Genomic DNA, 113,817 nt, shown 5'->3' with positions numbered 1-113,817 from the left:
AGAGCGCCCGGAGCCTGACCGATTGGCGGACTCGAACCGCGTCAACGCGACGATCGACGAGAGGTCGTGGTCGCCGGCAGACGGCGCCCGCGACGCGGGACATCGACCGTGTCATCACTCCCCCGACCCCGACCCGCCGTCGCCACCGCGACCCCTGCCAGCATCACGACGCCACCGACCGTCTCGAGCACCAACGGCACCTCGTCCTGGACGACCCACGCGGTGACGATGCCGACGACAGGCATCAGCAGGGCGAAAGGCACCACGGCGCTGGCCGGGTAGCGCGCGAGCAGGGAGTTCCAGATGCCGTACCCGATGATCGAGCTTCCGACTGCCGCATAGACCGTCGATGCGACAGCGGTTCCGGAGAGGTTGATGAGCGCGTCACCGACCTCCTGCCGCCCATCGAGCACGACCGACGCCAGGCCTGCCGGGATCGGGACGACCAGCGCCGACCAGACCACGAGCGAGAGTCCTGACGCCGTCCCAGCGCTGCGGACGATGACATTTCCCGCGGCCCAGGACAACGTGGCTCCCAGCATCACGAGCACGGGGATGATCGGCGCCGACACGCCGTGCGCCACGACGACGAACGCCAGCCCACCAGCGCCGACCAGCACCCCGACGGCTTGCCGCCGCGTGGGCATCTCCCCGAGAAGACCTGCTGCCAGGACGATGGTGAAGATGACCTGCGCCTGCAGCAGCAGGGACGCAAGGCCCGCCGGGAGGCCGAGGTCGAGGGCGACGTACAGCAGACTGAACTGTCCAAGACTCATGAACGCGCCCACCGCCACGACCAGCCGCCAGCTGACCTCGGGCCGCGGGACGAGGAACACCCACGGGAGCGCGACGAGCGTGAAACGTAGAGCCAGGAACAGCAGGGGCGGGACGTCTGACATCCCCTCGTCGATCACCACGACGTTCATGCCCCACAGGAGGATGACGAGGATCGCGAGCATGCTGTGTCTCAGCGACATCCGACACCAGCTTCCTCAGCCGTCGGTCCAGATCGAGTCGGAGCCGGGCACGACCATCTCGAGGTCGCGCGCTCGTGCTGGCTCGGTCTCAGCGGGAAGCGCCTACGTCGCCGATGAGCTTGTTGATGTGATCGGTGAGCCGGGTGAACGCGCGATCGGCCGCAGCCACTCGGGGCGCGTAGTCGATCCAGGAGTGAGCCAGCTCGAGATCGAGCTGGACGACGACCGGGACACCGGCCTCACGCAGCCTTGACACGTACTCCTCCTCGGCCGACCTCAGTCCGTCGTGGCCTGGGATCACCATGATCGCGGGCGGCAGGTGGGCCAGCGATGCCGCACGACCGGGCACCGCGTACGGCGAGCCGACCGCTGCCCCCGTCGAGGCGTACTGCCTGAGCACATGGGCCAGATCCCGTCGGTCCCCGAGTCGAGCATCGAGCCCCACCATGCTGGGCGTGTCGATGTCGTCGTCGATGGCCGGGTAGATCAGGACCTGGCCGTCGATGCGGGGCCCTCGCTCGTCCCGGGACCTCAGCGCGACGCACGCCGAGAGCGTCCCTCCGGCACTGTCACCGGCAACGATGAGGGGCACGTCGGGGTGCATCGCACGGGCCCAGACGACGGCGTCGTACGTGTCGTCGAGGGGTGCGGGGAAAGGATGCTCGGGCAGCATCCGATAGTCCACCGAGACGACCACCGCGCCGGTGTCGCGGCTGATGCGCCGCGTGACGAGATCGCTCGTCTCGATGTCACCGGCGATCCACGAGCCGCCGTGCATGAACACGACGACGGCCGTGGGCACGTCAGGTCGGTAGACCCGCACGCGAATGTCCCCGTGCCGCCCCGGGACGATGTCGTCGGTGACGTGCGCGACAGAAATCGGCTCCGCGTCGCGGGTGAACGAGTCGACCGCTGCACGCATGTCCGCACGCATCTTCTCGGCACTGACCTCACTGAGTGGCACGCGAGGTCCGAGGCTCGCGAAGATCATTGCTACCTCGGGGTCGAGCGGCGCGTGGTCCATGAGTCTCCTTCGGGTCGTGGATCCATCGTCGGTGAGCACCCCACGACATGTAACGCCCGGCGGGCGTCCTGCGATGCCCAGTTCGCGCCCGACGTCCTCGTGCTGCCGCTCGCCGATCACTCCGTGTGGGGCGACGTACTGACCGTCCGGCGCCGTCATGGTGCCCGCGACCCTGACCGGTTCGTCAGTGCGCGACGGGACGAACAACGTGTCGAGTCGCGGAAAGAGACTCGATCATGGGTCGCCCTGACCTCCGAGTGCCATCTCTCCACACCGATCAGCAGGTCGTCAGTGGTGCGACACCAGGCTCCCGAACCCCTCGACCATGTCGCGAGCAAGCCGAAGACCTCCTTCGTGCTGTCCTCGGGATCGGTGTCGCACGCCGATTGATCACCTTGAACCCGGCCGCCCGCAACCAGATCACCGCAGCGACGGTGTTCGTCCGCCGTTCCGTCGTCCGCCCCCGTCAACCCGATGGCACAGTCCCGACCCATGAGGACGACCCGAAGTCCGACGCCGGCACCCGTCGCGCCGACGCATCCACAGGCTCCGGCTTCTACCGCTTCCGAACCACCATCGGCCACCCACGCCTGAAGTGGTGCGCCGTGCGGCATCAGGTCATCGACGTCGCGAAGCGCTCGGGCGCCGACAGCGTGCACCCCGGCTACGGCTTCCTGGCCGAGAAACGCCGAGTTCGCCCAGGCCGTCATCGACGCCGGGCTGATCTGGATCGGCCCCCTCGCCGAATAGCTCGCGCCACCGGTCACAGGGCGGTCGTCAACCACGCGGCGGCACCGGCCATCACCAGCAGCACGATGTTCATGAGGGCGTCCCGGAACCCATCGCTGCGCACGTGGACGACACCGGCCAACGCTTGCAGGACCGCCAGGCCCACGGCGGCCCACAGGGCCAACGCAACGGCGACGCCGGTCAGCGGCGGGAGGACCAGCCCGATCGCCCCGAGCACCTCGACAGCTCCGATCGCTCGGACGACCGGCATGGGGACGAGCGTCCCCGCCCACTTCATCATGGGCCGGAGCTGCTCCTGACTGCGGACGATCTTGAGCCCTCCCCCGTACAGGTAGAACAGGGCGAGCACGATCGCTACGACCCAATACGCGATGACCACGGAGCCTCCTTGGTTATTGTTGGTAACTGACCCACCATGACCGGTCGGAGCGGGTCGTACAAAAGGCACACCGGTGTCCGCGACCCCCAGGAGAGAACGTGTCCAAGTACGAGAAGTCCTGCCTGATCCGCGGAGACGGCGGACGAGCGATCCGCGGGATCCTCGACCGGATCGGCGACAAGTGGAGCCTGTTGATCGTCGCCACGCTCGACGACTCCCCCTTGCGCTTCTCCCAGCTGCAGACACGGGTCACCGGCATCTCGCAGCGGATGCTGACGCGGACGCTGAGGAATCTGGAGCGCGACGGTCTGGTGTCACGGACCGCGTACGCCGAGGTGCCTCCCCGGGTCGAGTACGAGCTCACGGCGACCGGCCGGACGCTGATCGGTCCCGCCGTGACCCTCGCCGAGTGGGCGGTCGACTACAACCCGGAGATCGAGGAGCACCAGGCCGCCTACGATGCGCGCCCCGACCGTCCCGGTCGTCGCGTCACGCCTCGAGACGGCGCGCTCTAGCCCCGTTCGCACCGTCGGCCCGATCACGAAAGGCACATTCATGTGCCGTGTGCAACGGGTCGAGAACGAGGCAGTACTGACGCCGCCTGACATCACGATCTCCCGTCGCCCGCACTGCGCGACGGGTCGCCGGCCGTCAAGGAGTCAGTCCATGGGCACTGCACACCCGTCCACCGACCCTCGCGACCGCGCACGGGCGGATGTCGCGGGGCGCGCCCTCGCGATGATCGTCGGCGCTGTCGCAGCGATCGCCGCCATTGTCGCCATCGGCGCTGCCGCACGCGCTCTCGGTGCGTCTTCGGACTTCAGCCCGCTGGCACCTGCCGAGCTTGTCGTGCCCACGGTCCTCGGCAGCTTCCCACGGGGAACCGTAGTCCTCGAGTGGCAGATCCTCCCCGAAGTTGGCGACGTCGCGAGGGCCCACATCGTCATCGGCGGCATTCGCCTCGATGAGCCAGCGCGCGGCCGACTGACACGTCGGAACCTCGCTGGACCGGCGCTGGTATGACCGTCTCTCGTGTGCCCGGACGCCGTGCGACGTGGCGCGGCGACCAAAGGGTTCAGCTTCACCGCCGAGGGCGTCGCGGTGGGGCCAGCAGATTCCTGGCCGCGAGCTGTGGCCCCGACGAGTCAGCCGAGGGCGTCGCGGTGGCGGGCGCTGCGCTGCAGCACGGCGCGACCGTCGAGCGCACGGGTGCCGCGGGTCCACCGCTGCCCGACCTGAGCCCGCTCGGGGGGCGGGTCGACGGAGCTGGCGGCGTCCTAGTCCAGCTGCTCCACGAACGCCGCCAGCCGGGCGATCCCCTCGCGCAGGTCGTCGGACGACGCCGCGTACGACAGCCGCACGTGGGTCTCGGCCGTGTGCTCGCCGAAGTCTCGGCCCGGGGTGATCGCCACGTGCGCCTCGGTCAGTGCGCGCTCGCAGAACTCCCACGACGAGAGCCCGAACCGGCTCACGTCGACGTACACGTAGAAGGCTCCGTCCGGCTCGACCTCGAGCGGCACGCCGATGGCGGCCAGCCCTTCGGTCACCAGACGCCTCCGATCTGCGAAGATCTCGCGACGCTCCTCGCAGACTGCGAGGGACTCCTGTGTGAAGCACTCCAGGGCTGCGACCTGCGCCGGGTTCGACGCACACAGGAAGTAGTTCTGCGCCAGCCGCTCCATGGCGGGAACCAGCGACTCCGGGACGACGCACCAGCCCAGGCGCCAGCCCGTCATGCCGAAGTACTTCGAGAAGCTGTTGATCACGATCGCGTCCGGGTCGCACGACAGGACGCTGCGCACGCTGGCGTCGTCGGTGCGGTCGCTGAGGTTGAGGTAGATCTCGTCGACGATGCGCCAGGCGTCGTTCGCGCGCGCGAAGGCGCACATGCGTTCCAGCTCGGCGTACGGCACGGACGTGCCGGTGGGATTCGACGGTGTCGCGACCATCAGCGCCTTCGTGCCCTCGGTCCAGGCCGACTCGACGAGCGCGGCGTCGAGCTGGAACCGCGTGGACGCGCCGGCCGGCACCAAGTTGACACGCCCGCCGAACGTCTCGACGAGCTGGCGGTTGCATGGATACGACGGGTCGCCGACCATCACCTCGTCGTCGGGGTCGACGATCGCTGCGAGCACCAGCAGCAGAGCAGCCGACCCGCCTGCCGTAACCACGATCCGGCCCGGATCGACCTCCACCCCGTGCTGGGAGCGGTAGAAGGACGAGATCGCCTCGCGGAGGGCGGGAAGGCCCAGCGCCGACGTGTACGGCAGGGGGCGCCCGTCCATCACGGCACGCATCCCCTCGAGCACGGCGGGTGGGGCGCTGAAGTCGGGCTCCCCCAGGCTCAGCTTGATGACACGATGCCCCTCGGCCTCCAAGGCAACCGCACGTCGGCCGAACTCCATCGCGTAGAACGGGGCGATCGAGGCCGCCCGAGCCGAGATGTTCACCGCACTGCACCGGGAGTCAGGCGGCTCGGGCGAGAAGCCTCGCGCCCGCCTGACATGCGTGGACGTGGGCGCACGACGGCGTCGTGCGCGGCGAACGGTCCGACGTGCGCGAGGGCGGCGTGCATGGCGATGCCAGCACATCCGACTCCCAGCGCCACGATGGCGTCGTAGGGGCGCGGGGTGTTCATAACGTGTCTCCTTCGGTCGTGTCGCGAGCGTCTCGGCTCACAGGACGTCATAGTTCGCGAACGTCGGCGCGAGTCCCCTGGCGTGCTGCAGATCGTCGTTGCCGGCGCCAGCGGCGATGGTCGGCCACACCAAGAACTCGTCGTTGACGCGGAAGTAGATCACGACGGGCACATCGGTGACGTCGACCGCCTCCATGATCACCGAGTCGACGTCTGCCTCCGCATCGCACTCCAGGCCGACGCACCCGAGCGCGTCGGCCAGCCTCGCGAAGTCGGGCACCCGCTGCACCGAGTGGCTCGGGCGCAGGCTCACCCCGTTGACCTTCCCGTCGTAGTAGAGCGTCTGCAGCTGGCGCACCGTCCCGAGCGAGCCGTTGTTGACGACGGCGACCTCGATCGGGATGCCCTCGAGCGCGCGCGGCCAGCTCCTGGTTCGTCATCTGGGAGCACCCGTCGCCGTCGATCGATCACCCAGCGTGAACCTGCCTTGCTCGAGAGTGCCCTTGACGTCGGACAGGTACCGGGCGGCATCGGCACCGTCCACGACGCGGTGGTCGTAGGTCAGCGACAGGTAGATCATGCTGCGGACCGCGATGCTCTCGTCCTCGCCCTCGGTGCCGAGCACGACGGCGCGCCGCGCGACGACCCCCGCCCCGAGGATGGCCACCTGGGGCTGGTTGACGATCGGCGTGTCCATCAACGCTCCGCGGCTGCCCGTGTTGGTGATGGTGAACGTGCCGCCGGACAGGTCGTCCACGCCGATCGTGCCGGACCGGGTGCGCTCCGCGAGGTCCGAGATGCGCACCGCGAGCTCCGTGACGGACAAGTCCCCGGCCCGGCGGATCACGGGAGCCAGCAGACCCCGCTCGGTGTCGACGGCGATGCTCAGGTGCTCGGCGTCCGGGTAGGTGACGGTCCCGGCCTCCATGTCGACCGAGCAGTTGATCTGCGGATACCTGCGCAACCCCTGCAGTGCCGCCGCTGCGATGAACGGCAGGAACGACAGCTTGACCCCACCCTCGGCGGCCACGACGGCATTGTGGCGACGCCTGAGAGCACTGACGGCCGTGACGTCGACCTCGACGATCGTCGTGAGCTGTGCAGAGACCTGCAAGGACTCGATCATGCGCGAGGCGATCGTCTTGCGGAGTCGGGTCAGCTTCTGCGTGGTGCCCCTGATCCCGTCGGACTCGGCCGCAGCCTCGGGCGCAGGGGCAAGGGTTTCCGGCGCAGGCTCGGGTGCCGGCGGTGCAGGAGGCGCGGCCGCAGCCTCGGGTTCGGGTGCCGGGGCGTCCGCAGCCGCCTCGATCGAGGCGATGATCGCACCGACCGCGGCGACCTCGTCCTCGGCGACGTGCAGCTCGATCAGCACGCCCGAGGCCGGGGACTCGATCTCGGTGTCGACCTTGTCGGTCGACACCTCTACGATCGGCTGGCCCTCGGCGATCTTGTCACCGCCCTCGACGAGCCACCGGGAGATGGTCGCGCTCTCGACGCCGTCACCGAGAGCGGGCAGGACGATGGGAATGGTCATGCGAAGGTCCTTTCAGGACGGGTCAGCGGCCGACGAGGGTCAGGGCGGCGTCGACGATCGAGCCGGTGTCGATGCCGTGCAGGGCGTAGGCGTCGTCCAGCCCGCTCGACTGCCCGAAGTCCGAGACCCCTAGGCACCGGATGCGCTCGCCGCGCGCTCCGGCGAGGAACGACAGGGTGTGGGGGTGGCCGTCCATGACCGTCACCAGGGGCGCCGAGGAGCCCGGCGGGAAAAGGGTGCTGATGATGTCGTCGCCGCGCGCCGAGCCCACAGTGCCGCGCTGGTTGAACGACCTGAACACCAGGTCGGGACTGGTGAGGCAGACCACGCCCGCGGTGATGCCGGCGTCGGCCAGGACCTTCGAGGCCGCGATGACCTCGGGCATGATGGCGCCCACGCCGACGAGGGTGACCTGCTCGGTGGCGGGGTCGTGACTCGTCAGCCGGTAGCCGCCTGCCACGGCGTGCTGGCGCCTGCGCTCGAGGAGCACCTGGTCCTCGGGGACGGCGGCCAGCGCCTGGTCGAGCGGGCGGGTCGACAACCGGAAGTACGACGACGTGCCTCCTTCGACGCCGACCCGGCTCATCGCCGCGAGCATGCACCACTCGACGTCCTGCGCGAACGCCGGCTCCCACGCGATGCAGTTCGGCTGCTCGAGCCCGATCGACGGCGTCGTGATCGACTGGTGCGCGCCACCCTCGGGTGCCAAGGTGACGCCCGAGGGCGTGCCGATGATGATCGACTGGCCACCCGAGTAGATGCCGTACGACCAGGGCTCGAGGGCCCGCGGGATGAAGGGGTCGTAGAGCGTCGCGATCGGGATGAGGCGTTCGCCCCACCGCGACCACGTCGCCCCGAGCTCGCCGAGCAGGCACACGAGGTTGACCTCCGCGATGCCCAGCTCGATGTGCTGGCCGCTCGTGACCTCCGACCACTTGAGCACGCGCTCGGTGTCGTCCGCGAACCAGTCGAGCCGGTCCGCGACCGACCACACGCCCGTCTTGTTGATCCACCCGCCCAAGTTCGTCGACGAGGCGACGTCCGGGCTGCAGGTCACGACGCGCTCGGCGATCTCGGGCGCTGCCCGCTTGAAGTCGGCCAGGAACCGGCCGAGCGTGGCCTGCGTCGAGATCGGCGCCTTGTGCGAGCGTGACAGTCGCACCGGCACGTCTCCCGCCGGCTGGGGTGCGATCCTGGGTCTTGCCATCGCAGCAGCGCGTGACGAGCACAGGCCGGCTGCTGCCGAACCGTCCGCGAACGTGGCCCAGGGATCGTCGAGGTCGGCGTCCAGGGCCTGCGCGAGCTCCTTCATCTGGTCCCCGGTGAGCAGGGCGGAGTGGTTGTTGGGATGCCCCTCGGTGGGCAGTCCTCGACCCTTGACGGTGTACGCGAAGATCACTGTCGGACGGGTCTCGTCGACCGTCCGATACGTGTCGAGCAGCAGCCCGATGTCGTGACCTCCCAGGTCGCGCACCGCACGCCCCAGCTCGTCGTGCGGCAGCGACTCCAGCAGCGCGCGCAGCTCCGTCGATCCGGTCTGCCCGACGATGCGATCGGCGATCTCGGACGAGTCGACCCGCAGGAGCCGCTGGTACTCCTCGTTGGACATGTCCTCGAGCCGCGTGCGCAGCTGGTCACCGCCGGGACGTCGGAAGAGCTCCCCGATCGCGCGACCCCACTTGAGCGTGATCACCTGCCAACCTGCCGCCTCGAACATGCCCATGAGTCGGTGGATCTGGACGTCAGGCACCACGCGGTCCAGGGACTGACGGTTCAGGTCGACGATCCACAGCAGCTCGCCCAGCTGCGCGACCGAAGGATCCGCGACAGCCTCCCAGATCGCGCCTTCGTCGAGCTCAGCGTCTCCGAGGAGGCTCACGAACCGTCCGGCCGGCGGTGCGGACGCGAAGTGTGAGCTGACGTAACGGTGCGACATCGCGGCCCACAGCGCCGCGGTCGCGCCGATGCCGACGGAACCGGTCGAGAAATCGACCGTGTCGGGGTCCTTGAGCCGGCTGGGGTACGACTGCAACCCGCCTTTCCCGCGCAACGTCGACAAGTACTTCTCGTCGAGGTCGCCCAGCAGGTAGTTGATCGCGTGAAGGACGGGTGAGGCGTGCGGCTTGACCGACACCCGGTCGATGTTGGTGAGCTCTGAGAACCACAGCGACACCATGATCTCGATCATGGAGGCGCTCGACGCCTGGTGACCGCCGACCTTGACCCCGGTCTCGTTGGGCCGGCCCCTGTTCGCGGCATCCACGATGGCCGTCGAGATCCATCGGACACGATCGGCGATCTCCGACAGCTCGCGGGTGTCGGTGGCGAGTGGGGTGACAGGGACGGTCTGGTTCATGGCGATCCTTCGAGACGGCGTGGACGAGCTGCGGCCTTCTCGGAGTCGGAGACGGGACCGGGTTCCTGGCCCGAGGATCGCTCGGAAGATCAGTTTGGCATATATGCTAGACCAATGAAATCAACCTGGGTGACCGTGCGCGGACAGCGCGAATCATGCCTAACCACCTGGCGGACGCGCACGAATGCTGGCGTCGACGGCACGGATGGTGAGTCGGGGATGACGCCGTGGACGACATAGACCACGAGATCCTGACCATCCTCGAGGCCAACGCACGCACACCGGTCGCCGACATCGCACGACAGGTCCGCCTCTCGGCCGCGCCGGTGTCGCGACGGATCGAGCGCCTCGAGCGCAGCGGCGTCATCAAGAGGTACGTGACGATCGTCGATCGCGGTCTTTCAGGGCAGCTGGACGCGTTCACGGAGATCAGGCTCAGCGGTGCGATGGACACCGCTGAGCTGAGCGACATCATCCGCAAGGTGCCCGAGGTGCGGCAGTTCTTCACGATCGCCGGCGACCCCGACGCTTTGGTCCGCATCCGCGTCTCCGACGTCGACCACCTGCAGCGGGTCGTCAACACGATGCGCCGCACCGGCAAGGTCACCGGGACCAAAACCTTGATCGTCATGCATTCGTGGGACCGGGACGCCGGCGACGTCTCGTAGGATCGAGTCATCATGACCGACCGACCCGCTGTCACCTCCGCGCTGCTGCGCCCGACGCGTCCCCTGACGGGTTACGCAGATGTCGTCGACCTCATCCGCAAGGAGATATCACTCGGCCGCATCCTGCCGGGCGAGCGTCTACCGGCCGAGCGCGTCCTGGCGGTCGAGCTGGGCGTAGCGCGCGACACGCTTCGCCAAGCGCTGCGCGTCCTTCAGGGCAGTGGGCAGATTGCCATCACCCGCGGGGCCGCCGGAGGCGCCGTGGTCCAAGAGACGACCGTGCCCTCCGCTGTCGCTCGCGAGGAGCTGCGCCAACGCAGCGAGCAGCTGCTAGGTCTCCTGGAGTTCCGCAGCGAGCTCGAGACGGTCGCTGCTCGCTTCGCGGCTGAGCGTCGGCAGACGCACGACCTCGAAGAGATGCACGACGCCCAGCAGGCGCTGCTGGCGGCTCCCGGCAAGGAGCAGTCACGACGCGCCGACACCGCCTTCCATCTCGCCGTCGGCCGGGCGTCGGCGAACCCGTACCTGGCCGCCGCGATCGAGGACGCCCGCGCCGTCATGTTCTACCCGGTCGACCTGGTGCCGTTCTCCTTCCTGAAGGAGACGAGTCACGCGGCGCATCACGACATCCTGCAACAGATCGAGCAGGGCGATGCAGAAGGCGCGGCCGCCGCGATGCGTCGACACATCGCGGCGTCGCGGGCCGAGGTCGTGAGCCTGATGGAGGGCGGATGGGACGACGGGCTGTCCTGAGCACTCACATGGGAGGGTCGATCAGATCGACGCCCACCACCTGCTTGCCCGAGTAGAAGTCGAGCACGTCCACGTCGCCGTGGCCGCCCAACCCGCTGTCGCCGAAGAAGCTCTGGGCCGACAGGTCGGCCATGTCGAGCAGGCTGGTCCCGTTGACCTTGACCTCGCCGGCCTCGAGACGAGCGCCGACAGCGACCGCGCGGTCCACGTCGCTGCTGAACACGTAGCCCGTCAGCCCGTGCGGCCCGCTGTTCGCCTGAGCGATGGCATCGTCCAGCGAGCTGTACGGCTCGAGGGCGATCATGGGCCCGAAGACCTCCCCAGGCAGCTCCACCGAGGTCGCGGACGCAACGGTCGGCGCGAAGAACCACCCGTCCTCCGGAATCTCGGCACCGGCGTCGACGCGAGCTCCCCGGACAGCGACCCTCCGGCGCTGCGAGTCCAGGTCGTCCCGCCGCTGCTCGAACGCCATGGGTCCGAGCTCGCTGTCCTCGTCGAAGCTCGAACCGACCCGGATCCGCGACATCCGGTCCACGAGGGCCTCCTGGACGTCGGAGAACACCGACTCGTGCACGAACGCCCGACGGGGCGCTTCACACCACTGGCCGTTGAGCTTGATCATGCCGGTCGCGAGATCGTCCACCACGTCGGCGACTGCCGCATCTGCCATGACGATCGCCGGATTGTTCGATCCCAGCTCGAGCCGCAGACGGGTCAGGTTCGGTGCACTCGCCCGCGCGATCAGACGTCCGGTCGCGGTCGACCCCGTCATGGAGATCGCCTTGATGCGTGGATCGCTGCAGATCTGCTGACCGACCTCGCCGCCACCCAGCACGAGCGAGAACACCCCGGCGGGCAGGTCGACCTCGGCAGCGGCAGCGGCGAGGAGCTCGGCGCTCCACGGCGACGCCGGCGAGGGCTTCAGCACGACGGGAGCTCCCGAGACGAGCGCATACGCCATCTTCTTGACGGCCACCGCGGAGGGCGCGTTCCACGGCGCGATGAGTGCTGTGGGGCCCCACGGACGACGCCGAAGGACGACAGGTCCCTGCGAGGCACCCAGCGGCGACGACTCCCCCAGATCCTCCGCGATCTGGACGGCCGTGCGGATCGTGTCCCCGAGGCTGCCGGCGAACAGCGCCGTCTCACGCATCGTCACGCCGCTGTTCAGGGAGTCGAGCTGCGCGATCTCGTCCTGCCGTGCGTCGACCAGGTCGGCCAGGTGCCGCAGGCGTGACCCCCGTCCCTCCAGACCCAGGTTCTGCCACGCCCCCGACCGGTGGGCGGACGACGCCGCGACGAGTGCCTGCTCGACCTGCTCGAGGGAGGACGAACGACTCTGCTGCAGCGCCTCGCCGGTGTTCGGGTCGTGGAGGTGATCCTCGACCACGACGGCCGACGCAGTCGGAGTTCCGTCGATCCACGTCGACAGCTCGGGAATGGTGATGCTCATGTCAGATCCTGTCGAAGTAGCGGTCGAGGTCCCAGTCGTTGACCGTGGCGAGGAAGGTGCGCCACTCGTGGTCGAGGAGGATGCGGAAGTGATCGACGACCTCGTCGCCGAGCTCGCTGCGCGCGAAGGGCGATGAGGCGAACGCAGCAGAGGCCTCGCCGAGGTGCAGCGGGACCTGTTCGTCGACGGGCGACTCGTAACCGTTGCCCTCGGTCATCGCGGGAGGCTCGATGCCCTGCTCGATGCCCTGGCGCGCCGAGGCGAGCAGTGCCGACAAGGTCAGGTAGGGATTGGTGTCGGCGCCCGGCAGCCGGAACTCGAATCGGATGTCCTCGGGCTTGTGCCCGACGACACGCACCGACGTGGTGCGGTTGTCCAGACCCCAGGTGCGACCCCACCCGGCGACGTCCGAGCTGTTCGCGCGACGGTAGGAGTTGACCGTCGGTGCGTACCAGGCCATGAAGGTCGGCACCTCTTGCAGCACCCCGCCGATCGCGCTCAGCATCCTGTCGCCCAAGTGAGCCGGTGACGCGTCGTCCCAGAAGGCGGAGGCGCCGTCGGCGTCGAGCACCGAGAAGTGGACGTGGCACGACGACCCCGGCTGGCCGGCGTTGAGCGGCTTGGCCATGAATGTCGCACTCATTCCTGCGGCTGCGGCCGAGTCGCGGACCGCGAGCTTGTACAGCGCGTGACGGTCCGCCATCTCGAGGGGGTCGCCGTAGCGGAAGGTCATCTCCCACTGGCCGGTGCCCCACTCGGACTGGGCAGCCTCCATCTCGATGCCGGACGCCTTCAGGTCCGACCTGAGCTTGCGGAAGAACGGCTCATACGTGTTGCCCTCGTGGATCATGAAGTCCGCCGGGACGATCGTCGTGGGCTCCAGCCCCCTGAAACCGGCCTGTCGCAGCTCACGCGGATCATTGCGGAACAGGTAGAACTCCAGCTCGGTGCCCATCTTGGCTCGCAGCCCCAGCTCGCCGAAGCGCTCGATCTGGTCACGCAGGATGACGCGCGGCGACAGGGGCAGGAACTGCTGCTTGGCAGCGTCCCACGGGTCGGCGAGGCAGATGGCGATCCCGTCGAGCCACGCCGCAGGCCTCAGCGTGGTCAGGTCGGGCCTGAAGGTGACGTCCGGCACGCCGTTGTGCATCCCGCACAGGGGGAACACGTCGGCCTCGACCAGCGCGAGGTCCTGCGTCAGGTCCCAGGCGTACACGCAGGTACAGACCTCGACCCCGTCACGCAGGATCCGGTCGAACGACTCCGCGGGAACGCGGCGACCCACCAGACGTCCTTGCAGGTCCGGGGACGCAACGACGACCGTGTGGTAACCGAGATCGACCAGGTCGGCCGGGTCGATGACGTAGTCGTTCATCGCGTCAGCCACCCGCCGTCGACCGGCAGCTGGACGCCGTCGATGAACGAGGCGTCGTCGGACAGCAGGAAGGACACGGCCGCAGCGATGTCGGCCGGCAGCCCGACGCGCGGCACGAGGAGCCGCTGCTTCATGACGTCGAGTCCCGCGTCGGAGGTGACCAGGTCGTAGTCGAAGAAGTCCGTCGCGATGGGACCGGGTGCCACGCAGTTGACCCGGATGTTGTCCTGGGCCAGCTCGATGGCCAGCGCCTTGGTGAGCATCGGGACGCCGCCCTTGGAGGCGTTGTAGTGCGGCTGAGTGGTTGCCCCGGACGTCACCACCACGATCGCCTCGACCGTCGAGAGGTTGACGATCGCGCCGCCGCCCGACGCTGCGATCAACGGTGCCACGGTCTGAGCCACGAGGAACTGGCCCTTGAGATTGACATCGAGCACGAGGTCCCAGGCGTCGTCCGTGAGGTCGCGGAACGAGTGCTGCGTCACGAGACCGGCATTGTTGACGAGAAGGTGGAGCGCCCCCCACTCCTCCTTCGTCGCATCCACAGCGGCCTCGATGGCGGGGCGGTCGCGGACATCGACTGCAGCCGCTCGCGCGCTGCCGCCCGCCTCGACGATCGCGGACGCGGTCGACTCGGCGAGCTCCAGGTTGACGTCGGTCACCATGATCGCGGCACCGTCGCGGGCCAGGCGCATGGCCGTCTCGCGCCCGATGCCCGATCCGGCACCGGTGATGAAGGCGATCTTGCCGTCGTGGACTGTGGTCATGCTGCACTCTCCTGAAGCTTGCGGTCGACACAGGCGTCGACCAACCAGTTGAAAATGGGATCGGTGATGAAGCACTCGGGATGCCACTGCACCCCGATGACGGGACGACCGGCGACCTCGAACGACTCCACGACGCCGTCGCTCGCCCGTCCCGTGACGAAGACGTCGCGGCCCGGCTGCTCGACGGCCTGGTGGTGGAACGAGTTGACTGCCGCCGCCTCCCCGTAGAGGGCGTGCATCGTCGACCCGTGCTCGAAGGTGACGGTGTGCGATCGGTGGGCGCGCGGATAGGCGTAGGACCCGTGCGACTCCCCCACCCCCGTCGGCAGGTCGGCGACCAGGGTGCCCCCGAGCGCGACGTTCAACAGCTGCGCACCTCGACAGATGCCGAGCATCGGCGTGCCCGACTCGAGGGCGCAGGCGGCGAGGCCCAGCTCGAACTTGTCGCGGATCGGCTCGAGCACTCCGGACCGAGGGTTGGGCACGGCGCCGTACTTGCGCGGGTCCACGTCGGCTCCACCCACGAACAGCAGGCCGTCGACGACGTCGACCGCGTCCTGCGGATCGAGGTCGAGGGGCAGGTGCATCGGGATGCCCCCGGCCGCCAGCACTGAGGCCGCGTACTCGCCCATGTAGACGTCGACCGGCGCGTCGTCGAACCCCGGGGGGCCGGCGGTCACACGACCCGGCATCCGTCGTCCGGTCAGCCCGATGACGGGCTTGGGCTGTGCGGTTCTCACTGCTCTCCTTCGATGGACGGGTGCTGGTCGTCGGTATCGCCGTCCGGCCGTGGAAGGCCGGCGAAGCGTCTGAGGACGTTCTCCGTCATGCGGGCGATGCCGTTGTGGCCGCCGTTCTCGAGCAGCGCGCCTGAATAGGCGATCGAGCCAGCCGCGAAGACCTCGCCGCCGGACGGTGTCCGGAAGTAGACGATGTCGCTCCTGACCTCAGGGTCGACCTGCCCGCCGTGCTGGCCGTCGAGGATGAACGCCACCTCCTCGGGGACGCGCTGGTAGTAGTTCGAGTGATCGCGCGACGAGGCCAGCAGCACGGCATCCGGTGGGGTGCCGAGGGTGGCGTCGGCCCGATCGAGCTCGTCGCCGGCCGCACCGCCCATGACCCGCCCGTAGGCGCCCAGCGGCTCCTCGTCGACACCCTCGAAGATCCAGGCGACCTCGGGCGACCGGGAGGCCTCGGACCGGTGGTACGGCTGCGACCCGCCCCACCCCTGGGCGGTCATGCCGATGCCGACCAACTTCTGCGGCGCGCGTCCGCGGTGCCGCCAGAGGCCACCGTGCTCACGAGTCGACACCAGGCCGGTCTCGCCCGGTTCGGACGTCCAGGCGTTGATCGCGCCGTGTCCACGCCGAATCTCGACGACGAGGGGTTGGTCGGACACGACTCCGGTCACCCAGTAGAAGCCGTTGCCACCGAGGTACATGATGCGACCGCCCTCATCTCGGTACTGCTCCAACGAGTCGAGCATCGCGCCGCTGTAGTACTCGGGATGCGCTCCCGTCATCACGACCTCGTAGCTCGACAGGAAGCCCGAGCCCCATGCGTGCAGCTCGTGGTCGGTGATGACATCGAACGGCACGTCGATCGACGTCAGCCACTCGATCAGGTACATCTCGGCGGAGAATCCTCGTCCGCTCTCGCTGAGCCACATCGAGTAGTCGTGCCGCATGTTGACGATGGGCCGTGACGCGCTCGAGAACACGACTCCGTCGCCGTCGCTGTGCTTGTCGTACTGCGACAGCCCGAAGGTCCGGTTGCCCACGTGGGCCAGATCCGACTCGTTGGGGTGGACGGGTGCCCCGCCGGTCACCTCGCCGTCCATCCCCTCGAACAGCGCCTCGTTGGCGTAGGCGAGGTACGTGAAGGTCGGCAGCACCACGACGACCTTGTTGGCCGGACTAGTGCGCGGCGGGCACACGCAGAACGGGACGGTGTCGGTCTCGTCGCCGACCGACACCTTGAGCCCGTAGACGCCGCTGGGCAGGTCGCGGGGCAGCGTGCCTTCGATCGACTGGGCCCATCCGGCGTCGACGACGTCGGTGTCGTGGAAGTGGATCGCCGCGTACTGCGTGGGTGCCTCCCAGAAGTGGTGGATCTCGCCGTTCCAGGCGTGCCCCGTCACGCCTGGGGTCGGAAGGTTCGCGAGGAGTCCGGCCCCGACACCACCGATGGCCGTGACGTTCTCCAGTGCCCCCCGGCCTGGCTGGGCGACGTTCCACGCACCGACGAGTCGACCGCCGCCGAGCTGGTCCAACGGCCGCTCCGACGAGGCCATGCGCCTCAACGTCTCGTCGCCGACGACGCCATGAGCCACGAACGGCCAGCCGATCTTGCCGGTGAACGTCGATGCAGCCGTCCCGCGGACGACCTCGCCGGCGCGCTCCGTCGTCGCCGGGAACGTCCCCGCGACCACCGCGGATCGAAGGGTCAGCGGCTCGACGTCCGCGTCCTGCTCCGCCGACTCGTCGGGGATCAGGGCGTCGAGGCCGATCGCATGCACTCCGAGTCCGGCTCCCGTCCCTGCCGTCCCTGCCACCAGGTACCAGTGGTGCGGGTGGAGAGGAGTCGACGCCGACGCGCGCGTCTCCCCCGCAGCTGTTGCGCGCATCACTGTCACGGCCCCGTCGAGAAGCCCCAGGGTGAGGTGGTCCTCGTCGTCCCCGACCGACACGATGGCTTGGAATCCCGGTCGCGCAGCCGATGACAGGCGCACGAGCGCTCCCAGCGTCAGGGCGTCGTAGGACGTGCTCCGACCGATGAAGTCAGCCGTCATGAACGAGCCGAAGGTTCCGTCCTGACCATCGATCCGGAAGCCCCTGGGGCCGTCCCAGTCGACCGGGGTGGTCTGTCCCTCCTTCCCGGGCGAGTCCAGGGCCGCGTCGATGCGGACCAGCTCGACCGATGCGTCGGCGGACGACGGGTTCGAGGCGAACAGTCGGACAGGGTCGCCCGGCTCATAGGACAGCCGGTCGGTGTACGACGTGAGGATGCTGGGTATCACGATGCCTCCTGGCAGCGAGGTGTGGACGGGACAGGACGTTTCAGAACTTCTTGCGAACCCAGAACCTCAGGCCTTCCAGCGCGGCGGCGAGCACTAGCACCGCACCCGTCAGGATTCCACTGACCTCTGGTCCGACGTTGAGGAGCGTGATGCCGTTGGCGAGGATGCCCATGAGCCACACCCCGAGCACGACCCGCCAGATGGCACCGCGCCCGCCGGTGAACGGGATGCCGCCGAGCAGGACGGCGGTCAGGACGCTGATCTCGAAGCCGGCGCCGAGGGTGCCGCTGGGTGCGCTGTCGAGACGGGCGACGGTCAGGAGACCCGCCACGCTGGCGAGCAGACCTACGACGAGGTAGAGGACGAACACGAGCCGGCGGACGGAGATGCCGCTCAGGAACGCGGCGCGGGCATTCACCCCGACCGCGATGACATGCCGGCCGAACGGCAGCCGGTTCATGACGATCATCGCGATCCCGACAGCGGCGACCGCCAGGATCACCAGGTACGAGACGCCGAAGAGCTTGCCGGCACCGAAGCTCGAGACCGACTCGGGGAATCCGAAGATCGAGCCGGGCGCCAGGAACTGCGCGAGGCCGCGACCGGCGGCCAGCATGCCGAGCGTGACGACGATGGGCGAGAGCTGGAAGATGCCGATCAGCGTTCCGTTGAGGGCACCGGCCACCAGACCGACGAGCAGCCCGACCACGACTCCCAGCAGGACGCCCTGCGACTGGAACGTCAGCGCCGCACTGACTCCCGAGACCGCCATGACCGATCCCACCGAGAGATCGACGTAGCCAGCCATGAGCAGAAGCGCCGCCCCGGTCGCCAGGATCATGAGCGGAGCGACCTGCATCGCGACGACCAAGAGGTTGTCGACCGTGAGGAACACCGAACGTGACACGGCGAAGAAGATCATCAGCACGACCGTGGCGATCGGCATGACGGCGTCGATGGCCAGGAGGTACCGCGAACCGCGTTCGGGTCGCGCTGCGGTCCGGGGCGGAGCCGCGGCAGCTGCCGGAGCACTAGACATGGGACAGTCCTTCCGTAGGGAACGCGGCCCCGGCGGGACCGTCGGAGTGAGCGAGGGCGACGAGCTCCTGCTCGTCCACGGTCGCGGGGAGGACCCCGGCGACGACCGAGTCCACCAGCACGACGATCCGATCCGCCAGGGCGAGGACCTCTTCGGGGTCGCTGGAGACGAACAGGACCGCCTTGGACTCGAGGCGCGCGAAGGTTCGCAGCAAGTGGTAGATCTCCTCGCGCGCGCCGACGTCGACACCCTGCGTCGGTTCGTCGAGGAGCATCACGCTGGCGGTCCCCAGCTGACCGAGCCAGCGTCCGACCGCGAGCTTCTGCGCGTTCCCGCCTGAGAAGCTGTCGGCCTCGAGCGTCGCGCGAGCCGGTCGCAGGTGGACCATCTCCGCGATGCCGTCGAAGATCTGTGACTCGCGCGATCTCTTGCGCCACGGGGTGCTGAGCACCGAGTAGTGCGGCATCAGCAGGTTTTCCATCGCCGACATCGAGCCGAACAACGACTGCTCCTTGCGATCCGACGCCACCAGAACCACGCCGTCGGCGCGTGCGTGCGACGGCGAGCGGGTGCTCACCTCGCGCCCCGACAACGTCACGGTGCCCGCCGTCGGACGGACGCCGGCCAGCCCCTCGACCAAGTTCGTCCGTCCTGAACCGAGCAGTCCGAAGATGCCGACGATCTCGCCATCGTGCACCGACAGGTCGATCGGTGGACTGCCGGCCACGGAGAAGTCCCGGACGTCGAGGAGCACCCGGTCGGAGCTCGACGACGCGGGTCTGCTGTCGGCGGAGGCGGCCTGCCCCGCGGTGGTCGAGATCGCCGCGATCAGATCGTCCATCCCGAGCTCGGCGGTGTCGTGCGTCCACAGGACCTCGCCGTCGCGCAGCACCGTCACGCGGTCGGAGACCTGCAGCACCTCCCGCAGCAGGTGGGTCACGTAGACGACGGCGATCCCGTCGTCGTGGGCCAGCCGCTGCACCAGACCCAGCAGCAGCTGTGCCTCGTCCGCGCTCAGCGCCGCGGTGGGCTCGTCGAGGATCAAGAGGGACGGGCGGTGACGGATGGCCTTCGCGATCTCGACCAGCTGGCGCTGTCCGACCGACAACGTGCCCACGAGCTGGGTCGCGTCGAAGTCGGCACCCACCGACCGCAGCACCCGGTTCGCCGTGGCGACCTGCTCCCCGATCCGGGTCGTCCCGCTCCTGCTTTTCAGCTCGCCGCCGAGGTACAGGTTGTCGGCGACCGACAGGTCGTCGATGAGCTGGAAGTGCTGGTAGATGATCGCCGTGCCCGCGTCGAAGGCCTGCTGGGGAGTGAAACCCTCATGCGTATCGTCCCCGATGACGACGACCCCGGAGTCAGGCCGCACGGCGCCGCTCAGGCATCCCAGCAGCGTTGACTTGCCCGCGCCGTTCGGTCCGAGCAGGGCGTGCACCTCGCCGCCCACGAAGTCCAGGTCCACGCCGCGCAGGACCTCGTTCGGCCCATAGGACTTTCGCAGTCCCCGCATCGACAGTGCTGTGGTCATCGGATTCGCTCCTCGGCAGCCGTTGCTACTTGACCTGCAGCTGGGCGATGAGCGCGTCGAGCTTCGCCGGATCGTCGAGAGTCGCCGGCACCACGGCCGCCTGGGTCTCGGTCTCCCCCTCGCCGTCGACCGCGTTGACGGAGTTGTCCACGATGTCGCCGGCCAGATCGATCATGTCGATGGCTGCGGAGATCTTGTACGAACCGCCCGCCTTGACTGCTTCAAGTGCTTCCAGAGCGCCGTCCTGACCGCCGATGAACACCTCGGCCGGGTCGATCCCGGCGTTCTTGAACGCCTTCGCGGCACCGAGCGCGGCGTCGTCGTTGAGTCCGACGAAGATGCGCAGGTCCGGGTACTGACGCAGCAACGACTCGGTCTTCTCGAGGCCGCACGCCTGGTCGGCGCAGTCCTGCTTCGAGACGACCTTCACGCCCGCGTCGGTGATGGCCTTGATCGGCTCCTCCCACCGGCCCTTCACGTCCGGAAGCGCCTCGAGCGTCGTCACTGCTGCCGTGACCTTCCCTGCCACCTGGTTCGTCTCGATGAACGAGGCCGCCGCCTCGCCGATGAGCTTGCCGCTCTGGACGTTGTCGAATCCGGTGTAACCGTCGGCACCCTTGGCGGGACTGGCGTACGTGAGCCACTTGATGCCCTTCTCCTGCGCGCTCTTCTGCAGCGTCGCGATCGACGAGGCGTCTACGGGGAAGACGACGATGGCATCGACGCCCTGCGTCACCCAGGTCTCGATCGTCGAGCGCTGGGAGCCGAGGTCATTGGCCTGGGTGTTGTCCATCAGGACGTCGACGCAGCCGTTCTCCTTCGCCTTCTTCTCGATGTTGAGCTTCAGCGCCTTGACGAAGGCGGCCTCGCCGACCGGGTGGCTGAAACCGATCGTGTACTCCTTGGCGCAGTCCGCCGACGATCCCGAGCTGTCGGAGCCGCAGGCGCCGAGGCCCAGTGCGACCGCGCTGGCGACGGCTGTGAGCGAAACGAGACGTCGGGGGTTCTTCAGGCTGATCATGTTCTCTCCGATGCTTGGAAAATGATGCGCCGCCTCCGCCGAGACCCGGCCGCTGCGCGTTGGCACAGATGCTAGACCAATAGACCAGCGATAGATAGCGATCTGGCGAACTTCTGTCATTTGGTCCGAGATCGCTGCAACCGCAGGCGAGAACCTGACCAAGCTCGCTCTCGCAGCACGTTCACGGGCCGAATGGTAGGTGATACAGTCCATTCGTTCATCAACCGCGGCAGTCGGAGGACCTCATGGAGACACGGCGCGACCCGGGCCTGAGATCCGGCAGCATCTCCCTCTGGGGCATCGTCTTCATGGTCGTCGCGACAGCCGCGCCACTCACCGCCATGGCCACCGCCCTGCCGCTGGTCGTGGCGTTCGGCAACGGAGTCGGCGCACCCGGCACGTTCCTGGCGGTCGCGGTGGTGCTCACCCTGTTCGCGGTCGGGTACTCGGCGATGAGCGCCCACGTGGTGAACGCCGGGGCGTTCTACGCCTACATCAGCGCCGGCCTCGGTCGACGCCTCGGCATGGCATCCGGGCTCGTCGCCGTGGTCGCCTACAACGTGCTGACGATCTACATAGCCGGTCTGTTCGGATACTTCGCCCAACAGACGTGCCGTGTCGAGCTCGGCATCGACCTCCCGTGGTGGCTGTACACGTCGGGCGCCCTCGGCATCGCCCTGGCCCTCGGCATCCGCGGACTGGAGGTCAACGTCCGCACGCTCGGCGTCATCCTTCTCGTCGAGACGGGCCTGCTGGTCGCCTTCGACGTCATGTGGCTGTTCCGCAACGGTGTCGGCGCCCTGCCGTTGGAGTCGCTCGAGCTGGCGCAGGTGTTCTCCGGATCTCCTGGCCTGGCGCTGCTCTTCGCCGTGACCTGCTTCATCGGCTTCGAGGCGACGGCGATCTTCGGCGAGGAGGCTCGCGACCCGCACGCGACCGTCCCACGTGCCACGTACATGGCCATCACCGTCATCGGCACCCTCTACGTCATCACCGCATGGGTGCTGGTCGCGGCCAACGGCGGTGTCGACGCGGGCACGATCGCTTCCGCCAATCCCGGCACGTTCACCGTCGACGCGCTGTCGACCGTGCTCGGAAGCAGGTCGACCGATGTCGCGAACTGGCTCCTGCTGTCCAGTCTCCTGGCTGTCCTGATGGCCCTGCACAACATGTCGGCGCGGTACTTCCTGGCTTTCGGACGCGAGCGGGTGCTCCCGCTCTGGCTGGCCTCGACGCATCCGGTCCGGCGCACACCCCGCAACGCCGGTCTCGCCCAGGCGGCCATCACGGCCGCAGTCGTCGCGGCCTACGCCGTCGCAGGAGCCGATCCGTACGTCGACCTGGGCTCCCAGACCGCTGGTGTCGGCTCGCTGTCAGTCATCGCCCTGATGGCCGCCTGCTCGTTCTCGGTCCCGTTCTACTTCCGTCACCGGGGCTCGCTCATGATCTGGCCCCATGTCGTGGCGCCCGTCACCGCAGGCCTGGCGCTTGCCTACTTCGCGTTCCTCATCGTCGACAACTTCGCGGTGGTCACAGGTAGCTCGTCGGACCTGGTCAACGCGCTGCCGCTCGCGATCCCGGTCGTCGCGGTGGTGGGGTTCGTGGTCGGCGGACGTCGCCGCGGCGTCGCGATCCTCGACGCTGTCGGCACCACCGCCGCGCCGGATGAGAATGTCGGCGACGTCTCGTGACGGGGGTCGACGACCTGCGGCCTGGCCGAACCCTGTCCGGGTACGCCGACGTCGTCGAGTTCGTCCAGCGCGAGGTCTCGCTCGGACGACTCGTGCCCGGTCAGAAGCTGCCGGCGGAGCGCAAGCTGGCCGAGCACCTCGGGGTGGCGCGCGAGACGTTGCGTCAGGCGCTGCGGGTGTTGGAGGGGTCGGGGCAGGTCGTGATCGTCAGAGGGACGGCTGGCGGCGCCGTCATCCAGGACACCGGCCTCGCGCCACACGTAGCCCTGCACGTGCTGCGACAGCGGCGTGATGACCTGCTGGACCTCGTCGAGTTCCGCAGCGAGCTGGAATCGGTGGCGGCCCGGATGTCGGCGAGCAGACGCGCGAGCCAACACCTCGACGAGATGGCCGATGCCCAGGACGCCCTGCACTCGGCCGAGAACAAGGACCAGTCGCGACGAGCCGACACCGCATTCCACCTCGCCGTGGCTCGCGCGAGCGGCAACCCGCCACTCGCAGCCGCCATCGAGGACGCCCGGGCCAGCATGTTCCACTCGGTGGACCTCGTGGACTACGAGTTCATCAAGGAGTCCAGCCACGCTCAGCACCAGCTCGTGTTCGAGAGCATCGTCGCCGGCGACGGGGCTGCCGCCGCCGAGCACATGCGCCGACACGTCGAGCTGTCTCGCCTCGAGATGCTCAAGATGATCGACGGCTGACGACGCCCTTGCGTCGGAACGTCTCGCGGTACTGCGTCGGCGACAGGCGCAGCTCGCGGACGAGGGCGCGGCGCATCGCCTCGGGCGTGCCGTACCCGCAGACGTGCGCGATGCGGTTGACGCCGTCGACCGTCTCGGTGAGCATCCGCTGCGTGGCCTCGAGCCGAACCAGGTCGACGTACCGTCTGGGACCGATGCCGATCTCGGTCGCGAAGGCTCTCGCGAAGTGCCGAGGCGACAGGCCGGCGCGGTCGGCGAGCGCCGCGACCGACAGATCGCTTCGGAGATTCTCCGCCACTGAGTACTGGACCTCGCGCAGGGGTCGGACCTCGCGGTCTGACCGGACAGCGTCGCGCTCATCTGCGCCCGGTGACCGGGACTGCGCAGCGGCGCGAGTTAGCGACGCGTCACTGCCTATCGCCTCGTCGAAGATTCCGATGGTCGTCCCTGCCTGCATTCGGCGTGGCGCCGGTGCTCGTCGACCCGGGCGACTCCCGATGCGGTCCAATATAGATCGACCGACGCAGCCACGCCGTCAGCTTCTCACTTGCGGAGTGGCGCTACTGCGTCCATCTCGGCGAGCTGCTCCTCGATCGTCGGGAGCATCAGCTGGACGGCCGCGTCGACCACGCCGTCGACCTGGTCGAGCGGCAACCTGCCTGCGATGACGAGAGCGCTGATGCCCTCGAGCGTTCCCGCGAGCAGGTAGGGCGTGACACCGGGTCCACGTACGTCGCGCTCCCCCAGCATCGACCGCCCGAGGGCGAAGAAGCGTTCGGCAGCCTCCCTGGTCAGGGATCCCCCGGCGCCGGGCCCGCCGGCGAACATCAGCTGCATGAGGGCTCCGTTGTCCACGGCGAACCGGACGTGCGCGTGAGCGTACGTGCTCAGCCGTGCCGACAGCTCGTGCTGGGTGTCGGCCGCCGCCAGCCGTCGGGTGAGGTCGGCGAAACCATCGGCGGCGATGGCGTCGATGAGCTCGTCGCGGGAGCTGAAGTGGCGGACCGGGGCGCTGTGGCTGACCCCGATCCGCTTGGCGAGCCCGCGCAGGCTGATCGCGCGGGCCCCCTCCTCCTCGAGCTGTCGTCGCCCCTCGGCCACGAGGGCCTCGCGAAGGCTTCCGTGGTGGTAGGACGTGGGCATGCCACCACTGTACGCCAATGTAGACACTTGACTACTTTGTAGTCACCTGCCTACATTAGCCTCATGACCCACGACCACACCGCATCAGACCTGACCGACCGAACCGTGCTCATCACCGGCGCCACCAGCGGGATCGGACGCGCAACAGCCACGGCGGTCGCCGCACGGGGTGCACGCGTCGTGCTTGCCGTCCGCGACACGGCCAAGGGACGGACGGTGGCGGACATGCTTGCGCCGGCATCGCGGCCGCACGTCGTGCGCGAGCTCGACCTCGCGAACCTCGCGTCGGTCAGGCGGTTCTCGGCAGAGACGTCGGAACCGATCGACGTGCTGGTCAACAATGCCGGCGTCTCGAGCTCCACCCTGCAGCACACGAAGGACGGCTTCGAGCTGCAGATCGGCACCAACCACGTCGGGCACTTCGTGCTGACCACCCTGCTCCTGCCGCAGGTCACGTGCCGTGTGGTGACCCTCGCCTCGCAGGCCGAGCGGATGTCACGGCTCGACCTGGACGACCTGTCGTGGCAACGACGCCCCTACGACGGCGGACGGGCGTATGCCGACTCGAAGCTCGCCAACCTGCTCTTCACCCTCGAGCTCGACCGTCGGCTGCGTGACGCCGCGTCGCCGGTGCGTGCCATGGCCGCTCATCCCGGCCTCGTCGTGACGGCGATGTACGACCGTCCCGCCGGACAGAAGCCCGGCCTCTGGGATCGCCTCATGCCGATCATCGGACAGTCACCCGAGGCCGGCGCCCTGCCCGTGCTGCACGCCGCGACCGCCGAGCTGCCCAGCGGCACCTTCACCGGCCCACGACACCTGTTCCACATGCGCGGCGGAGCACAGGTCATCAACCGGTCGGCGCGCGCCCGTGACCTCGACCTGGCGGCGCGGCTGTGGGCGACGACGGAGAAGCTCGTGGCGACGAACCGACAGTAGGACACCCGCCGAGCGGTGTGCCCCTGTGCGTCGAGGCGGCGTCACCGGCGTCTCACGGCCGACGTCGGGGTCGGCTACGACCCGCCCTCCCCCATCAGGACGAGCGGCTCAGCCGCTTCAGCCACAACCGAAGCAGGGCGCTCTCCTCGGCAGCGAGCCCTGGAGGCGACGACGTCTCGATCCGTGCCGCCAGCTGCCGGGCGACGACGCCTGTCGACACGTCACCCGGACCCCTCGGTGACTCGATGAGGATGCGATCGAAGAGCGCGTCGCGCAGCGCATCGGACACGCGAGGAGAGTCGTAGACGGCAGGCTGGGTGAGTCGATTCATCGCGAGGCCCACGTTCGCCGACAAGATCATGGCCGCGCTCTCGTCCAGGTCGTGCTGCAGGGCGCCCGCTGCCGCGACCCGACGGAGCGCCGCCTTGAGCAGCTCGAGGATCCCGTCGCGAGCACGGAGCGCCACGCCTGGTCGCGGTGAGAACATCAGACGATAGATGGCCGGGTTCTCCGAGGCGAAGACCAGGTGATCGGTCCACCCCTTGCGAAGGTCGGCGACGGGATCTGCGGTGACCTCCAGCTCGACCTTGCGCGCCGCATACCGCTCCAATCCGACCTCGGCGAGAGCATCGAGGAGCCCCTGCTTGTCGCCGAAGACCCGGTAGAGGACGGGCTGACCGACGCCCACCCTGTCACACACGGCTCGGGTCGACACGTCGGAATCCTCGGATGCCACCAGCAGCTGCTCGGCCGCCTGGAGCAGTGCTGCTCGGATCTCCGTCGGTGAGTGCGCCATCCCCCCACCATAGCGCTTGACATCGACGATACGAACAGTGCTACGCTCTTTTCATATCACCACTACGCAGATGACGTAGTGCCGAACTGGAGGACTCATGAGCAACTCAAGGACCGCCATCGTCACCGGAGGCTCGCGAGGCATCGGTCGCGCGGTCGCCGAGCGTCTCGCCCGAGAAGGACTCGGCGTCGTGATCGGGTACGCGGGAGACACCGGAGCGGCCGACGACACGGTCGCAGCCATCGCGGGGGCCGGCGGCCAGGCGATCGCGGTGAAGGCCGACGTCGCCGACGAGACTGCTGTGGCAGCGATGTTCGACCGCGCGGAGTCAGAGCTGGGTGGCGTGGACGTCGTCGTCCACTCGGCCGGCCGGCTCGCGCTCTCGACCATCGCCGACATGGACCTCGATGTCCTCGACACGCTGCACCGCACGAACATCCGCGGCTCCTTCGTCGTCGCTCAGCAGGCGGCACGGCGGATCCGCGACGGCGGCGCGATCGTCATGACGTCCACGTCGGTCGTGAAAACCCAGTTCCCCACGTACGGCGCCTACGCGGCCAGCAAGAGCGCCGTCGAGGGCATGACCATGATCCTCGCCCGAGAGCTCCGCGGCCGCGACATCACCGTCAACACCGTGGCCCCCGGCCCGACCGCGACGGAACTGTTCCTCGACGGCAAGACCCAGGAGCAGATCGACGCCCTGGCCAAGGTGCCCCCGTTGGAGCGCCTCGGCACCCCCGAGGACATCGCACGAGTCGTGTCGTTCCTGGTCGGCCCTGACGGGCACTGGGTCAACGGTCAGATCCTGCGTTCCAACGGCGGGATGATCTGATGCCGTCCGGACAGGTGGTCGTCGTCACCGGCGCGTCCAGCGGATTCGGACGCCTGACGGCCGAGTCGCTCGCACGCGCCGGGCACACCGTGATCGCCGGGATGCGGCAGACCCAGGGGCGGAACGCTCCATCCGTGCAAGCCTTCGAGCGGCTCGCGCAGGACGAGCAGGTCGCGATCGCATCGGTCGAGATGGACGTCCAGTCGCAGGAGTCCGTCGAGAACGCCGTGGGCGACGTCATGGCACGGCACGGGCGCATCGACGTGATCGTCCAGAACGCCGGTCACATGACTCTCGGCGTCGCCGAGGCGTTCAGCCCGGCGGAACTCGCTGCCGTCTACGACATCAACGTCCTGGGCGCGCAACGCGTCATGCGGGCCGCGCTCCCCCACCTTCGCGAGAAGCGCCGAGGCTACGTGGTGTGGGTCGGCAGCTCCTCGACGCGTGGAGGTCATCCACCCTTCCTCGCGCCGTACTTCGCCGCCAAGGCAGCGATGGACGCCTTGGCCGAGAGCTACGCGGCCGAGCTGAGCCGGTTCGGGATCGACACCACGATCGTCGTGCCCGGCGCATTCACCAGCGGCACCAACCACTTCGCGCACGCGAGCACGCCGAGCGACACCGAGCGTGAGGTCGCCTACGAACACGAGTACGGCCAGCTCCGGCGCTCGCTCACCGAGCGTCTCGCTGCGATCGTCCCCGCCGACGCCGACGTCCAGGACGTCGCGGACGACATCGTCCGTCTCGTCGGCCTGCCGGCCGGCACCCGGCCCTTCCGCACCCACATCGACCCGTCCAAGGACGGCAGCGAGGTCGTCTCCGCCGTCGCCGACCGGATCCGCGCCGAGTTCTACACCCGCGTCGGCATCGAGGACCTCCTGTCCTCCAACGCCGCACTCTGACCCACCGCATCACCCACCAGAAAAGGAAAAACCATGCCCTTCGCCAACCTCAAGGTCCCCACCGGCACGCTGCACCCCGAGACCACGAAGAAGCTGGCCGACGCCGTCACCGAAGCCATCGTCGACGCGTACGGCGAACGTGCCCGGGCCACGACCCTCGTGCTCATCGAGGAGGTGCCCGACGGCGGCTGGAACCTCGGCGGCACCGTGCTCAACGAAGCCATGCTCGGCCGCGTCTGAGCACCTAAGTGTCGCGCTTCACCCGCCGGGACTGATCAGCGCCGCTGGTGCACCCGAAGGTCTGGACCTGACTCGCATCGGGACTCGGACCCGATCATCGGCGCGGATCTCGCTGGCTCAGTCCGGCGAGAGGAGATCGCTCGCATGGCGCAAGGCCGGAGAAGGTAAACAACGGACATGGACGTCATTGAACCAGGTCCTTTGGGAATGCTTGCGCACATGACGAAGGCCCTCACAGCTGAAAACTGTGAGGGCCTTCGTGGTGGTAGCGGGGACAGACCAGAACGTCTGAACCTGCCACCCCATCTACTTCAGGTAGGTCGACTGACGCTGGGGACATCACCGCGGCACGTCGAGCCGCGGCTCTTGTTTTCGCGGGCTCATGTGGCGCTTCACGTGCCGAGGCGCCCGAAGATGTTCTCGCTTCGACGCCTGCACTACCGCGACCTGCGCACTGGCCCACGTCGAGGCGCCCCAGCCGTCCTCGGCGATCAAGACCGCAGCCTGGCTCTCACAGCTCCGACAGCGGGAGGTCGCGGCAGAGCGGCTCGCGGCGGCCGGCCACGTCGAGCCACGCACCGATCTTCGGCAGCTCGTACGCGTAGAAGTACCGCATCGCGGCCAGCTTTCCCGGGGCCTCGCTGTGCCTGCTGCGAGACGCCGCTACCGCCACGTCCAGCAGGATCCAGGCCACGACGACGTGGCCGAACCCCTGCAGGTACGGCGTCGCATTCGCCAAGGCGTCGCGCGGATCACCGGTGGACCAAGCAGCGTCCGTCGTCTCGCGGACGTGTGACCAGGCGGCAAGCAGATCGTCCGCCTCCGCGACGAGTCCGGCGGTCCGCGCTGCGACCCCCGTGGCGTTGACGACGGTGTGCAGATCGGCGAGCAGAGCACCGTCGTCGAGCAGCACCTTGCGGCCCAGGAGGTCCAGTCCGTGGATGGCGTGCGTTCCTTCGTGGATCATGTTGAGACGCTGGTCCCGCCAATACTGCTCGACGGGGAAGTCCCGGGTGTACCCCGCTCCGCCGAGCACCTGGATCGCCAGGCTGTTCGCCTCCAGGCACCACTCCGCGGGCCAGCTCTTGACGACCGGCGTCAGGATCTCGAGCAGTCGGGTGGCCCGTGCCGCGTCCGCCGGCTCACCCGTCTGCTGCTCGTCCAGGAGTCGCGCCGCGTAGAGGCACAGGGACAAGGCTCCCTCTGCAAACGCCTTCTGAGCCAGGAGCATCCGCTTCACGTCCGCGTGCTCGACGATCGCCACCTGCGGCGAATCCGCGACCTTGCCGACTGCCTGCGGGTGACGTCCCTGGTGCCGCTGCTTCGCATAGTCGAGCGACACGGCGAACCCGGCGAAGCCCACCGCTGCACCCAGCAGCCCGATCTCGGTCCGGGCTGCGTTCATCATGTGGAACATCTGCGCCAGTCCTCGCCCGGGCTCCCCCACGAGGTAGCCGATCGCACCGCGCCTGCCGCCGGGCTCATGGCCGCCGTCGCCGAATGCAAGCGCCGTGTTGGCCGTGCCGCGCATGCCGAGCTTGTGGTTGAGGCCCACCAGCGTCACGTCGTTCCGCTCGACGATGCGCGCGTCCTCGTCGACGACGAACTTCGGCACGATGAAGAGCGAGAGTCCGCGGGTGCTCGGATCGACGGTCCCGTCGGGTCCGGGGATCTTCGCGAGAACCAGATGGATGATGTTCTCCCCGAGATCGTTCTCGCCGTTGCTGATCCACATCTTCTGGCCGACCACCCGGTAGCGGTGGCCGAGGGGGTCGTCCTGGAAGTCCTCCCCGTCCGGAGTCGCGCGGGTGGCGACGTCCGACAGCGACGATCCGGCCTGCGACTCCGACATCGCCATGGTCCCGGTCCACCGGCCGATCAGCTCGGTCTCGGCGAACACCCGCTTCTGCACTTCGGTCCCGTGTTTCAGGATGAGCGATGCGTTGGCGTCGGTGAGCAGCGCCGGGGACACGCTCGCCGCCGATGCATGGAAGATGGCCCTGGTCGCCAGGTCCGCGACCCGTGGCACCTGCATCCCACCGTGCTCCTCGTCGTGGGCCGCGGCCAGGAAGCCGAAGTCACGATAGGCGTTCCACGCGGCACGGGTCTGCTCGGGCAGCACCGCCACATCGCCCGCCACGTACGGCTCGACGAGATCGCTGGGACGATGGGCCGGCTCGAAGTACGTGCCCGCGATGTCGGACGCGGCGGTCACGAGGTCGTCGATCGAACCCCGAGAGTGCTGGGCGAACCGCGGTCGCGTGAGCAGCTCGTCGACGTCCAGCCACTCGTGGATCAAGAAGTCGATGAGCGGCACCAGCTTCGCCTGCAGCACGGTCCGGCTCACGAGAGACACTTCACGACGAGACCGCCGACGACGGAGGTCGCCGACATGCTGACTGCTTCGGGCACAAGAGCTCCTGCGGTGTCGAGTGGGGTGGTAAGGGTTCGTGATCGTGCGCGATCAACGCGCGAGAGTGGCTCCGCCGTCCACGACCAGCGTCTCCCCGACGACGTAGTCACCGGCCCGGGAGGCGAGGTAGATCGCGGCGGCGGCGATGTCCGCAGGGGAGCCGATGCGTCGTGCGGGGATGAGCGCCGCGTGCGCTTCGCCGTCGTCGCGCGCCCACTTGTTCATGCGGGACGCGAACGCGCCGGGCGCTATGGCGTTCACGACGATGCCGTCGTCGATCAGCCGGATCGCCAGACGGCGGGTCAGATGCACCAACCCGGCCTTGCTCGCGTGGTACGAGTACGTCTCGTGCGCGCCCAGGGAGAGCCCGTCGATCGACGCGATGTTGACGACCTTCGACGGTGGCTCGTCCTGCGGGCGGCGAAGAGCCGCGTGCAGCCTCTGGGTCAGGAAGAAGGGCGTCTTGAGATTCAGGTCGACGACCTTGTCCCAGCCCGCCTCTGAGAAGGTCTCGAACGCCTCGCCCCAGACCGCGCCCGCGTTGTTGACCAGGACGTCGATCCTCGGCTCGAGCTCGAGCAGCCGTCCGGCGAAGTCGTCCGTTCCTGCAACCGTGGACAGATCGGCTGGCAGAGCTCGGCAGTCGCCCCAGGTGCGCAGATCGGCGGCCGCCGTCTCGCACTCCTCGACCGATCGCGCCGTGATGACGACTCGGGCGCCGGCGATCACGAATCCTTCGGCGATCATCCGACCGATCCCCCGCGAACCGCCCGTGACCACGGCGACGGCCCCTTCGAGATCGAACAGGCCGGCCAGGGCCACCCCGCCCAGCGGTAGGGCGGTCACGCCGCGTCCGCGGCGAGACGCACGAGCGTCTTGCCGGTGTTGGCACCGCTCAGCATGCCGATGAAGGCGTCCACCGCGCTGTCGATTCCCTCGTACACGGTCTGCGGGGTCCGAAGCGATCCGTCTGCGATCCATCCTGTCGCCAGGTCGACCCATTCGTCGCGCATGTCGTCATGATCCGAGACGATGAACCCCTGAAGGCGCAGGCGCTTCGAGATCGCCAGGGACAGGTGGTCGGGCGCCATGGGCCGTGACTCGCAGTTGTACTGCGAGACCGCCCCGCACAGCGCGACCGCGCCATGCATGTTGAGGTGCATGAGCGCGGCGCGGAGGTGATCACCCCCGACGTTGTCGAAGTACACGTCGATGCCCTCGGGCACAGTGTCCCGCACGCCCTGCTCGATGGGTGCGGCCCGGTAGTCGATGGCTCGGTCGTAGCCGAGCTCCTCGGTCAGACGAGCGGCTTTGACAGGACCGCCCGTCGATCGGACGACCGCGACGGCCCCGAGGTGACGTGCCACCCGAGCAGCCACCTGTCCGACCGCACCGGCCGCGGCGGACACCAGCACGACGTCGCCCGGCTCGACCGCTGCGATCCGCGCCAGACCCACGTAGGCCGTCAGGCCAGGCATGCCGAGCACGCCCAGGTGGTGCGACGTCGAGAGGTCGCCCGACTCGATGCGCTGGAAGGCCTCGGCCGGCCCGACCGCCAGCTCGCGCCACCCGAGTCGATGGACGACGTGGTCGCCGACCGACAGGCCAATGGAGCGTGACTGCACGACGGTGCCGACGGCTCCGCCCGCCATGACCTCGCCGACGCCGAACGGAGCCACGTACGACAAGACGTCCCGCATCCGGCCACGCATCGCCGGATCGACGGACATCCAGTCATTTCTCACGAGGACCTCCCCCTCCGCCGGTGGGGACAGCTCTACCTCGCGCACCACGAAGTCGTCGGAGGACGGCAGACCGACCGGCCGGGCGGCGAGGTGGATCTCGCGACTGAGCACGACCACAGCCGTCCTACGCGCCGGGGGTGTCGGCGGGAAGCCTCGCCACCCACGAGGTCAGGACCTCCGCGAACCGCTCGGGCTCGAACTGGTGCATCATGTGCAGCGCGTCCGGGAACGACGCGTACTCGACGGGCACTCCGGCCGACTCGATGATGGCCTGGGCCCGCTCTGCCTGGAAGTCGGACAGCGCCCCCAGGAGGTCGCCCGAGTGCGGATCGACGGCCCGCGCGTGATGCGTGATGAGGATGGGTGTCTTGACCTGGGAGAGCATGAGGTCGTGCGGGCAGTGCAGCGCCACGGTGCCCTCGAAGAACGCGCGCGCCCACTCGGGGTCGTACTCCTTGAGGTTCTGTGGCGGCTCGTCGGACGACGGAAACAGGCTCATGATCTTCGAGGGTGATGCCTTGGCGGCAGCGGCGAACCCGTCCCAGTCGGCCACCGACCACTGGTCGCCCAAGAAGTTCCGGTACAGCTCGAAGGCCGGACCCGCCGCCTGACGCACCGAGTGACCGTGCGCCGGCACGAGCTCGGAGGCGAAGAACGGAGTGTCCTCGCACAGTGCCGCGCGGATCTGGCCGGGCATCGCGTAGGCCGAGAGCCAGGCGGCCAGCACGCCGCCGGACGAGTTGCCCGACACGATCACCGGCCGCTTGACGACGAGCGAGATGAAGCGGACCAGATCGTTCCCGAAGTTGTCGAGGCTGTACCGCTTCGGCGTCCACGTGCTACGACCTTGACCTCGGATGTCGACCGCGAACACGTGGAAGCTCTCGGCCAACAATCCGATCACGGGCTCGTAGCTCCACCACGATCCTGTCTGCTCCGGGAGCAGCAGCAGTGCGGGATGGTCCGCCGAGCCGGCTTCGACGTAGTTCATGACCACCTCGCCGAGGTCGACCTGCTGCTCCTCGAACGCGTGCGGAACGAAGATGTCGCGGGTCTCGGGGGACTGATCTGTCATGTCTGGCTCCTTGATGCTGGTGAACGTGTCTGCGAGTCGTCACCGGACCACTGCTGGGCCAGGTCGACGTAGTAGGCGATCAGCTCCGGCCGATCGACGGCCCCGGTGCTCAGCACGGCGCGCGCGTCGGCGCCCTGCAGGATCCGCTTGAGCGGGACCTCGAGCTTCTTGCCCGTCTTCGTGTGCGGGATCGCCTCGACGACGTGGAACTCGTCCGGGACGTGCCGCGGCGAGCACTCGGTGCGCAGCTTCTGCTTGACGGCAGCGATCGTGTCGTCCTCGATCGAGGCACCCGGCTGCGGCACGAGGAACATCGGCATCCGGTAGGTGCCATCCGGCCGCTCCACCCCCAGCACGAGCGCCTCCTGCACCCCGAGCGATCCCTCGACGACGTGGTAGAGGTCCGCCGAGCCGAGCCGCACGCCGTTCCGGTTCAGGGTCGAGTCGGAGCGTCCGTGCACGACGAAGGTGCCACGCGAGGTGTGTGTGATCCAGTCGCCGTGCCGCCAGATGCCTGGGTACATGTCGAAGTACGCGTCGCGGTAGCGCTCTCCGTCGGGGTCGTTCCAGAACCGGACCGGCATCGAGGGCATGGGCACCGTGACCACGAGCTCGCCGACGACGTCGAGGACCGCGGTCCCGTGCTCGTCGAACGCCTCGGCGGCGACCCCGAGGACAGGGCCGGGTATCTCGCCGGGCCCGGCATGCAGGCCCGGTGCGCCCCCGACGAACGAGCTGACGACGTCTGTCCCCCCGCTGGTCGACACGAGAGGCACATCCGGCGAGACGGCGTCGCGTACCCACTCGTGCAACGCCTCCGACACCGGGGCGCCTGTTGCCATGATCTGGTCGAGACTGCCCAGGTCGTGGTCCTCACCCGGACGCAGTCCGGCCGAGGACGCGAGCTGGAGCAGCCCGGGGCTCGTGCCGATCTGGGTGACCTGCTCCTGCTCGACGATCGACCACAGCCGGTCGACCGTCGGATGGACCGGACTCCCCTCGTAGGCGATGGTCGTCACCCCCGCGAGGAGGGCCCCCACGACGACGTTCCACAACATCCAGTTCGTGGTCGTGTACCAGAAGAGGGTGTCCCCCTCGCGCAGGTCCTGGTGCAGACCCACCGTCAGCAGGTGGGTCACCACGACGCCGGCGTGCCCGTGGACGATTCCCTTGGGGACGCCGGTCGTGCCGGACGAGAACAGGACCCACAGGGGATGGTCGGGGGGAACCTGTGCGGTCGCCAGCGGGAGCTCGATCCGAGCGCCCGCGCCCTCCACTGCCGTGGCCCACGGCAGCCAGTTCTGGTCCGAGGCGAACGTCTCGTCCGACACGTCGATGCCGCCGCGGGGCACGGTGATCACCAGCCTCGGCGCGAGAGCGTCAGCCAGCTGCGCCAACACGTCGCGGCGATCGCGAAGGACTCCCCCGAACACGTACGCCGTCGCCCCGACGAGCACCGTCGGCTCGAGCTGAGCCAATCGGTCCGCGGCGGCCGACGTCCCGTAGTCCGGCGCACAACAGGCCCACACGGCGCCGACTGCCGCTGTGCCGAGGAACGCCACGATCGCCTCGTCCGCGTTCGGGAGGTAGCCCACGACGCGGTCACCGGGCACGACACCCTGGGCGCGCAGCGTCGCTGCGAATCCCGCGACACGCCGGTGCAGCTCGTCCCAACCGAGCTCGCGACGCGTGCCGTCCTCCAAGATGGCCACGACCGCCGGCGTGGTCAGCCGACCCGCGTGCCGCAGCACCTGGTCGACGTAGTTCAGCCGGGCACCGTCGAACCACCGCGCGCCAGGCATGCGCCGAGAGTCCAGCACCGCATCGAAGGGGCACGACGCGACGACGCCGAAGAACTCCCACACCTCGGCCCAGAAGGCCTCCGGCTCGGTCACGGACCAGTGATGCAGCAGGCCGTAGTCGGACACGTCGAGCTGGTGCCGCTCGGCGACGCCTGCGGCAAATCGCGCCATCGCCGTCCCACCGGGGATCGGAGCGTCCGGCCGGGAGACCCGGCCACCGTTCGTCGCGATGCTCATGCGGAGTGGGACCCCGTCATCAGCGCGGCGAGATCCTCCGGGGCCAGGAAGGACGGCGGAGGCGGCGGGCCCCAGTCGTACAGCGACCGAGCGCCCTCCCAGACGCCGGGCGTCCACAGGGCGTCGTCGACGATGCAGTCGATGTCCGAGTAGTACTCGGAGAAGTTGCCGGCCGGATCCTTGAGGTACCAGAAGAAGTTGGAACCGATCGCGTGGCGACCCAGGCCCCACACGTGCCGGTTCACGTCGATCTCGAGCATGGCGGCCGCCCCACGTCCGATCTCGTCGACGTCGTCGACCTGCCAGGAGGTGTGATGCAGGAGGTCGACCGGCGCGCTCTGGACGAGGATGTTGTGGTGATCGGTGGAGCACCGCATGAAGGCGGCAAGACCGTCGACGGTGTCGCTGACCTTGAAGCCGAGACCGTCGGTGAAGAATCGCTGGGATGCTTCCTGGTTGGTGGACCCGAGCACGACGTGCCCCAGCTTGCGGGGACGGACTCTCCCCTCTCGCAGCACGCTGGACGCTCGCTGGTTCTCGCGGGTGATGACGCCGGGGGTGTTGTAGTCCGGCGCCGGGGTCGGGTCCGACTCCACGTGAGGCGCGATCTCGACGCGGACCCGCACCTGGGTCCCGGGGTCCTTGGCCTCGACGCTGGACGCGGTGCGGACCACGTCGAGCTCGAGCCGGTTCAGGGAACGGGCGACGCGGTCCAGGTCGTCAGGATCGTCGACCCCCACCCCGAGCTCGACCAGCCGGCGGCGCGACGAGTGCGTGATGGCGAGCTGCTCGCCGCCGTCGACGGTGCTGAACCTCGCGACGTCGGTCGCACCCGGGACGACCGGGGCCACGGGCGTCAGGCCGAAGTCCTCGTAGTACGCAGCGGTCGCGGCGACATCGGGAACTCCCATCGTGATGCTCGTCAGGCGGTGCAGGGGCATGAGACGTCCTTTCGTCCGGATGTTTCTCGGTGGCTCAGTGCGACGCTGCGACGCAGACCTGACGTATCTCGCCGAGTCCTTCGATGGTCGTCTCCACGACGTCTCCGTCGTGGAGGAACCGCGGAGGGGTGCGCGCGCCGCCGACCCCTGACGGCGTGCCAGTGAAGATGACGTCTCCCGGCATCAGCGGCAGGACCGACGACAGACGCTCGACGAGGGTCGGCACCGAGAAGATCAGACGTCCGGTCGAGCTCTTCTGGACGATCTCGCCATTGACCCGGCACTCGACCCGGAGGTCGTCGGGATCGGAGACCTCATCGACGGTGGTCAGCCAGGGGCCCTGCGGCGCGAATCCCGGATACGACTTGCCCAGCGAGAATTGCGGCGCAGGACCGGACAGCTGCAGGGCACGTTCGGAGAAGTCCTGACCGATCGTGAGCCCGGCCACGTGCGACCACGCCTCGGCGGCGGAGACCTGATCAGCACGCCGACCGATCACGACGACCAGCTCGGCCTCCCAGTCCACGGTCGCCGCGGGCAGCACCACCCGACCAACCGGCCCGGCGAAGCTACCGACCCACTTGGTGAAGACAGGCGGCGAGTCCGGGTAGTCAAGGCCCGCCTCGTCGGCGTGGTCGCGGTAGTTCAAGCCGATGGCGAAGATCTGCTGTGGACGCGGCGACGGAGATCCCAGGTCCTCGAGGTTCACCGGATCGCCGACGGCAGCGAAGTCGATGGAGGCGCCCGACGCCCAGGCCGTGAACTCGTCCCAGTCGTCGAAGACCTGGTGCGCGAGCGGACCGAAGCGTCCGTCGGACGCGTCCGAGATGTCGACCGTCGAGGATCCGTCAGGAGAGACCAGGACGGACCTGCCTGACCGTGTTGCGATGCGCACTCGTGAGCCCTTTCGTCGAACCAGCTGATGTGGCGTCCTTCACATAATCAGCCCATCTTCGAGATGTCAAGATAATTTCGAAACTTAATGGTGTTTCGCGTCGGACCGCGACCGACTTTCGAAACTTGAGTAGGGTGTGGCCATGGCGCCCCGAACCCGGACATCCACACCGACCCGATCGGACGTCGTCCTGAGCCAGATCCGGTCCGACGTGCTGAACGGCCGGCTGGCCCCGGGATCCAAGCTCGGCTTCGTCGATCTGGGCGGACGGTACGCCGTGAGCACAGGCGTGCTGCGAGAAGTACTTCCCCGACTCGTCGAGCAGGGGCTCGCCACGTCGGAGGCACAGCTGGGCTTTCGGGTCATCGACGTGTCGGTCGATCGCTTGTCTCACCTGACCGATGCCCGCGTGGCCATCGAGACCCTCGTGACGCGGCGGGCAGTCGAGCAGGGTGACGTCAGCTGGGAGGCCGAGGTGGTGGCCAGGCACCACGCCCTGACCCGCGTGACCGACTCCGGCTCCGGCGACATCCAGGAGGAGTGGCTGGCCGCGCACGAGCTGTTCCACATCGCGGTCCTGCGGGGGTGCAGCAACGACTACCTGGTCGACACCGCCTCCCGGCTCCGCTCGATCTCGGAGGTCTATCGGTGCTGGTCCCGACCCGAGCACGACCGGACGCATCGGGACATTGCACAGGAGCACCACGACATCATGGACGCCGCGATCGGACGTGACGCCGATCGAGCCGTCGAGCTGACCGAGACGCACATCCGGCGGACGACGGAGCTGTTGGTGGCAGCCCGGTCCGACGAGGAGCTTGCGGCGGGACGACCCGGCTAGGTCACTCCCCGCGCCCTGCCCGCCGCTCGGGCGATCGCCAGGCTGGCGGTGCGAAGTGCCAGCCGGTGCCCGATCAGACCGGTGTTCCGCCCGGGTGAGACGAGCGAGATCGCACCCATCGCGCCGCCCCGGCCGTCCAGGATCGGAGCGGCGATCGTCGTGATGTCGCCCGGGCCGCCACTCACCGGATTCGGCCCCGTCAGCGTCAGGACACCTTCACCACGCGCGGAGGCCAGCAGCTGCCGGATCCGCCGGCGCGACAGCGAGTCGCGCTCCCCGGACCCGTCACCGCCCAGGACCGAGGCTCGGACGTCGTCGGGCGCGTAGGCGAGCAGTGCGAGCCCGACTCCGGTCGCGCCCAGGGGAAGCCGCCCCCCGATCCGGTACTTGACCGGCGTCGCGTCACGCGACGACAGCCGCTCCACGAGAACTGCCTCGTCATGGTCGCGGACCGCGAGAAGCACGTGCTGCCGGGTGACGTGCTCCAGGTCCTGCATGTACGGCAGCGCCGCCGCGCGCAGACCGTGCCCGCGCGGCGCCAGCGCAGCGATCTCCAGCAGGCGCAGGCCGACGACAAACTTGCCGTCGTCCCCGCGCTCGAGTGCACCGACCTCGACGAGCTGGGCGGCGATGCGCAGCGCGGTGCTCTTGGGGAGGTTGGCGCGGACGGACAACGTGGCGAGGCTCAGCCGATCGTTGGCGTGGGAGAAGGCTCCCAGCACGCGGAAGGCACGCCCGATCAAGGGCTCTCCCTCGGCCGGCCGACCCGAGGTGCGACCAGAAAGAACCGTGCCACTCATCGGAATCCGCCCTGTGTGTCGACTGTCACACAACGAACCATACAGTCATGACTTCTACCCCCCAGACGGCTGCCAGTCCTCCCGTCCTCATCATCGGCGCGGGCCCCGCGGGACTCGCCTGCGCCGCAGAACTCGCGTTCCACCACGTCCGCTCCGTCATCGTCGACCCTCGCGTCGAGGTGCTCCACGACCGACCTCGGGCGAAGACGACCAGCCCCCGCACCATGGAGCACTTCCGGCGCTGGGGCATCGCTGACGCGGTGCGCCGACGCGCCCCTCTGTCGCCGGAGTGGAACCGCCGCGTGGTCTTCTGCGAGACCCTCGACGGTCCCGTCATCACCGAGTTCCACGACGTGTTCGGCCTGCACGGCGGGCCGAGCGACGTCTTCGCCGAGTGCGGGCAGCAGGTGCCCCAGCCCGTCGTCGAGGAGGTCCTGCGCGAGCATCTCGTGTCCACCGGCATGGTGGACTTCCGTCTGGGCGAACGAGCCGTCCAGGTCTCCGAGGGTCCCGACTCGGTGACGGTGACCGTCGAGCGACCCGACGGCGTCACGTACGACCTCACCGGCGACTACGCGCTCGGCTGCGACGGCGGTTGGAGCATCGTCCGCGACTGCGTCGGCGCCACGCTCGAGGGAACGTCCGCCCCGAGGGCCAACCTGAACGTCGTGTTCAGGTCGACCGCCCTTCGTCCAGCCATGGGTGACGCCGTCCAGTACTGGGTGCTGGGTCCCGACATCCCAGGCGCCCTCGGTCCGCTCGACCACGACGGTCACTGGTGGGCTGGTTTGGCCGGTGCGGGCGACTGGTGCGACGCCGAACAGGTGCCCGGTCTGATCGCGGCTCTGGCAGGTGTCGCGCCGGGCGACATCGACATCGAGGTGCTGTCGACCGACCCGTGGACGCCCCGCATGCTGCTGGCCGACCGGTTCGCGTCCGACCGGGTGTTCCTCGTCGGTGAGAGCGCGCACCTGAATCCGCCGTTCGGCGGGCACGGGTTCAACACGTGCGTCGGCGACGCCGTCAACATCGGCTGGAAGATCGCCGCGGTGCTGTCCGGCTGGGGCGGGTCCGAACTGCTCGGGAGCTACGAGGCGGAACGCCGCCATGTCGCGGCGGAGACCATCGCCTCGGCGCTTGCCAACCTGCGCGCGTCCAGCCCCGGCATCTCCCACTCCGCCGAGCAGCTCCAGGCGACGAAGAACGAGGAGTTCCACTCGTTGGGCTTGGTGCTGGGCTACTCGTACGCCGGGTCACCGGTCATCGCGTCAGCGCACGAGCCGGCACCGTCGAGCGTCGAGAAGTACGAACCGTCGACCGCGCCTGGTGCCCGGCTCCCCCACGTGTGGACCCGTCCGGGACGCGCGCTGTACGACGAGCTCGGGCCCGGTCTGACGCTGTTGGTGCCGGCGACCGCCGATCCCCAGGAGGTGGGGCAGCTCGTGGCGCGGGCCGCCGCCCGGGCGGTGCCGTTGACTGTCGTCGCACTGCCGGACGGCGATGCCTGGGCGCCGGACGAGTTCCTGCTGGTGCGGCCCGACCAGCACGTCGCGTGGCGGGGCACGCGACTCCATGAAGCAGACCTCGACCAGGTCACCGGACGCCCGATGACGGCGCGCCACGTTCTCGTCTGAGCCGGCCGCGCGACCAGACGACGGCACGACCTTCCCTCACCAGGGAAGGTCGTGCCGTGCTGCGTCCCGTGGCGTCAGGCAACGGCCACCCGGCGCCGGATCACGGCCGCCACGCTGACCGCCAGCACGAGCCCGCCGCCGTAGAAGACGTCCTGGACCCAACCGGAGTAGCCGAGCAGCTGCAGGCCGATGATCCCGGTGGCAAGGAAGTAGATGCCGACAAACGTCCCGATCGGGTTGAACTGTCCCGGAAGCACGACGGCGGTGCCCAGGAAGACCGCGGCGAGCGACGGCAGCAGGTAGACCGCTGAGCCGGCAGGATCGAAGCCGCCCACGCTGGCTACCAGGACCACGCCCGCCAGCCCCGCGAGCGTGCTCCCGGCGACGTAGCTCCCGGCCCTGATCGCCGAGACCCTGACGCCGGCAAGACGGGCGACATCGCGGTTGGCGCCGACGAACACGATGTGACGCCCGAGTGGTGTGTGGGTGATGACGTAGGCGAACAGGACGCAGGCGAGGGCGCCGTAGTAGAACGACAGCGGAAGTCCCAGAACGCGGTGCAGCACCAGATCGCTGAACCCGGGCTCGGAGACCGAGGCGATCGTGGACGACGCGATCATCTGGGCGATCCCGACGAACAGGCTGGCTGAGCCCAGTGTCACCACCAACGACGGCACCTCGAGGACGACCACGAAGAACGCGTTGAGAAGCCCGCACAGCATGGCGGTGACCATCGCCACCAGGCAGCTCGCGCCGATGGGCACCCCGTGCAAGGTCGTCAGCACCGGCACGATGGTTGCCGACAACCCCATGATGCTGGCGAACGAGAGGTCGAACTCTCCCGCCACGAACGTGCTGAGGGCCGCCAGGGCCAGCAGCACCAGCGCGGATTGGGAGCCGAAGATGGCTTGCAGGGTGGACGTGCTCATGAACGTGTCGGGCATGAGCACGCAGTAGACCGTGGCGAGCAGCGCCCAGACGAGGATGAGGGCGTACCTCGAGAGGAACGTGGCCACGCGGTTCGAGCGCGGCTGGCGACGGCCGCCAGCCATCTCGCCCTGTTGCATGCCGACCGTGTCGGTCGATGAGAGGCCGTCGTCGCGGACGGCTTCGGGATCGTGCTGCACAGTCATGGAAGGGTCCTAGTCGTCGGCGCGAACACCTGATCGATGAGTTGGGTCGGATTCGCTGCGTCGGCGGGTGTCAGTCCATCGACGCCATGGATGAGGACGCGGTCGCAGATCGCGGTGAGGTCGTCCGCCTCGCTGCTGACCACGAGGATGCTCGTGCCCTCCTGCGCGGCCGCAGCGATGTTGGTCAAGATCTCTCGGCGCGCACCGACGTCGACCGCCTGCGTGGGCTCGTGGAGGATGAGGAACCTGGGCCTCATCTCGAGCCACTTGGCGAGGAGGACCTTCTGCTGGTTGCCGCCGCTGAGCTCGCGGACGAGGGCGTGCGGTCTCGACGGCCGGACGTCGTGCTTGCGGATGACCCGACCGGCCTCGCGCGACTGCCATGGCCGGTTGAGGAACAGTCGGTGGCGCCCCGCGAGCTGCGGGAGGGTGACGTTGTCCCTGATGGACATCTCCATGGCCAGCCCGTCGCGATCGCGTCGTTCCGGTACGAGCATCACCCCGGCTCGCAGGATCGACGTGATCGCGGCGCGCGGCAGGTCGATTGTGCGATCGTCCACCACCATCTGGCCGGCCGCCGGGCGGACGTCACCGGCCAACAGGCCTGCCATCTCGTCGTGCCCGCTGCCCGGGGCACCGGTAATGCCGAGAATCTCTCCTCTGCCGATCTCGAACGAAACGTCGCGGACAGGCCCGCCCGTGAGGCCACGGACGAGGACGCGGGGTGCGCGATCAGGATGATCCTGTGACGCCGACCTCGGCCGGTGGAAGGCCGTCAGGGAGTCCCCGAGCATCGCCTGCGCGATGGTCGCCTCGGAGACGTCGGCCGCCGACCTGGACAGGTCGCCCGTCACGTGACCGTCGCGCAGGACGGTGACGGAGTCGGCGATCGTCGTCAGCTCGCGCAGGCTGTGGCTGATGATGATCGCCGAGGATCCGCCGTCGACGATCCGCCGCAGCATCGCGTGGATTCGCTCGAGGTCAGCACCCCGGAGCGACCTGGTCGACTCGTCGAGGATCGTCAGCCCGCGACCCGGCGCATGGTCGCGCATCGCCCTGGCGATCGCCACCTCCGCCCGCTCGGCCGCAGTCAGCTCGGCGACCATTGCGCGGGGACTGACGTGCACCCCGATGCGGTCGAGCGTCGACTCGGCGAGTCGGTCGCGAGCACGACGGTCGATCCTGCCCCAGCGCGAGACGGGGTAGCCGCCGACGCAGATGTTCTCGGCGACCGTGAGATTGTCGAGCAGCCCGAGATCCTGGTGGACGACGCCGATGCCAGCCCGCTGCGCTGCGCCCCAACGGACCGGGAGGTGGAGCGGCGATCCGTCCACCGCGATGCGCGATCCTGGGTCCGGTGCGTGGATGCCGGTGAGGATCTTGATCAAGGTCGACTTGCCCGATCCGTTCTGCCCGGCCAGACCGCGGATCTCTCCGGGGCCGACGACGAGGTCGACCCCGGAGAGGACCCGGTTCGGGCCGAAGGTCTTGGAGACGCCGGCCAGCTCGAGCCGTGGATGAGAAGAGGTCACTTCACGCCCCACGCACCGAGGAAGGTGTTCTCGAACGAGTTGTCACCGAACCAGTCGTTGGAGGCGAATCCGGCTGGCGTCAGGTCCAGACCGCCGATGTTGTCCTTGGTGAAGACGCGCACTGCCGCGCCCTCGCTCACCGGGACCCCGCCCGTCATCATCCGCACGATGCCGTCAGCAAACCTCCACCCGCCGTAGAAGCCGCCGAAGCCGGTGTTGGCGAACTGCTTGTCTCCGGCGGCGATGCGCTGGAGTGACGTGACGTCTGCGCCGGTCGCGGCGAACTTGACCTTGTCCGCGAAGCCGGCCGACTGTGCGCCGTTGGCCGCGAGCGGCGTCACGGTGTCGAGCTCCGCGACGATGTAGTCGGTCTTGGGCGCCTTGATCAGCGCCGCGCTGACCTGGGACGCGACCTTGTCGATGCTCGCCGTGTTGTAGTCGAGCCGCGTCACCGAGCACGTCGGGCACCTCTTCGCGAAGAAGTCGACCGTGTGGTCGGCCGTGCCCTTCAGTGCCGGCGAGTCGGTGACCCCGAGGTACAGGACATTGGCCTTCCCGTCGCTGTCGGCGATGACTGCATCCGCGGTCAGCTCCTGGGCCAGGTTCTGCGCCTCGGTGGTGTCGTCGAACGCGAGCTGGGGGGTGTTGGTCTTGCCCTCTGGAGCCGCGGCGCCCGCCACGAGGACCGGAACGCCCTTCGCGACCAGTCCGTCGATCGCGGCGGGCACCAGCTGGTAGTCGAAGTACCCGGTGACGACCGCTTCCGCCCCACTGTTCCCGGCCTGCTCCAGACACGCGGCGATCGCAGTGGGCACGAACTTGCCGTCGCAGACATGAACGTCGACGTCGAGGTTCCTCAGAGCGTTGGCCATGCCCTCGCCGAACAGGCGGAGGCTGGGAGTGGCGGCGCCGATCGGGACGTACCAGACCGTCTTGCCCGCCAGGGATGCGACATCTCCGCTGACCGGCTCGACCTCCGGGTACGACGTCAGCGCAGCCGAGTACTTCTGGACCATCGCCCGGGCGGCGTCGACGTCGGACGATGACGTCTGTCCCGAGGCGCCGGACGACGACTCGCCCGCCCCGCACGCCGCGAGGGCCAGGACCGCGGCCCCGCACACAGCCATGGCCGCACGGCCTCGCGTGCGCCTCGCCACTGACAACTTGAGCATCTGCTCTCCTGATCGTCATGGGCTCGTCCGCCGCCCCACGCCGGCGAGCGAGCCGCTCGCAGGCGCCGGATGTGACGCCCGTCTCAGCGAGAATATTCGACATTCAAGCAATGTCAATATATTTAGGCGCAATTTCGATATTATGTGCATGTGACGATCGGCGGCGAACGAGGAGTCGTCGCTGGCCCGCGTCTGAGACGCGAGCCGTCGCGCAGCTCCGTCCTCTGGCGATCGTCGCCGGCGCAGGCCTACAGAAGGCAGCATCACGACATGGCTGGGCCCAGTCCGCGACGGTCGGGCGGTCCCTCTCATCCCAGGGCGCGGTTGGACCTCAGGTTTCACACGTGTGCTGGCCGTCGACGACGGAGGTGACACGCTCGGGAAGCGCAAGACGTCTGCCGACGTCGGCGCAAGGACCCTCCCGTGTCACGCTGCTCGGGCCGTGTCGCGACCGAGGTCGTCGCACGCCCCTCGCACGACCGCTAGTCGCCGCCGCGCAGCGGGCCGGGAGATGTCGAGGACGAGCCCGCGCCGCGGACCAGACGCCACTGGAAGTCGAGCGTGTCTGCGTCGACGCCACGTTCGTCGGCCCGGACGACATCCCCCACGTGGTGGCTCACCGTGTTCGACACGATGACTCGAGACTCTGCATTCACGAGCAGGCACTCGCCGTCGACGGCAAGAAGCCAGGGAGCGAGGCGCTTCTCGAGAGCCGACACCCGCAGGTCTGCCGCCGCGATGCCCAGGAAGCGACCATCAGAGCGGATCGGCACGCTGATCGTGATCAGGTAGTCGTCGACACCACCAACATCGATGTACGGACCCATCGCCCACGGGCGACCTTCGGAGCGCGGCGTGACGAAGTAATCGAGTGCCGTGTAGTTGTAGAAGTCGTCTCTTGTCTGGTCCAGCACGTGATGATCGTCCAGAGCAAAGACCCCATCGCCGTCGCGCTGCCACCACGCCATGTAGTAGGGGCGGTCGGGAACGACACCCACCTCGGTCAGGATGCCTACGCCATCGAGTGCCGCGTCCAGCCGGTCGACCAACCGAGCGACGGTCCGCGCCGTACGAGACCGGACTCCAACCTCGCGCTCACCGGCGAGAAGGGCGGGAGCTACATCGCTCGCAAGCTCTGCGAGCGCGTCCGTGAAGGCCGACGTGAAGCTCTGCAGCTCCTCGACGAGCGAGGACTCGGAGGCCGCTCGACCATCACGAGCCTGACCCGCCAGCAAGGACATCCGAGTCCGCGCGAGCCTGGAGATCATGGCGTCCATGAGGTCGTGAGCAGTCGTCCGCGCATCGTCCACCCGTTCGCCGGCGACGGCCTCGATCACTGCGTCCATCGCCCGCGCCGCCTCCTCCCGAGCACCTTTCTCGTCCAGGGTGATCCCCAACAGCCAGTCGAACTCCTCGTGGATCCGCATCTCTGCCCTGCTCAACCTCGCAGACTGCGACGCGACGGCGAGCTCCATGTGGAAGTGACCGAGCGCCCGGCGCGCCTCGGTCGCGCTCGTCACGTGACGCAGCTCCTGCGCACAAGACGCCAGGCGCGGGATCGTCGAGGTCGACGCACGCTTGGCCGCCAGAGACGCCGCCTGGGTCGCGAGCATCGTGCGCCAGTCTCCGAGGTCACGCAGTTCCGTTGCGGAGAGTCGCATCAACGCGTCACCCGCCATGGAGTCGGTCTCGGTCGGACGCTGCACGAAGCTACCTCCATGCTTTCCCGCCCGGGTCAGGATCAATCCCTCAGCCCGCAGATGACTCAGCGCCTCACGCAACGAGAAGGCCGTCACTCCGAGCTGGCGGGCCAGGTCCGCTTCCCGCGGCAGCCTGTCCCCGTGCCCGAGATAGCCGAGACCGATGGCGGTGCGCAACCGACGAGCGACTGCCGCCGAAGAATCTTCCACGTCGACACGCCCCAGGAACACCCTCTGCGCACGAAGCGCCGGCTCTGCTGCGATCTCGTGTGGTTGATCGGTAGACACGGCGCCTTCTCCTTGACTCGCGGTGCCCAAATCTTCGCACACGCATCGAGAGCTCGACGCGCCGTCACTGGCACGACTTCCCGGGGCCGTGACGGCTCAGGTCTCCATTTCCAAGATTCGCTTGTGTTTTGAATATTCGTATTCGTATAGTTACGTCCGCGCACGTGGTGCGCCTCACTCTCCCTCGACTGAAGAAGGACTGACCATGGCGTCGCCCATCATGATCGGCAGTGAACGCAGCGACGTCGGGCTGCCAACAGGCATCGAGATCCTCCGAGCCGGCGGGACCGCGCTGGACGCCGTCGAGGCAGCGCTTCGGCTGTGCGAGGACAACCTGGCCGACCACTACATCGGAACCGGCGGCCTCCCGAACGCGCTGGGCGAGGTGGAGCTCGATGCCTCCATCATGCTGGGATCCAGCCGGGCGTTCGGGGCCGTGGCTGCTCTGAAGAACTATCCGAACCCGATCTCTGTCGCCCGAGCCGTGATGGAAAGGCTCCCTCAGCACGCTCTTCTGGCTGGGGAGGGCGCTGCGCGGTTCGCTGCTGACTGCGGCTTCCAGACGGCCGACCTGCTCACTGAGGAGAGCCGTCGCATCTGGCACGAGAGCCTTCAGTTCGGTGACGGTTCTCTCGAAGGAGAGAACACGGCAGCGACTGAAGGCGACCAGGCCTACCGCGCCGCCGTTCTTGAGCTCGTCGAGCGCCTCGCCCCTCACGAAGGCCCGTGGGGCACGATCAACGTCATCGCCCTGGACGACCACGGCGAGATGTGCGTCGGTGTCTCGACCAGCGGCTACCCCTGGAAGTATCCCGGTCGCGTCGGCGATTCCGCCCTGCCCGGCGCTGGGAACTACTGCGACATCCGGATCGCCGGAGCTGCCTGCACCGGGAGAGGCGAGCTGAGCATGAGGGCCGTCGGAGCTCGCACGGTGGTCGACCTCATCCGCGACGGGCTCGAACCTTCCTCGGCGTGCGTCGAGATGCTGAAGGACGCCGCCAGCCTCCCAGACACGTTCCGTGCCGAGCTCCGCGTCCTGGCACTCACGCCCGACGGACGACACGGCGCCGCAGCGAGCCAGGCCGGTTCGGAGTACGTCGTCATGACCACTGCCGACGCAGAACCCCGCATCCTTCCGCGAACCATCGCCCAGGACCCGGCAGACCACTGACCGAGAAGCGATCCGGCCCTCACCCATCGATCTGTCTTTCAACACGGCAGCACTCGTGCGACAGCACGAAACCATAGGAGAAGAAGATGAACCGCACCTCTCGACTGTCTCGTCGAGCCGCCGCGATCTCGGTCGCAGCCCTGCTGACGTTCACCGCCGCCGCTTGCGATGGTGGTGAAGACAGCGGATCCGCCGCGCCGAAGGACAAGGAGTCCGCCGCTGCTGGGATCCCGGACGCATCGGACATCGTCGTCGCAGTCGCGCCAGACTCGGCACTGACCGAGACCCTTCCTGGTGACGTCAAATCCAAGGGATCGCTGACGATCGGGTCGTACGTCGGCTCCCCGCCCAACAACTTCTACGGCCCCGACAACAAGACCCCCGTCGGCTTCGAGGTCGACCTCATCACCGCCATCGGCAATCGACTGGGCCTCAAGGTCGAGTACAAGGACATGGCCTTCGACTCCGTGATCACGAGCCTGCAGACCGGCCGCGTCGACACGACCATCTCGGAGATGAACGACACCAAGGAGCGCCAGGCCAAGATCGACTTCATCGACTACTTCCAGTCCGGCATCAGCATCATGATCCAGAAGGGAAACCCCAAGGGCATCACGACGACCGACGATCTGTGCGGCAAGAAGGTCGTCGTCGTGACCGGCACCACGCAGGAAGAGTTTGCCAAGCAGCAGTCGACTGCGTGCACCGATGACGGCAACGATCCGCTCGAGATCACTGCGACGGACAGCCTGCCCCAGAACCAGACCCAGCTGCAGATTGGGCGCGTCGACGCCCTCCTGGCAGATCTGGCCGCAGCTGCCTACACGGCGCAGACCGCCGGTGGCGGCAAGCTGTTCGAGGTCGTCGACCAGGAGCCCATCAGCGGAGCGCCGTACGGCATCGGCGTCGCCAAGAAGAACACCGAGCTTCGGGACGCCCTACAGGCTTCGCTCCAGAGCCTCATCGACGACGGAACGTACACGAAGATCATGGACACGTGGGACGTCACGAGCGGCGCGGTCGAGCAGGCCACGATCAATGGCGGTTGACATGGGAGCGACCGAGGCCGACACCATGACGGCGGATCGTCAACCCACGACCCTGATGCCGAAGGTCGCCATCAAGCGTTGGGGCCGAGCGCTCTCAGGTGTCCTCGTCGTCGCGGGCGTCGTCCTGCTCGGCTACTCCATCTCCCGAGGCCAAGTCGACTGGGCGATCATTCCGACGCAGATGACGTCCGACACCATGCTCGAGGGAGTGTGGAACGTCGTGAAGCTCGCCTTCGTCGCGCAGGTCATCGCCGTCGTCATCGGCGTGGGTGTCGCGTTGATGCGACTGTCACCGAACCCAGTGCTGCGCTGGGTCGCATTCGCCTACACCTGGTTGTTCCGCGGGCTACCGGTACTCGTGCAGATCCTTCTCTGGTACAACATCGCCCTGATCTATCCGCGCATCACGATCGGCATCCCGTTCACCACGGTCGACATCGTCGATCAGTCCTCGAATGTCCTGGTGACGGCGTTCGTCGCCGCTCTCCTGGGACTGGCACTGAACGAGAGCGCCTACATGGCTGAGATCGTGCGCGCCGGCCTCAACAGCGTGGACCCGGGACAGAAAGAAGCCGCTCAGTCGTTGGGGATGACGCCGGGGCAGATCCTGCGACGGGTCGTCCTCCCCCAGGCGATGCGCGTCATCGTGCCGCCTACGGGCAACAATGCCATCAACATGATCAAGGCCACGTCGCTGGCTTCAGTCATCGGATTCGTCGAGGTCACCAAGGCCGCACAGAACTTGTCCTCGCGCGACCTTGCCATCATCGAGGCACTGTTCGCCGCATCGGTGTGGTACATGGTCATCGTCAGCATCGCCAACGTCGGGCAGTACTTCCTCGAACGCCGGTACAACGCATCCACCCGAGACGGGGGCGGCTCACGGGCGCTGCTCACCCGGGTCGGCAAGTCCCTCTACACCCCGCCCGTCCGTAGGGCTGAGGAGATCACGTCGTGAATGACGACATCATCGTCCGCGCCATCGGCGTCCGGAAGAGGTACGGAACCAACGAGGTGCTCAGCGGCATCGACCTGACGGTCGAGCGCGGCAAGGTGGTGGTCCTGCTCGGCGCTTCCGGCGCCGGCAAGAGCACCTTCCTCCGGTGCATCAACCGGCTCGAGACGATGGACGAGGGCGAGATCTGGGTCGACGGCGAGCCCATCGGGTATCGCGAGGTCGACGGCACGCTCCACGAGCTCCGCGAACATGCTCTCGCCGCCCAGCGCGCAGACATCGGCATGGTGTTCCAGCGCTTCAACCTGTTCCCGCATCGAACCGTGCTGGAGAACGTCGCGGAAGGTCCGGTGCAGGTGAAGGGCGTGCCTCGCAAGGAGGCCCGCCAGACGGCACGTGAACTTCTTGAACGAGTCGGACTGAGCGAGAAAGTCGACCAGTACCCCGCGCGCCTGTCCGGCGGCCAACAGCAGCGTGTCGCCATCGCACGAGCGTTGGCGATGAAGCCACGCGTCATGCTCTTCGACGAACCGACGAGCGCACTTGACCCCGAGCTCGTCGGCGACGTCCTGCAGGTGATGACCGAGCTGGCACGAGACGGCATGACGATGGTCGTGGTCACGCACGAGATGTCCTTCGCGAAGGAGGTGGCCGACGAGGTCGTGTTCATGGACGGAGGGCGCATCATCGAATCCGGCTCACCGGGGCAGGTCATCGGCAACCCACAGCATCCCCGCACCCGTCAGTTCCTTGCGCGCGTCTCCGCCTGACCGCGGGACGCTGCTGGTCCCCCGCCGATCTGCCACGCGTCAGCACCCTGACGAGCGACTCACCAGCCGCGGCCGCCTCACCTCGTGGCCGTGATGGTCGGCGCCGCGCCAGGCGCCGACCGCTGAACAGACCTCCGACGCCGCTCGCCGACACGTTGGTCGACTCGCACCATCGGAAGGTCCGGCGGGAGACAGCACGGACGTCCACTGCACGTGCCCGGCGAACCCCCTCCCCCGCAAGGATCCTCATCATTGACTTCAAATATTCGAGTGCGTACATTTGAAGTCCGGCAGACCTGAACGTCCTTCACGAGCCAGGCAACACCTGCCTTACTCATGACTCGACGGTTGCGCCGCTACGCGCTCACCACCGCTGCGATCCCTCGTCTCGGTGTCGCGCCGACGCGACCCAGCCCAGACATTCCTCACGCCGAGCTCGCGGCACCCAACACCAGGAGCACCTCCATGACTGACCACGACAGCACCGAGCTTCGCGCGGCGAGAGCGAGAGCCGTGCGACTACCGCGCACCCATTTCATCGACAATCGATTCACACCCACCACGGGGCCCTCCGCGCAGCTGGTCAACCCGGCCGATGGCACATCCCTCGGCGCCTGCGCCCTTGGTGGTGCGGAAGACGTCCATCGCGCAGTCGACGCCGCGACAAGGGCGCAACACCAATGGGCGAGGACGACCGCGGCCGAACGAGCAGGCCACCTGCTTCGTCTGGCGGACGCGATCGACGCCCATGCCGACACGCTCGTCCAGCTCGAGTCCCTGAACGGTGGCAAGCCGATCGCTGTGGCTGCCGAGGAGATCCTCGGCGCGTCCGACGCGTTGCGCTTCTTCGCCGGGGCGTGCAGAACCGCCCAGACACCCGCCCCGGGCGAGTACGTCCGAGGCCACTTGTCCATCGTGCGCCGAGAGCCCCTCGGCGTCGTCGGAGCCATCGCTCCATGGAACTACCCGCTGATGATGGCGGTGTGGAAGATCGCGCCGGCGCTGGCAGCCGGTAACACCGTCGTCCTCAAACCGTCCGAGCTCACGCCGCTGACCACCTTGATGCTCGCCGAACTCGCGGCAGACATACTCCCCGCTGGCGTGCTGAACGTGGTCCTTGGCACGGGTACAGAGGTGGGAGAGGCGATTGCCACGCACCCGGGTATCGCCCTGGTCTCTCTCACCGGAAGCGTGGCGAGCGGCCAAGCCGTGGCCCGATCCGCGAGCTCGAACCTCAAGAGGGTGCACCTTGAACTGGGCGGGAAGGCACCCGTCCTCGTCTTCGAAGACGCTGATCTTGACGAGGTCGCCCGAACCCTTCGCTCGGCGGGCCTCTGGAACTCCGGACAGGAGTGCGGAGCAGCAACGCGCGTGCTCTGCCACCAGGCAGTCCACGACGACCTGGTTGCGCTGCTGGTCGGACAGTGGCAGCAGGTCACCCTCGGCGATCCCGCCGCGGAAGCGGCCGAGCTCGGCCCGCTCATCAGCGTGCAGCACCTCGCGCGCGTCGAGGGGATGGTCCGGCAAGCACGAGAGGACGGCGCGACGATCGCCACCGGAGGTCGCCGCGTGGACCGCGCTGGCTACTTCTTCGAACCGACCATCATCACTCATGCACGTCCAGACGCCGACATCCTTGGTCAGGAGATCTTCGGACCCGTCGTCACGGTCGAGACATTCAGCGACGATCACGAAGCTCTCGCGCTCGCCAACCTCGGCAGCTACGGTCTGTCCGCGTCGGTCTGGACCCACGACCTAGGACGCTCTCTGCGAATGACCAGCGCTCTGGACTTCGGGACCGTCTGGGTCAACAGTCACCTGACCCTGGCCTCGGAGATGCCGTGGAACGGCTTCGGCATGTCCGGCTACGGCCGGGACATGTCCACGTTGGGCCTGGACGACTACACCCGTTTCAAGCACGTCGTGCTGGCCGAGAGCAGGCACGAAGACCACCAAGGAGAGCAGTGACCATTCGCCGCGGCACCTACGATGCGACCGCATTCGACGCCTCACCCGATGATGTCGCCGACGTCGTCATCATCGGAGCAGGACCTTCCGGAGCGGTCTACGCGAAGTATCTGGCGTCGTGGGGATTCCACGTCGTCTGCCTGGAGCAGGGCGACTGGGTCGGCACGGCCGAGTACACCGGCAACCGCCAAGAGTACGAGGTCTCCATGTACGGCACCTGGCACAAGAACGGGAACATCCGCAAGCTGCCCTCGGACTACCCGGTGGACACCAGCGAAGCGGACGTCATTCCCGTGATGTACAACGCCGTTGGCGGAGGCACCATTCATTACGGCGGTCATTTTCCGCGGATGCTGCCCAGCGACTTTCGAGTCAGGACGCTGGACGGAGTCGCAGACGACTGGCCGCTGACGTACGAGGATCTTGCGCCCTACTACGTCCGGACCGAAGCGGAGTTCGCTGTTTCCGCCATGCCCGGTGACCCTGCGTACCCAGATGGTCCCGCCGCCCCGAACCCGGCACTGCCCATCAATGCTTACGGTCGCAAGCTCGCCGAAGGCTTCAATGCACTGGGCTACAGCTGGTGGCCTGCGCCCAACGCGATCACGCAGTCGACCATCGGCGACCTGGTGCCGTGCGTCCGATATGGGACGTGCGAAGCCGGCTGCCCGAACGGCTCCAAGGCGAGCGTCGACATCACCCATTGGCCAGCCGCGCTCAAGGCAGGCACGACACTCGTGACGGGCGCATGGGTGAGCGAGGTGACGACGAACGCGAAGGGCCTCGCCACCGGGGTCGTGTTCTCGGACCGCAACGGCGTGCAACGACGGCTACGCACGGATCTCGTCGTCATGGCGGCCAACGGGATCGGTACGCCTCGACTCCTGCTGAACTCCACGTCCGCAGCACACCCCAATGGCCTTGCAAACTCCAGCGACCTCGTCGGCCGCAACCTCATGCTGCACCCGACCGCGATGGCTGTAGGAGTCTTCGACGAAGACATGACGTCGTGGCGCGGCCCCGCGGGACAGAACATCCATTCGTACGAGTTCTACGAGACCGATGTCTCTCGCGGCTTCGTGCGTGGAGCCAAATGGCTCTCCATGCCGACCAGCGGGCCTCTCGTCACCAGCGACTTGCTGGCACCGGCCGATCGCGACACTCGTGGTGAAGAACTCCTGGATCACATCAAGCGAGTGATGGGACATTCCGTGCTGCTCGTCATTCTCACCGAGGACCTCCCACACGAGGACAACAGAGTCACGCTCGATCCCGTAGCCACCGATCGTCACGGTGTCCCGGCGGCGAAAGTGACGTACAGGCGCGACCAGAACAACATCGACATGGTCGCATGGAACCTCCGCAAGGCCGAGGAAGCGCTTCATGCATCGGGCGCACGTGACGTTATCCTCCATGACGTCATGCCAGACCAGCCGGGGCACCTCCTCGGAACTGCGCGGATGGGCACGGATCCCGAGACCTCCGTGACCGACCCGTTCGGCCGCGCTCACGACGTGTCGAACCTCTGGATCGCTGACGGAAGCCTCTACGTCACGAGCGGAGGGGTCAACCCGACCAACACGATCGCCGCATTGGCTCTCCGGGGCGTCACCGAGCTGGTCCGCCGGGCCGCCGACCAGGAGGTGGCCTCGTGAACATGCCGCCAAACTACCGAGGGGTCTCCGAGCCCTTCACGCTCACGAGCAACCAGCACGCGACCATGCTCGACGTCGCCGCATGGTTCCTGCCCGACGGCTCCACTTTTCCGCCCGTCGACGCCGTCGACTCAGACGGATCGATCCTCGAGCTCGTCCTGCAGGAACTTCGCCCGTGGCGACGAACCATCCAGTCATGCTTGGACAGCGCGGCAGAACACGACATGGGGAGCTACCTGCAGGTACTCCAGCAGGACGACCTCGAAGCCTACGAAGCACTGAGGACCTTGGTGTTGGGCCGCTACCTGACGGCCCCAGAAGTATGGGCGGCCCTGGGATACACCGGCCGGCGCCCAAGTCCCATCGGCGTAGGCGAAGCCGAACGGTGGCTCAGCCCGGACCTCCTCCAACCCGTCCTCGACCGCGGGAAGATCTATCGGCCGACTCCGTCAGGCTGATGAGAGCACCGGGGAGCCGTCGCACACCCGATGTGCGACGGCTCCCTTCGTTCGACCCCGAGAGGGCTCTGTTCGAACGACCGCGTCGTGGCAGTGCTGAAGCGCGCCGACGTGTCCCCTGTAGATCGGCGGCTTCCCAGATGCTGTCGACCGAGCATCCGCAACCGTCGGCGCTCCTGGCGGAGGCCGGCTGAACCGTCCACTGCACCTCCACGCCACGACCAGCACTCCTGGTGGACTTAGGGGTACAGGCCGCGCGCCTGGTGAGCCTCGACGACCGTCCTGACGGCCAGCATGTTTGCGGCTGCGCGCAGCGACACGGCACGATCCTGCGACAGAGCCGACACGCGGGACCACGCAGTGTCCAGCCGCTCGGTCATGCGCTCCCGCACCTCGGTCTCCCGCCACCAGTACGCCTGATTCGCCTGCACCCATTCGAAGTACGAGACGACGACGCCACCGGCGTTGGCCAGGATGTCCGGGACGACCAGTCGTCCCTCTGCCTGCAGGACAGCGTCAGCTGCGATCGTCGTGGGACCGTTCGCTCCTTCCACGATGATCGAGGCACGGATGCGCTCGGCATTTCCTTCGTGGATGACGCCCTCCACTGCCGCAGGGACGAGGACGTCCACGGCGAGCTCCAACAACTCGTCGCGTGCCGACATGCGGTCGGCATCGGCAAAGTCGACCACCGTGCCGTGCACGGCGACGTGCTCCTCGACGGCCGGTATGTCCAGGCCCGCTCTGCTGTAGATCGCGCCGAACTGATCGCTGATCGCGACCACCGTGACGCCTTCGTCCCACAGGAACCGGGCAGCCTCGCGGCCTACCTTGCCGAAGCCTTGAACGGCAGCGGTCGACGATCCCGGGTCCAGCTCGCGAAGCTCCATGGCTCGCAGGGCCAGGTGCGCCACCCCTCGGGACGTAGCGCTGGCGCGCCCCAGTGATCCACCGAGAGCCACAGGTTTACCCGTGACGACACCGAGTTCCGTGTGTCCGTTGTTGACCGAGTAGGTGTCCATCATCCAGGCCATGACGCGGTCATCGGTGCCGATGTCCGGCGCCGGGATGTCCGTCGCAGGACCGAGGATCGGCATGATCTCGCTGGTGTACCGTCGAGCCACTCTCTCGATCTCCCCTGTCGAATAGCCGCGCGGATCGATGCGGACCCCGCCTTTCGCCCCTCCGTAGGGCAGGTCGACCAAGGCGCACTTCCATGTCATCCACATCGCCAGAGCACGCACCTCGTCGAGCGTGACGTCGCTGCTGAAGCGAAGACCGCCCTTCGTCGGACCGCGGGAGAAGTTGTGCTGTACGCGGTGACCCGTCAGGAGCTCGACCGACCCGTCATCCCGGCGCAGCGGCACCGCGACCGTCAGCTCTCGCCGTGGAGTTGCGAGGTGCTCATAGGTGGATCGGTCGTAACCCAGGAGATCGACTGTCGCCTCGAGCTGGGCGCGAGCGTTGACCAGCGGATTGTTCTGACGGGGTTCGAGCGGGCCGTTCATGCCGCTACCTGAGTGTCGTCCTTGCCAGGAACCTCGTTACTGAGCGCATTCAGTGCACCGAATCGATGGGCCTCGAGACCCATCGCTTCCTCGAGCAGGGACACCAAGAGTTCGACACGACTGGCTCCAAGAAGCTGCCGGGATGTGCCGATGCCGCGCAAGGTGGCCAGACGGGCTGGGTCTCTCACGAGGTCACGGCTCGTGAGTCGAGGGCTTTGTTGTCATGCCCGACGCGCAGTGCGAGAAACCCGCCGGCCAATCCGACGACAGCGATGGCGACCATGGGGACGGTGTCGGAACCGGCCAGGTCGCGTCCGAGACCCAGCAAGTACGGGCCCAGGAACGACCCGATCGACGCGATGGAGTTGATCAAGGCGATGCCGGCGGCCGCACCGGCTGCGTCAGCGAGTCTGACGTTGGCAATCGTCCAGATCATCGGCGCACTCGCAAGGAGGAAGGCCGCAGCGCAGGACAGGCTCACCAGCGTCATCACCAACCCCCCGTCCAGGAGCACCGACGCTGCGAGGCCCAGAGACGCCAACGTCATCGATGCGAATGCCAACCTCGAGTGATTTTGGCTCCTGTCACCCACTCGTCCTGCGATGACGGTGGCCACTACTGCGCAACCCCAAGGAATCGCCGACAGCCAACCGACGGTCCCGACGTCTTTGATGCCCTCGTCAGCGATGATCGTCGGGAGCCAGAAGATCACCGCGTAGACACCGAGGTAGTTCGTCCCAAGAAGCACACCGAGGAGCCAGACGTGCGGCTTACAGATGGCGTCCTTGAGGCGCAGGCCCAAGCTCTGTCCAGCTCGGTCTTCTCGTGAAACAGTCACGGCCTTGCGCAGGGCCTCCTTCTCGCTTGACACAAGCCAAGGCGCATCCTGTGGTGCGTTCGACATGGTGAGGAAGAAGACCGCCGCGAGGAGGACGGCAGGGATGCCTTGGATGATGAACATCCACTGCCACCCCTGGAGTGACCCTGCCTGGTGGAACGTCTCGATCATCCAACCCGAGACAGGGCCAGCCGACATGGAGGCCAGAGGACTGGCGATCACCATCAAGGACAGCGCCCGGGTCAGCCGGAGGCGAGGGAACCAGAGCGCAAGATAGAAGACCATCCCGGGGTAGAAACCCGCCTCGGCGATACCGAGCAAGATACGAGCCACGTAGAACTGGCCGGTGTTCTGGACGAAACCGGTTGCAACCGTGACGACTCCCCACGTTGCGAGGATGCGAGTGATCCAGACGCGCGCTCCCACCTTCTCCATGATCAGGTTGCTGAATGGTTCGAACAAGCAGTAGAAGATGAAGAAGATGCCAGCACCCAGACCGTAGGCACCGGCCGACAAGCCGATGTCTGCAGACATCTCCAGCTTGGCCAAGCCGATATTGGTGCGGTCGATGATGGCGATGAAGTACCCCATCCCCACGACGGGAAGGATGCGCCAGGCCACCTTCCGGTACAGGCTGTCAGGGATGTCGTGCAGCAGCGTGCGATCGCTCTCAGCCATGTCCGTCACTCCATTCCTCGAGCCGCAATTGGGAGGACACCCTCGGCGTCGCAGCTCGGCAGCCGCAGCATCGACGGCGTGCGCTGTCCATGGAGGAAGGAGAAGCGTGGGACCTGCCCGACCGGCACATGCGCGAAGTTGTCGACGTCGCACCCGCTGATGGCCAGACGGAGCCGGTGGCCCGCTCCGACCTTCCACGATGTCGGCGACAACGTCAGGCTGAAGTTCACGCCCTCGTCGGGGACGGGACACAGATCGGCCCTCCGGAAGTCACGACGAACGTTCCCATCAGTGTCGACGTAGCTAGAGCCTGCGAAGGCGAGACGCAGCGTCCCCTCCGTCACATAGCGCGCCCTACCGTCCGGATCGACGTCCTCGAGGTAGACGAACAACGCGGCATCGCGGGTTGACGTCCTCATCGTCAAGGTCAGTTCGGGGTAGCCGGTGATGGTGACCGCCGACCGCAACGGAGGCGTCGAAAACCGGTGCATCACGTCGGTGCGGCCGTCCCAGTCGGCGTAGTACTCATCGACGCGCGGAAGGACACCGAGCCGATGCCTGGTGTCGCTCCCAGATGTCGCCCGCAGGTCCACTTCATAGGACGTCTCTCCCTCGTGCGGCGGCGTGGGCAACAGTTCCGCTTCCGGCGTCAGGAACAGCTCGTGCCGGTGACTGGTGGACGGAGGAAAGTTCTCAGAAGACTTCCACTCCCCCGCTCCGAGGGTGTAATAGCGGACCCTGGCTCGTTCCCCGAAGCCGTTCGCCCGCCCCCTGAGGTAGTGGTCGAAGAAGTCCAGGTACTCCTGATCGAGCGAGAAGTCGAAGCTCGCATCCGCTTCGAACGGGCTGACGTTCGCGTTGTAGGCGCAGTGATCCCACGGCCCGATGAGCAGATGCGTCGCGTCGCCCGCGCGTGCGGCAGCGCGGCGCACCGCCCCGTCGCAGTACCCGGCCCCGTCGAACCACCCGGACACCGCGAGAACGGCAGCGCTCGTTCCCGTCGCGTACGCGCTCGGGCTGATGGCCTCAGCAGTCAGCTCTTCTTGGAAGGGGGGTGCATCGTCACGGCACGAGATCTGACGGATGTAGTGGGCCATGTCGAAGTTGGCTTGATGACCCAGGACCGCCTCGCGCAACAGCGCGCCGTCGATGTCGGCATCGACCGATGCCGGCCCAGTCATCGGCACTCCTTCATACAAGGGGAAGGCGGACAGGGCCTCGCGGTCGTCCGTGTCGAGAGCCCGGACCATCGGTCCGTATTGATCTGTCAGAGTCCGAGAGAGAAGACCCCCGGGATAGAACATGTCCGTGTACGTGTCCCAGATCGCGAAGCCCGGCACGACAGCCTTCACAGCCGGATGCTGGGTGGAAGCAAGGAAGTCCGCGGCGGCGCCGGAGTATGAGGCCCCGAAGGCGCCGACCGTTCCGTCCGACCAATCCTGCGCGACGACCCAGTCGGTGACGTCGTAATAGTCGTCGCGCTCCTGCGGCGATCGGAACGCCGGCCGCGTGCCGAAAGATGCTCCCGTGCCTCGTACGTCGACGATGACCAACGCGTACCCGTGCCCGCAGAAGAACTTCACATCCTTGTCCACTTGGTGCGACAGCCGCGAGCCGTCGTCCGGGCCTGCCATCCGGCGGTAGTACGGAGTGAAGACGAGGAGACTTGCCAGCCTCTGTGGCCTGCCGGGAGGCAGGTAGATGTCAGCAGCCAACCGCGTGCCGTCGCGCACCTCGATGTAGATCGACGCGAACCGCTCGATCTGATCGTCGGGAGGGTATGAATCACGTCGTGTCGGATCCACGGTCGTCGTCGCCATCGCTCACGTCCTGACTGAATGTCGCGCCGGAGTCGGCGCTGGGTGGAGCACCCGGTGCCGGGCATCTGAGTCGTGCCGACAATCTTACGAGTTCAAATGTTCGTGCGTCAATAATTATCGTCAGATATGCGCCGCCTGCCCGAAGTTCACCCTGGCGCTCGTCACGCCGTTCTCGTCGGCTCGGCCGCCACGGATGGCCACCCGCTTCTCCACGCGCCGCAGCATGTCCCCGCTCGTGGAGGCCAGGACACCCCGGCCGGCTGACCCGCTACTCGCGCTCGCGGCTCATGGCTGCGCTTCCCCCGGGCGACCAATCGATCGGCAAACACTGAACGCCTTCCAGATCATGTCCGGAAGGCCTTGAGATGAAGCTGCAGTCGCAACCTCGTGTGGCACCGGGGACAGGATTTGAAGTTGGCCACGCGGCTTCTTTGTTTGGCCAGTGATTGCAACACCTACAGGCTGCCGCGGGCTGGTTTTGCCAATGGCGGACGTGGATGGAAGGTCACGGGATACGACGGATGCCGGGCCACGCGGAGGTCACGGCCCTAGGGAGCAACGACCTGTTCGTCGGCTACCTCGACGGAGGCGACCTCAGGCAAGGCACCATCGTCCTCTACTCCTACCAATGGGGCCGCTCTATCCGCCACAGCATCGGCACCAAACCCGTCACCGACCTGACCGCCACCGATGTCGCCATCTGGCACATCACCCTCGCGGCCGGTGCCAGACATCGGGAGCAGTCCGAGGACCTCCTGAGCGCTGTGCCCGGCCTCGGCGTAGAACACCGAATGATCACATTCAACCCGGCCGCCCGGACGCGCCGCGAGACGAACAGCCGCGGCACCAGCTCCCAGGCACGCGCACCATCTGCTCGCCGCGACCGATGTCGCCCTGCTCGTCAAGGCCATGCTGGCGCAGCGGTCCTTCGCGGTCTCGATCTCAGCTCGGTGCGGCTCCGTGAAGATGAACTCTTTGCTCTGCGCACTCAGACCTCACCATCGTGCGGGACGACCAGAACCACATCACTGCGGCAACGTGTTCGCCAGTCGGTCAGTAGTCCCGACACCTGCCCCGCGAACGCATCCAAAGGCTCCGGGTTCTCCCGAACCAGGGACACCGTCGGCCATCCCCATGGAAGTGGCACGCCCTGCGCCATCACCCGCGCCGAGCTGCCGCTACGACCCGCAACGTCTGCGGTGTGAGTCGGCGAAGCCACTCGACGTCGCCCTCGTCCGATGCCACCGTGGGCGCGTAGCAACGATGTCGCATGACTACGCCTGATTCGTATTCCAGTCCGCCGACGTGCGATGGGCCGGGACTCGCACGTTCCGTCGCACGGTCGCATCATGGTTGGACGCCACCGGCGCTGTGCTTGCCGAGATCGCCAACCAGCTCCGTCACGCGGACGTCAATGTCACAGCACGGTTCGTGGGGCGCAAGACCGCGCCGACTCGTGCCGCCGACGTGATGGCCCTCCCGAAGAAGCGCGTTCTGCGGATCGTTCTTGGGGAGTAAGTCGGGAATCAGCCCGATAAGAAACAGGGCCTGATCAGCATCTCTGCCGATCAGACCCTGTTCGTGGTAGCGGGGACAGGACTTGAAGCTGGTCACGCGGCTGCCTAGTTTGCCTTGAGATGGTGAGGATTACAGGCTGCCGCGGGCCCATCCTGGTCGTGGCAGAACCGGACAGAAGGTCACGGGATATGACGGGCGTCAGGTCACGCTGAGGTCACGCCCCCTAGAGGGCCCCTTGTCGCCGAGGTCACACAACTCTCATTTCACGGTGCGAACTGCGCCCGCCGTCGCGCGCGGACGACTGCTTCAGTGACGGTTCATCCGTAGACCAGGTTTGGTCGACCGTCTCAGGGAGCTGCCCATGCCTGTCACGTCGCACGCCCCGTTCAGCGCCCGGCCGGAGCTGACCGGCACATTCGGCATGAGCGCCACAACCCACTGGACGGCAACGGCGACGGCGCAGTCGGTGCTGGAGCGCGGTGGCAATGCTTTTGACGCGGCCGTCTCGGCGGCCTTCGTCCTGCACGTCGTCGAACCGCACCTCAACGGGCCGGGCGGTGATCTAGTCGCACTGGTCGCGCCCGTCGAAGGAACACCCAAGGTGCTGATGGGCCAAGGGCCCGCACCCAGCGGAGCCTCGATCCAGCACCTGCGCGACGAGGGGCTCACGATGGTGCCAGGTTCCGGCGCCCTGGCCGCCGCGGTGCCGGGCGCGGTCGACGCGTGGCTCCTGATGCTGCGCGACCTCGGGACGTGGGAGCTGGAGGACGTGCTGTCGTACGCCATCTTTCATGCCACGACCGGACAGCCGGCACTGGACAACGTCGCTCGAATGATCACGACCGTGCGGGAGCTGTTCGAGCAGCACTGGCCCACCTCGGCGCAGCAGTGGATGCCGCACGGCGCGCCACCGATGCTTCCAGCGAGGCCGACCACGGCCTGCGCGCCGCTCATCTGTTCGTCAGATGTCGAAGGACGCGCGTTCGAGCCTCGCCTTGACGTCGGAGAGGTATCGCGCGGCGTCGGCGCCGTCGACGACACGGTGGTCGTACGTCAGGGAGAGGTACACCATGCTGCGGATCGCGATGCTCTCGTCCACGCCCTCCCGGCCATGGACCACGGGGCGGCGGGTCACGACCCCGGCGCCCAGGATGGCGACCTGGGGCTGATTGATGATGGGCGTGTCCATCAAGGCGCCCCTGCTGCCCGTGTTGGTGATCGTGAAGGTCCCGCCGGTCAGGTCGTCGACGCCCACGCGGTTGGTCCGTGTGCGCTCGGCGAGGTCGGCGATCCGTGCCGCGAGCTCCGTCACCGTCATGGAACCGGCATCTCGGATGACGGGCACGAACAACCCTTTGTCCGTGTCCACGGCGATCCCGAGATGTTCCGCGGCGGGATAGGTGATGGTCCCGGACTCGATGTCCACCGTGCTGTTCACCTGCGGATACGCCTGCAGGCCGCCAAGGGCAGCCGCCGCGATGAACGGGAGGTACGACAGCTTGACGCCCTCGCCGGGCGTCAGCGAGCTGTTGTGCTGCCGTCGCAGCCTCCCCACCTCGGTGACGTCGACCTCCACGATCGTGGTGAGCTGCGCCGAGCCCTGCAGGGACGCGACCATCCTGCTGGCGATCGTCTTCCTGAGCCGTGTCATCTTCTGGGTCGTGCCCTTCAGGGCGACGTCTCCGACGGACGAGTCGTCGTCGGGCAGCGGGCCTGCAGGAGCCGGCGGCTCTGCCGCGGGGACGTGAGGGGCAGGCGCGTCCGGTGCGACCGGTGCCGGCTCTTGCACTTCGACCGCGATGACCGCGATGACGTCGCCCACGGCAGCAACGTCGTTCTCCTCGACGCGGATCTCGAGCAGCACCCCCTCGGCGGTGGACTCGATCTCCGAGTCCACCTTGTCGGTGGAGACCTCGACCAGTGGCTCGCCCAGGGCGATGGCATCGCCCACGGCCTTCAGCCACACCGAGATGGTGGCGCTCTCGATGGCTTCTCCGAGCGCGGGCAGCACGACAGGAACGTTCACGGTCATCGGCCGATCAGGGTGAGCGCCGCGTCGGCGATCGCGCCGGTGTCGATGCCGTGGAGTCGGTAGGCGTCCTCGAGGCCGGTGGACTGGCCGAAGTCGGTGACTCCGAGGCAGCGGATGCGGTCGCCGCGGGCTCCGGCGAGGAACGACAGCGTGTGCGGGTGGCCGTCCAGGACGGTCACGAGTGGTGCCGGGCACGACGCGGGGAACAGGGTGCTGATGATGTCGTCGCCGCGGGTCTGGCCGATGGACCCGCGCTGGTTGAACGACCGGAACACCAGATCAGGGCTCGTCAGGCAGACGACTCCCGCCGTGATCCCTTGGTCGGCCAGCGCGTCCGCAGCCGCGATGACCTCCGGCAGGATCGCGCCGACCCCGACCAGGGTGACCTGCTCGTCGGCTGGGTCGTGGGTCGTGATGCGGTACCCACCGGCGACGGCCTGCCGGCGACGTCGCTCCAGCATCACGTCGTCCTCGGGCAGCGACGCCAGCGCCTGGTCGACCGGTCTGGTCGACAGCCGGAAGTACGACGACGTGCCGCCCTGGATGCCGACCTGGGCCATCGCGGCGAGCATGCACCACTCCAGGTCCTGGGCGAACACCGGTTCCCAGGCGATGCACTCGGGCTGCTCCAACCCGATCGACGGAGTGGTGATCGACTGGTGCGCCCCACCCTCAGGGGCCAGCGTCACCCCCGACGGGGTGCCGATGATGATCGACTGCCCACCCGAGTAGATCCCGTACGACCAGGGCTCGAGTGCCCGAGAGACGAACGGGTCGTAGAGGGTCGCGATGGGGATCAGCCGCTCGCCCCAGCGTGACCAGGTGGCGCCGAGCTCGCCCAACAGGCTCACGAGGTTGACCTCGGCGATGCCCAGCTCGATGTGCTGGCCGCTGGTGACCTCGGACCACTTGAGGACCCGCTCGGTGTCGTCGGCGAACCAGTCGAGCCGGTCCTGCACCGACCACACCCCGGTCTTGTTGATCCAGCCGCCCAGGTTCGTCGATGACGCGACGTCGGGGCTGCACGTCACGACGCGGGCCGCGATCTCGGGTGCCGACCGCTTGAAGTCCGCGAGGAAGCGGCCCAGAGCGGCTTGCGTCGAGACCGGTGCCTTGTGCGACCGCCCCAACCGGACCGGGACCTGTCCCGTCGGCTGCGTGACGACAGGGGCGCGCGCCATGTCGGAGCCTCGCGCGTCGCACAGTCTCGCCGCCGGCGACCCGGCCGCGAACCTGGCCCACGGGTGGTCCACGTCCGCGCCCGAGACTCGCGCCAGCTCCAGCATCTGCTCGCCCGTCAGCAGCGCCGAGTGGTTGTTCGGATGGCCCTCGGTCGGCAGACCACGCCCCTTGACGGTGTAGGCGAAGATGATCGTCGGGCGGGTCGAGTCGACCGTCCGGTACGTGTCCAGCAGCAACCCGATGTCGTGGCCGCCCAGATCACGCACCGCATGCGCCAGCTCGGCCGCCGACAGCGAGACCAGAAGTCCTCGCAGCTGCTCACTCCCGTTCGGGCCGATGATGCGGTCGGCGATCTCGGACGAATCCACGCGCAGCAGCCGCTGGTACTCCTCGTTCGGCATGTCCTCCAGACGCCGCCGCAGCTCATCGCCCCCAGGCCGCCCGAACAGCTCCGCGATCGCTCGACCCCACTTCAGGGTGATCACCTGCCATCCGGCCGCCTCGAACATCCCCATCAGACGATGGATCTGGACGTCAGGCACGACTCGGTCGAGTGACTGTCGATTGAGGTCGACGATCCACAGCAGCTCGCCGAGGCGCGCGACGGACGGGTCAGCGACGGCCTCCCAGATCGCCCCCTCGTCCAGCTCGGCGTCACCCAACAGGCTCACGAACCGGCCTGCCGGAGGGGCAGTCGCGAAGTGTGAGCTCACGTACCGGTGCGACATCGCCGCCCACAACGCCGCCGTCGCGCCGATACCCACAGAACCGGTCGAGAAGTCGACCGTGTCCGGATCCTTGCGACGGCTCGGATACGACTGCAGACCACCCTTCGCCCGCAACGTCGACAGGTACTTCTCATCCAGGTCGCCCAGCAGGTAGTTGATGGCGTGGAGAACCGGCGACGCGTGCGGCTTGACCGACACCCGGTCGATGCTCGTCAGCTCCGAGAACCACAACGACACCATGATCTCCACCATCGACGCGCTCGACGCCTGATGCCCACCCACCTTGACACCCGACTCGTTGGGGCGTCCTCGGTTGGCCGCGTCGACGATGGCAGTCGAGATCCACCTGGCCCGCTCCGCGACCTGCCGCAGCAGGTCTGTGTCGGTCGACTCGCCCGAGGCATTGGACGGACTGGTCTGTGTCATGGCGATCCTTCGTGGTTGAGGTCGTGCAGAACTGCGCGCATCGACATGGGTCGATCGCGTCTCGCACCGTGCCGGTGCGCGAGGGCCGGTGGAGCTAGTTCACCTGTACGGTGCGGTCGCGCCAGTAGGGCTGACGCAGCTTGAACTTCTGGAGCTTGCCCGTCGCGGTCCGTTCCAGGTTCTTTCTGAACTCGATGCGCTTGGGGCACTTGTAGCCGGCAAGTCGTTCACGGCAGTGCTGCATCAGCTCCGACTCGTCGACGTGCTCGTCGGTCACGAGCAGCGCCGTGACGAGCTCCCCCCACTTCTCGTCGGGGATGCCGATGACCGCCGCCTCGCGCACGGACGGGTGGGACAGGAGCACGTCCTCGACCTCGATGGAGGAGACATTCTCGCCTCCCGAGACGATGACGTCCTTCTTGCGATCGACGATCGTCAGGTAGCCGTCCTCCAGCACTCCTCCGTCACCGGTGTGAAACCACCCTCCGACCTGAGCATCCGCCGTCTGCTGGTCCATCTCCCAGTAGCCGGCCATGCACTGGTTGGCTTGGGCGAGCACTTCGCCCGAGGGGTCAGTGGCCAGGCGAACCCCGAGGGCCGGGGCGCCCTGCCGGCCCAGCAGCCGCGCCTGTCGCTCCCGCGGCTCGTCGCGCCACTCGGCCCGCATACGGTTTACGGTCAGCAACGGGGACGTCTCGGTCAGGCCGTAGATCTGGATGAACTCCCAGCCCAGCTCGTCCCTGATGCGCTCGATCGTCCTGGTGGGCGGTGGCGCGCCAGCCACGACGGCCCGCAGTCTGGCCCGGCCGGGCACCTCACCCTCCCAGTCCCGCGCTGCTTCGAGCACGGCCGTCAGCACGGCAGGCGCGGCGCACAGGAGCGTCACTCCGTGGCGCTGGACGCGCCGGAGGATCTCCGCGCCGTCGACCTTGCGCAGGACGACCTGCTCGACTCCCATCGCACTCGTCGCGTACGGCATCCCCCACCCGTTCGCGTGGAACATCGGCAGCGTGTGGAGGTAGACGTCATCATCGTTCAAGCCGACGTGCCAGCCGAACGTGGTCGCGTTCAGCCACAGGTTGCGGTGGGTCAGGACGACCCCCTTGGGCTTCGACGTGGTGCCCGAGGTGTAGTTGATCGTGGCCGGTGCCGACTCGTCACCCGGCCAGTGCCGGGGCTCGCCCGTGCGGTTCCAGAGCAGGTCGTCGGTGTCGCCGAAGACGATGGTGCGGACCGGCAGGTCCGGATCCACCAGGTGGACGAGCTCGGGATCGACGAGCAACACCTCGGCACCTGACTGCTGCAGGATGTAGTCGACCTCGGGACGAGCGAGGCGGAAGTTGACCGGCACGAGCACGCGGCCCCAGCTCGACACGCCGAAGAAAGAGATGAGCAGCCGGGCTGAGTTCTGCGAGAGCACGGCGACGCGCCCTCCGACCGGCACGCCCATGTCGTCGAGCGCGACGGCCTGCGAGCGAGCGAGACGGTCGACGTCCCGGTACGTCAGGCTGCCCATTGAGGGCGCGGGCTGATCGGCTTCGTCGACCACGGCGACGCGCTCGGGGTAGACGTTCACCGCTCGGTCGAGAAAGTCCTTGATGGTCAGCGGGAACTCCATGGTCGACCTCCTGGTTCACGTTCGCGGGGCAGCTCGAGCTCCTGCAGCGAGACTCCGTGCGCCAGTGCGCACGCGCTCATCGCCTCGATGAAGGAAGGCGCCTCGTGGGTGTCGCGCGGAGCTCCTGAGACGCGCTCCTCGTGGTTCGACACGTGTGGGCGCCCGGCCCGGCGGATGCCCAGCCATCGGGCGAAGGCGCTCACCGGCGGGCGGCTTCGGTCCGGTAGATCTCGGTGCCGCGGGCCGGCTGCGAGCGGACGACGATCGTCGATCGCTGCGTCCCGAGCCCGTCGACCTCGAGCGTGACGACGTCACCGGGAGCCAATGGCGAGTGGGCGTCGTACCCCTTGTTGCCCCACGCCTCGGCCAGGCATCCGTCCCCGGCCGTGCCGGACCCGAACACGTCGCCCGGGCGCACCTCGGTACCGCGCGACGCGTAGGCGATCATCTGTCCGTAGCTGAAGGCCATGTTCGACCACGTGTCCGTGCCGATGAGCTCGCCGTTCACATACGCACGCATGGACAGGTCGAAGGCCGTTCCGTGCCTGAAGGGTTCCAGCTCGTCCGGCGTGACGAACCAGGGTCCCATCGAGGTCGCCGAGTCCTTGCCCTTCGAGGGGCCCAGGCGCACGGTCATCTCCTTGAACTGGATCGAACGAGCAGACCAGTCGTTGAGAATCATGTAGCCGGCGATGAGGTCCTCGGCCTCGGCGACGCCGAGGTCCCGCCCCGACCCGCCGACGACGGCGGCGACCTCGAGCTCGAAGTCGAACAGCGTCTCCTCGGGCGGCAGCGGCACGTCGTCGTAGGGGCCCACGGTGGCGTAGGGGTTGGTGAAGTAGAAGATCGGCGCGGTGTACCACTGCTCCGGCACCGTCGCTTCGGGATCGGCCAGCCGGATGGCGCCCTCCACGTGCTGCTCGAAGGTCATGAAGTCCCGAACCGTCGGTGGCGTCGGGATCGGTGCCAGCACCTCGAGCGTGTCGGGCGACAACCCTTCGCCGAGCTGCGCCAACGCGTCTTCACCCGCTCGGCGCAGAGCGTCTCCGCCTTGGCGCAGCAGACCCAGGAGCGTGGTCCCCTCAGCGAGGGCGTGGACCGTGTCTCCGTCGGCGACGGCCAGCCGCTCGTCGCCGTCGTCGGAGAATGTCATGAATCGCATGTCGTGTCCTAGTCGCGTGGGTCGGTCAGACCGATGTCGGGAGGGGAGAGCCGTTGTAGAGCACTGCGTCCTCGAACGCCGCGAGGAGGTCGAACGGCCAGTCGGACGTCTCCGCGTACGCGCGGTGCAGGTTCAGCACGACGCGCTCGGAGTCGGGCAACGACGCGAGGTCACCGAGATCGGAACGGCGGGCCGCCTCCAGCGGGGAGAGTCCAGCCGCCAAGCCGTCCCGGGCCGTGCTCTGGATGAACCGGTAGTACCTGCGGTGGGTCTCCAGGACCGCATCGAGGTCTTGGCGCCGGAGGACGCCTCCGTGGCCCGGCACCACGACGTCAGCGTCGAACTCCGCCATCCAGTCCAACGCACGGAGAGCACCGTCGAGAGACCCCATGAAGACCAGCGGCGTGACGCCGTGGAACAGCAGGTCTCCTGCGAAGAGGACGCCCGCGTCCGGCACGAACGCCACCGAGTCGCCGGGGGTGTGCGCCGCGAATCCCGGATGGAGGACGTGCACCTCTCTGGTCCCACTGTGGAGTACGAGCCGGTCCTGATAGGTGACGGTCGGCAGCCGCTTGGTCACATGGCCCCAGTCGGGGACCGGGCTCCAGAACGGCGGACACCCGTCGATGATCACGTCATCGGCCAGACCGAGCCTCATCAGCGCGTGCCCGACGATGCTGGTGGTGGCCGGCAGGAGGCTGTTGCCGTGTGTGTGGTCGCCGTGGAGATGGGTGTTGACCGCGAAACGGATCGACGCGTCGGGCCGCACCGCCGTCACGTGATCCAGGAACCGCCTGGTCCGTGCTTCGGTGGCGCAGGTGTCGACGAGGACGTCGCCGTCGTCGCCTGCGATCAGGCCGGCGTTGTTGATCCACCAGGACCCATCGCCCTGGGTCCACGCCCACACACCGTCCGCGACCTCGGTCAAGAGGCCGTCGTCCACGATGGATCGCTCACTCATGTGGGAGTCCTTCCGGTCCTGTCCGCAGCGACGCGGCGCAGTGGCCGTGCTGGCCTCTCCGAACGTACGGCTCCCGTTGGCCGCCAACCACACCCTGATGGAGCCACCCAGGTCGCCTCGACAGCGCGGGCGTCATCGACGCCGAGCCTGGGCGTCGATGGCCGCGGCGACCAGGATGATGCTTCCGTAGACGATGTTCCCGTACAGCGGATCCAGGTCGAGCAGGTTGAAGCCGTTGTCGATGAGGGAGAGGAAGACGACCCCGACCACCGTCCTCCACACCGCACCGTCCCCTCCCCAGATGCTGGTGCCTCCCACGACCACGGCGGCGATGCTGATGAGCACGAGGTTCGAGCCTGCGGTGACCGGGACGCTCCCGGACTGCGATGCCGACAGGATGCCCGCGATCGCGGCGCCGAGTCCGCTCACGACGAACGTCGCCGTCCGGATGCCGGTCACCGAGACGCCGGAGAGCTGAGCGGCGACGGCACTGCCTCCCGCCGCGTACATGTAGCGGCCGTAGATCGATCGGGCCAGCACGTAGCCGAGCAGGAGCGCCCAGACGATGAACACCCAGGTCATCAGGTCGAGTCCCAGGAACTGGCGAGCAGACATGGTGATGAAGGAGATGTTGGTCGTGTCGGTGTTCTCGCCGCCGGTGATCACCAGGATCACGCCGCCGATGACCAGGCTCGAGGCCAGGGTCGCGATGAACGAGTTCACGCCGAATCGGGTGACGATCACGCCGTTGAGCAGGCCCAGGACCATTCCGGTGAGCAGACCCGCAGCCACTCCGACGGGCATCGACGAGCTCTCGACGACCAGCACCGTGACGATTCCAGAGGCTGCGAAGATCGCACCCACCGACAGGTCGAAGTTGCCGGCCACGATCAGCAGGGTCGCCGCGCTGGCCATGATGCCGAGGATGGCCGACTGGCTGGCGACGTTGCGCAGGTTCACGGCGGTGAAGAAGTTGTCGGCCGCGAACGACAGGTAGAGGAACAGGAGCACCGACAGCAGGAGGACGGCGTACTCCCTGGCCACCTTGGCCGGCGAGACGTCTCGGAGGATCTTCTGATGCGCTGCGCGCAGCTCGACGCGGTCCTGGTCGACGGTCATGATGCGGCCGCCGTTCCGAACGCGTGTCCCAAGATGGTCTCTGCCTGCACCGACTCGTCGGCGAGCTCGCTCACGATCTGTCCCTTCCTCATGACCAGCACACGATGTGCCAACCCGATGACCTCTTCGAGCTCCGAGGAGATGATCAGCACGGCCATGCCTTGCTGGGCCATCTCGGCGATGAGCTCATAGATGCGCGCCCTGGCGCCGACATCCACGCCCTGGCTCGGCTCGTCCGCGATGAAGATCCTCGGCGACGTCATGAGCCACTTCGCGAACATGACCTTCTGCTGGTTGCCGCCCGAGAGCGTCCCGACCGGGGCATCCGCGGCCGATGCGCGGACGCCGACCTTCTCCAGCATGGCGCCGACCGATTGCCGCTCGGCGCTCCTGCTCACCCGGGAGAATCGGGTGAGGCTGCTCAGCCGGGGGATGCTGATGTTCTCGGTGACCGACCGTTCCAGCAGCAGACCGAGCTCCTTGCGGTTCTCGGGCAGCATGGCGATGCCGGCATCGATCGCCGCGCGCACCGACGTGATGCGGGTCCGCTCGCCGTCGATCTGGACGACGCCGTCGTGCGCATCCGCGCCGAAGACCGCCCGTGCCAGCTCGCTGCGCCCGCTTCCCACGAGGCCTGCGATCCCGACCACCTCCCCGGGCCAGATCTCGAAATTCACGTCTCGCAGCCCCGTCGACGAGCTCAGCTCGGCGACCTTCAGCGCAGGCGTCCCGGTACGACTCGGCGTGGACTTGACCGGGTACTCGGACGCGAGGTGCTGGCCCAGCATCGACGTGACGAGGGAGTCAGCGGTCTCCGACTCGGACGGACCGGTCCGGACGAACCGCCCGTCGCGCAGGACGGTGATGTTGTCGCAGACCGCCAGGACCTCGTCGAGGTGATGCGACACGAACACGATCGTGCGACCCTCGGCGGCCAGTCGGCGTGTCGCCGCGACGAGCTGTCGCGCCTCGTCGGAGCTCAGGGCGGCCGTCGGCTCGTCCATGACGATCAGGCGTGCGTCCCGGGCCACGGCCCGCAGGATCTCTGCCTTCTGCTGCTCGCTCTTGCGAAGCGTGCCCAGGCGCGCCCCAGGGTCGAGCGAGAACCCGACCTGCTCGCTCAGCTCCAGGAACCGTGACCGCAGCTCCTTGTGGTCGACAGCGAGTCCGCGGCGGGGTTCGCGGCCCAGCATGACGTTCTCGGCGACGGTCAGGTGGGGCACCACCGCCAGCTCTTGGGCCACGATCGAGATGCCGTGTGCCAAGGCGTCCGCGGCGCTGCGAAGACGAAGAGGATCGCCGTCCACCCACATCTCTCCGGCGTCGGGAGCGACCACTCCTGCCACGATCTTGCCCAGGGTCGACTTGCCGGCGCCGTTCTCACCCACCAGACCACGCACCTCGCCGGCCTCGATGGACAACGAGACGCCCTTGAGCGCGTGGATCGCTCCGTACCTCTTCTCGATCCCCTCGACGGTGAGCGCCAGCCCCCGGTGGGCGACCGAGGACCGCTCGCTCGCAGCGTCGAGCACGGTGTCGACATTCACTGGGTGTACTCGCCCTCGAAGTCGGGGAAGTCCTTGAGGTTCGTCTGGGTGATGGCTCGCGGAAGACCGGCGGACTCGAGGGGGTCAACGGAGGTGGGGATCTTCTTGCCGCGCACGACGTCCGCGGCGAGTCCGACAGCGATCTTCATCTCCGTGGCAGGCAGGTTGACGATGGTGCCGTAGACCTCGCCGCGTCGCATGGCGGCCATGACGTCCTGGCTGCCGCCGGCCGTGGCGATGAGGACATCCTCGCCCGGCGCCTTGCCCTCGGCCTTCAACGCGGTGATCGCGCCCGAGGTCCCCTGAGTCGCGTAGGACAGGATGAGGTCGAGGCCTGGGTCCTTCTGCAGGAAGGTCTTCGTGGCAGTGACGGCAGCTCCGACCTCGGTCTCCGACGAGACCTCGCCGACGAGCTTCAAGTTGGTGTGCACCTTGAGTGCTGCGCTGAGCTTCTTGTCGATGATCGCGTCGCCCTGCGGGAGGCTCTTGGTGGTTCTGAGCCAGCCGATCTCGCACGGATTCTTGTTCGCGCAAGCCGGGACGACGATGTCGTCGATCAGGGTGTCCACCTGCGTGTCGAGGGGGACGAGGACCTGCGACAGCACGCCGGGCGTGGTCGGCTCGGCATGGGCAGTGTCCGTGCCGATCGGACCGAACATCCCGATGACCGGGACGCCGGCGGCCTTCGCCGCCGTCGCGCAGGCGACGCTCGCCGAGGGGATGGCCGAGTTGATCACCATGACGTTGTACTTGCGGGACGCGATCGCGTCTTTGCACGAGGAGACCGTCTTCGCGGGGTCGAACACGGCGTCGTACATCTTGGCCTTGACGCCGAGCGTGGCCGTCTCACCGGTCAGGGCGTCGTTGCCCGCCACGCAGTACGGGGCAGCCGTGCAGTTGAGCACGGCCACGTTGACCTTGCTGTCGGCGTCGCCCTTCGCAGCGGCTCCCCCGCCGTCCGAGGTCGCGGCACATCCCGTCAGGCTCAGGACGACGAGGGCGCCTGCGACGGCCGCTCGGCTCACGAGGCGCGGCTTGCCTGGGAAGTGACTCATTCTTGCTCCTAGATCGTGGGGGCACCCCGAGACGGCCCTGGCGCGAGGATCAACTCCTGTTGACTCGTCACAGGGACGTTAGAGCGCCGATGTGATCTCAACCACACCCTGCGAGAGCCACCCACGTTTCGTCCGAGGATCCAACGACGTCGCGCCACCGTCGACAGTTGCCGACGATGGCGCGAGATCACGGAGCAGCGCGGGTGCGCGCCCGTCAGGCAGGCGGAACCACCGGGAGAAGCAGATACGAAGGGTGGGCCCCGCCCGACCTCAGCGTCACCGGGCGGTTGTAGACGTCTGCCGACCGCGCCACCGGGTCGTCGTGGACGTTGACGCCCGACCCTCGCATCTCGACACCATAGGCCGTCGGGAGGCCTTCCCGTCCGTGGTCGAAGTCCCGACCGAGGACGCTGAGGGCGATCCTGCACCCAGGCGGGACGACGATGCAGGTGGGCCAGATCTCCACGTCGAGCTCGTACGTCTCACCGGGCACGAGCGGAACCGCCGCGTCGTGCGGATGCACCGGTTGGTAGGGCAGACTCCTCGCAGAGTCCAGTGCCCGGTGAGAAGCACGGAGCCACCCCTGCGAGAGAGGATGCCTCGGCTCGGTCGCGCCCTCGAAGAGCACCTCGGCGCCATCCGGGTCGATGAGGTGCAGCACCAGAAAGAGGTCGGTGTCCTCGCTCTCCGACGAGACGAAGAGCTTCGCAGCTACGGGCCCGGTGATCTCCGTGGCCTCCTCGAAGGCGGGCGTCAGCAGGGTCACGCCGGGACCGAAGGGCTCGTACGTGATCTCGGACGGCTGAGGACGCGGGTCGAGAGACAGCGCGTTGTCTGCCGCGTCGAGGTAGTAGGTGGTCCAGTCGGTCCGGGCGATGGGCCACTCCTGCTCTGCCCGGAGCTCGAACGTCTCGTCGGGGTGGCGGATGTTCAGCGAGACCGGTGGCTGCTCGTGCGACCAGTCCCCCTCGTCCTTGAGGAAGTAGTCGAAGAACCGGCGCTGCAGGTCGACCCCGTAGTCCGAGTAGTAGAGGGTCCAGTGAGCCTCCCCGTGGACCTCCAACCACTTCTGCTCCGAGGCCGACTCGACGAAGCCGGCGATGTTGCCGCGCAGGTGCAGCGCCTGCCCGCCCCAGTTGCCCGCCGACAGCACGGGCACGTGGACCTTGGAGAGATCGGCGCTCCGGTCCCGCCAGTACGAGTCGATGAAGGGATGCTGGCGCAGCTCCTGGGCGACGTCGGCTCGACGTGCGCCGAGCTCGTCCTCGCCGAGGTCGACATCACCCGAGACGAGCACGCCCAGGCGCTCGTTCTTCTGCCCCCGGGTCCCCAGGCCGTGCTGCACGGTCTCGATCTGGACGCCGTACAGCCGCGGGAAGAACGAGCTGGGGATTCCTCCGTGGTAGTTGGCGTCGCGATACCAGTCGACCATGCCCTCCCAGGGGCAGATCGCAGCAAGGTGAGGCGGCTGCAGAGCGGCGACGGCCCACTGGTTGATGGCGTAGTACGAGATGCCGCTCAGACCGACCTTGCCGTTCGACCACGGTTGCGTCCCGCCCCACTCGATGCACTCGTAGAAGTCACGGGTCTCCTGCGACGCGAAGCTGTCGATGAAGCCGGGTGAGCGACCCGATCCCCGCGCGTCCACGCGGACCAGGGCGTAGCCGAGCGGCACCCAGCGCTCCGGGTCAGCCAGCTCCCAGACCTGGTGCTTGCCGGTCGTCCCCACTGCGATCTCCGGGTGTGCCTTGACCATCGCGTCGAACTGCCTGGGGTAGGCGTCCTGGAACGGCAGGTCCTTGCCGTAGGGCCCGTAGCTCATCAGCACGGGGAACTCGCCGTCGCCGATCGGCCGGAACACATTGGCTCGCAGGATCGTCCCGTCGGACATCGGGATGGGCACGTCGTACTCGATCTGCATCCCGTCCGCCTGGACGACGTTCTCGTCGCCGCGACGAGCTGAACCTACGGTTGAAACCATGGGGATGTCCTTCGTGAGTGCGCCGAGAAGGCCGCGAGTCGCCGTGGAGCGCCGGCCTGCGAGAACGCAGTGGCCGGACGGAGCGGGGACCAACTTCGGATCGATGGTGAACGTCCGTCGAGGATTCGACCTGGACCAAGCGCCACCGTAAGGCGCTCCGTGAGACGTGAGCCACACCCTGACAGGACCACCCACGGCGCGGACGTCAGGTGAAGCTCAACGGTGCGAAGCGGCCATCTCGGACGCGTCGCAGATCGACCTCATCACCCGCAGCGCCTGCTCCCCGACTGCGTCGCGAGCGGAGTACACCGTCAGATGACGATCCGAAGGCCCGGGGAGGCGCAGGGCGTCGTAGGCCACCTCGAATCGGCCGGCGCGAGGGTGCTCGAAGGCGCGGGATCCGAAGTTCCTGCCCAGCACGTCGTGCGAGGCCCACAACCGAGCGAAGGAGCTGCTTCGCTCGGTCAGCTCGCCCACCAGCTGAGCGATGCGCGGGTCGTTCGGATGACGTCCGGCACCGCCCCGGAGGAGCGCGACGTTCTGACGTGCGACGTCACCCCACTCCACGCACCGCGATCGCACCACAGGATGCGTGAACACCAACCACGACAGGTTGCGTTGCTGCGGCGGCAGCGACCCGAAGTCGACCAGCAGCTCACACGCCATGTCGTTCCACGACGTGATGTCCAACCGGTGGTCGACCACCCAGGCGGGACGGTCCCTGATGGCGTCGAGCAGGCGAAAACCCACCTGGTCAGGTGCGTCGTCCGCCTCTGCCCGGTCCGACACGCCCCCACCCCGCATCAGCGACGCGAGGTCCTGCACGTACATGACCTCGTCGGTCGTCAGCAGCAGCGCCGCAGCCACCGCCTCGAGCACCTCCGGTGACGGGTTGAGGGCGCGCCCCTGCTCGAGCTTCGTGTAGTACTCGCGGCTGACCGCGGCGTTCTCGGCGACCTCCTCACGACGCAGGCCCTGGGTACGCCGGCTGCCGCCGTCACCCTCGGGACCGAGGCGCTCGCGGCGGGTGCGCAGGAAGTGTCCTAGCTCCTTGGCGACGTCGGACCGCTCCATCGAGTCAGTATGCACCCGGTGGAGCACCGCGATCAGGATCGGAACCTCACTGGGCTCGCTTCGCCCACAGCAGGTCGAAGGCCTGCTGGCTGCGGTCCAGGAGCTCTGCCGGCGGCAGCTTCCACAGCGAGTCCGGGAAGTCGTCGCCCCAGCGGCCGTCGTCGGAGAAGATCTCGAGCTCGTACCAGCCGTCGTAGCCGCCACGCTGGAGCGCGCCGAAGATCGCCGGCAGATCGATGATGCCTTCGCCCGGGATGCGGCGGTCCGCGAGCGAGCGCGGCGGGTCGGGCCAGTCGCTGACCTGGACGAGGAAGGTCTGGGCGGCGAGCTGCTCGGTCTGCTGCAGGAGATCGGGAGAGTCCCAGACGTGGTAGACGTCGTAGCACAGACCGACGGAGGGCTCGCCCACCAGCTCGATGAACTCCGACGCCTCGGTCAAGGTCCGGACGAAGGAGGCATCGAACCCCAGGTCGCCGCGGACGACCTCCACAGCAAGCCTGGTCCCTAGGTCGGCGGCGACCCGCGCGACGTCGCGGATGCCGTCGGCCGCGATGCTCCAGGCCTCGTCCTTCGAGTAGCCCTCCGACGAGCCGGTCGTGACGACGATGCAGTCGGGGCCGAAGGCCGCCAGTCGCTCGACGGACTCGCGCAGCAGGCCGATGCGGACAGCCGGGTCGTCGGGCCCCGGGTACATGACCGGAGGCCGCAGCGGGAGCGGTGCGAGATTGGCCGGGATCCCTCCGGCGACCCTCAAGCCGGAAGCCTTCAACGCGGCCAGCTGCGCCCGGTCCTCGCCGTCGCGCAGCTTGCCCTCCGCGATGCCGATGCCGGACGCGCCCGACGCACGCACCAGCTCGAGGTCCGCCTCGAACGTCGTGTCGGGCATGGTCAGCGGGCAGACGGAGTAGAGCGGGGAGTGGGAGGACATGGTCATGCTCCTTGGGTCGATCGTGCAGAGGAAGGGATGCGTGGATAGTCGAGCAGCACCGCCAGCGTCTCGTCGGCATGCTGGTCGATCAGCCGGTAGGCGTCCGACGCGTCGTCGATCGACACCCGATGCGTGACCAACTTGTCGACGTCGAAGCTCGCGAGCCTGTTCTGGGCGACGTCGTAGCGGCGCACCCAGTCCCACCGCGGCTGGAGCCCCGATCCGATCGAGCTGATCTGGCTGCTCACGATCCGCTGACGACGGAAGTGGAACTGCAGCCCGAGCTGCAGGGTCACCGGCTTGTTGCCGTAGAACGACACAACGGTGATAGTCCCTTCCTGACCTGTGTTGTCGACGGCCGACTGCAGGGCAGCAGGCGCCCCGCTGGCCTCGAACCACAGATCATTGCCTCGCCCAGCGGAGAGCTCTTCGATGACGGCAGCGGCCTCGTCCGGCGAGACGACGGCATCGGCACCGATCCACGCGGCCCGCTCCCGACGACTGGGCATCGGGTCGACGAGGATGAGCGTCCCAGCGTCGGCTCGACACAGGTGCGCCAAGAACGTGCCGATCACGCCGAGGCCCGAGACGACGACCACGTCGCCGATGCGGACCGGCGTGTCCAGGAGCGCGTTGTACGCGACGCTGTACAGGTTGGTGAAGGCAGCCTGCTCGGCGCTCGCCTCCCCGTGCACCGGGAAGACGAATCCCGAGGTGCCGCCGATGGTGAAGAGCTCCTGGTGCGGATGATAGGCGAACACACGATCGCCGACAGAGAACCCCGACCGGTCGCCGGCCTCCTCAACCTCGCCGACGATCTGGTACGCGAACTTGAGCGGGAAGGGGAAGCTTCCCCCGGTCGTAGGCAGGTCGACGGCGTCCTTCGAGCCTGCCGTCCCGTGGTAGACGCTCATCTCGGTGCCGGCACTCACCAGGGATGTGATCGCGCGGACGTTGATGTCCTCCGGACCCGGCGCGCCGATCGGCTCGCTTCGGAGCTCGACCTCTCGGGGCGCCACGAACCAGACGGCTCGGGCGTCGTTCTGTGCTGCTCCATCGTTGGTGTTGCTACTCATGTCACTGGTCCTTCGCTGATTGCCGTGCATCGTTCGGGCTTGATCGCCCTCGTGGTGGAGAGTCCTAGTGGCCCGAGAGCCCGGCGTCGATGATGAGAGCCGTGCCGGTGACCCGCCGGGACTCGTCAGAGGCCAGCCAGAGCGCCCCGTTCGCCATGTCCTCGGGCTCGATCCACGGCACGGCCTGCGGGTGCGTCCGGACGAGGATGTCGAGCATTCCCTGTCGTCGAGCCTCCGGAGTGGCATCGTCCTGTCCCGGCGTGAACAGGTTCCACATGACTTCGTTGTCCATCATGTGCGTGTTGACAGCCGTCGGCTGCAGGGTGTTGACCCGGATCCCGTAGGGCGCCAGCTCGAGCGCGAGCTCCTTGGTGATGCCGATGAGTCCGTGCTTGGTGGCCGAGTAGTGCGCCATGTTGCCGACTCCTCCGGCGACCACGCCAGACGTCGTGAACATGATCGAACCACCCCTGCCGGCCTCGATCATCGACGGGATGACGGCATTGGCCACGCGCCAGCTGCCGGTCAGGTTGATGTCGATCTGCGTCTGCCAGTCCGCCTCCGTGATCTCCCACCCGGGCGCGAGCAACGTCACGCCCGCATTGGCCACCACGACGTCGATGTGTCCCAACGTCTGTAGCCCGTCCGCGACGACCTTGTCCACATCCTCATTGCTGCGCACGTCGCCCACGTGCGAGACGACCTGGCGGCCGAGACTCTTGACGAGGTCGATCGTCTCGGCGAAGTCGTCCTCGGTGGCAGCCGGGTAGCGGACCCCAGTGACCGCTCGGCAGAGGTCGAGCAGGATGACGTCGGCACCCTCCTCCGCCAGCCTCTTGGCGTGTGCCCGACCCTGACCGCGCGCCGCTCCAGTGATCAGCGCAACCTTGCCGTCCACTCTGCCCATGTCAACTCCTCCGTCCGACCACGTACGGTCACTTGAGACCCAGATCACGAAGGTAGGACGTCGGTGTGATGCCAACCACACCCTGACAGAGCCACCCAGGGGCCTTGGTGGGGCCAGGCATCGCGAGAGCGAGGCACTCCTGAGGCCCCCAGCCACGTCTCAAGAGGTCGAACTGCCAGATGACGATGCCGAGAATGCTTGCGCACATGACGAAGGCCCTCACAGTTGAGACTGTGAGGGCCTTCGTGGTGGTAGCGGGGACAGGATTTGAACCTGTGACCTCTGGGTTATGAGCCCAGCGAGCTACCGAGCTGCTCCACCCCGCGTCGCTGAAGACAACATTACAGGCCGACGTCCGTGGCACCAAATCGGGTCGACGAGTCGGCGCCGGACACCGCCAGACGGCCGGGATCGCAGCAGGTCTAGCGTTGGACGACGTGAGTCCGACACCCCTCTCCCCCGTCACCGCCGCCTCGATCGACCAGGCCGCCGTCCGCGTCGCCGAGGTGGTCAGCCGCACACCGCTCGAGCTCAACGCCCGGCTGTCGCGGGCCACCGGGGCGCAGGTGTGGCTCAAGCGCGAAGACCTCCAGCCCGTGCGGTCGTACAAGATCCGCGGGGCCTACAACCTCATCGTGCAGCTCGACGACGACACCCGCGCCCGCGGCGTCGTGTGCGCGAGCGCCGGCAACCACGCCCAAGGCGTCGCCCTCGCGTGCCGTCGCCTCGGGGTGCACGGACGCATCTTCGTGCCCGGCACCACCCCGCGCCAGAAGCGTGAGCGCATCGTCACCCTCGGCGGCAGCGGCGTCGAGGTGGTCGTCGTCGGCGACTCCTACGAGGACGCGTTCAGAGCCGCTCACGACGACTCCGTGGCCACGGGCGCCGCCCTCGTCCCGGCCTTCGACGACCCGCGGACGATCGACGGGCAGGGCACCGTCGCCAGCGAGATCGTCGACCAGCTCGGCTCGGCCCCCGACCTGGTGGTGCTGCCGGTGGGCGGCGGCGGTCTCATCGCCGGCATGTCGACGTGGATGGACGAGCGTCACCCCAGCACCCGCATCGTCGGCGTCGAGCCGCAGGGCGCAGCTTCCATGACCGCGGCCCTCGCCGCCGGTGCCCCGGTGGCGATCGAGAGCGTCGACCCGTTCGTGGACGGTGCCGCGGTCGGCACCGTCGGCCGGCACACGTTCCCGCTGGTGCGCGACGCCGGCGCGACGATGGTCACCGTCGACGAGGGACACCTCTGCACCGAGATGCTGCTCCTCTACCAGTCGGACGGCATCATCGCCGAGCCCGCGGGCGCGCTCGCGACCGCCGCCCTCGACGGCCTGATCGACGTCGAGCCGGGCTCGACCGTCGTGTGCGTCGTGTCGGGAGGCAACAACGACATCAGCCGCTACGGCGAGATCCTCGAGCGCTCGCTGATCCACCGCGGGCTCAAGCACTACTTCCTCGTCAGCTTCCCGCAGGAGCCCGGCGCGCTGCGCCGGTTCCTCGACGAGATCCTCGGCCCCGACGACGACATCACGCTGTTCGACTACGTCAAGCGCAACAACCGCGAGAACGGTCCGGCGCTGATCGGCATCGAGCTCGCCCGGGCAGAAGACCTGGCCGGGCTGCTCGGACGTCTGGACGACAGCCCGCTCGGCGTCGAGCGGGTCGAGCCGGGCAGCCCGATGTTCCACTACTTGATCTGAGCTGCCCGGCTCCTAGGCCCCGCCTGCGGGGACGCCGCTACTTCTTGGCTGCCTCGTCGACGGCCTTCTTGGCGTCGGTGACCGCCTGGCCGACCTGGTCCATGCGCTGCTGGTAGAGCGCCAGGTCACCGTCCTTGAGCGCCTTTTGCGCCTGCTCGTAGTACTCGTTCGCCTGGTCGAGAAGCTGCGACGCGGTCTGGTCGCCGGTCGGCGTCTCGGTCGCCGGCGGGGTGCCGGTACCTGTGCCACCACCGGTGCCCGTGTCGGGATTCGCGTCAGGGGTGCCCTCGTCGAGCCCCAGGGCGACCCGTAGCGCCTCGTCGAGCGTGTTGCCGAAGCCCACGTTGTCGCCGAACGAGGCCAGCACGTACTGCAGCTGCGGATAGGTTCCCTCAGCGGCCTGACGCTTGATGTAGACCGGCTGGACGTACAGCAGTCCTCCGCCGACCGGCAGGGTCAGCAGGTTGCCGTACTGGATGTCGGTGCCGGCCTGCTTGAACGGCAGCAGCGCCTGGGTGACGCCGTTGTCGGTCTGCAGCTGGTTGGCGATCTGGCTGGGGCCGTCGACCTGGCTGCCGCTCGACAGCTGCAGGATCTGCATCTTGCCGTAGTCCTCGGTGTCGGTCGCCTCGGAGTTGACCGAGACGAACGCCGCGAGGTTCTGCCGCTTGTTGGGCAGGTAGACGCTCGTGAGGCTGAACTTCGGGCTCTCCTCGCCGGGCGTCGCGGTCGACAGGTAGTACGGCGGCTGCAGGGCCGTCGAGCTGCTGGGCGCCGTCGGGTCCTCGGGGACCTTCCAGCGCTGGTCGTCGTTGTAGAACGCCTGCGCGTCGGTGACGTGGTAGCGCTGCAGCACGTCGCGCTGCACCTTGAACAGGTCGACCGGGTAGCGCAGGTGCTCGAGCAGGCCCTGGTCGATCGACGCCTTGGGCTCGACGATCCCCGGGAAGACCTTCTTCCAGGTCTTGAGCACCGGGTCCTTGGTGTCCCACTCGTAGAGCTTGACCGAGCCGTCGTACGCGTCGACGACGGCCTTGACGGAGTTGCGCATGTAGTTGACCTGGTCGGTCGGCAGCGCCGCCTGCGACTCGCCGTTGGTCAGCGTGTCGGCCGTGGCCTCGCGCAGCGAGCGGTGCTGCGAGTAGGGGTACGAGTTGCTGGTCGTGTAGCCGTCGACGATCCAGACCACGCGTCCGTCGACGACGGCGGGGTACGAGTCGCCGTCGACCGTCAGCCAGGGTGCGACCTTCTTGACGCGGTCGCGAGGCTCGCGGTCGTACAGGATCTTGGAGTCGGAGTTGACCCGGCTCGACAGCACGATGTTGGGCTCGGCGAACTTGAAGGCGTAGAGCATCTTGTTGAACAAGCCGCCGATCGGGACGCCGCCCTTGCCGTCGTACGTGTTCTGGGTGACGCTCGCCTTGCCACCACCCTCGCCCGCCGCACCGCTGCGCGGGATGTCGACCTCGATCGGCTCGGCGCCCTTGGGCCGCCCGACGATCGAGTACGAGGGAGACTTCTCGCCGAAGTAGATGCGCGGCGGCACCTTGGTGGTGATCTCACCGGCCTGCGGGATGTCCTTCGCGGTGAACACGGGCTCGCCGTTCTCACCGCGCTGGTTGCCCCGCGCCGCGATGATGCCGTAGCCGTGCGTGTAGACCGTGTGGTCGTTCGCCCAGTTGCGCTGCGAGCTCTGCAGACCGCTCAGGTCGAGCTCGCGCGCCGCGATGATGGTGTCCTGCGGCGTGTCGTCGCCCGGCAGCTTGTAGCGGTCGACGTCGAGCGTCGTCGGCACGGAGTAGTAGCCGCGCACCTGCTGCAGCTGCTCGAAGGCGTCCGAGATCAACGTGGGGTCGAGCAGACGGGTGCTGACGCGCGACTCGGCGCTGGCGGCCAGCTCGGAGTCGGTGAGCTCGGTCTTGGCCGAGTACGACTCGACCTCGGTGTCGGCCACGTCGTAGGCCTGCCGCGTCGCCTCGATGTTCCTGGCGATGTACGGCCCCTCCTTGTCGGGCTCGGACGGCTTGACCTGGAAGCCCTGCATGATCGCGGGCCACACCGCCCCGAGCAGGATCGAGGTGACCGCCAGCAGCCCGAGGCCGATCGCCGGCAGCGCCCACGAGCGGATCGCGACCGAGGCGAAGAACAGCACCGCGCACACGATCGCCACCCAGATCAGGATGTTCTTGGCGGGGATGCGGGCGTTGACGTCGGTGAACGCGGCACCGTCGACCACGCCGCCGTTGGAGACCAGCAGGCCGAACCGGTCGAGGTAGTACGAGACGGCGCGCGTCAGGATGCCGAGCCCCACGAGCACCGAGAGCTGGATCTGCGTGGCGCGCGTGAGCTTGGGGCCGCGGCCCGCGATGCGGATGCCGCCGTACACGTAGTTGACGAACACGACCGCGAGCACCGTCACGATGATCATCGCGAACGAGAACGACGTGACGAAGCGCCACCACGGGTAGTCGAAGACGTAGAAGCCGACGTCCTTGCCGAACTGGGGGTCCTTGGTGCCGAACGACGTGCCGTTGCGCCACATCTTGAAGGTGTCCCAGTGGCTCGCGCCGACCGAGCCGCTGAAGGCCGTCAGGATCACGAACACGCCGATGCCGATGGGCTTGAGGATGGGCGTCAGCGCGAGCCGGTAGCGGTAGGCCGGGTCGTCGCGGCGGGCCGGCACCGACTGCGGACGCGTGCGGTAGGCCAGGTAGAGGTTGACCATCACGAACAGGCCGAAGATCAGGCCCATCGCCACGAACATCGAGATCCGCGTGAACAGGACGCTGCGGAACACCTCGCCGTAGCCGACGGACTTGAACCACAGACGGTCGGTCCACACGCTCGTGAAGATCGAGCCGAGGAACAGCAGGACGGCCAGGGTGATCAGGGTCGGGACCAGGACCTTCTGGCGACGCCCCGACGGGGGACGCGGCTCTCGGGGTCGGGGTGTTCCGAAGATGTCGCTCACGGGTCTCCTGGGTAGGGGTGGCTTAAGACTCTAGGTCAAGGGGCCGCGGTCAGCGTGCCGCGGAGGTGCTCGATCAGGCCGGGGACGAGGTCGGGGCCCTCCAGCAGCTCGGCCTCGAGAGGCTGACGAGCGCGGACGGCGCTGTGCGAGCGGCCGTCGCGGGTGACGGCAGCCACGAGGCGCACCTCCTGCCGGTCGGGGTGCGCGGCGGCCGCGGCGACCAGGGCCTCGGGGTCGTCCGGCAGGGACTCCTCGGCCTCGGGCGGCAGCATGATGCGCTCGATGACGGCCGCGCAGCCGATGACGGCGTCGGGCCACTCGATCTCGGTGAGCAGGTCCTCGAGCTCGCGGGTGGGGTCGAGCTCCTGCTCGACGGGCGTGATGCCGTCCAGGTCGGACGACAGCTGGTCGGCGAGCGCAGGCTCACGCGCGATCAGGTCGGCGGTCGGGACGAGCGCGAAGAGCCGCGGGGACTGGTCCCACCCCTCGGCGCCGACGTACGCCTCGACCTCGAGGGCGGCACGGCGCAGGGGCGAGTCGGGCATCAGCTGCATGCGGGAACCTTCGCGTCGGGGTCGTCGGCCAGCGCCTTCAGCGACGAGATCGCATCGGAGAGCTGAGTGATCTTGACGAGCTTCAGGCCGTCGTCGTCGCCGTCGAGCGCCTCGGAGCAGTTGGCCTGCGGGACCAGGAAGATCGACGCCCCGGCGTTGGCGGCGCCGCGCATCTTCTGGCGGATGCCACCGATGGGACCGACGACGCCGTCGGCGCTCATCTCGCCGGTGCCGGCGATCTTCCTGCCGCCCGTGAGCTCGCCGGGGGTGAGCTTGTCGTAGATGGCCAGCGCGAACATCGTGCCCGCGCTCGGGCCGCCGATCTCGCGGCCGACGTTGTTGTCGATCTGGATCGGGTAGGTGTACTTGGTGCCCAGCGAGACGCCGATGCGCGGCACCTTGGGATCGCGCTCGTCGGCGCGCGTCGTGACCTCGATCGTCTGGGTCCTGCCGCCGCGCTCGACCGTGACGGCGACCGGCTGCCCGGGTGTCTTGGTGGCGATCGCGGCGACCGCCTCCTCGGAGCTGGCGACCTTCGTGCCGTCGACCTGCGTGATGACGTCGCCGACCTTCAGCAGCTTCGCGGCAGCACCGCCCGGCACCAGCGCGGCGACCTGCGGGCGTCCGGTGACGGTGTACCCCGCGGCCCGCAGCGCGGCCACCCGCGACGAGTCCTTCGAGCCATCGAGCTGTGCGGCCGAGACGGCCGTCGACTGCTTGGCGGTCTGGTTGTCGGGGTAGACCAGCGACTTCGGCACCACGGCCACGTCGCGGTCGAAGTAGGCGCGGACGGCGTCGGCCAGCGACAGGCGGGTGTCGGCACGGGTCACCGAGACGGTCGTGAAGTCGAGCGCGCCGCTCGTCGGATACGTCTTGACGCCCTGGCCGAAGGTGAACATGTCCTTGTCGTCGAACTGGCCGAGGGTGTTGAACGCCGGGCCGGGACGCATCGTCACGTACGGCATCGGGATGAGGTAGGCCGCGCACGTCAGCACGATGAGGGAGATCGTCGCCACGACCATCGTCGAGTAGCGACGGCTCAGCCGCGTGGGGTCGGACACAGGGGAATCCTAGTGAGTCGGGCCAACCAGCGGCCCACCCGCGTCTAGTGCGGGTGCACCCACTCGGCGTCGCCCGACGCGAAGGTCTGGTGCTTCCAGACGGGCACGTCGGTCTTGAGCTCGTCGATCAGCCGCCGGCACGCCTCGAAGGCGTCGGCCCGGTGCGCGGCCGAGGCACCCACCACCACGGCGAGGTCGCCGATGTCGAGGTCGCCCACGCGGTGCACGCCGGCCAGCGCCACGACGTCGCACTCCCCCGCGATGCGCTCGGCCACCTCGCGCAGGCGGTCGACGGCGGTGGGGTGGGACGAGTAGCCCAGCGCGCTGACGGCCTGACCGCCGTCGTGGTCGCGCACCGTGCCGACGAAGACGCAGATGCCGCCGGCAGCCGGATCGCTGACCGCCGCGTACACCTCGTCCAGGCTCAGGGGCGTGTCGCGGATGTCGACCAGTCGTACGGCAGTCACGGTTTCCTCTCTGAGCCGGTGGATTCATCGTAGGGCGAACAGCGAGCCCGGGGTTTCGGCGGCACCACTCGGTACTGTGGTGCCATGGCCGATGACGACAAGGACGACGCTCAGAACCCCTTCAAGGGCACCCCGATGGAGCAGATCTTCGGGGCGTTCTCGAGCGGTCAGATCGACATGAACCAGATCATGGGTCAGATGCAGCGCATGTTCGCGCCGCACGAGGGCAGCGTCAACTTCGACCTGGCCAAGGACGTCGCCCGCCAGACGCTGGCCGCGGCCGGCCCCGACCCGAGCCCCAACGCCGCCCAGCAGGGCGCCGTCGACGACGCCGCGCGGCTGGCCGAGTCGTGGCTCGACACCGCCACCTCGTTCCCGGCCGGCGCCACCACCGCGACGGCGTGGAGCAAGGCCGAGTGGATCGAGGCCACCTCCGAGACGTGGCAGCAGCTCGTCGAGCCGATCGCGCAGCACGTCGTCACGGCCATGGGCGATGCGCTGCCCGACGAGGCCAAGGCGATGGCCGGTCCGCTCATGGGCATGCTGTCGCAGGCCGGCGGCGCGATGTTCGGCCAGCAGGTCGGTCAGGCACTCGGCGGGCTGGCCGGCGAGGTCGTGTCGTCGACCGACATCGGCCTGCCGCTCGGACGCGAGCGCGTCGCGGCCGTCATCCCGTCGGGCGTCGAGGCGTTCGGCCAGGGGCTGGAGCACCCGGCCTCCGACGTGCTGCTCTACATCGTGCTGCGCGAGTGCGCCCACCACCGTCTCTTCCAGCACTCACCCTGGCTGCGGTCCGCCCTGGTCGGCGCGATCGAGGAGTACGGCCGAGGCACCCGCATCGATGTCGAGGCCATCGAGTCGCAGATGCGCGGCCTCGACCCCTCGCGACCCGAAGACATCCAGCAGGCGCTCGCCGGCGGGCTGTTCGAGCCCGAGCGCACGGCCGAGCAGCAGCGCGCGCTCGACCGTCTCGAGACACTCCTGGCCTTCATCGAGGGCTGGGTCGACGAGGTCGTGGCCCAGGCCACCGCCGGCCGCATGCCCGCCGCGACTCCCCTGGCCGAGGCCATGCGCCGCCGCCGGGCCACCGGCGGCCCCGCCGAGCAGACGTTCGCCGCGCTCGTGGGGCTCGAGCTGCGCCCCCGCAAGCTGCGCGAGGCGACCTCGTTGTGGGCCGCGATCCGCGACCGTCAGGGCCCCGAGGCCCGCGACGCCGTGTGGAGCCACCCCGACCTGATGCCCGACGCGTCCGACCTCGACGACCCGTTGGGCTTCGCGCAGGGCGAGAAGCGCTCGCAGAGCGACGACGACTTCGACGCCGCCCTCGGCGAGCTGCTCGACGGCACCGACCCGGACGACCAGGACGGCAAGGAGTGACGCTGCGCGCCGACGCGCACGACGTCCTCACCGCTTGGCCTGCACCCGACGCCGAGCAGGACCGGCTCAGGCAGCTCTATCTCGCGCACCTCGAGCGCCATCCCGACGCGATGAGTCGCGACTGCCACCCCGACCACCTCACCGCGAGCGCGCTGATCGTGTCGGCCGACGCCCAGCAGGTGCTGCTGACGCTGCACCGCCGCATCGGTCGGTGGCTGCAGACCGGCGGCCACTGCGAGCCCGACGACACCACCCTGGTCGGCGCCGCTCAGCGCGAGGGCCGCGAGGAGAGCGGCATCCCCGACCTGGCCCTCGACGCCGTCCCCGTCCTGCTCTCGCTGCACGAGGTGCCGTCGTGCGGACCGATCCGCCCCTCCCACCACCTCGACGTGCAGTACGTCGCCGTCGCCCCGCCGGGTGCCCGCGAGGTCATCAGCGAGGAGTCGGCCGACCTCGCGTGGTTCGGCCTCGACGACCTGCCCGACGTCGATCAGTCGGTCCGCGACCTCATCGCTGCTGCCACGAGACGCCTTCGAGGAAGCCCTTAGCCTTCGCCGCCTGCGGGTGCACGTCGACCAGCGCCCAGAACCGGGCGCTGTGATTGGGCTCGATCAGGTGAGCCAGCTCGTGCAGCAGCACGTAGTCGACCACGTACGACGGCATGCCCTTCAGGCGGTGGGACAGCCGGATGCTGCGGTCGTCGCTCGAGCACGACCCCCAGCGCTTCTCCATGGTGGTGACCCAGCGCACCGACGACGGGACGGCTGCCCCGTCGAGCCAGGCGCGCGACAGCTCGCCCGCCCGCCCGAGCAGCTCGTCGTCGCTCGGGCGTGCGCGCTGCTCGCGCTGCTCGAGCCGCGTGACCAGCGTGCGGACGTGCTCGTCCTCGACGGACTTCGGCAGGTGCGCGGGCATCAGCACGATGATCGTGTCGCCCTCGCGATAGGCACGGACGGTGCGCTTGCGACGCGTGCTGCGTCGGATCTCCACCGTGGCCACACCAGCAATCTACCGGGTGCTGATTCTGGATGTTCTCCACAGTGGTGATGCCTCATCACCGCAGGTCAGAGGGTTTCGAACATGTTCATCCCCAGCTTCTCCACAGCTTGTGCACGTCGTCGTCCACACGCTCCTCGGCGCGCCCCACAGCTTGTCCCCAGCGTTATCCACAAGCGTGGACAACAGTTCGGTGAAGTCGGTTGACGAATGGGTGGCACACCCCTACGGTCACGACGACAGGGCTCTCGCGCGACGCTCGCAGGGGAAGGCAAGCGTCGGCGAGAGCCCCTCTCTCGCGTCCGCAGATCAGGCCTTGCCGAGGATGCGGTTGAGCTTGGTGCCGCACACCGGACAGATGCCCTTGGCCATCCGCGTGCCCTTGTCGCTCACCTGCACCTCACCGCTCGTCTCGCGCTTGTCCTTGCACTTGACGCAGTAGAACTCGCCGCTCCACGTTTCCGACATTGCAGCCTCCTGAGAATGTGATGCTGGTCACTCTCAGCGTACGCGTCACCGTCGCCATTGCACCGTCCATGACGACGCGCGCCACGCGCGTCGTGTCGCTGTGGACGAGCGGTTGGCGGCCGGAGGTCCGCCGCACCAGGCTGTCGGCATGTCCTTCCGCCCCGTGCTGCGACCCGGCGCCGTCCTGGTGCGCCGCGACGCTCGGCACCTGCAGGTCGGCACGGCACCGGGCATCGTCCTGGCCGACCGACCGGGCCTGGCCGAGCTGCTCCGGCTCCTCGACGGGGTGCGCGATTTCGCCCGCATCGAGGCGATCGTGGCCCGCGACATCCCCCACCTCGCCGCCGACCTCGGCGACCTGCTGACCCACCTGCGTGCCGTGGGAGCGGTGGTCGACGCAGCCGCGGCCGAGGCCGGACGGCGGCCGCGCTCGCACCGCCCCGTCGGCTTCATCTTCTCCGGCGCGACCTCCCAGCTGGTCGCCGCCACGCACGCGGTCCTCGCCTCGTCCGGCATCCACGACGTCGCGTCGACCGATCCCGAGGTGCTGGTGATCGTGTCCCACGGCGAGGCCGCCCGGTCGGTCTTCGAGAAGGCCTCTCAGCTGGGCCTCGACCACCTGCCTGTCGTGATCGACGAGGACCGGGTGCGCGTCGGGCCCTTCGTGCGGCCCGGGCTCACGCCGTGCATCACGTGCCACGACCTGCACCGTGCCGACTGGGACCCCGCCTGGTCGGCCATCGTGCCGCAGCTGGGCCGCCGGCTACCCACCGCGCAGCCGTCCGGCCTGCCCGGCCTGGCGCTGCACGCCGCGGCGGTCGAGATCGCGGCCGAGGTCGTCGCCCTGCTCGACGAGCGGCCCCTGCGCACAGCCGGACGCTGCCTGGTCGTCGGACCGGAGCACGACCACCGCGACGTGTGGCCCGTCGCCTTCCACCACCGTTGCACGTGCGCGCTGCTCAGCGCGGCATAGTGCCCGATGCGGACTATCCTGACGAGGTGTCCGACAAGTTCGAGAAGGATCCCGACCAGGACCGCCGGCAGACCGGCCGCCCGATCAGCTCGAGCACGTTCGCCCGCACCGCGCGACTCGCATCCCTCCCGGTGGGCTTTGCCGGACGGACGACGCTCGGCCTCGGCAAGCGCATCGTCGGCACCCCCGCCAACCTCGTGCTCGACGAGGTGCAGCGGCGCACCGCAGACCAGATCTTCAGCGTCCTCGGTCAGCTCAAGGGCGGGGCCATGAAGTTCGGTCAGGCCATGAGCATCTTCGAGGCGGCGCTGCCCGAGGAATTCATCGGGCCCTACCGCGAGACGCTGGTCAAGCTGCAGGACTCCGCTCCTCCCATGCCCCCCGGCACCGTCCACCGGGTCATGGCTGAGGAGTTCGGCCCCGACTGGCGCGACAGCTTCCCGACGTTCGCCGACCGCCCCGCCGCATCGGCGTCCATCGGGCAGGTGCACCGCGCCACGTGGCACGACGGGCGCGAGGTCGCCGTCAAGCTGCAGTACCCCGGCGCGGCCAAGGCGCTGATCTCCGACCTCAAGCAGATCTCGCGCCTGGCGCGCCTGTTCGGCGTCATCGCCCCGGGTCTCGACGTCAAGCCGCTCGTCAAGGAGCTGCAGGACCGGGTGGCCGAAGAGCTCGACTACAGCCTCGAGGCCAGCGCCCAGGGGCTCTTCGCCGCCGAGTTCAACGGCGACAGCGACATCGTCGTGCCCGAGCCCGTCGCGCACACCGAGCGCGCCCTGGTGTCGACGTGGCTCGAGAGCGACTCGTCGCTCGCGCACGTCATCACCTCCGGCACCCAGGACGAGCGCGATCGCTATGGCGAGGCGTACGTCCGGTTCCTGTTCGCCGGCCCGCGCCGGGCCGGCATGCTGCACGCCGACCCGCACCCCGGCAACTTCCGCATCATGCCCGACGGCAAGCTCGGCGTCGTCGACTTCGGAGCCGTGGCCCGACTGCCGGAGGGCCTGCCCGTCTCGATGGGACGCCTGCTGCGGCACGCCGTCGACGGCGACTACGACAGCGTCCTCGGAGGGCTGCGCGACGAGGGGTTCCTGAAGTCGAAGACCGATCTCGATGCCGACACGATCGCCCGCTACATCGGCCCGTTCGTCGAGCCGGCCCGGGTCGAGCGGTTCACGTTCAGCCGCGAGTGGATGCGCGAGCAGACCCTGCGCGTCAGTGCCCCCACCGCCGAGGGCATGGGCACGGCGATGAAGATCAACCTGCCGCCGCAGTACCTGCTGATCCACCGGGTGTGGATCGGGGGCATCGGCGTGCTCAGCCAGCTGGGCGCCACCGCCCCGTTCCGCGCGATCCTCGAGGAGTCCCTGCCGGGGTTCGCCGAGGGCTGAGCGAGCTCACCCCGCGAGCCTGATCGCTCACCGGTATTCGAGGCTCGCTCGCAGAGCTCGCTCACACCTCGACCAGCTCGACCGGTCGCTCGCAGAGCTCGCTCGGGTCTCGCTCAGTCGAAGTCGAGGCTGTGGTCGATCTCGTCGCGGGTCGCGCCGCTGGCGTAGAGCAGGTCGGCGGCGAGCGAGCGCACCTGGGCCGCGATCGCCGCGGAGTTCATCGTCATCGCGGCGGGCAGCGCCGTCACCGCGATGCGCGCGGCCTCGACCAGCTGCTCGCGAGCCTCGGCGAAGTCGTCGTGCTCCGACAGGTCGTCGGCGAAGATCTCGACGGCCCGGGCCAGGCAGTCGATCGCCAGGTGCATGTCGGCGGGTGCCGCCTCGCCGTGGCGCAGCATCGCCGAGGTGCGCCGGGCCAGCACGCGGGCGTCGCGGATCGCGTTGTCGAGGTCCCTGACCGCACCGACGTAGAGGTCGAGGTGGTCGCGCTGCTTCCAGCGCATCGGCGACATCTTGGCGATCTCGGTGACGTTGACGGCCGTCGACTCGAGCGCCTGCAGGTCGGGCTGCATCGCCCGCGCCTCGGCGAGGGCCTTCTCGGCCAGGTCGGCGTCGGCCAGCCGCATCGCCTCGGCGCACCGCGAGAGCACCGCGGACAGCCGGCGCAGCAGCTCCTGCGTCTCGGTGTCGATGTCGCGCACGGGGTTGCGCGGCACCAGCAGGATCATGGCCAGGCCGCAGCACCCGCCGATGAAGGCGTCGAGGAAGCGGGTGACGGCGGGGTTGCCGGCGTTGGCGGCCGGCACCACCGCGGCCAGCAGCACGGCCGAGTTGGCGGCCTGCGTCAGCGCCAGACCCTTGATGCCCACGAGCGTGCTGATGACGACGGTCAGCACGACCACCAGCGCGATCTGCCAGGTGCCGCGGCCGATCGTGAGGATCAGGATCTCGCCGACCAGCACCCCCAGCGCCACCCCGCACACCAGCTCGAACAGGGTGCGCGCCCGCACGCCCGCACCGGCGACGATGACGATGACGGCCGAGATGGGTGCGAAGAAGGCCTGCGAGTGCCCCAGCAGGTGCGTCGAGATGAAGAACGCCAGCGCCGTCGAGACGCTGAGCCGCAGCAGCAGACGCCACCGCTTGCGGACGAGCCGCAGACGGTCCTCGAGGCTCACCTCCGGACGCCGCAGGCGGATGCGTCGCAGCGGGACGTCGCGGGACGAGCTCACGAGACGACCGGCATCCGGCTCGGCATGGTCAGCGCAGCAGTCGGCGGACCACGACGATGCCCGCGATGACCACGATCGCACCGCCCACGAGCGGGCCGATCGTCTCGAGGCGCGGCGAGCCGGTCTCGTCGACGAAGCGGGCCTTGAGGTCGGCCAGGCTGCGGCGCGCGATGTTCTTGGGGTTGGTCCGGTCGATCAGGGCGTCGACCGTGTCGGCCAGGCGATCGCGGATCTCATCGATCTCGTCGACCAGATCATCGGGTTTGGCGTTCGCCACGTGGTGCCTCGCTCATCTCGGACGTTCACGGAGGTGCGGGCCGGTGACCCGCACACGTACGTCAGGATAGTCCGCATGACGACCCGACTGCAGCCAGGCGACGCCGCACCCGACTTCACCCTCACCGACGACACCGGTCAGCCGGTCACGCTGTCGGAGCAGACGGGCAAGGTCATCGTGTACTTCTACCCCGCGGCGATGACACCGGGCTGCACCAAGCAGGCCTGCGACTTCAGCGACTCCATCGACCGCCTGCAGGCCGAGGGCTACACCGTGCTGGGCATCTCGCCCGACAAGCCCGAGAAGCTGGCGAAGTTCCGCGAGCGCGACGGCCTCACGATCACGCTGCTGTCCGACCCCGACAAGGAGGTGCTCACCGCGTGGGGCGCCTTCGGCGAGAAGAAGCTCTACGGCAAGGTCGTGCAGGGCGTCATCCGCTCGACGTTCGTCGTCGAGGACGGCACCGTGCAGGTGGCCCAGTACAACGTCAAGGCCACGGGTCACGTCGCCAAGCTGCGCAAGGACCTCGGCCTCGACGCCTGAGGTCAGACCTCGTCACGCACCGGGATGCGCACCGTCACGGTCGTCCCCTCCCCCACCACGGAGTCGATCGTGACGCTTCCACCGTGCGCGTCGACGATCTGCTTGACGATCGCCAGGCCCAGGCCGGTGCCGCCCGTGGCGCGGGTGCGCGACGGGTCGACCCGCCGGAACCGGTCGAAGACGTGCGGCAGGTCGTCGGCCGGGATGCCCTCGCCCGTGTCGGTCACCGTGATCGTGCCCGGTGCCCCGGCCAGCACGACCTTGCCGTCGTCGGGCGTGTGGCGCAGGGCGTTGGCCAGCAGGTTGAGCACCACCTGGCGCATCCTGACCGGATCGGCCCAGATCGTCGCGTCCGGCTGGCAGACCACCGAGAGACGCGGTGACGGGAACGAGGCGGCGACCTGCGCGAGCATCTCGGCGAGGTCGATGGTCACCGGCGACAGCCGCAGCTCGCCCGCCTCGGCGAGGGCGAGGTCGTGCAGGTCGTCGGTCAGCCGCTGCAGGTGCAGCGTCTCCTCGTGCAGGGAGTCGATGAGCTGACGGTCGAGCGTCGCGAGCCCGTCCTGGGCCGCCTCCAGCCAGCCCCGGACGTTGGCGATCGGGGTGCGCAGCTCGTGGGAGACGTCGGAGACCAGCCGGCGCCGGGCGTCCTCGGACCGCTCACGCCGGTCGGCCATCGCGTTGAAGGCGCGGGCGAGCTCGCCGACCTCGTCGGCGCGGCGGTCGGCGGGCACCCGTGCGCTCAGGTCGCCGTCGCCGGCGCGGCGCGCGGCCGTCGCCATGCCGCGCAGCGGACGGACCACGTGGCCGGCCAGCAGGGCCGACAGCGCCAGTGTCACGACCAGCACGAGCGCGGCCAGCAGGCCGATGCGCAGCCGCGCGCCGCCTGACAGGTCCCACAGCACGGACGGGGCGGCGCTGGCCGACCCGGTCATCAGCAGGGCCGGAGGCGCCACGGACGTCGACAGCACCTCGCGCAGCGAGGAGTCGACGCAGCGCGCCACCGTGGTGCGTGACGTGCGGTACGGCACGAGCGCCGTGAACTCGTCCGTCAGCGCCAGGAGCGGTTCGAGGCCCGCTGCCGCGAGACAGCTGTCGGCGCCGTCGACGACAGCCGTCCACTCGGCGCGGCCCCCGTCCTCGAGCCGGCGCGCCGCACGAGGATCGACCGCGCTGCGGGCAGGGACCTCGTAGCGCGCGCACTCCGCCACCACGTCGGGGTCGGAGCACCGACCGCCACCGCCGCCGGGGACGCTGGCCGGCTCGGGCGTCGGCGTGGCGGTGGCCGTCGGGCTCGCGCTCGACAGCAGGGCGACGTCGACGTCCAGGGGGTCGATCACCGCACGCGCCGACGACGGCGGGAGGGCGCGCGACGGCGCCCCCTGCGACCGCACCAGCACCCGGCCCGACCGGTCGGTCACGGTCACGGGCTGGCCCGACGCGGACGCCAGGCGGTCGACCAGGCGCTGAGCGCCGTCCCAGGACGGGTGCGTCGCCGCGTACCCCATCAGCGCGTCGTAGGTCGCGGCCTCCGCCTCGAGCGACTGCTGCTGCTGCTCCTGCACCGCGACGGTCGTCGAGCGTGCCGTCGCCCAGGTCGCCGCCACGACGGCCACCAGCGCCGTGATCGCCCCGAGCAGGAACAGGCGCACGAACAGGGAGCGGTGCCACGGGACCCTCACAGGACCGACATCGAGTAGCCCACGCCGTACGCGGTGCGGATCAGGCTCGGGTCGAGCTTCTTGCGCAGGTTGGCGACGTGCACGTCGACCGTCCGCCGCGACACGTAGGCGTCGAGCCCGTGGACGGCCCGCAGCAGCTGGTCGCGGGTGAAGACCCTCTCGGCCTCGCCCGCCAGCGTCTCGAGCAGCGCGAACTCGCCCGGGGTGCACTCGACGTCGAGGCCGCGGAACACGACCGACCGCGTGGCCGGGGTGATCGTCAGGGCCCCGACCGTCAGCGGACGCGACGCCGTGGCCGGCGACACCCGCGAACGGCGCAGGAGCGCCCGCGACCGGGCCATCAGCTCGCGCGGCGAGTATGGCTTGGTGAGGTAGTCGTCGGCTCCGAGGTCGAGCCCCGTCAGCAGGTCGTCCTCGCCGCGTCGCGCCGTGAGCACGAGGATCGGCAGGTCCGCGAGACCCGGCGAGCCGCGCAGGATCCGGCAGACGTCCAGGCCGTCGAGCCGCGGCATCATGACGTCGAGCACCAGCAGGTCGGGGGTGTGCCGGCGCACCTCGTCGACCGCGGCACGGCCGTCGCCGACGACGGTGACGACGTGCCCCTCGGCAACAGCGTAGCGCCGGATCAGCTCGGCCTGCTTGGGATCGTCCTCGGCGACCAGGATCCTCGACACGCGCCCAGTCTAGGTTCGCTGACCGGCAGCGAACACTGTCCTGACAGGTTCCTGACAGTTGCCCGACAGCCTCGGGACCATGAAGCTCATCCACCTGTGCGCGGCCCTCGCCGCGACTGCCCTGCTGACCGCCTGCTCGTCTGGATCCGACGCCGCTCGGGTCGCCGACGTCCCCGACCCGGCCGCCTCGTCGCAGGCCCAGGCCACGGACCGGCCGGCCACCTCCGACGGTCCGTCCGACGACTCCGGCCCCACGAAGGGACGTCCGCAGTTCCGGCTCGACGACACCGACCAGCGCCGCACGGCGATCCAGTCGGCCTACAGCCAGTGCCTGATCGACCACGGGGCACCCGAGATCAAGCCCGGCGACGGCGGACGCGGCGGCGACAGCGGCTCCGTGGCGGCGGCGGCCGGCGAGGGCGCGGACGGCAAGCCCGTCGGCCCGTTCGTCGGCGACCCCGTGCCCGCGTCGGCAAGCGCGGCCTGCCTGTCGAAGCTGCCCGTCATGCCCGTGGAGCTGGAGTCCGGCAGCAATCCACGCTTCCACGACCAGTCGCTGGCCTACGTCGCGTGCCTCGCCGACGGCGGCCTGCACGTCACGCTGCTCAACGACGACAACCTCGACTGGACGTACCAGGAAGGGCGCTCCGTCCCGGACGACACCTCCCAGCTCGAGAAGAGCTGCCTGCTCTCCTCGTTCCAGCGGTGAACACGCGTGTGTGGGTCGCCGCGCTGGCCGCCACGGTCACGGTCGTCGGCGGGACGGCCTGGGCCGTGTCCGACCGCGGGCCCGACCGTGCCGAGAAGCGCACCGCCGCACGACCCACCGTCACGGTCGAGAAGGGGACGATCCGGCAGGAGCAGCGGCTGACGGGCCGGGTCGGCCACAGCGTCCCCCGCACCATCACCGGATCGGGCGAGGGCATCGTCACGTGGCTGCCGTCGCCTGGCGACACCGTCGCGCGCGGCGAGCAGCTGTACCGCGTGGACGACCAGCCCGTCGCCCTGTTCCACGGCACGCTGCCGCTCTACCGCCAGCTCGCTCCCCCGCAGGCACCACCGACGTCATCCGACGAGAAGAAGCCCTCGGGCGACGCGCACGACAAGGACGGCGACGTCGGTTCGGGGGGCGACCCATCCCCCGACGGTCCGCTGCGCGGCAACGACGTCGACCTGGTGGCCACGAACTTGGCTGCCCTCGGCTACTACGGCGGTCCGACCGACGGTGCCGTCTACTCGGGGGCGCTGGTCTCCGCGGTCGAGCGGTGGCAGGCCGATCACGACGGCGAGCGCACCGGCGTGCTCGGGCCCGACACCGTCGTGGTCAGCCGCGGCACGCTGCGGGTGGCCGGCGTGACGGCGACGGTCGGCAGCCCGGCGGCCGCGGACGTCCTGACCGTGACGAGCACCCGGTCGGTGGTGACGCTCGACGCCCCCCAGGGCGTCGAGGTCGCCGTGGGACGTCCCGTCGAGGTGACGCTCGCCGACGGCACGACCGTGCGGACGCGCGTGACGGCCGTCGGCTCGCCCGTCGAGGATCCTCAGTCGGGGGCACCGGTCTCCGCGCCGATCACGGTGCGCGCCCGCGGCACGGCCGACCTGGGACCGGCCGCCCCCGTCACCGGCGTGCTCGTGATCGCGGCCCGCCGCGACGTCCTGCACGTGCCGGCCAGCGCGCTGCTGGCGCTCGCCGGCGGCGGCTACGCGCTCGAGCGCCCCGGCGGAGCGCTGGTGCCGGTGACCCTCGGCCTCGTGGCCGACGGCGACGTCGAGGTGACCGGCATCGAGCAGGGCGCGAAGGTCGTGGTCGCGCGATGAGCGTGCTGCTGCTCGAGGGCGTGGGCAAGGAGTACCCCGGCGGGGTCCACGCGCTGCGCGACGTCGACCTGCGCATCGAGGCCGGCGACGACCTGGCCATCATCGGCCCGTCGGGCTCCGGCAAGTCGACGCTGCTGCACCTCATGGGCACGCTCGACCGTCCCACCACCGGCACGGTGCACGTCGCGGGGCACGAGACGACGTCGATGGTCGATGCCGCCGTCAGCCGGCTGCGCGCGCACGACCTCGGCTTCGTCTTCCAGCAGGCGCACCTCGACGATCGCCTGACGGCCCTCGAGAACGTCGCGACGGGCCTGGTCTACACCGGCACCCCCCGGCGGGAGCGACGCCCGCTGGCCGCCGAGGCGCTGGCCCGGGTGGGGCTCGCCGCTCGTGCCACCCACCGCCCGCAGGAGCTCTCGGGCGGGGAGCGGCAGCGCGTCGGCATCGCCCGCGCGGTCGTGAACCGGCCGTCGCTGCTGCTGGCCGACGAGCCGACGGGAGCGCTCGACCAGCGGACCGGCCGCTCGGTGCTCGAGCTGTTCGGCGAGCTGAACGCCGACGGCACCACGATCGCGCTCATCACCCACGACGCCGCGATCGCCGCGACGTTCTCGCGCTGCATCGAGATCTGCGACGGACGGCTGAGCGCATGAGGCGCCTCGTCGACGCCATCGCCCTGGGCTGGCTCGGGGTGACCCGGCGACCGGGCCGTGCCGTCATGAGCGCGACCGGCATCGCGCTCGGCATCGCGACGCTCGCACTCGTGACCGGCATCCCGGCCAGCGGGCAGGCCGACCTCGACCGCCGCCTGACGGCCCTCGGCACCGACGTCCTGGTCGCCCAGGCCTCGTCGGCCACGGACGACCCTCCGAAACTGCCGGTCGACGCTGCTGCCATGGTGCGGCGCATCGGGCCGGTCAAGGACGCCTCGGCGGTCGCGAACCTGGGCGCGCGGGTGCTGCGCACTGATCTGGCCGATCCCAACCAGACGGTCGGCATCGTGGCGCTGGCGGCCACGCCCGACCTCGTCGAGGTCGTGCGCGGCACGGTCGCCTCGGGGACGTTCCTGGCCCCCGCGGGGCTGCCGACGGTCGTGCTGGGCAGCAGCGCCGCCGAGTGGCTCGGCATCACGCACGTCGACCCCACCCGTCCCGTGCGCGTCCTGGTGGGCTCCACCTGGCTCACGGTCGTCGGCGTCCTGGCACCGACGCCGCTGGCCCCCGAGCTCGACCAGGCGGCGCTCGTCGACTGGTCGACGGCCCAGGCGTCCCTCGGTCTGGACGGGCACCCCACCGTCGTCTACCTGCGCGCGGAGGAGTCGCAGGTGGAGGCCGTCAGCGCCGTGCTGCCGGCGACGCTCGAGCCCGAGCTGGCCGGCATGATCAGCGTCTCGCGACCTTCGGACGCGCTGGCGGCCAAGCGGGCGACGCAAGGGACGTTCTCGGCCCTGTTCCTCGGCCTGGCCGCGGTCGCGCTGGTGGTCGGTGGCATCGGCGTCGCCAACACGATGATCGTCAGCGTGATGGAGCGCCGCCGCGAGATCGGCATGCGGCAGGCGCTGGGCGCCACGCGGCTCGACATCCGGCTCCAGTTCGTCACCGAGGCGATCGCCCTGTCCACCCTCGGCGGCGCGGCCGGGCTGCTGCTCGGGTGTCTCGGGACCGCCGGCTTCGCCGCGCTGCAGGGCTGGCCACCGGTCATCCCCGTGGTCGCGATGGCCGGTGGCTTCGTCGGAGCCATGGCGATCGGCGCGCTCGCAGGGCTCTACCCCGCGATGCTCGCCGCCCGACTCTCGCCCACCGAGGCGCTGCGCACGTGAGGGGCGGTGAGCGTGACAGGCGGTGAGCGTGAGGGCTGCCGGCGGGTTCTCCGGCCGACTACCCGACCAGCGGTCCGCCGAGCCTCCAGTAGCCGAGGAACGCCACGCGGCGCTTGTCGACCCCGAGCCGGTCGACCAGGTGCGCACGGACGCGGGTGGTGGTGCCCGACTCCCCGGCGATCCAGACGTACGCGCCCGGATCGTCCACGACGTCGCGCCCGTGATCGGTGGCCCAGCGCTCGACCGCGGCCTCGAGCCCGCTCGCCCCGGCGGAGTCCGGCTCGACGAGGTGAATGCGGGCGTCGGCGGTCGCCGTGAGGATGTCGTCGGCGGGGTCGGCGAGCTCGATCAGCACGTCGGCCGGGGTCCCGGCGGGTCGTGCCGCGAGGATGTTGCCGATCGCGGGCAGGGCCGACTCGTCGCCGACGAGCAGCAACCGCGTGGGCGGCGACGGCGGCGTGTAGGCGATGCCGTATCCCGTATATCCCGCGCGGACGTCGGGCCCGGTGATGACCAGCTCGTCACCGGGAGCGCAGGTGAGCGCCCACGTCGAGGCGGGGCCCGCCGGTTGGTGGATGAACAGGTCGACGTCGACCTCGGCGGCCTCGGGGCGGATCGCGGACGGGGTGTAGGTGCGCAGCGGGTTGCGACGGTGCTCGGGAAGCGCCTTCCAGCGGGCGTACCAGACCTTCGGGTGGGGGGTCGGCTGCTGCAGCAGGCCGAACTCGGGCGTGGAGCCGTCTGCCATGGGCAGCACGAGCTTGATGCGCTGGTCCAGCCCCCACGGCGCGAAGTCGCGCAGCGCGGGCCCCGCGAGCGTGACGCGGACGAACCCCGGCGAGAGCTGCTCCTTGCGCGCGACCCGGACCGGGAAGGCGCTGTACTCCCACGGCCGTCCCTGCGCCGGAGGCGGGGTCACGGTCGAGCCCCGGAGGTGGCCGTCACGGGTGCGCCGCGCGGCACGACGAGGGGCCCTCCCGTGACGGGGTCCTCGATCACGATGTTGGGCAGGTCGAAGACCTCCTCGACCCGGGAGCTGGTGACGACCTCCGACGGGGCACCCGAGGCCACGATGCGGCCGTCGCGCATCGCGATGATGTGGTCGGCGTACCGCGCGGCGTGGTTGAGGTCGTGCAGCACCGCGACGATCGTGCGCCCGGTGCGGTTCAGGTGCGCGAAGAGCTCCATCAGCTCGACCTGGTGCGCGATGTCGAGGAAGGTGGTCGGCTCGTCGAGCAGCAGCAGGTCGGTCTGCTGGGCGAGCACCATCGCGACCCAGACGCGCTGCCGCTGCCCGCCCGACAGCTCGTCGACCCGGCGCGGTGCCAGCCCGCGGGTGCCGGTCGCGTCGAGCGCGTCGGCGACCGCCTGCTCGTCGACCGTCGACCACTGCCGCAGCAGACCCTGGTGGGGGTAGCGACCGCGGGCCACGAGATCGGCGACCGTGATGCCGTCCGGCGCGATCGCCGACTGCGGGAGCAGGCCGAGGCGGCGGGCGACGTCCTTGGCGGGCAGGCTCCTGATCTCCGTGCCGTCCAGCACGACCTGCCCCGCTCCGGGCTTGAGCAGGCGGGAGAGGCCGCGCAGGAGCGTCGACTTGCCGCAGGCGTTGGGGCCGATGATCACGGTGAACGAGCCGTCGGGGATCGCCGCGGTGAGCCCCTCGATGACCGGACGGTCGTCGTAGCCGAGGGTGACGGCGTCGGCCCGCAGCCGGCTCACGCCCTCCGAGGGAGCGGTCGGGGCTGGTGGGGTCGTCGGGGGCGTGGGCTCAGGCACGGCGGCGGATCTCCTGGATGATGGTGACGACGAGGTAGAGGCCTCCGACCGACACGGTCACGACGCCGGCCGGCAGGGCCACCGGCAGGACGTGCTGGGCGACCAGGTCGGAGACGAGCAGCAGGCACGCCCCGACGAGGGCCGAGACCGTCAGCGGGATGTATGGGGTGCCGGCGACGCGCCGTGCGATCTGCGGCGCGGCCAGCGCGATGAAGGCGACCGGCCCGATCACCGCCGTCGAGACCGACACGAGGCCCACGGCGACCAGCAGCGAGAGCGCGCGCACCAGTCCGGGACGCGCCCCCGTCGCCGTCGCGACGTCGTCGCCCAGGTCGAGCTGCCGCAGCCGTGGCGCCAGGACGACCAGCACGGCGACGAGCGGGACGCCGCACGCGACCGCACCGGCCAGCGGCGCGCCGGCCACCCCGTTGAGCGTGCCCGCACCCCACGCCGAGGCGAACATGGCGGTGTCGAGCTCGACCTCGAGCAGCATCCACGTGTTGGCCGACGACAGCATCGCGGCCACGCCGATGCCGATGACGATCAGCCGGAAACCCTGCGTGCCGCCTCGGTGGGCGAGCGCCCAGATCACCACCGCCGTGACGAGCCCGCCGGCCACCCCGCCGGCCGTGACGAGCGGCCACGACGCCGAGAAGAGCACGACGGTCAGGAGCATCCCGGTGAAGGCGCCGTTCGAGAGCCCCAGGATGTCCGGGCTCGCGAGCGGGTTGCGGGTCACGGTCTGGAAGACCGCACCGGCGATGCCGAGGAACCCGCCGAGCACGATGGCGGCGAGGGTCCTGGCGAGGCGCCAGTCGAACACCACGATGCGGTCGAGCTCGGTGCCCCCGCCCAGCAGCGTCCTGACGACGGCGTCGGGCGCCAGCGGGTAGGTGCCGAGCCCCAGCGCCACGACGCCGAGGGTCAGGACCACCGCGACGAAGACGGTCGCGACGACCAGGCTGCGTCGCCGCAGCGACACGACGAACGGGCCCGCACGGAGCACGGACGACCGGTAGCCGACATCGATCGGCGGCACGTCACGGATCAGGCTCATGAGAGGGTGCTGGCCTTCCGTCGGCGGGCGAGGACGATCAGGACGGGCGCGCCGACGAAGGCCGTGACGATGCCCACCGGTATCTCGGCCGGGGCGATCAGCACGCGTCCGAGGACGTCCGACAGCAGCACGACCACCGGCGCCAGGACGACCGAGACCGTCACGATGACCCGCTGGTCGACGCCGAACACCCACCGGGCCACGTGCGGCACCATCAGCCCGATGAACGCGATCGGCCCGGCCAGCGCCGTTGCCGCGCCGGCCAGCACCGTCACCGCGACGATGACGCCGATGCGCAGGCCCGCCACGTTCGCCCCCTGCGCCCGGGCGACGTCCTCGCCGAGCGACAGGGCGTTCAGGCCCGGCGCGAGGACGAACGCGCCCAGCACGGCGACGACGATGAACGGCGACACCGGCAGCAGCACGTCGAAGCCGCGGCCCAGCAGCGAGCCGGCGTTCCACGACCGCATCTGCTCGAACGCGTCGGGATCGCTCAGCGTCATGCCCGTCGTCATGCCTGAGAACACCGCCCCCAGGGCCACACCGGCGAGCGTGAGGCGGATCGGATCGGCAGCGCCGCGGCCCGACGATCCGATCAGGTAGACCCCGACCGTGACGACGAGCGCGCCGGCGAACGCCAGCCACACGAACGACGAGATGTCGCGCACCCCCAGGAACGCGACCCCGAGGGTGACGGCGAAGGCCGCCCCGGCGTTGACCCCCAGGATGCCCGGATCGGCGAGCGGATTGCGGGTGAAGGCCTGGATCAGGGCGCCCGAGACCCCCAGCGCGACGCCCACGACCACGCCGGCGACCGTCCGGGGCACCCGCAGCTCGCGCACGACGTAGCGCGCCTCGGACGAGCCGCCGCCCTGCAGCACGTCGAGCACGGTCCGCGGGGACAGCGGGTTCGAGCCCACCATCAGCGACAGCGCCACCGCGAGCACCAGCAGCGCGAGCAGGCCCGTCACGCCGAGCAGGGTCCGGCCCCGGCGCGCCGACCGCCCGAGCTCCCACTGACGCGGGGGCATGGGCTGGACCACCGTCACTGCTGCGCTTCGAGGAACTTCTCGATGTCGTCGAGCACGAGCTCGCCGCCCTTGGGACCGACGCCGGAGACCCAGTAGCTCGTGTCGACCAGGGTTACCGACGGGAACTCGTCGGCGTTGCGGGTGATCGCCGCGGGGACGGTCGACTCGTCGTCCACGTCGTTGGTGGTGACGAACACGTGGTCGGCCTTCGCGTCGAGGACGTTCTCGGGCGAGATGTCCGCCTGCAGGCCGTCCTCCCACGTCCGGTCAGGGATGGTCATGCCGGTGCACTGCAGGGCACCGCCGGCGAACGAGGCAGGTCCGTAGAGGCTCAGCGTGGTCTCGTCCCGGGGGCGGACCAGGTTGGCCGTCGTCCCCTCGAGACCGAACCGGCCCTTGATCTCCGCACACCGGTCGTTGAAGCCGTCGAGGAGGTCCTGCGCCTCGTCCTCCTGTCCGAGCGCCTGTCCGATGAGGCGGACGTTGTCCTGCCAGGGGTCGGCCTGGGTCTTCATGAAGACCGTGGGGGCGATCGCGTCGAGCTGCTGGTAGAGCTTGGAGTGCCGCGACTCGGTGCCCATGATCAGGTCGGGCTTCAGGGCCGCGATGGCCTCGAGGTCCGGCTCCGGCACGGTGCCGACCGGCTCGATCCCGTCGACGCCCAGGTAGCCGGGCACGCCCGCGACATTGCTCGCGACGGCAGCGCCCACGGGCGTGACGCCCAGCGCGACGGCCGTGTCGAGCTCGACCGGCTCGAGCACCACCACGCGCTTCGGCTCGTCCGGCACGTTCGCGGTGCCGCGGGCGTGCTCGACGGCACGGGTGCCCGACGCGTCCGAGGAGCCGTCGCTCCCCGACTCGGACGAACAGCCGGCCATCAGCAGACCCAGGATCGTGGCGGCGGACGCAAGGACCAGAGGTCCTCTGGACGACGATGAGCGCATGCGGCAGCAACCTTTCACAGGGAGCACGAAGGGGCGGACGATCATCGGCGGGAGGGCTCGACGACCAGGTCAGGCAAGGCAATCCTAACCACGCCACAACGGCTCGTGGTCACCACCCTCGCGAGTCGGCGAGGAAGTGCCAATCCCACGTCAAGGATGGCGAGCTCGAGCCCTGGGACTGGGACCGCGCAAGTCGGGCACGTACACCCTTGGGTAGACCCGCCGGCGACCGCACAGTGATGCGTCAGGAGCGTCATCGTGGCAGCCTTTCCCCCAGGGACGATCGGAGCGAAAATGCAGACATTGAGTCATCACCTTCGAAGCCGATCGACCGCAGGACGGATCGGTGTCTACTTTGCGATCGTCGGGCTAAGCACGGTCGTCGCGATCGTCGCTGGGCTTGATCGGGTGGCAGCAACGGCCGTCACGGCTGTCGTGCTGGTCGCGGTCGACGTCGCCATCTGGCTCCGGAACAACCCCACGCGCAAACAGATTGATCGTAGGCAACGCAAGACCGAAGGTGCGCCGACATCGGAAGCTCAGCGGTCCGACCCCACCGTGCCCTAGGCGGCGAACATGCCGCTTGAGTCAGCTATTCGGCAGTCTCTAAACCGTGGCGGGTGCAGTCAGTCCGAAGTACCGGGGGCTGATCTCTCGTAGTCAGTGACAGCCTGCTCCACAGCGACCGACGATAAGTGCCGAGTGCCGATGACAGGACTTGAACCTGCACGTCCGAAGACACAGGAACCTAAATCCTGCGTGTCTACCAGTTCCACCACATCGGCCAGGCCCCCAGAATAGGGGTCCGGGCCTGCGGCACTTCGCGGAGCCGCCGTTCGTTGTCAGGTCACCACGCCCAGAAAGGCACGCCATGAAGTCCGATCTGTTCTCCCAGGCCAACCTCGAGGTGCAGACCTCCGAGCGATTCACGCTGCAGAACCCCCGCATGCTCAAGGTGACGCTGGGTGCTCCGGTGCTCGCCACCAAGGGCGTCATGGTCGCCTACCAGGGCCAGGTCACGTTCGAGCACAAGTCGGCCGGCAGCATCGGCAAGCTGATGAAGAAGGTCGTCACCAGCGAGGACAACCCGCTCATGACAGTGGCCGGCCAGGGCGAGGTGTTCTTCGCCGACACCGCCAAGAACGTCTTCGTCCTCAACCTCGAGGGCGACGGCATCACGATCAACGGTCGCAACCTGCTGGCGTTCGACGCCTCGCTCGACCACGACATCCGGCGCGTCAAGGGCGTCGGCGTGGCCGCGGGCGGCTTGTTCAACACGGTCGTCAACGGCACCGGCCAGGTGGCCCTCGTGGCTGACGGCGACCCGATGATCCTCGACTGCTCGCAGCAGCCCACGTACGTCGACATCAACGCGGCCGTGTGCTGGTCGGCCAACCTGCAGCCGCAGCTGCACAACAGCATGACCATGCGGTCGTCGCTGCGCGGCGGCTCGGGCGAGGCGTTCCAGTACGCCTTCCAGGGCCCCGGCTTCGTCGTCGTGCAGCCGTCCGAGGGCCCGGCGTACCCCCAGCAGGGCGGGGGCAACGGCGGCAACGTGGCCGCGGCGGCCGTCGGCGGCGGCATCCTCGGCGGCATCCTGAGCTAGGCGCGTCCGTGACCGATCCCGTCTACCGCACGCCCCTGCGGTCGCGCCGCGACGACGTCGACCACGCCGCAGCCGTCGAGCGGGCGCTGCGGCTGGGCGTGGTCGGGATGGGCGAGGCCACCGACGAGAGGGCCGAGCGGCGGCTCGACCGGTTCGCAGCCGCCCCCGTCGGGGCGTTCGTCTGGACCCGGCACCCCGACGGCCGGGCGTACGTCGGACGCCTCACCGGCCCACTGCGGCACGACGCCGGCGGTGCCGCCGTCGACCTCGTGAACGTCCGCGACTGCGACTGGATCGACCAGCCGGTCGACCCCTCGCTCGTGCCGGCGGCCGTCTCGCAGACGTTCGCACGGGGCGGGCGCAACGTGCAGCAGATCCATCCCGGCGACGTCGAGGCCGAGACGGCGCGCCTCTGGGAGCGCCTCAGCGCCTGACGGCGAGCACCGTCACCCCGCCGAGCAGCACGGCCAGACCGACCCACCCCTGGGTCGAGAGACGCTCGCCCAGCACGGCCACGCCCAGCACGCACGCCGTCAGGGGCTCCACGAGCGTGAGCGTCGAGACCGTCGACGCGGGCAGGGCCCGCAGCCCGGTCGCGAACAGCACGTACGCGACGACGACCGTCACCACGGCGAGCCACACCACCAGGCCCACCCCCGGGGCGCTCCCGAGCCAGGCCAGGTCGACCAGCAGCAACAGGGGTGCGCCCATCACCGCGGCCGTCGCGAACACGCCGCCGATCGCCACCGTCGCACCCCAGCCGTCGGTGAGCAGCCGCTTGACGGCCAGCGTGTAGACCGCGTACGCGAGCGCCGCACCTGCCGAGCCGGCCAGGCCCGCGAGGCTGACCTGCCGCGCTCCCCCGTCGACCAGGCCCCCGATGAGGACGACCCCCACGACGGCGGCGCCCGTCCCGGCGAACCAGGCACGCGACGGCACCCGGCGCGTGAGCACCCACTCGAGCAGGCCCGTCAGCACCGGCGCGGCCCCGAGCGTCACGACGGCCCCGACCGCGACACCGTTGAGGCGGGTCCCGGCGAAGAACATCGGCTGGTAGGCGAGCACGGCCGCTCCGGCGACCAGCACCGTGCCGCGCTGCGACCAGCCGATCCGCGGCAGGCGTGCGCCCGGACGTCGTGCGGCCCACCACGCCGCCAGGCCCAGCAGCAGTCCGCCGACCACGATCCGGCTCAACCCCACGGCGCTGCTGGTGGCCTCGTCGGGGCCGAGCTCTTGGGCCGTCCCGGTCGTGCCGAAGCACACGGCCGCGACCACGACGAAGGCGACCGGGCGCAGGCCGGAGCGCTCGAGCGTCGACGTCATCGGTGCGGAAGGACGGGCACGTTCACTACGGGGTGAGCTTGCCGATGCCCTTGGCGATGTTCTTCTGCAGCACGGCGCCGACCAGGGCGGCGGCGCCGGGCACCGGGACGTCGAAGCCGATCGTGTAGTCGAGCTGGGTGCCGCCACCGGGCAGCGGGGTCAGGATCTGCCGCCCCCAGTGGCCCTTGAGCGGGCTGCCCTGGGTGATCTCGTACTCGATCAGCGAGTCGGGCTCGGCCAGCGTGGTGGTCTCGTGGAAGGCCGGCAGCGGGCCGACCTTGACGCTGCGGGTGGAGCCCGCGCCGTTGCGGGTCGTGTCGCCGTCCCTGACCCGGCGGATCTTCGCGCCGAGGACGGGGCCGAGGTTCTCGTGCTCGGACAGCTTGGCGAAGACCGTTGCCGGGTCGGACGCGAAGGTGTGGACGACGTGGACGCGCTGGGGAGTGGCCATGGTCGGTGAGTCTAGGGTCGCGAGGGTCACGGCGCACGGTGCCCTAGGGTGAGTGGCCATGGAGCGGGAGGTGGCCGGCGGCCCAGGCAGCGGCGGGCTCCAGCAGCCGATCAGCGCCGGCATCATCGCGGTGCTCGTGGGATACACCAGCTCGTTCGCGGTGGTGCTGACCGGGCTGCACGCGGTCGGTGCGACGTCGGCGCAGGCCGCGTCCGGGCTCCTCGTGATGTGCCTGACGCAGGCGGCCGGCATGATCTGGTTGAGCCGGCGGCACCGCATCCCCGTGGTGCTGGCGTGGTCGACCCCGGGCGCGGCACTGCTCGCCGGCACCGCGACCCCCGACGGCGGCTGGGCCGTCGCGGTCGGCGCCTTCCTGGTGGCCGGGGCCGCCTACGTCCTCACCGGCCTGTGGCCCGCCCTCGGGCGCCTGATCGGCCTGATCCCCGCACCGATCGCGCAGGCCATGCTGGCCGGCGTGCTGCTCGAGCTGTGCCTGGCGCCGGTCGGGGCCCTGCGCGACGATCCGTGGACGATCCTGCCCGTCGTGGTGGTGTGGCTCGCCGGTGTCAGGTTCGTGCCCCGCTGGGCCGCGCCCGCAGCCTTCGTGGCGGCAGGCGTCGTGATCGGCGTCGACATGATCCGCACCGGCACGACGATCGCCGGCTCCGACCTGCTCCCCCAGCTGACGTTCACGACGCCGCACTGGAGCTGGGCCGCACTGGTCGGCATCGCGCTGCCGCTGTACGTCGTCACGATGGCGTCGCAGAACGTCCCGGGCTTCGCCATCATGAAGTCGCTCGGCTACGACGTGCCGTGGCGCGACTCGCTCGTGACCGCGGGCGCCGCGACGATGCTGGGTGCCTCGTCCGGCGGACACTCGGTCAACCTGGCCGCCATCAGCGCCGCCCTCGCCGGCGGGCCACCGGCCGGCCCCGATCCGCAGCGCCGGTGGATCGCCGCGCAGTCGGGCGGCTGGACGTACGTCGTGCTCGCGGTCACCTCGGCCGCCCTCGCGGCGCTGGTCGCCGTCGCACCGGTCGGGGTCATCGCGACGGTCGCCGGTCTCGCGCTGCTCGGCACCCTGGCCGCGGCCTTCGAGGGCGCGGTGTCCGAGCCCGCCGGTCGCGAGGCCGCCGTCATCACATTCCTCGTCGCGGCATCGGGCATCACGATCCTCGGCATCGGCTCGGCCTTCTGGGCCCTGATCGCCGGTCTCGTCGTGCACCTGGTCCTGCGGCGTCCCACCGGGAGGCACCGCTGATGTTCCGCATCCTGTTCCACGAGCCGCGCATCGCGGGCAACACCGGGGCGGCCATCCGGCTGGCCGCGGTCACGGGGGCCGAGCTGCACCTCGTCGAGCCGTTGGGCTTCGACCTCTCCGAGTCCAAGCTCAAGCGGGCCGGGCTCGACTACCACGACCTGGCCGTCATGACGGTGCACCCCGATCTCGACACCGCCCTCGCGGCGCTGGCACCGGGCCGCGTCTTCGCGTTCACCGCCAAGGGCGAGCAGGTCTACACCGACGTGGCATACCGGCCCGGAGACGTCCTGATGTTCGGGGCCGAGCCGACCGGGCTGCCGCAGGAGGTGCTCGACGACCCCCGCCTGACCGCCCGCGTCCGGCTGCCGATGCTGCCCGGACGGCGGTCGATGAACCTGGCCAACACCGCCTCCGTCGCGGTCTTCGAGGCGTGGCGTCAGCAGGGTTTCGCCCTGCCGGAGTGAGCAGCCCGTCTACCGGAGCAGCCGCCTCCGCATAGTCCGTTCGAGCTATTTTTCGCGATGTGCGCGACGACATGTCGTCTTCGCTCCGGTCGGCGCCGCCTGCGACGTACAGTTCAGTTCTCGGGACGAAAGAAGCACGATGAGAACACCACGCAGGTCCAGGCACCGCTCTGCCGTCGTCGCACTCGTGCTCGCCCTGCTCATCGGCCCGTTCGTGGCCTGGCAGGGCGCTCAGGGCGGTCAGACCCAGCCGGTCTCACGTCTCGCTCCGCAGGGCATCGTCGTCGTGGGCGACTCGATCAGCGCCCGCTACAACGACCGTCCCGGCGACGCCGACCAGGCCTGGTGGAGCGTCACGGGCCGGCACTTCGACGCCAGCGTGCGCACCTACGCGCAGTCGGGATCGGGGTACCTGCGTCCGGGGCACCGGTGCACGGGCAACCGGTTCATCGACCGTCCCGATGCCTTCCTGGGCGACGCCCCCTCGATCCTGATCGTCGAGGGCGGCCGCAACGACTGGGCCCGCTGCGTCCGCGGGGTGTTCCAGACGTCGACGGACGACGAGGTGCGCCGCGCGGTCAGCACCTACCTCGGCGTGCTCAAGACCTATCTGCCCAGCTCGACGCGCATCGTGGTGCTGGGCCCTCCGTGGGGTCCGCTCGACCGGTCCGACGGTGTGCGCGTGACGCGCATCATCGCCGCGGAGGCGCGCCTGCACGGCATGCAGTTCGTCAGCACGCGGGGCGCGCTGACCGCCGACCGCGTGATCGACGGGATCCACCCCAACCGTGCCGGCAGCCTCGCGATCGCGCGACGCGTGATCCGAGCCCTCGAGAAGCCGGCGCAGCCCGCCGTCTAGGTCAGTGCGGCCACGATGGCCGGCGCCATCGCGGTGAGCGCCTTGCCGCGGTGGCTGATGCGATCCTTGTCGGCCGGCGTCAGCTCGGCGGTCGAGACGTCGAAGCCGTCGGCGGCGAACAGCGGGTCGTAGCCGAAGCCGCCTCCCCCGTGCTCGGCCGCCAGGACGCGTCCGGTCATCGCGCCGTCCTGCACGATCTCTCGGCCGTCGGGCGTGCACAGCGCCATGACGCACACGAAGCGAGCCGTGCGACGCTCGGGCGGCACCTCGGAGAGCTGGCTGAGCAGCAGACGATTGTTGGCCGCGTCGCCACCCTCGGCCTTGGGAACGCCCGACCAGCGCGCCGACAGCACACCCGGCATGCCGTTGAGCGCGTCGACGCACAGGCCGGAGTCGTCGGCCAGCGACGGCAGGCCCGTGACGGCCAGGCAGGCCCGCGCCTTGATGAGGGCATTGCCCTCGAAGGTCGGCTCGGTCTCGGCCGGCTCGTCGTAGGGCGGGAAGTCGCCGAGCCCCAGCACCTCGATGCCGGGCACCAGCGGCTCGAGGATGCGGCGCAGCTCGGCGAGCTTCTTGGCGTTGTTGGACGCCAGGACGACGCGGGGGCTCATCGGCCGAGGGCCTCGTTCTGCAGACGCGTCAGGTCGACGCAGCCCTTGGCGGCCAGCTCGAGCAGGGCGTCGAGCTCGGCCTTGTCGAACGGAGCACCTTCGGCCGTGCCCTGCACCTCGACGAACTTGCCCGAGCCGGTCATGACGACGTTCATGTCGGTCTCGGCGCGGACGTCCTCGACGTAGGGCAGGTCGAGCAGCGGCACGCCATCGATGATGCCGACGCTGATCGCCGCCACCGACTCGACGAGCGGCTCGCCCGCGAGGGCTCCCTTGGCGCGCAGGTGCTCGACGGCGTCGAACAGTGCCACGTAGGCGCCGGTGATGGCTGCGGTGCGGGTGCCGCCGTCGGCCTGCAGCACGTCGCAGTCGATCGTGATGGTGTTCTCGCCGAGCGCTTTATAGTCGATCGCCATGCGCAGCGAGCGACCCACCAGCCGCGAGATCTCGTGGGTGCGTCCGCCGATGCGGCCCTTGACCGACTCACGGGCGGAGCGGTCGTGGGTGGCCTGCGGCAGCATCGCGTACTCGGCCGTGACCCAGCCGAGGCCCGAGCCCTTGCGCCACCGCGGCACGCCCTCGCTGGCGCTCGCGGCGCACAGCACCTTGGTCTTGCCGAACTCGATCAGGCACGAGCCCTGCGCGTGGTCGAGCCAGTTGCGGGTGATGGTCACGGGGCGGAGCTGGTCGGCGGCGCGGCCGTCTTCACGAGTCATGCCGCGAGCCTATCGGCCGGGTCCGACCTGCCGCTCGGACGGCGGACGTGCTCAGAGCTCGTACGTCGCCCCGGCCGTGACGATGTCGTAGGGGCCGTCCCACGTCGTCCGCACGTCGGCCTCGACCTCGTCACGAGACGTCCAGGTGGGGATGTGCGTGACGAGCAGGCGTCCGACCGAGCCGACCGTCGCGTAGTGCCCGGCCTCGGCACCCGTCAGGTGCAGGTTGGGCGGGTTGTCGCCCGACTCGACGAACGACGCCTCGCACAGGAACAGGTCGACGCCGTCGACGAGGTCGACCAGCGCGTCGCAGGGCCCCGTGTCGCCCGAGTAGGCGATCGCGTGGTCGGCGGTCGCGATGCGCATCGCGAACGCCGGGACGGGATGGTTGACCAGCACCGACGTGACGCTGAAGGGGCCCAGCTGCACGGTCGCGCCGTCCTGCCACGGGCTGAAGGCGAACTGCTCGCTCATGCCGCTGCGCTCCTCCTCGCCGTACGCCGCGACGAGGAAGTCGCCGGCCCCCTCGGGCGCGTGCACCGGGATGCGGTCGAAGGCGCCCTGCGGGTGGTAGCGGCTGACGACGTAGAAGCCCGACATGTCGAAGCAGTGGTCGGCGTGCAGGTGCGACAGCGCGATCGCGTCGATGTCACGGATCGTGCTGTGCCGCTGGAGCGGGCCGAACGCGCCGCTGCCGAGGTCGATCAGCAGGCGGTACGTGCTGCCCTCGTGCGGCGCCTCGACGAGGTAGCAGCTGGCGGGCGAGTCGGGCCCGGCGAACGAGCCGGCGCAACCGATGACGGTCAGCTTCATGACACCCCCACCCACGAGAACTGCTCGGCCGAGACGATCTCCGGGCCGAGGAACCGGCGACCGAGCTGGGCGAAGTCGTCGGGCCGCCCGGTCGTCAGGAACCGGTGCTTCGGGGCCGGCAGCTCGCGGTCTCGCTCGAGGTTGTCGCGGACGAGCAGCCCGTACACGTCCTTGGCCGTCTCCTCGGCGCTCGAGACGAGCGTGACACCGTCACCCATGACGTAGGACAGTACGCCGGTCAGCAACGGGTAGTGGGTGCACCCGAGCACCAGCGTGTCGACCCCCCGGTCGACCAGCGGGCGCAGGTACGTCTCGGCCGCCGCGAGCAGCTCGGGGCCGCTGGTGACGCCCTGCTCGACGAGGTCGACGAAGACCGGGCAGGGCTGCGTGTGCAGCGTGATGCCGGGGTTGGCGGCGAACGCGTCGTCGTAGGCCCGCGACGTCGCGGTGGCCTCGGTGCAGATGACGCCGACGATGCCGTTGCGGGTGGCGCGGACGGCGCGGCGGGTGGCGGGCACGATGACCTCGACCACGGGGACGTCGTAGCGCTCGCGGGCGTCCCGCAGCACCGCGGCGCTGGCGGAGTTGCAGGCGATGACCAAGGCCTTGACGCCCTGGTCGACGAGGTGGTCGAGGCACTCGAGCGCGTACTCGCGGACCTCGGAGATCGGCTTGGGCCCATACGGCTGCCGTGCGGTGTCGCCGAGGTACAGGACCGGCTCGTGCGGCAGCTGGTCGAGGACGGCTCGGGCCACCGTCAGGCCGCCGAAGCCCGAGTCGAAGATGCCGATGGGTGCGTCCACAAGCCACGACCCTACGTGCCTCGCGGGTCTCGGCAACAGCGGATCGACGGACATCACACCCGAGCGGTCGTCAGAGCGGGAGCTTGGGCTGCGGCGGTGCGTGCGCGGGGTCGACGCCGTCGAACAGCGACGACACCGACTCCCCCGCGTGGATGCGGGCGATGGCCTCGGCGAACAGCCCGGCGACCGATCGCACCTGCAGCTCGGGCCAGTCGGCCGGCGGCGGGACGGTGTCGGTGGTGACGACCTCGGTGATCGAGGCGTGGTTGCGCAGGCGCTCGACGGCGTTGCCCGTGAACAGTCCGTGCGTGCACGCCACGGAGGCCTCGGTGCAGCCCTCCTCCTCGAGCTTGTTCATCAGCTCGATGATCGACCCGCCGGTGGCGATCTCGTCGTCGAGCACGATGGCCTTCTTGCCGGCCACGTCGCCGACGATCGCGTCGATCACGACCTTGTCGTCGGCCTGGCGCTGCTTGCTGCCGGCCGCCACGGGGACGCCGAGCAGGCGGGCGAACAGCGACGCCGTCTTGGCGTTGCCGAGGTCGGGCGACACCACGACGGTGTCGGTGAGGTCGCGGCTGCGGTAGTGGTCGGCGAGCTCGCCGATCGCGGTGAGGTGGTCGACGGGGACGCTGAAGAAGCCGTGGACCTGCGGCGCGTGCAGCGTCATCGTGACGACCCGGTCGGCGCCCGCGGTGGTCAGCATGTCGGCCACGAGCCGTCCGCCGATCGAGATGCGCGAGGCGTCCTTCTTGTCGGAGCGCGCGTAGGCGTAGTGCGGGATGACGGCGGTGACCGAGTCAGCGCTGGCACCGCGGGCCGCGTCGATCATCAGCAGCAGCTCCATCAGGTGGTCCTGCGTGGGAGGCACCAGCGGCTGGATGATGAAGACGTCCTTCTTGCGGCAGTTGGCCAGCAGCTGCACCTGGAGGCAGTCGTTGCTGAACCGCAACGTGTCGGACGCCGACAGGGGCTGCCCGAGCTCGGAGCAGATCTTCTCGGCAAGGGGGCGGTGCGCACTTCCGGAGAAGACCACGATCTGACTCACGCCACGAGGGTAGTGGACGCCCCCTCCGCGCGATAGAACTGACGAGAAGCCATCCCGTGACAGGAGACCCCCATGTCGTTCCAGGCCTACCTCGACGCCGTCGAGACCAAGACAGGACGCACCCC

104 protein-coding genes, 2 tRNA genes and 2 pseudogenes are annotated in these 113,817 nt (G+C 69.0%); 37 read left to right on the top strand and 71 right to left on the bottom strand.

Translation table 11 applies throughout. The features are described from left to right. Window positions 1-41 precede the first annotated feature (41 nt). Window positions 42-977: an EamA family transporter gene (locus tag DX116_RS18710; RefSeq protein ID WP_119705816.1), complete on the bottom strand. Its 936-nt coding sequence runs from the start codon at window positions 975-977 to the stop codon at window positions 42-44. A gap of 88 nt (window positions 978-1,065) precedes the next feature. Continuing rightward, window positions 1,066-2,001, bottom strand: coding sequence for an alpha/beta hydrolase (locus tag DX116_RS18705; RefSeq protein ID WP_158592041.1), 936 nt, complete (start codon window positions 1,999-2,001; stop codon window positions 1,066-1,068). Window positions 2,002-2,615: 614 nt separating this feature from the next. Between DX116_RS18705 and DX116_RS18700 the strand changes: the two are divergent. Next, window positions 2,616-2,739 (top strand): annotated as a pseudogene (locus DX116_RS18700) (biotin carboxylase N-terminal domain-containing protein); the annotation flags it as partial. 25 nt (window positions 2,740-2,764) lie between these two features. Here the strand turns inward: DX116_RS18700 and DX116_RS18695 are convergent. After that, complete coding sequence (locus DX116_RS18695; RefSeq protein WP_119705814.1) at window positions 2,765-3,130, bottom strand: DoxX family protein; 366 nt, start codon at window positions 3,128-3,130, stop codon at window positions 2,765-2,767. 98 nt (window positions 3,131-3,228) lie between these two features. Here DX116_RS18695 and DX116_RS18690 point away from each other — a divergent pair, with 98 nt between their 5' ends. Beyond that, window positions 3,229-3,645 carry a winged helix-turn-helix transcriptional regulator gene (locus DX116_RS18690; protein WP_119705813.1) on the top strand — a complete coding sequence of 139 codons (417 nt, stop codon included), beginning with the start codon at window positions 3,229-3,231 and terminating at the stop codon, window positions 3,643-3,645. Window positions 3,646-3,796: 151 nt separating this feature from the next. Further along, window positions 3,797-4,153: a hypothetical protein gene (locus DX116_RS18685; protein ID WP_119705812.1), complete on the top strand. Its 357-nt coding sequence runs from the start codon at window positions 3,797-3,799 to the stop codon at window positions 4,151-4,153. 254 nt (window positions 4,154-4,407) lie between these two features. Here DX116_RS18685 and DX116_RS18680 read toward each other — a convergent pair whose 3' ends face one another. The 4 genes from DX116_RS18680 to DX116_RS18665 form a co-directional block, all read right to left on the bottom strand. Further along, window positions 4,408-5,580 carry an aminotransferase class I/II-fold pyridoxal phosphate-dependent enzyme gene (locus DX116_RS18680; RefSeq protein ID WP_119705811.1) on the bottom strand — a complete coding sequence of 391 codons (1,173 nt, stop codon included), beginning with the start codon at window positions 5,578-5,580 and terminating at the stop codon, window positions 4,408-4,410. Between the two features lie 225 nt (window positions 5,581-5,805). After that, window positions 5,806-6,126, bottom strand: coding sequence for a hypothetical protein (locus DX116_RS18675; protein WP_233556948.1), 321 nt, complete (start codon window positions 6,124-6,126; stop codon window positions 5,806-5,808). A gap of 78 nt (window positions 6,127-6,204) precedes the next feature. Continuing rightward, on the bottom strand, window positions 6,205-7,302 hold the full coding sequence (locus DX116_RS18670; RefSeq protein WP_119705810.1) for a 2-oxo acid dehydrogenase subunit E2: 1,098 nt from the start codon (window positions 7,300-7,302) through the stop codon (window positions 6,205-6,207). A 22-nt stretch (window positions 7,303-7,324) separates the two neighbouring features. Beyond that, window positions 7,325-9,658, bottom strand: coding sequence for a transketolase-like TK C-terminal-containing protein (locus tag DX116_RS18665; protein WP_119705809.1), 2,334 nt, complete (start codon window positions 9,656-9,658; stop codon window positions 7,325-7,327). Window positions 9,659-9,885: 227 nt separating this feature from the next. On the opposite strand from DX116_RS18665, the gene DX116_RS18660 reads away from it, so the two are divergent. Together DX116_RS18660 and DX116_RS18655 are read left to right on the top strand one after the other, a co-directional pair. Further along, a complete protein-coding gene (locus DX116_RS18660; RefSeq protein ID WP_119705808.1) occupies window positions 9,886-10,326 on the top strand; it encodes an Lrp/AsnC family transcriptional regulator in 441 nt (146 codons plus the stop codon). 12 nt (window positions 10,327-10,338) lie between these two features. Then, window positions 10,339-11,079 carry a FadR/GntR family transcriptional regulator gene (locus tag DX116_RS18655; protein WP_119705807.1) on the top strand — a complete coding sequence of 247 codons (741 nt, stop codon included), beginning with the start codon at window positions 10,339-10,341 and terminating at the stop codon, window positions 11,077-11,079. A 4-nt stretch (window positions 11,080-11,083) separates the two neighbouring features. On the opposite strand, the gene DX116_RS18650 is transcribed toward DX116_RS18655, so the two are convergent. From DX116_RS18650 to DX116_RS18615, 8 genes are read right to left on the bottom strand one after another with little or no spacing between them, the layout of a single operon-like run. Next, window positions 11,084-12,532: an aldehyde dehydrogenase family protein gene (locus DX116_RS18650; protein ID WP_119705806.1), complete on the bottom strand. Its 1,449-nt coding sequence runs from the start codon at window positions 12,530-12,532 to the stop codon at window positions 11,084-11,086. A gap of 1 nt (window position 12,533) precedes the next feature. Continuing rightward, on the bottom strand, window positions 12,534-13,907 hold the full coding sequence (locus tag DX116_RS18645; RefSeq protein WP_147393724.1) for a glutamine synthetase family protein: 1,374 nt from the start codon (window positions 13,905-13,907) through the stop codon (window positions 12,534-12,536). Beyond that, window positions 13,904-14,674, bottom strand: coding sequence for an SDR family NAD(P)-dependent oxidoreductase (locus tag DX116_RS18640; protein WP_119705804.1), 771 nt, complete (start codon window positions 14,672-14,674; stop codon window positions 13,904-13,906). Before DX116_RS18640 ends, DX116_RS18645 begins: the two co-directional genes overlap by 4 nt. Continuing rightward, a complete protein-coding gene (locus tag DX116_RS18635; protein ID WP_199716171.1) occupies window positions 14,671-15,414 on the bottom strand; it encodes a gamma-glutamyl-gamma-aminobutyrate hydrolase family protein in 744 nt (247 codons plus the stop codon). The genes DX116_RS18640 and DX116_RS18635 overlap by 4 nt, the downstream gene beginning before the upstream one ends. After that, the gene (locus DX116_RS18630; protein WP_119705802.1) at window positions 15,411-17,693 is read right to left on the bottom strand and encodes a N,N-dimethylformamidase beta subunit family domain-containing protein; all 2,283 of its coding nucleotides are present in this window, start codon (window positions 17,691-17,693) and stop codon (window positions 15,411-15,413) included. Before DX116_RS18630 ends, DX116_RS18635 begins: the two co-directional genes overlap by 4 nt. Window positions 17,694-17,733: 40 nt before the next feature. Then, on the bottom strand, window positions 17,734-18,732 hold the full coding sequence (locus DX116_RS18625; RefSeq protein ID WP_119705801.1) for an ABC transporter permease: 999 nt from the start codon (window positions 18,730-18,732) through the stop codon (window positions 17,734-17,736). Beyond that, window positions 18,725-20,263 (bottom strand): sugar ABC transporter ATP-binding protein, encoded by a 1,539-nt coding sequence (locus DX116_RS18620; RefSeq protein WP_119705800.1) that lies wholly within the window; start codon window positions 20,261-20,263, stop codon window positions 18,725-18,727. Before DX116_RS18620 ends, DX116_RS18625 begins: the two co-directional genes overlap by 8 nt. A 25-nt stretch (window positions 20,264-20,288) precedes the next feature. Beyond that, on the bottom strand, window positions 20,289-21,497 hold the full coding sequence (locus tag DX116_RS18615) for a sugar ABC transporter substrate-binding protein (protein ID WP_119705799.1): 1,209 nt from the start codon (window positions 21,495-21,497) through the stop codon (window positions 20,289-20,291). Window positions 21,498-21,529: 32 nt separating this feature from the next. Here DX116_RS18615 and DX116_RS18610 point away from each other — a divergent pair, with 32 nt between their 5' ends. Both DX116_RS18610 and DX116_RS18605 read left to right on the top strand, forming a co-directional pair. Further along, on the top strand, window positions 21,530-22,975 hold the full coding sequence (locus DX116_RS18610; RefSeq protein ID WP_119705798.1) for an APC family permease: 1,446 nt from the start codon (window positions 21,530-21,532) through the stop codon (window positions 22,973-22,975). Further along, window positions 22,972-23,676: a FadR/GntR family transcriptional regulator gene (locus DX116_RS18605; protein ID WP_119705797.1), complete on the top strand. Its 705-nt coding sequence runs from the start codon at window positions 22,972-22,974 to the stop codon at window positions 23,674-23,676. Before DX116_RS18610 ends, DX116_RS18605 begins: the two co-directional genes overlap by 4 nt. Here the strand turns inward: DX116_RS18605 and DX116_RS18600 are convergent. Together DX116_RS18600 and DX116_RS18595 are read right to left on the bottom strand one after the other, a co-directional pair. Next, entirely contained in the window at window positions 23,657-23,974 is a 318-nt protein-coding gene (locus tag DX116_RS18600) for a helix-turn-helix domain-containing protein (RefSeq protein WP_199716170.1), read from the bottom strand. The genes DX116_RS18605 and DX116_RS18600 overlap by 20 nt on opposite strands. A gap of 245 nt (window positions 23,975-24,219) precedes the next feature. Further along, window positions 24,220-24,819, bottom strand: a complete 600-nt coding sequence (locus DX116_RS18595; protein ID WP_119705796.1) for a TetR/AcrR family transcriptional regulator — start codon at window positions 24,817-24,819, stop codon at window positions 24,220-24,222. 63 nt (window positions 24,820-24,882) lie between these two features. Here DX116_RS18595 and DX116_RS18590 point away from each other — a divergent pair, with 63 nt between their 5' ends. Next, window positions 24,883-25,758, top strand: a complete 876-nt coding sequence (locus DX116_RS18590) for an SDR family NAD(P)-dependent oxidoreductase (protein WP_119705795.1) — start codon at window positions 24,883-24,885, stop codon at window positions 25,756-25,758. A gap of 94 nt (window positions 25,759-25,852) precedes the next feature. Here DX116_RS18590 and DX116_RS18585 read toward each other — a convergent pair whose 3' ends face one another. Next, window positions 25,853-26,554: a TetR/AcrR family transcriptional regulator gene (locus DX116_RS18585; RefSeq protein ID WP_119705794.1), complete on the bottom strand. Its 702-nt coding sequence runs from the start codon at window positions 26,552-26,554 to the stop codon at window positions 25,853-25,855. Between the two features lie 97 nt (window positions 26,555-26,651). On the opposite strand from DX116_RS18585, the gene DX116_RS18580 reads away from it, so the two are divergent. The 3 genes from DX116_RS18580 to DX116_RS18570 are packed head-to-tail and all read left to right on the top strand — an operon-like array spanning window position 26,652 to window position 28,528. Continuing rightward, window positions 26,652-27,386, top strand: coding sequence for an SDR family oxidoreductase (locus DX116_RS18580; RefSeq protein WP_119705793.1), 735 nt, complete (start codon window positions 26,652-26,654; stop codon window positions 27,384-27,386). Next, window positions 27,386-28,288 carry an SDR family NAD(P)-dependent oxidoreductase gene (locus DX116_RS18575; RefSeq protein ID WP_119705792.1) on the top strand — a complete coding sequence of 301 codons (903 nt, stop codon included), beginning with the start codon at window positions 27,386-27,388 and terminating at the stop codon, window positions 28,286-28,288. The genes DX116_RS18580 and DX116_RS18575 overlap by 1 nt, the downstream gene beginning before the upstream one ends. A 33-nt stretch (window positions 28,289-28,321) precedes the next feature. Next, on the top strand, window positions 28,322-28,528 hold the full coding sequence (locus DX116_RS18570; protein WP_119705791.1) for a tautomerase family protein: 207 nt from the start codon (window positions 28,322-28,324) through the stop codon (window positions 28,526-28,528). A gap of 511 nt (window positions 28,529-29,039) precedes the next feature. Here DX116_RS18570 and DX116_RS18565 read toward each other — a convergent pair. From DX116_RS18565 to DX116_RS18535, 7 genes are all read right to left on the bottom strand, one after another. Further along, on the bottom strand, window positions 29,040-30,875 hold the full coding sequence (locus tag DX116_RS18565) for an acyl-CoA dehydrogenase (RefSeq protein ID WP_199716169.1): 1,836 nt from the start codon (window positions 30,873-30,875) through the stop codon (window positions 29,040-29,042). 117 nt (window positions 30,876-30,992) lie between these two features. Then, window positions 30,993-31,787 carry an SDR family oxidoreductase gene (locus tag DX116_RS18560; protein ID WP_233556946.1) on the bottom strand — a complete coding sequence of 265 codons (795 nt, stop codon included), beginning with the start codon at window positions 31,785-31,787 and terminating at the stop codon, window positions 30,993-30,995. Next, window positions 31,784-32,797 carry an NADP-dependent oxidoreductase gene (locus DX116_RS18555; RefSeq protein ID WP_233556944.1) on the bottom strand — a complete coding sequence of 338 codons (1,014 nt, stop codon included), beginning with the start codon at window positions 32,795-32,797 and terminating at the stop codon, window positions 31,784-31,786. Before DX116_RS18555 ends, DX116_RS18560 begins: the two co-directional genes overlap by 4 nt. A gap of 13 nt (window positions 32,798-32,810) precedes the next feature. Beyond that, the gene (locus DX116_RS18550) at window positions 32,811-33,761 is read right to left on the bottom strand and encodes an alpha/beta fold hydrolase (protein ID WP_119705788.1); all 951 of its coding nucleotides are present in this window, start codon (window positions 33,759-33,761) and stop codon (window positions 32,811-32,813) included. Beyond that, complete coding sequence (locus tag DX116_RS18545; RefSeq protein WP_119705787.1) at window positions 33,758-35,800, bottom strand: acetoacetate--CoA ligase; 2,043 nt, start codon at window positions 35,798-35,800, stop codon at window positions 33,758-33,760. The genes DX116_RS18550 and DX116_RS18545 overlap by 4 nt, the downstream gene beginning before the upstream one ends. Next, the gene (locus tag DX116_RS18540) at window positions 35,797-36,741 is read right to left on the bottom strand and encodes a VOC family protein (RefSeq protein WP_119705786.1); all 945 of its coding nucleotides are present in this window, start codon (window positions 36,739-36,741) and stop codon (window positions 35,797-35,799) included. The genes DX116_RS18545 and DX116_RS18540 overlap by 4 nt, the downstream gene beginning before the upstream one ends. A 34-nt stretch (window positions 36,742-36,775) precedes the next feature. Further along, entirely contained in the window at window positions 36,776-37,636 is an 861-nt protein-coding gene (locus tag DX116_RS18535) for a fumarylacetoacetate hydrolase family protein (protein WP_119705785.1), read from the bottom strand. Window positions 37,637-37,778: 142 nt separating this feature from the next. Here DX116_RS18535 and DX116_RS18530 point away from each other — a divergent pair, with 142 nt between their 5' ends. Then, window positions 37,779-38,477, top strand: a complete 699-nt coding sequence (locus tag DX116_RS18530) for a GntR family transcriptional regulator (protein WP_119705998.1) — start codon at window positions 37,779-37,781, stop codon at window positions 38,475-38,477. Here DX116_RS18530 and DX116_RS18525 read toward each other — a convergent pair. After that, window positions 38,474-39,220, bottom strand: coding sequence for an IclR family transcriptional regulator (locus DX116_RS18525; protein ID WP_199716168.1), 747 nt, complete (start codon window positions 39,218-39,220; stop codon window positions 38,474-38,476). The two genes, DX116_RS18530 and DX116_RS18525, sit on opposite strands and share 4 nt — an antisense overlap. 104 nt (window positions 39,221-39,324) lie before the next feature. On the opposite strand from DX116_RS18525, the gene DX116_RS18520 reads away from it, so the two are divergent. Further along, window positions 39,325-40,911: an FAD-dependent monooxygenase gene (locus DX116_RS18520; protein WP_119705783.1), complete on the top strand. Its 1,587-nt coding sequence runs from the start codon at window positions 39,325-39,327 to the stop codon at window positions 40,909-40,911. 74 nt (window positions 40,912-40,985) lie between these two features. Here the strand turns inward: DX116_RS18520 and DX116_RS18515 are convergent, their stop codons facing one another. The 4 genes from DX116_RS18515 to DX116_RS18500 all read right to left on the bottom strand — a co-directional run bounded on the left by DX116_RS18515 (window position 40,986) and on the right by DX116_RS18500 (window position 46,736). Next, on the bottom strand, window positions 40,986-42,044 hold the full coding sequence (locus DX116_RS18515) for an ABC transporter permease (RefSeq protein ID WP_119705782.1): 1,059 nt from the start codon (window positions 42,042-42,044) through the stop codon (window positions 40,986-40,988). Beyond that, on the bottom strand, window positions 42,041-43,576 hold the full coding sequence (locus DX116_RS18510; RefSeq protein ID WP_119705781.1) for a sugar ABC transporter ATP-binding protein: 1,536 nt from the start codon (window positions 43,574-43,576) through the stop codon (window positions 42,041-42,043). The genes DX116_RS18515 and DX116_RS18510 overlap by 4 nt, the downstream gene beginning before the upstream one ends. After that, the gene (locus DX116_RS18505; protein ID WP_147393723.1) at window positions 43,573-44,748 is read right to left on the bottom strand and encodes a sugar ABC transporter substrate-binding protein; all 1,176 of its coding nucleotides are present in this window, start codon (window positions 44,746-44,748) and stop codon (window positions 43,573-43,575) included. Before DX116_RS18505 ends, DX116_RS18510 begins: the two co-directional genes overlap by 4 nt. Window positions 44,749-45,230: 482 nt before the next feature. After that, complete coding sequence (locus tag DX116_RS18500) at window positions 45,231-46,736, bottom strand: GntR family transcriptional regulator (RefSeq protein WP_158592040.1); 1,506 nt, start codon at window positions 46,734-46,736, stop codon at window positions 45,231-45,233. A gap of 205 nt (window positions 46,737-46,941) precedes the next feature. On the opposite strand from DX116_RS18500, the gene DX116_RS18495 reads away from it, so the two are divergent. The 7 genes from DX116_RS18495 to DX116_RS18465 all read left to right on the top strand — a co-directional run bounded on the left by DX116_RS18495 (window position 46,942) and on the right by DX116_RS18465 (window position 54,762). Beyond that, complete coding sequence (locus tag DX116_RS18495) at window positions 46,942-47,907, top strand: N(4)-(beta-N-acetylglucosaminyl)-L-asparaginase (RefSeq protein WP_119705778.1); 966 nt, start codon at window positions 46,942-46,944, stop codon at window positions 47,905-47,907. A gap of 86 nt (window positions 47,908-47,993) precedes the next feature. Further along, on the top strand, window positions 47,994-48,956 hold the full coding sequence (locus DX116_RS18490) for an ABC transporter substrate-binding protein (RefSeq protein WP_119705777.1): 963 nt from the start codon (window positions 47,994-47,996) through the stop codon (window positions 48,954-48,956). 1 nt (window position 48,957) lies between these two features. Then, window positions 48,958-49,914 carry an amino acid ABC transporter permease gene (locus tag DX116_RS18485; RefSeq protein ID WP_199716167.1) on the top strand — a complete coding sequence of 319 codons (957 nt, stop codon included), beginning with the start codon at window positions 48,958-48,960 and terminating at the stop codon, window positions 49,912-49,914. After that, on the top strand, window positions 49,911-50,681 hold the full coding sequence (locus DX116_RS18480) for an amino acid ABC transporter ATP-binding protein (RefSeq protein WP_119705776.1): 771 nt from the start codon (window positions 49,911-49,913) through the stop codon (window positions 50,679-50,681). The genes DX116_RS18485 and DX116_RS18480 overlap by 4 nt, the downstream gene beginning before the upstream one ends. 465 nt (window positions 50,682-51,146) lie before the next feature. Next, a complete protein-coding gene (locus DX116_RS18475) occupies window positions 51,147-52,649 on the top strand; it encodes an aminobutyraldehyde dehydrogenase (RefSeq protein ID WP_119705775.1) in 1,503 nt (500 codons plus the stop codon). Further along, entirely contained in the window at window positions 52,646-54,304 is a 1,659-nt protein-coding gene (locus DX116_RS18470; protein WP_199716166.1) for a GMC family oxidoreductase, read from the top strand. Before DX116_RS18475 ends, DX116_RS18470 begins: the two co-directional genes overlap by 4 nt. Further along, window positions 54,301-54,762: a hypothetical protein gene (locus tag DX116_RS18465; protein WP_147393722.1), complete on the top strand. Its 462-nt coding sequence runs from the start codon at window positions 54,301-54,303 to the stop codon at window positions 54,760-54,762. The genes DX116_RS18470 and DX116_RS18465 overlap by 4 nt, the downstream gene beginning before the upstream one ends. Before the next feature lie 239 nt (window positions 54,763-55,001). Here the strand turns inward: DX116_RS18465 and DX116_RS18460 are convergent, their stop codons facing one another. From DX116_RS18460 to DX116_RS19795, 4 genes are all read right to left on the bottom strand, one after another. Continuing rightward, complete coding sequence (locus tag DX116_RS18460) at window positions 55,002-56,270, bottom strand: Glu/Leu/Phe/Val family dehydrogenase (protein ID WP_119705773.1); 1,269 nt, start codon at window positions 56,268-56,270, stop codon at window positions 55,002-55,004. A 184-nt stretch (window positions 56,271-56,454) separates the two neighbouring features. Further along, complete coding sequence (locus DX116_RS18455) at window positions 56,455-57,786, bottom strand: MFS transporter (protein ID WP_147393721.1); 1,332 nt, start codon at window positions 57,784-57,786, stop codon at window positions 56,455-56,457. Between the two features lie 5 nt (window positions 57,787-57,791). Beyond that, window positions 57,792-59,606 carry a CocE/NonD family hydrolase gene (locus DX116_RS18450; protein WP_119705771.1) on the bottom strand — a complete coding sequence of 605 codons (1,815 nt, stop codon included), beginning with the start codon at window positions 59,604-59,606 and terminating at the stop codon, window positions 57,792-57,794. A gap of 1,347 nt (window positions 59,607-60,953) precedes the next feature. After that, window positions 60,954-61,220, bottom strand: a complete 267-nt coding sequence (locus DX116_RS19795; protein ID WP_147393720.1) for a hypothetical protein — start codon at window positions 61,218-61,220, stop codon at window positions 60,954-60,956. Window positions 61,221-61,485: 265 nt separating this feature from the next. On the opposite strand from DX116_RS19795, the pseudogene DX116_RS18445 reads away from it, so the two are divergent. Continuing rightward, window positions 61,486-62,022 (top strand): annotated as a pseudogene (locus DX116_RS18445) (gamma-glutamyltransferase); the annotation flags it as partial. Between the two features lie 63 nt (window positions 62,023-62,085). Here the strand turns inward: DX116_RS18445 and DX116_RS18440 are convergent. The 14 genes from DX116_RS18440 to DX116_RS18375 all read right to left on the bottom strand — a co-directional run bounded on the left by DX116_RS18440 (window position 62,086) and on the right by DX116_RS18375 (window position 79,246). Further along, complete coding sequence (locus DX116_RS18440; protein WP_119705770.1) at window positions 62,086-63,156, bottom strand: 2-oxo acid dehydrogenase subunit E2; 1,071 nt, start codon at window positions 63,154-63,156, stop codon at window positions 62,086-62,088. Further along, window positions 63,153-65,492, bottom strand: a complete 2,340-nt coding sequence (locus DX116_RS18435) for a transketolase-like TK C-terminal-containing protein (RefSeq protein ID WP_119705769.1) — start codon at window positions 65,490-65,492, stop codon at window positions 63,153-63,155. Before DX116_RS18435 ends, DX116_RS18440 begins: the two co-directional genes overlap by 4 nt. 94 nt (window positions 65,493-65,586) lie before the next feature. Beyond that, window positions 65,587-67,110 (bottom strand): AMP-binding protein, encoded by a 1,524-nt coding sequence (locus DX116_RS18430; RefSeq protein WP_119705768.1) that lies wholly within the window; start codon window positions 67,108-67,110, stop codon window positions 65,587-65,589. 199 nt (window positions 67,111-67,309) lie between these two features. Further along, window positions 67,310-68,272, bottom strand: coding sequence for a fumarylacetoacetate hydrolase family protein (locus DX116_RS18425; RefSeq protein ID WP_119705767.1), 963 nt, complete (start codon window positions 68,270-68,272; stop codon window positions 67,310-67,312). Between the two features lie 25 nt (window positions 68,273-68,297). Further along, window positions 68,298-69,320 (bottom strand): MBL fold metallo-hydrolase, encoded by a 1,023-nt coding sequence (locus DX116_RS18420; RefSeq protein ID WP_199716165.1) that lies wholly within the window; start codon window positions 69,318-69,320, stop codon window positions 68,298-68,300. Window positions 69,321-69,365: 45 nt separating this feature from the next. Further along, a complete protein-coding gene (locus tag DX116_RS18415) occupies window positions 69,366-70,352 on the bottom strand; it encodes an ABC transporter permease (protein WP_119705765.1) in 987 nt (328 codons plus the stop codon). After that, window positions 70,349-71,884: a sugar ABC transporter ATP-binding protein gene (locus DX116_RS18410; protein WP_199716164.1), complete on the bottom strand. Its 1,536-nt coding sequence runs from the start codon at window positions 71,882-71,884 to the stop codon at window positions 70,349-70,351. Before DX116_RS18410 ends, DX116_RS18415 begins: the two co-directional genes overlap by 4 nt. Window positions 71,885-71,895: 11 nt before the next feature. Then, entirely contained in the window at window positions 71,896-72,954 is a 1,059-nt protein-coding gene (locus DX116_RS18405) for a sugar ABC transporter substrate-binding protein (RefSeq protein ID WP_119705764.1), read from the bottom strand. 214 nt (window positions 72,955-73,168) lie between these two features. Continuing rightward, on the bottom strand, window positions 73,169-74,935 hold the full coding sequence (locus tag DX116_RS18400; RefSeq protein ID WP_199716163.1) for a CocE/NonD family hydrolase: 1,767 nt from the start codon (window positions 74,933-74,935) through the stop codon (window positions 73,169-73,171). A gap of 216 nt (window positions 74,936-75,151) precedes the next feature. Then, a complete protein-coding gene (locus DX116_RS18395; RefSeq protein ID WP_119705762.1) occupies window positions 75,152-76,009 on the bottom strand; it encodes a helix-turn-helix transcriptional regulator in 858 nt (285 codons plus the stop codon). Window positions 76,010-76,055: 46 nt separating this feature from the next. Then, on the bottom strand, window positions 76,056-76,937 hold the full coding sequence (locus tag DX116_RS18390; protein ID WP_158592039.1) for a sugar phosphate isomerase/epimerase family protein: 882 nt from the start codon (window positions 76,935-76,937) through the stop codon (window positions 76,056-76,058). Window positions 76,938-76,939: 2 nt separating this feature from the next. After that, on the bottom strand, window positions 76,940-78,013 hold the full coding sequence (locus DX116_RS18385; RefSeq protein ID WP_158592038.1) for a zinc-dependent alcohol dehydrogenase: 1,074 nt from the start codon (window positions 78,011-78,013) through the stop codon (window positions 76,940-76,942). A 64-nt stretch (window positions 78,014-78,077) separates the two neighbouring features. Beyond that, on the bottom strand, window positions 78,078-78,920 hold the full coding sequence (locus DX116_RS18380) for a mycofactocin-coupled SDR family oxidoreductase (protein ID WP_119705759.1): 843 nt from the start codon (window positions 78,918-78,920) through the stop codon (window positions 78,078-78,080). A 249-nt stretch (window positions 78,921-79,169) separates the two neighbouring features. After that, window positions 79,170-79,246: transfer RNA gene (locus DX116_RS18375), tRNA-Met, on the bottom strand. Between the two features lie 111 nt (window positions 79,247-79,357). Here DX116_RS18375 and ilvA point away from each other — a divergent pair. Next, a complete protein-coding gene (gene ilvA / locus DX116_RS18370) occupies window positions 79,358-80,620 on the top strand; it encodes a threonine ammonia-lyase IlvA (RefSeq protein WP_119705994.1) in 1,263 nt (420 codons plus the stop codon). Between the two features lie 37 nt (window positions 80,621-80,657). Here ilvA and DX116_RS18365 read toward each other — a convergent pair whose 3' ends face one another. The 4 genes from DX116_RS18365 to DX116_RS18350 are packed head-to-tail and all read right to left on the bottom strand — an operon-like array spanning window position 80,658 to window position 85,673. After that, the gene (locus DX116_RS18365) at window positions 80,658-83,591 is read right to left on the bottom strand and encodes a UPF0182 family membrane protein (RefSeq protein ID WP_119705758.1); all 2,934 of its coding nucleotides are present in this window, start codon (window positions 83,589-83,591) and stop codon (window positions 80,658-80,660) included. Window positions 83,592-83,626: 35 nt separating this feature from the next. Further along, complete coding sequence (locus DX116_RS18360; RefSeq protein ID WP_119705757.1) at window positions 83,627-84,145, bottom strand: PPA1309 family protein; 519 nt, start codon at window positions 84,143-84,145, stop codon at window positions 83,627-83,629. After that, entirely contained in the window at window positions 84,136-85,206 is a 1,071-nt protein-coding gene (locus tag DX116_RS18355; RefSeq protein ID WP_119705756.1) for a YlbL family protein, read from the bottom strand. The genes DX116_RS18360 and DX116_RS18355 overlap by 10 nt, the downstream gene beginning before the upstream one ends. A gap of 44 nt (window positions 85,207-85,250) precedes the next feature. Further along, complete coding sequence (locus tag DX116_RS18350; protein WP_199716162.1) at window positions 85,251-85,673, bottom strand: molybdenum cofactor biosynthesis protein MoaE; 423 nt, start codon at window positions 85,671-85,673, stop codon at window positions 85,251-85,253. A gap of 84 nt (window positions 85,674-85,757) precedes the next feature. On the opposite strand from DX116_RS18350, the gene DX116_RS18345 reads away from it, so the two are divergent. Both DX116_RS18345 and DX116_RS18340 read left to right on the top strand, forming a co-directional pair. After that, window positions 85,758-87,050, top strand: a complete 1,293-nt coding sequence (locus tag DX116_RS18345) for a zinc-dependent metalloprotease (RefSeq protein WP_119705754.1) — start codon at window positions 85,758-85,760, stop codon at window positions 87,048-87,050. Next, complete coding sequence (locus DX116_RS18340) at window positions 87,047-87,598, top strand: NUDIX hydrolase (RefSeq protein WP_119705753.1); 552 nt, start codon at window positions 87,047-87,049, stop codon at window positions 87,596-87,598. The genes DX116_RS18345 and DX116_RS18340 overlap by 4 nt, the downstream gene beginning before the upstream one ends. Here the strand turns inward: DX116_RS18340 and DX116_RS18335 are convergent. Continuing rightward, window positions 87,558-88,049 carry a M48 family metallopeptidase gene (locus tag DX116_RS18335; RefSeq protein ID WP_233556943.1) on the bottom strand — a complete coding sequence of 164 codons (492 nt, stop codon included), beginning with the start codon at window positions 88,047-88,049 and terminating at the stop codon, window positions 87,558-87,560. The two genes, DX116_RS18340 and DX116_RS18335, sit on opposite strands and share 41 nt — an antisense overlap. Window positions 88,050-88,355: 306 nt before the next feature. Continuing rightward, window positions 88,356-88,514 carry a DUF5679 domain-containing protein gene (locus DX116_RS20185; RefSeq protein WP_199716161.1) on the bottom strand — a complete coding sequence of 53 codons (159 nt, stop codon included), beginning with the start codon at window positions 88,512-88,514 and terminating at the stop codon, window positions 88,356-88,358. 148 nt (window positions 88,515-88,662) lie between these two features. Here DX116_RS20185 and DX116_RS18330 point away from each other — a divergent pair, with 148 nt between their 5' ends. Both DX116_RS18330 and DX116_RS18325 read left to right on the top strand, forming a co-directional pair. Further along, entirely contained in the window at window positions 88,663-89,487 is an 825-nt protein-coding gene (locus tag DX116_RS18330) for a hypothetical protein (RefSeq protein ID WP_147393719.1), read from the top strand. Window positions 89,488-89,513: 26 nt separating this feature from the next. Then, entirely contained in the window at window positions 89,514-90,878 is a 1,365-nt protein-coding gene (locus tag DX116_RS18325; protein WP_233556941.1) for an ABC1 kinase family protein, read from the top strand. A 113-nt stretch (window positions 90,879-90,991) separates the two neighbouring features. Here the strand turns inward: DX116_RS18325 and DX116_RS18320 are convergent, their stop codons facing one another. Both DX116_RS18320 and DX116_RS18315 read right to left on the bottom strand, forming a co-directional pair. Beyond that, window positions 90,992-92,110 carry an FUSC family protein gene (locus DX116_RS18320; RefSeq protein WP_158592037.1) on the bottom strand — a complete coding sequence of 373 codons (1,119 nt, stop codon included), beginning with the start codon at window positions 92,108-92,110 and terminating at the stop codon, window positions 90,992-90,994. Between the two features lie 28 nt (window positions 92,111-92,138). Further along, the gene (locus tag DX116_RS18315; protein WP_119705750.1) at window positions 92,139-92,387 is read right to left on the bottom strand and encodes a DUF3618 domain-containing protein; all 249 of its coding nucleotides are present in this window, start codon (window positions 92,385-92,387) and stop codon (window positions 92,139-92,141) included. Window positions 92,388-92,462: 75 nt separating this feature from the next. Here DX116_RS18315 and bcp point away from each other — a divergent pair, with 75 nt between their 5' ends. Then, a complete protein-coding gene (bcp, locus tag DX116_RS18310; RefSeq protein ID WP_119705749.1) occupies window positions 92,463-92,930 on the top strand; it encodes a thioredoxin-dependent thiol peroxidase in 468 nt (155 codons plus the stop codon). Between the two features lie 2 nt (window positions 92,931-92,932). On the opposite strand, the gene DX116_RS18305 is transcribed toward bcp, so the two are convergent. Next, a complete protein-coding gene (locus DX116_RS18305) occupies window positions 92,933-94,612 on the bottom strand; it encodes a sensor histidine kinase (protein ID WP_119705748.1) in 1,680 nt (559 codons plus the stop codon). Next, entirely contained in the window at window positions 94,609-95,286 is a 678-nt protein-coding gene (locus DX116_RS18300; RefSeq protein WP_199716160.1) for a response regulator transcription factor, read from the bottom strand. Before DX116_RS18300 ends, DX116_RS18305 begins: the two co-directional genes overlap by 4 nt. Window positions 95,287-95,365: 79 nt before the next feature. Between DX116_RS18300 and DX116_RS20005 the strand changes: the two genes are divergently transcribed. From DX116_RS20005 to DX116_RS18285, 4 genes are read left to right on the top strand one after another with little or no spacing between them, the layout of a single operon-like run. Further along, on the top strand, window positions 95,366-95,995 hold the full coding sequence (locus tag DX116_RS20005; RefSeq protein WP_158592036.1) for a hypothetical protein: 630 nt from the start codon (window positions 95,366-95,368) through the stop codon (window positions 95,993-95,995). Further along, window positions 95,992-97,104, top strand: coding sequence for a peptidoglycan-binding protein (locus DX116_RS20000; protein ID WP_158592035.1), 1,113 nt, complete (start codon window positions 95,992-95,994; stop codon window positions 97,102-97,104). The genes DX116_RS20005 and DX116_RS20000 overlap by 4 nt, the downstream gene beginning before the upstream one ends. Beyond that, a complete protein-coding gene (locus DX116_RS18290; RefSeq protein ID WP_119705746.1) occupies window positions 97,101-97,760 on the top strand; it encodes an ABC transporter ATP-binding protein in 660 nt (219 codons plus the stop codon). The genes DX116_RS20000 and DX116_RS18290 overlap by 4 nt, the downstream gene beginning before the upstream one ends. Then, window positions 97,757-98,926, top strand: a complete 1,170-nt coding sequence (locus tag DX116_RS18285; RefSeq protein WP_119705745.1) for an ABC transporter permease — start codon at window positions 97,757-97,759, stop codon at window positions 98,924-98,926. Before DX116_RS18290 ends, DX116_RS18285 begins: the two co-directional genes overlap by 4 nt. Window positions 98,927-98,984: 58 nt before the next feature. Here DX116_RS18285 and DX116_RS18280 read toward each other — a convergent pair whose 3' ends face one another. The 5 genes from DX116_RS18280 to DX116_RS18260 are packed head-to-tail and all read right to left on the bottom strand — an operon-like array spanning window position 98,985 to window position 103,737. Beyond that, entirely contained in the window at window positions 98,985-99,845 is an 861-nt protein-coding gene (locus tag DX116_RS18280; RefSeq protein ID WP_119705744.1) for a siderophore-interacting protein, read from the bottom strand. Continuing rightward, window positions 99,842-100,648 carry an ABC transporter ATP-binding protein gene (locus DX116_RS18275; RefSeq protein WP_119705743.1) on the bottom strand — a complete coding sequence of 269 codons (807 nt, stop codon included), beginning with the start codon at window positions 100,646-100,648 and terminating at the stop codon, window positions 99,842-99,844. The genes DX116_RS18280 and DX116_RS18275 overlap by 4 nt, the downstream gene beginning before the upstream one ends. Window positions 100,649-100,697: 49 nt before the next feature. Further along, a complete protein-coding gene (locus tag DX116_RS18270; RefSeq protein WP_119705742.1) occupies window positions 100,698-101,762 on the bottom strand; it encodes a FecCD family ABC transporter permease in 1,065 nt (354 codons plus the stop codon). Beyond that, entirely contained in the window at window positions 101,759-102,793 is a 1,035-nt protein-coding gene (locus DX116_RS18265; RefSeq protein ID WP_119705990.1) for a FecCD family ABC transporter permease, read from the bottom strand. The genes DX116_RS18270 and DX116_RS18265 overlap by 4 nt, the downstream gene beginning before the upstream one ends. Before the next feature lie 14 nt (window positions 102,794-102,807). Further along, window positions 102,808-103,737 (bottom strand): ABC transporter substrate-binding protein, encoded by a 930-nt coding sequence (locus DX116_RS18260; protein WP_119705741.1) that lies wholly within the window; start codon window positions 103,735-103,737, stop codon window positions 102,808-102,810. A gap of 258 nt (window positions 103,738-103,995) precedes the next feature. Between DX116_RS18260 and DX116_RS19790 the strand changes: the two genes are divergently transcribed. Continuing rightward, the gene (locus DX116_RS19790; protein ID WP_147393718.1) at window positions 103,996-104,304 is read left to right on the top strand and encodes a hypothetical protein; all 309 of its coding nucleotides are present in this window, start codon (window positions 103,996-103,998) and stop codon (window positions 104,302-104,304) included. A gap of 136 nt (window positions 104,305-104,440) precedes the next feature. Here the strand turns inward: DX116_RS19790 and DX116_RS18255 are convergent. After that, window positions 104,441-104,522: transfer RNA gene (locus DX116_RS18255), tRNA-Leu, on the bottom strand. 86 nt (window positions 104,523-104,608) lie between these two features. Here DX116_RS18255 and DX116_RS18250 point away from each other — a divergent pair. Both DX116_RS18250 and DX116_RS18245 read left to right on the top strand, forming a co-directional pair. Further along, window positions 104,609-105,343 carry an AIM24 family protein gene (locus DX116_RS18250; RefSeq protein WP_119705740.1) on the top strand — a complete coding sequence of 245 codons (735 nt, stop codon included), beginning with the start codon at window positions 104,609-104,611 and terminating at the stop codon, window positions 105,341-105,343. An 8-nt stretch (window positions 105,344-105,351) separates the two neighbouring features. Continuing rightward, entirely contained in the window at window positions 105,352-105,777 is a 426-nt protein-coding gene (locus tag DX116_RS18245) for a GAF domain-containing protein (RefSeq protein ID WP_119705739.1), read from the top strand. Here the strand turns inward: DX116_RS18245 and DX116_RS18240 are convergent. Beyond that, on the bottom strand, window positions 105,767-106,666 hold the full coding sequence (locus DX116_RS18240) for a DMT family transporter (protein WP_119705738.1): 900 nt from the start codon (window positions 106,664-106,666) through the stop codon (window positions 105,767-105,769). The genes DX116_RS18245 and DX116_RS18240 overlap by 11 nt on opposite strands. Before the next feature lie 25 nt (window positions 106,667-106,691). After that, window positions 106,692-107,117, bottom strand: a complete 426-nt coding sequence (locus DX116_RS18235; protein WP_119705737.1) for an SRPBCC family protein — start codon at window positions 107,115-107,117, stop codon at window positions 106,692-106,694. Window positions 107,118-107,175: 58 nt separating this feature from the next. Between DX116_RS18235 and DX116_RS18230 the strand changes: the two genes are divergently transcribed. From DX116_RS18230 to DX116_RS18220, 3 genes are all read left to right on the top strand, one after another. After that, the gene (locus DX116_RS18230) at window positions 107,176-108,378 is read left to right on the top strand and encodes a benzoate/H(+) symporter BenE family transporter (RefSeq protein WP_119705736.1); all 1,203 of its coding nucleotides are present in this window, start codon (window positions 107,176-107,178) and stop codon (window positions 108,376-108,378) included. After that, the gene (locus DX116_RS18225) at window positions 108,378-108,842 is read left to right on the top strand and encodes a tRNA (cytidine(34)-2'-O)-methyltransferase (RefSeq protein WP_119705735.1); all 465 of its coding nucleotides are present in this window, start codon (window positions 108,378-108,380) and stop codon (window positions 108,840-108,842) included. Before DX116_RS18230 ends, DX116_RS18225 begins: the two co-directional genes overlap by 1 nt. Before the next feature lie 139 nt (window positions 108,843-108,981). Further along, the gene (locus DX116_RS18220; protein ID WP_119705734.1) at window positions 108,982-109,701 is read left to right on the top strand and encodes an SGNH/GDSL hydrolase family protein; all 720 of its coding nucleotides are present in this window, start codon (window positions 108,982-108,984) and stop codon (window positions 109,699-109,701) included. Here the strand turns inward: DX116_RS18220 and rdgB are convergent. Genes rdgB through DX116_RS18195 form a run of 5 tightly spaced genes read right to left on the bottom strand, consistent with a single transcriptional unit; the run spans window position 109,698 to window position 113,692 of the window. Continuing rightward, window positions 109,698-110,312: an RdgB/HAM1 family non-canonical purine NTP pyrophosphatase gene (gene rdgB, locus DX116_RS18215; RefSeq protein ID WP_119705733.1), complete on the bottom strand. Its 615-nt coding sequence runs from the start codon at window positions 110,310-110,312 to the stop codon at window positions 109,698-109,700. The genes DX116_RS18220 and rdgB overlap by 4 nt on opposite strands. Continuing rightward, the gene (gene rph / locus DX116_RS18210; protein ID WP_119705732.1) at window positions 110,309-111,028 is read right to left on the bottom strand and encodes a ribonuclease PH; all 720 of its coding nucleotides are present in this window, start codon (window positions 111,026-111,028) and stop codon (window positions 110,309-110,311) included. Before rph ends, rdgB begins: the two co-directional genes overlap by 4 nt. Window positions 111,029-111,079: 51 nt before the next feature. Next, window positions 111,080-111,841 carry an MBL fold metallo-hydrolase gene (locus DX116_RS18205; RefSeq protein ID WP_119705731.1) on the bottom strand — a complete coding sequence of 254 codons (762 nt, stop codon included), beginning with the start codon at window positions 111,839-111,841 and terminating at the stop codon, window positions 111,080-111,082. Beyond that, window positions 111,838-112,698 carry a glutamate racemase gene (gene murI / locus DX116_RS18200; protein WP_119705730.1) on the bottom strand — a complete coding sequence of 287 codons (861 nt, stop codon included), beginning with the start codon at window positions 112,696-112,698 and terminating at the stop codon, window positions 111,838-111,840. Before murI ends, DX116_RS18205 begins: the two co-directional genes overlap by 4 nt. Before the next feature lie 16 nt (window positions 112,699-112,714). Continuing rightward, window positions 112,715-113,692 carry a ribose-phosphate diphosphokinase gene (locus DX116_RS18195; RefSeq protein ID WP_119705729.1) on the bottom strand — a complete coding sequence of 326 codons (978 nt, stop codon included), beginning with the start codon at window positions 113,690-113,692 and terminating at the stop codon, window positions 112,715-112,717. Between the last annotated feature and the right edge of the window lie 125 nt (window positions 113,693-113,817).

This window comes from Aeromicrobium endophyticum (assembly GCF_003586285.1).
Lineage (GTDB): Bacteria > Actinomycetota > Actinomycetes > Propionibacteriales > Nocardioidaceae > Aeromicrobium > Aeromicrobium endophyticum.
The sequence above is the reverse complement of the archived record's forward strand: the minus strand, read 5'-3'. Positions and strand labels throughout refer to the sequence as shown.

What these genes read in the sequence shown, in the direction of transcription:
- DX116_RS18575 (WP_119705792.1), top strand. Translation starts at nt 27,386, where the DNA reads ATGCCGTCCGGACAGGTGGTCGTCGTCACCGGCGCGTCCAGCGGATTC.
- DX116_RS18505 (WP_147393723.1), bottom strand. Translation starts at nt 44,748, where the DNA reads ATGCTCAAGTTGTCAGTGGCGAGGCGCACGCGAGGCCGTGCGGCCATG.
- DX116_RS18260 (WP_119705741.1), bottom strand. Translation starts at nt 103,737, where the DNA reads ATGCGCTCATCGTCGTCCAGAGGACCTCTGGTCCTTGCGTCCGCCGCC.
- DX116_RS18615 (WP_119705799.1), bottom strand. Translation starts at nt 21,497, where the DNA reads ATGGACTGTATCACCTACCATTCGGCCCGTGAACGTGCTGCGAGAGCG.
- DX116_RS18225 (WP_119705735.1), top strand. Translation starts at nt 108,378, where the DNA reads ATGTTCCGCATCCTGTTCCACGAGCCGCGCATCGCGGGCAACACCGGG.
- DX116_RS18250 (WP_119705740.1), top strand. Translation starts at nt 104,609, where the DNA reads ATGAAGTCCGATCTGTTCTCCCAGGCCAACCTCGAGGTGCAGACCTCC.
- DX116_RS18360 (WP_119705757.1), bottom strand. Translation starts at nt 84,145, where the DNA reads ATGCAGCTGATGCCCGACTCGCCCCTGCGCCGTGCCGCCCTCGAGGTC.
- DX116_RS18430 (WP_119705768.1), bottom strand. Translation starts at nt 67,110, where the DNA reads ATGGAGTTCCCGCTGACCATCAAGGACTTTCTCGACCGAGCGGTGAAC.
- DX116_RS18230 (WP_119705736.1), top strand. Translation starts at nt 107,176, where the DNA reads ATGGAGCGGGAGGTGGCCGGCGGCCCAGGCAGCGGCGGGCTCCAGCAG.
- DX116_RS18705 (WP_158592041.1), bottom strand. Translation starts at nt 2,001, where the DNA reads ATGGACCACGCGCCGCTCGACCCCGAGGTAGCAATGATCTTCGCGAGC.
- DX116_RS18290 (WP_119705746.1), top strand. Translation starts at nt 97,101, where the DNA reads ATGAGCGTGCTGCTGCTCGAGGGCGTGGGCAAGGAGTACCCCGGCGGG.
- DX116_RS18460 (WP_119705773.1), bottom strand. Translation starts at nt 56,270, where the DNA reads ATGAACGGCCCGCTCGAACCCCGTCAGAACAATCCGCTGGTCAACGCT.
- rph (WP_119705732.1), bottom strand. Translation starts at nt 111,028, where the DNA reads ATGACTCGTGAAGACGGCCGCGCCGCCGACCAGCTCCGCCCCGTGACC.
- DX116_RS18585 (WP_119705794.1), bottom strand. Translation starts at nt 26,554, where the DNA reads ATGGCGCACTCACCGACGGAGATCCGAGCAGCACTGCTCCAGGCGGCC.
- DX116_RS18435 (WP_119705769.1), bottom strand. Translation starts at nt 65,492, where the DNA reads ATGACACAGACCAGTCCGTCCAATGCCTCGGGCGAGTCGACCGACACA.
- DX116_RS18490 (WP_119705777.1), top strand. Translation starts at nt 47,994, where the DNA reads ATGAACCGCACCTCTCGACTGTCTCGTCGAGCCGCCGCGATCTCGGTC.
- DX116_RS20185 (WP_199716161.1), bottom strand. Translation starts at nt 88,514, where the DNA reads ATGTCGGAAACGTGGAGCGGCGAGTTCTACTGCGTCAAGTGCAAGGAC.
- DX116_RS18400 (WP_199716163.1), bottom strand. Translation starts at nt 74,935, where the DNA reads ATGGTTTCAACCGTAGGTTCAGCTCGTCGCGGCGACGAGAACGTCGTC.
- DX116_RS18455 (WP_147393721.1), bottom strand. Translation starts at nt 57,786, where the DNA reads ATGGCTGAGAGCGATCGCACGCTGCTGCACGACATCCCTGACAGCCTG.
- DX116_RS18655 (WP_119705807.1), top strand. Translation starts at nt 10,339, where the DNA reads ATGACCGACCGACCCGCTGTCACCTCCGCGCTGCTGCGCCCGACGCGT.
- DX116_RS18270 (WP_119705742.1), bottom strand. Translation starts at nt 101,762, where the DNA reads ATGAGCCTGATCCGTGACGTGCCGCCGATCGATGTCGGCTACCGGTCG.
- bcp (WP_119705749.1), top strand. Translation starts at nt 92,463, where the DNA reads ATGACGACCCGACTGCAGCCAGGCGACGCCGCACCCGACTTCACCCTC.
- DX116_RS20005 (WP_158592036.1), top strand. Translation starts at nt 95,366, where the DNA reads ATGAAGCTCATCCACCTGTGCGCGGCCCTCGCCGCGACTGCCCTGCTG.
- DX116_RS18625 (WP_119705801.1), bottom strand. Translation starts at nt 18,732, where the DNA reads ATGTCTAGTGCTCCGGCAGCTGCCGCGGCTCCGCCCCGGACCGCAGCG.
- DX116_RS18550 (WP_119705788.1), bottom strand. Translation starts at nt 33,761, where the DNA reads ATGACAGATCAGTCCCCCGAGACCCGCGACATCTTCGTTCCGCACGCG.
- DX116_RS18485 (WP_199716167.1), top strand. Translation starts at nt 48,958, where the DNA reads ATGGGAGCGACCGAGGCCGACACCATGACGGCGGATCGTCAACCCACG.
- murI (WP_119705730.1), bottom strand. Translation starts at nt 112,698, where the DNA reads ATGTCCGTCGATCCGCTGTTGCCGAGACCCGCGAGGCACGTAGGGTCG.
- DX116_RS18345 (WP_119705754.1), top strand. Translation starts at nt 85,758, where the DNA reads ATGGCCGATGACGACAAGGACGACGCTCAGAACCCCTTCAAGGGCACC.
- DX116_RS18395 (WP_119705762.1), bottom strand. Translation starts at nt 76,009, where the DNA reads ATGGAGCGGTCCGACGTCGCCAAGGAGCTAGGACACTTCCTGCGCACC.
- DX116_RS18640 (WP_119705804.1), bottom strand. Translation starts at nt 14,674, where the DNA reads ATGACCACAGTCCACGACGGCAAGATCGCCTTCATCACCGGTGCCGGA.
- DX116_RS18330 (WP_147393719.1), top strand. Translation starts at nt 88,663, where the DNA reads ATGTCCTTCCGCCCCGTGCTGCGACCCGGCGCCGTCCTGGTGCGCCGC.
- DX116_RS18495 (WP_119705778.1), top strand. Translation starts at nt 46,942, where the DNA reads ATGGCGTCGCCCATCATGATCGGCAGTGAACGCAGCGACGTCGGGCTG.
- DX116_RS18545 (WP_119705787.1), bottom strand. Translation starts at nt 35,800, where the DNA reads ATGAGCATCGCGACGAACGGTGGCCGGGTCTCCCGGCCGGACGCTCCG.
- DX116_RS18570 (WP_119705791.1), top strand. Translation starts at nt 28,322, where the DNA reads ATGCCCTTCGCCAACCTCAAGGTCCCCACCGGCACGCTGCACCCCGAG.
- DX116_RS18515 (WP_119705782.1), bottom strand. Translation starts at nt 42,044, where the DNA reads ATGACTGTGCAGCACGATCCCGAAGCCGTCCGCGACGACGGCCTCTCA.
- DX116_RS18405 (WP_119705764.1), bottom strand. Translation starts at nt 72,954, where the DNA reads ATGAGTCACTTCCCAGGCAAGCCGCGCCTCGTGAGCCGAGCGGCCGTC.
- DX116_RS18220 (WP_119705734.1), top strand. Translation starts at nt 108,982, where the DNA reads ATGAGAACACCACGCAGGTCCAGGCACCGCTCTGCCGTCGTCGCACTC.
- DX116_RS18380 (WP_119705759.1), bottom strand. Translation starts at nt 78,920, where the DNA reads ATGGGCAGAGTGGACGGCAAGGTTGCGCTGATCACTGGAGCGGCGCGC.
- DX116_RS18205 (WP_119705731.1), bottom strand. Translation starts at nt 111,841, where the DNA reads ATGAAGCTGACCGTCATCGGTTGCGCCGGCTCGTTCGCCGGGCCCGAC.
- DX116_RS18450 (WP_119705771.1), bottom strand. Translation starts at nt 59,606, where the DNA reads ATGGCGACGACGACCGTGGATCCGACACGACGTGATTCATACCCTCCC.
- DX116_RS18645 (WP_147393724.1), bottom strand. Translation starts at nt 13,907, where the DNA reads ATGAACGACTACGTCATCGACCCGGCCGACCTGGTCGATCTCGGTTAC.
- DX116_RS18590 (WP_119705795.1), top strand. Translation starts at nt 24,883, where the DNA reads ATGACCCACGACCACACCGCATCAGACCTGACCGACCGAACCGTGCTC.
- DX116_RS18530 (WP_119705998.1), top strand. Translation starts at nt 37,779, where the DNA reads ATGGCGCCCCGAACCCGGACATCCACACCGACCCGATCGGACGTCGTC.
- DX116_RS18650 (WP_119705806.1), bottom strand. Translation starts at nt 12,532, where the DNA reads ATGAGCATCACCATTCCCGAGCTGTCGACGTGGATCGACGGAACTCCG.
- DX116_RS18685 (WP_119705812.1), top strand. Translation starts at nt 3,797, where the DNA reads ATGGGCACTGCACACCCGTCCACCGACCCTCGCGACCGCGCACGGGCG.
- DX116_RS18520 (WP_119705783.1), top strand. Translation starts at nt 39,325, where the DNA reads ATGACTTCTACCCCCCAGACGGCTGCCAGTCCTCCCGTCCTCATCATC.
- DX116_RS18670 (WP_119705810.1), bottom strand. Translation starts at nt 7,302, where the DNA reads ATGACCATTCCCATCGTCCTGCCCGCTCTCGGTGACGGCGTCGAGAGC.
- DX116_RS18240 (WP_119705738.1), bottom strand. Translation starts at nt 106,666, where the DNA reads ATGACGTCGACGCTCGAGCGCTCCGGCCTGCGCCCGGTCGCCTTCGTC.
- rdgB (WP_119705733.1), bottom strand. Translation starts at nt 110,312, where the DNA reads ATGAGCCCCCGCGTCGTCCTGGCGTCCAACAACGCCAAGAAGCTCGCC.
- DX116_RS18710 (WP_119705816.1), bottom strand. Translation starts at nt 977, where the DNA reads ATGTCGCTGAGACACAGCATGCTCGCGATCCTCGTCATCCTCCTGTGG.
- DX116_RS18595 (WP_119705796.1), bottom strand. Translation starts at nt 24,819, where the DNA reads ATGCCCACGTCCTACCACCACGGAAGCCTTCGCGAGGCCCTCGTGGCC.
- DX116_RS18235 (WP_119705737.1), bottom strand. Translation starts at nt 107,117, where the DNA reads ATGGCCACTCCCCAGCGCGTCCACGTCGTCCACACCTTCGCGTCCGAC.
- DX116_RS18440 (WP_119705770.1), bottom strand. Translation starts at nt 63,156, where the DNA reads ATGACCGTGAACGTTCCTGTCGTGCTGCCCGCGCTCGGAGAAGCCATC.
- DX116_RS18425 (WP_119705767.1), bottom strand. Translation starts at nt 68,272, where the DNA reads ATGCGATTCATGACATTCTCCGACGACGGCGACGAGCGGCTGGCCGTC.
- DX116_RS18285 (WP_119705745.1), top strand. Translation starts at nt 97,757, where the DNA reads ATGAGGCGCCTCGTCGACGCCATCGCCCTGGGCTGGCTCGGGGTGACC.
- DX116_RS18415 (WP_119705765.1), bottom strand. Translation starts at nt 70,352, where the DNA reads ATGACCGTCGACCAGGACCGCGTCGAGCTGCGCGCAGCGCATCAGAAG.
- DX116_RS18665 (WP_119705809.1), bottom strand. Translation starts at nt 9,658, where the DNA reads ATGAACCAGACCGTCCCTGTCACCCCACTCGCCACCGACACCCGCGAG.
- DX116_RS18475 (WP_119705775.1), top strand. Translation starts at nt 51,147, where the DNA reads ATGACTGACCACGACAGCACCGAGCTTCGCGCGGCGAGAGCGAGAGCC.
- DX116_RS18385 (WP_158592038.1), bottom strand. Translation starts at nt 78,013, where the DNA reads ATGAGTAGCAACACCAACGATGGAGCAGCACAGAACGACGCCCGAGCC.
- DX116_RS18265 (WP_119705990.1), bottom strand. Translation starts at nt 102,793, where the DNA reads ATGCCCCCGCGTCAGTGGGAGCTCGGGCGGTCGGCGCGCCGGGGCCGG.
- DX116_RS18390 (WP_158592039.1), bottom strand. Translation starts at nt 76,937, where the DNA reads ATGTCCTCCCACTCCCCGCTCTACTCCGTCTGCCCGCTGACCATGCCC.
- DX116_RS18540 (WP_119705786.1), bottom strand. Translation starts at nt 36,741, where the DNA reads ATGCCCCTGCACCGCCTGACGAGCATCACGATGGGAGTTCCCGATGTC.
- DX116_RS18620 (WP_119705800.1), bottom strand. Translation starts at nt 20,263, where the DNA reads ATGACCACAGCACTGTCGATGCGGGGACTGCGAAAGTCCTATGGGCCG.
- DX116_RS18610 (WP_119705798.1), top strand. Translation starts at nt 21,530, where the DNA reads ATGGAGACACGGCGCGACCCGGGCCTGAGATCCGGCAGCATCTCCCTC.
- DX116_RS18580 (WP_119705793.1), top strand. Translation starts at nt 26,652, where the DNA reads ATGAGCAACTCAAGGACCGCCATCGTCACCGGAGGCTCGCGAGGCATC.